General features: G+C 70.3%; 113 protein-coding genes, 3 tRNA genes and 1 other RNA gene (2 of these 117 running past the window's edge). 69 read left to right on the top strand and 48 right to left on the bottom strand.

Translation table 11 applies throughout. The features are described from left to right. Positions 1–867 carry the beginning of a S9 family peptidase gene (locus IEX69_RS03280; RefSeq protein ID WP_085019699.1) on the bottom strand. 1,251 nt of this gene lie to the left of the window's left edge, so the window shows 867 of its 2,118 coding nt (coding positions 1–867); it begins with the start codon at positions 865–867; the stop codon falls past the left edge of the window. An 85-nt stretch (positions 868–952) separates the two neighbouring features. On the opposite strand from IEX69_RS03280, the gene IEX69_RS03275 reads away from it, so the two are divergent. The 8 genes from IEX69_RS03275 to IEX69_RS03240 all read left to right on the top strand — a co-directional run bounded on the left by IEX69_RS03275 (position 953) and on the right by IEX69_RS03240 (position 10,723). Continuing rightward, the gene (locus tag IEX69_RS03275) at positions 953–2,152 is read left to right on the top strand and encodes an inorganic phosphate transporter (RefSeq protein WP_085019698.1); all 1,200 of its coding nucleotides are present in this window, start codon (positions 953–955) and stop codon (positions 2,150–2,152) included. After that, positions 2,149–2,403 carry a hypothetical protein gene (locus IEX69_RS03270; protein ID WP_085019697.1) on the top strand — a complete coding sequence of 85 codons (255 nt, stop codon included), beginning with the start codon at positions 2,149–2,151 and terminating at the stop codon, positions 2,401–2,403. Before IEX69_RS03275 ends, IEX69_RS03270 begins: the two co-directional genes overlap by 4 nt. A 47-nt stretch (positions 2,404–2,450) precedes the next feature. After that, complete coding sequence (locus IEX69_RS03265) at positions 2,451–3,845, top strand: aldehyde dehydrogenase family protein (RefSeq protein ID WP_085019696.1); 1,395 nt, start codon at positions 2,451–2,453, stop codon at positions 3,843–3,845. Between the two features lie 50 nt (positions 3,846–3,895). Next, positions 3,896–5,338: an aspartate ammonia-lyase gene (locus IEX69_RS03260; protein ID WP_085019695.1), complete on the top strand. Its 1,443-nt coding sequence runs from the start codon at positions 3,896–3,898 to the stop codon at positions 5,336–5,338. Continuing rightward, a complete protein-coding gene (locus IEX69_RS03255) occupies positions 5,335–6,762 on the top strand; it encodes an FAD-binding oxidoreductase (RefSeq protein ID WP_085019694.1) in 1,428 nt (475 codons plus the stop codon). The genes IEX69_RS03260 and IEX69_RS03255 overlap by 4 nt, the downstream gene beginning before the upstream one ends. 63 nt (positions 6,763–6,825) lie before the next feature. Next, positions 6,826–8,025 carry a PrsW family intramembrane metalloprotease gene (locus tag IEX69_RS03250; RefSeq protein ID WP_085021446.1) on the top strand — a complete coding sequence of 400 codons (1,200 nt, stop codon included), beginning with the start codon at positions 6,826–6,828 and terminating at the stop codon, positions 8,023–8,025. A 31-nt stretch (positions 8,026–8,056) separates the two neighbouring features. Next, entirely contained in the window at positions 8,057–8,431 is a 375-nt protein-coding gene (locus IEX69_RS03245; protein WP_085019693.1) for an FKBP-type peptidyl-prolyl cis-trans isomerase, read from the top strand. A 66-nt stretch (positions 8,432–8,497) separates the two neighbouring features. Further along, on the top strand, positions 8,498–10,723 hold the full coding sequence (locus tag IEX69_RS03240) for a HelD family protein (RefSeq protein ID WP_085019692.1): 2,226 nt from the start codon (positions 8,498–8,500) through the stop codon (positions 10,721–10,723). A gap of 25 nt (positions 10,724–10,748) precedes the next feature. Here the strand turns inward: IEX69_RS03240 and IEX69_RS03235 are convergent, their stop codons facing one another. After that, the gene (locus IEX69_RS03235; RefSeq protein ID WP_085019691.1) at positions 10,749–12,101 is read right to left on the bottom strand and encodes an MFS transporter; all 1,353 of its coding nucleotides are present in this window, start codon (positions 12,099–12,101) and stop codon (positions 10,749–10,751) included. Further along, positions 12,098–13,123 carry an isopenicillin N synthase family dioxygenase gene (locus IEX69_RS03230; RefSeq protein WP_085019690.1) on the bottom strand — a complete coding sequence of 342 codons (1,026 nt, stop codon included), beginning with the start codon at positions 13,121–13,123 and terminating at the stop codon, positions 12,098–12,100. Before IEX69_RS03230 ends, IEX69_RS03235 begins: the two co-directional genes overlap by 4 nt. A gap of 208 nt (positions 13,124–13,331) precedes the next feature. Between IEX69_RS03230 and rpsO the strand changes: the two genes are divergently transcribed. The 8 genes from rpsO to IEX69_RS03190 all read left to right on the top strand — a co-directional run bounded on the left by rpsO (position 13,332) and on the right by IEX69_RS03190 (position 21,505). Then, a complete protein-coding gene (gene rpsO, locus IEX69_RS03225; RefSeq protein WP_085019689.1) occupies positions 13,332–13,601 on the top strand; it encodes a 30S ribosomal protein S15 in 270 nt (89 codons plus the stop codon). Positions 13,602–13,743: 142 nt separating this feature from the next. Then, positions 13,744–14,370 (top strand): FMN reductase, encoded by a 627-nt coding sequence (locus IEX69_RS03220; protein WP_085019688.1) that lies wholly within the window; start codon positions 13,744–13,746, stop codon positions 14,368–14,370. A gap of 15 nt (positions 14,371–14,385) precedes the next feature. Further along, on the top strand, positions 14,386–15,543 hold the full coding sequence (locus IEX69_RS03215) for a type III polyketide synthase (protein ID WP_085019687.1): 1,158 nt from the start codon (positions 14,386–14,388) through the stop codon (positions 15,541–15,543). Then, a complete protein-coding gene (locus IEX69_RS03210) occupies positions 15,540–16,238 on the top strand; it encodes a class I SAM-dependent methyltransferase (protein WP_085019686.1) in 699 nt (232 codons plus the stop codon). The genes IEX69_RS03215 and IEX69_RS03210 overlap by 4 nt, the downstream gene beginning before the upstream one ends. Before the next feature lie 56 nt (positions 16,239–16,294). Beyond that, a complete protein-coding gene (locus IEX69_RS03205; protein ID WP_085019685.1) occupies positions 16,295–16,888 on the top strand; it encodes a hypothetical protein in 594 nt (197 codons plus the stop codon). A gap of 250 nt (positions 16,889–17,138) precedes the next feature. After that, positions 17,139–19,430, top strand: coding sequence for a polyribonucleotide nucleotidyltransferase (locus tag IEX69_RS03200; RefSeq protein WP_085019684.1), 2,292 nt, complete (start codon positions 17,139–17,141; stop codon positions 19,428–19,430). Positions 19,431–19,541: 111 nt separating this feature from the next. Beyond that, positions 19,542–20,906, top strand: coding sequence for a M16 family metallopeptidase (locus IEX69_RS03195; RefSeq protein WP_085019683.1), 1,365 nt, complete (start codon positions 19,542–19,544; stop codon positions 20,904–20,906). Then, entirely contained in the window at positions 20,903–21,505 is a 603-nt protein-coding gene (locus IEX69_RS03190; protein WP_085019682.1) for a histidine phosphatase family protein, read from the top strand. Before IEX69_RS03195 ends, IEX69_RS03190 begins: the two co-directional genes overlap by 4 nt. On the opposite strand, the gene IEX69_RS03185 is transcribed toward IEX69_RS03190, so the two are convergent. Continuing rightward, positions 21,499–21,981 (bottom strand): GNAT family N-acetyltransferase, encoded by a 483-nt coding sequence (locus IEX69_RS03185; protein WP_085019681.1) that lies wholly within the window; start codon positions 21,979–21,981, stop codon positions 21,499–21,501. The genes IEX69_RS03190 and IEX69_RS03185 overlap by 7 nt on opposite strands. Positions 21,982–22,101: 120 nt before the next feature. On the opposite strand from IEX69_RS03185, the gene dapB reads away from it, so the two are divergent. Continuing rightward, positions 22,102–22,917 carry a 4-hydroxy-tetrahydrodipicolinate reductase gene (gene dapB, locus IEX69_RS03180; protein ID WP_085019680.1) on the top strand — a complete coding sequence of 272 codons (816 nt, stop codon included), beginning with the start codon at positions 22,102–22,104 and terminating at the stop codon, positions 22,915–22,917. After that, on the top strand, positions 22,914–23,363 hold the full coding sequence (locus IEX69_RS03175; RefSeq protein ID WP_373284404.1) for a hypothetical protein: 450 nt from the start codon (positions 22,914–22,916) through the stop codon (positions 23,361–23,363). Before dapB ends, IEX69_RS03175 begins: the two co-directional genes overlap by 4 nt. 89 nt (positions 23,364–23,452) lie before the next feature. On the opposite strand, the gene IEX69_RS03170 is transcribed toward IEX69_RS03175, so the two are convergent. The 4 genes from IEX69_RS03170 to IEX69_RS03155 form a co-directional block, all read right to left on the bottom strand. Further along, positions 23,453–24,343 (bottom strand): TIGR01777 family oxidoreductase, encoded by an 891-nt coding sequence (locus tag IEX69_RS03170; protein WP_085019679.1) that lies wholly within the window; start codon positions 24,341–24,343, stop codon positions 23,453–23,455. Between the two features lies 1 nt (position 24,344). Continuing rightward, a complete protein-coding gene (locus tag IEX69_RS03165) occupies positions 24,345–24,770 on the bottom strand; it encodes an OsmC family peroxiredoxin (protein ID WP_085019678.1) in 426 nt (141 codons plus the stop codon). Positions 24,771–24,831: 61 nt separating this feature from the next. Next, entirely contained in the window at positions 24,832–25,311 is a 480-nt protein-coding gene (locus IEX69_RS03160) for a DUF4395 domain-containing protein (RefSeq protein ID WP_085019677.1), read from the bottom strand. Further along, positions 25,308–25,790 (bottom strand): TlpA family protein disulfide reductase, encoded by a 483-nt coding sequence (locus IEX69_RS03155; protein WP_085019676.1) that lies wholly within the window; start codon positions 25,788–25,790, stop codon positions 25,308–25,310. The genes IEX69_RS03160 and IEX69_RS03155 overlap by 4 nt, the downstream gene beginning before the upstream one ends. A gap of 197 nt (positions 25,791–25,987) precedes the next feature. Here IEX69_RS03155 and leuA point away from each other — a divergent pair, with 197 nt between their 5' ends. The 6 genes from leuA (at position 25,988) to IEX69_RS21045 (ending at position 31,096) form a co-directional block, all read left to right on the top strand. After that, positions 25,988–27,754, top strand: coding sequence for a 2-isopropylmalate synthase (gene leuA / locus IEX69_RS03150; protein WP_085019675.1), 1,767 nt, complete (start codon positions 25,988–25,990; stop codon positions 27,752–27,754). 128 nt (positions 27,755–27,882) lie between these two features. Next, positions 27,883–28,560 (top strand): GAP family protein, encoded by a 678-nt coding sequence (locus IEX69_RS03145; RefSeq protein WP_085019674.1) that lies wholly within the window; start codon positions 27,883–27,885, stop codon positions 28,558–28,560. Positions 28,561–28,631: 71 nt separating this feature from the next. Continuing rightward, entirely contained in the window at positions 28,632–29,450 is an 819-nt protein-coding gene (gene recO, locus IEX69_RS03140; protein ID WP_085019673.1) for a DNA repair protein RecO, read from the top strand. Then, positions 29,447–30,280 (top strand): isoprenyl transferase, encoded by an 834-nt coding sequence (locus IEX69_RS03135; protein ID WP_085019672.1) that lies wholly within the window; start codon positions 29,447–29,449, stop codon positions 30,278–30,280. The genes recO and IEX69_RS03135 overlap by 4 nt, the downstream gene beginning before the upstream one ends. Positions 30,281–30,308: 28 nt before the next feature. Then, positions 30,309–30,977 carry a DsbA family oxidoreductase gene (locus tag IEX69_RS03130; protein ID WP_085019671.1) on the top strand — a complete coding sequence of 223 codons (669 nt, stop codon included), beginning with the start codon at positions 30,309–30,311 and terminating at the stop codon, positions 30,975–30,977. Beyond that, on the top strand, positions 30,974–31,096 hold the full coding sequence (locus tag IEX69_RS21045) for a hypothetical protein (RefSeq protein ID WP_268235378.1): 123 nt from the start codon (positions 30,974–30,976) through the stop codon (positions 31,094–31,096). Before IEX69_RS03130 ends, IEX69_RS21045 begins: the two co-directional genes overlap by 4 nt. Positions 31,097–31,206: 110 nt before the next feature. Here the strand turns inward: IEX69_RS21045 and IEX69_RS03125 are convergent, their stop codons facing one another. Then, positions 31,207–31,686: an aminoacyl-tRNA deacylase gene (locus IEX69_RS03125; protein ID WP_229756214.1), complete on the bottom strand. Its 480-nt coding sequence runs from the start codon at positions 31,684–31,686 to the stop codon at positions 31,207–31,209. Between the two features lie 82 nt (positions 31,687–31,768). Here IEX69_RS03125 and dusB point away from each other — a divergent pair, with 82 nt between their 5' ends. From dusB to IEX69_RS03100, 5 genes are all read left to right on the top strand, one after another. Then, a complete protein-coding gene (dusB, locus tag IEX69_RS03120) occupies positions 31,769–32,953 on the top strand; it encodes a tRNA dihydrouridine synthase DusB (protein ID WP_085019670.1) in 1,185 nt (394 codons plus the stop codon). Further along, a complete protein-coding gene (locus IEX69_RS03115) occupies positions 32,943–34,214 on the top strand; it encodes a deoxyguanosinetriphosphate triphosphohydrolase (protein ID WP_174604442.1) in 1,272 nt (423 codons plus the stop codon). The genes dusB and IEX69_RS03115 overlap by 11 nt, the downstream gene beginning before the upstream one ends. Before the next feature lie 5 nt (positions 34,215–34,219). Then, entirely contained in the window at positions 34,220–36,160 is a 1,941-nt protein-coding gene (gene dnaG, locus IEX69_RS03110) for a DNA primase (protein WP_085019668.1), read from the top strand. Positions 36,161–36,184: 24 nt separating this feature from the next. After that, positions 36,185–37,000: an ATP-binding cassette domain-containing protein gene (locus IEX69_RS03105; RefSeq protein WP_085019667.1), complete on the top strand. Its 816-nt coding sequence runs from the start codon at positions 36,185–36,187 to the stop codon at positions 36,998–37,000. Between the two features lie 31 nt (positions 37,001–37,031). Beyond that, positions 37,032–37,104 (top strand) — tRNA-Asn (locus IEX69_RS03100). Between the two features lie 66 nt (positions 37,105–37,170). Here IEX69_RS03100 and IEX69_RS03095 read toward each other — a convergent pair. Beyond that, positions 37,171–37,443, bottom strand: a complete 273-nt coding sequence (locus tag IEX69_RS03095) for a hypothetical protein (protein ID WP_085019666.1) — start codon at positions 37,441–37,443, stop codon at positions 37,171–37,173. Between the two features lie 77 nt (positions 37,444–37,520). Between IEX69_RS03095 and IEX69_RS03090 the strand changes: the two genes are divergently transcribed. Both IEX69_RS03090 and IEX69_RS03085 read left to right on the top strand, forming a co-directional pair. Continuing rightward, the gene (locus tag IEX69_RS03090; RefSeq protein ID WP_085019665.1) at positions 37,521–38,228 is read left to right on the top strand and encodes an AzlC family ABC transporter permease; all 708 of its coding nucleotides are present in this window, start codon (positions 37,521–37,523) and stop codon (positions 38,226–38,228) included. Continuing rightward, positions 38,225–38,539, top strand: coding sequence for an AzlD domain-containing protein (locus IEX69_RS03085; protein WP_085019664.1), 315 nt, complete (start codon positions 38,225–38,227; stop codon positions 38,537–38,539). Before IEX69_RS03090 ends, IEX69_RS03085 begins: the two co-directional genes overlap by 4 nt. A gap of 35 nt (positions 38,540–38,574) precedes the next feature. Here the strand turns inward: IEX69_RS03085 and def are convergent, their stop codons facing one another. Then, positions 38,575–39,141 (bottom strand): peptide deformylase, encoded by a 567-nt coding sequence (gene def, locus IEX69_RS03080; RefSeq protein WP_085019663.1) that lies wholly within the window; start codon positions 39,139–39,141, stop codon positions 38,575–38,577. A 42-nt stretch (positions 39,142–39,183) separates the two neighbouring features. Between def and IEX69_RS03075 the strand changes: the two genes are divergently transcribed. The 3 genes from IEX69_RS03075 to IEX69_RS03065 all read left to right on the top strand — a co-directional run bounded on the left by IEX69_RS03075 (position 39,184) and on the right by IEX69_RS03065 (position 41,577). Continuing rightward, positions 39,184–40,098: a DMT family transporter gene (locus IEX69_RS03075; RefSeq protein WP_085019662.1), complete on the top strand. Its 915-nt coding sequence runs from the start codon at positions 39,184–39,186 to the stop codon at positions 40,096–40,098. A 57-nt stretch (positions 40,099–40,155) separates the two neighbouring features. Beyond that, entirely contained in the window at positions 40,156–41,424 is a 1,269-nt protein-coding gene (locus IEX69_RS03070) for a glycosyltransferase (protein ID WP_229756213.1), read from the top strand. A 79-nt stretch (positions 41,425–41,503) separates the two neighbouring features. After that, positions 41,504–41,577, top strand: a tRNA-Ile gene (locus IEX69_RS03065). A 17-nt stretch (positions 41,578–41,594) separates the two neighbouring features. Here IEX69_RS03065 and IEX69_RS03060 read toward each other — a convergent pair. Continuing rightward, a complete protein-coding gene (locus IEX69_RS03060; RefSeq protein WP_085019661.1) occupies positions 41,595–41,858 on the bottom strand; it encodes a hypothetical protein in 264 nt (87 codons plus the stop codon). Positions 41,859–42,115: 257 nt separating this feature from the next. On the opposite strand from IEX69_RS03060, the gene IEX69_RS03055 reads away from it, so the two are divergent. From IEX69_RS03055 to IEX69_RS03040, 4 genes are read left to right on the top strand one after another with little or no spacing between them, the layout of a single operon-like run. Continuing rightward, positions 42,116–42,505 (top strand): hypothetical protein, encoded by a 390-nt coding sequence (locus IEX69_RS03055; RefSeq protein WP_157127176.1) that lies wholly within the window; start codon positions 42,116–42,118, stop codon positions 42,503–42,505. Then, positions 42,502–43,551, top strand: coding sequence for an AAA family ATPase (locus IEX69_RS03050; RefSeq protein WP_157127175.1), 1,050 nt, complete (start codon positions 42,502–42,504; stop codon positions 43,549–43,551). The genes IEX69_RS03055 and IEX69_RS03050 overlap by 4 nt, the downstream gene beginning before the upstream one ends. Before the next feature lie 3 nt (positions 43,552–43,554). Next, a complete protein-coding gene (locus IEX69_RS03045; protein ID WP_085019658.1) occupies positions 43,555–44,856 on the top strand; it encodes a DUF58 domain-containing protein in 1,302 nt (433 codons plus the stop codon). Next, positions 44,853–47,249, top strand: a complete 2,397-nt coding sequence (locus IEX69_RS03040) for a transglutaminase TgpA family protein (RefSeq protein WP_085019657.1) — start codon at positions 44,853–44,855, stop codon at positions 47,247–47,249. The genes IEX69_RS03045 and IEX69_RS03040 overlap by 4 nt, the downstream gene beginning before the upstream one ends. Here the strand turns inward: IEX69_RS03040 and IEX69_RS03035 are convergent. After that, complete coding sequence (locus tag IEX69_RS03035; RefSeq protein ID WP_085019656.1) at positions 47,148–47,714, bottom strand: PadR family transcriptional regulator; 567 nt, start codon at positions 47,712–47,714, stop codon at positions 47,148–47,150. The two genes, IEX69_RS03040 and IEX69_RS03035, sit on opposite strands and share 102 nt — an antisense overlap. A gap of 150 nt (positions 47,715–47,864) precedes the next feature. Between IEX69_RS03035 and IEX69_RS03030 the strand changes: the two genes are divergently transcribed. After that, a complete protein-coding gene (locus tag IEX69_RS03030) occupies positions 47,865–48,368 on the top strand; it encodes a DUF3145 domain-containing protein (protein ID WP_085021442.1) in 504 nt (167 codons plus the stop codon). 83 nt (positions 48,369–48,451) lie between these two features. Here the strand turns inward: IEX69_RS03030 and IEX69_RS03025 are convergent, their stop codons facing one another. The 6 genes from IEX69_RS03025 to aceE all read right to left on the bottom strand — a co-directional run bounded on the left by IEX69_RS03025 (position 48,452) and on the right by aceE (position 56,186). Beyond that, the gene (locus IEX69_RS03025; protein ID WP_085019655.1) at positions 48,452–49,690 is read right to left on the bottom strand and encodes a beta-ketoacyl-[acyl-carrier-protein] synthase family protein; all 1,239 of its coding nucleotides are present in this window, start codon (positions 49,688–49,690) and stop codon (positions 48,452–48,454) included. A 138-nt stretch (positions 49,691–49,828) separates the two neighbouring features. Next, entirely contained in the window at positions 49,829–50,077 is a 249-nt protein-coding gene (locus IEX69_RS03020; RefSeq protein ID WP_085019654.1) for an acyl carrier protein, read from the bottom strand. 55 nt (positions 50,078–50,132) lie between these two features. Beyond that, positions 50,133–51,131 carry a beta-ketoacyl-ACP synthase III gene (locus IEX69_RS03015; protein WP_085019653.1) on the bottom strand — a complete coding sequence of 333 codons (999 nt, stop codon included), beginning with the start codon at positions 51,129–51,131 and terminating at the stop codon, positions 50,133–50,135. 49 nt (positions 51,132–51,180) lie between these two features. Beyond that, the gene (locus IEX69_RS03010) at positions 51,181–52,101 is read right to left on the bottom strand and encodes an ACP S-malonyltransferase (RefSeq protein ID WP_085019652.1); all 921 of its coding nucleotides are present in this window, start codon (positions 52,099–52,101) and stop codon (positions 51,181–51,183) included. Positions 52,102–52,200: 99 nt separating this feature from the next. Next, positions 52,201–53,403 (bottom strand): PucR family transcriptional regulator, encoded by a 1,203-nt coding sequence (locus IEX69_RS03005; RefSeq protein ID WP_085019651.1) that lies wholly within the window; start codon positions 53,401–53,403, stop codon positions 52,201–52,203. Positions 53,404–53,459: 56 nt separating this feature from the next. Then, positions 53,460–56,186: a pyruvate dehydrogenase (acetyl-transferring), homodimeric type gene (aceE, locus tag IEX69_RS03000; protein ID WP_085019650.1), complete on the bottom strand. Its 2,727-nt coding sequence runs from the start codon at positions 56,184–56,186 to the stop codon at positions 53,460–53,462. Between the two features lie 229 nt (positions 56,187–56,415). Here aceE and IEX69_RS02995 point away from each other — a divergent pair, with 229 nt between their 5' ends. From IEX69_RS02995 to IEX69_RS02985, 3 genes are all read left to right on the top strand, one after another. Continuing rightward, the gene (locus IEX69_RS02995) at positions 56,416–56,889 is read left to right on the top strand and encodes a peroxiredoxin (protein ID WP_085019649.1); all 474 of its coding nucleotides are present in this window, start codon (positions 56,416–56,418) and stop codon (positions 56,887–56,889) included. Between the two features lie 198 nt (positions 56,890–57,087). Next, a tRNA-Val gene (locus IEX69_RS02990) sits at positions 57,088–57,160 on the top strand. A 71-nt stretch (positions 57,161–57,231) separates the two neighbouring features. After that, on the top strand, positions 57,232–57,402 hold the full coding sequence (locus tag IEX69_RS02985; RefSeq protein ID WP_157127174.1) for a hypothetical protein: 171 nt from the start codon (positions 57,232–57,234) through the stop codon (positions 57,400–57,402). Positions 57,403–57,443: 41 nt separating this feature from the next. Here IEX69_RS02985 and IEX69_RS02980 read toward each other — a convergent pair whose 3' ends face one another. Both IEX69_RS02980 and IEX69_RS02975 read right to left on the bottom strand, forming a co-directional pair. Next, a complete protein-coding gene (locus IEX69_RS02980) occupies positions 57,444–57,926 on the bottom strand; it encodes a hypothetical protein (RefSeq protein ID WP_085019648.1) in 483 nt (160 codons plus the stop codon). 4 nt (positions 57,927–57,930) lie between these two features. After that, positions 57,931–58,530: a DUF3885 domain-containing protein gene (locus IEX69_RS02975; protein ID WP_085019647.1), complete on the bottom strand. Its 600-nt coding sequence runs from the start codon at positions 58,528–58,530 to the stop codon at positions 57,931–57,933. A 105-nt stretch (positions 58,531–58,635) separates the two neighbouring features. Between IEX69_RS02975 and IEX69_RS02970 the strand changes: the two genes are divergently transcribed. From IEX69_RS02970 to rnpB, 6 genes are all read left to right on the top strand, one after another. Beyond that, positions 58,636–59,073, top strand: coding sequence for a DUF3151 domain-containing protein (locus IEX69_RS02970; protein ID WP_085019646.1), 438 nt, complete (start codon positions 58,636–58,638; stop codon positions 59,071–59,073). 4 nt (positions 59,074–59,077) lie between these two features. Further along, positions 59,078–59,911 carry an SDR family NAD(P)-dependent oxidoreductase gene (locus IEX69_RS02965; RefSeq protein WP_085019645.1) on the top strand — a complete coding sequence of 278 codons (834 nt, stop codon included), beginning with the start codon at positions 59,078–59,080 and terminating at the stop codon, positions 59,909–59,911. Positions 59,912–59,939: 28 nt separating this feature from the next. Then, the gene (locus IEX69_RS02960) at positions 59,940–60,758 is read left to right on the top strand and encodes a Nif3-like dinuclear metal center hexameric protein (RefSeq protein WP_085019644.1); all 819 of its coding nucleotides are present in this window, start codon (positions 59,940–59,942) and stop codon (positions 60,756–60,758) included. 25 nt (positions 60,759–60,783) lie between these two features. Further along, positions 60,784–61,518 carry a zinc ribbon domain-containing protein gene (locus IEX69_RS02955; protein ID WP_085019643.1) on the top strand — a complete coding sequence of 245 codons (735 nt, stop codon included), beginning with the start codon at positions 60,784–60,786 and terminating at the stop codon, positions 61,516–61,518. Between the two features lie 156 nt (positions 61,519–61,674). Next, positions 61,675–64,251, top strand: a complete 2,577-nt coding sequence (locus IEX69_RS02950) for a LamG-like jellyroll fold domain-containing protein (protein WP_157127173.1) — start codon at positions 61,675–61,677, stop codon at positions 64,249–64,251. A gap of 93 nt (positions 64,252–64,344) precedes the next feature. Beyond that, positions 64,345–64,708, top strand: an RNA gene (gene rnpB, locus IEX69_RS02945) — RNase P RNA component class A. A 39-nt stretch (positions 64,709–64,747) separates the two neighbouring features. On the opposite strand, the gene ppgK is transcribed toward rnpB, so the two are convergent. Beyond that, positions 64,748–65,551: a polyphosphate--glucose phosphotransferase gene (gene ppgK, locus IEX69_RS02940; protein ID WP_085019642.1), complete on the bottom strand. Its 804-nt coding sequence runs from the start codon at positions 65,549–65,551 to the stop codon at positions 64,748–64,750. Between the two features lie 87 nt (positions 65,552–65,638). Between ppgK and IEX69_RS02935 the strand changes: the two genes are divergently transcribed. After that, the gene (locus IEX69_RS02935; RefSeq protein ID WP_085019641.1) at positions 65,639–65,827 is read left to right on the top strand and encodes an SPOR domain-containing protein; all 189 of its coding nucleotides are present in this window, start codon (positions 65,639–65,641) and stop codon (positions 65,825–65,827) included. Between the two features lie 13 nt (positions 65,828–65,840). Here IEX69_RS02935 and panB read toward each other — a convergent pair whose 3' ends face one another. Further along, positions 65,841–66,674: a 3-methyl-2-oxobutanoate hydroxymethyltransferase gene (panB, locus tag IEX69_RS02930; protein ID WP_085019640.1), complete on the bottom strand. Its 834-nt coding sequence runs from the start codon at positions 66,672–66,674 to the stop codon at positions 65,841–65,843. Between the two features lie 138 nt (positions 66,675–66,812). Here panB and IEX69_RS02925 point away from each other — a divergent pair, with 138 nt between their 5' ends. The 4 genes from IEX69_RS02925 (at position 66,813) to IEX69_RS02910 (ending at position 73,657) form a co-directional block, all read left to right on the top strand. Next, on the top strand, positions 66,813–68,780 hold the full coding sequence (locus IEX69_RS02925) for an alpha/beta hydrolase (RefSeq protein WP_157127172.1): 1,968 nt from the start codon (positions 66,813–66,815) through the stop codon (positions 68,778–68,780). 128 nt (positions 68,781–68,908) lie between these two features. Continuing rightward, the gene (locus IEX69_RS02920; RefSeq protein WP_085019638.1) at positions 68,909–70,246 is read left to right on the top strand and encodes a glutamine synthetase family protein; all 1,338 of its coding nucleotides are present in this window, start codon (positions 68,909–68,911) and stop codon (positions 70,244–70,246) included. 28 nt (positions 70,247–70,274) lie between these two features. After that, positions 70,275–73,265 (top strand): bifunctional [glutamine synthetase] adenylyltransferase/[glutamine synthetase]-adenylyl-L-tyrosine phosphorylase, encoded by a 2,991-nt coding sequence (locus tag IEX69_RS02915; protein ID WP_085019637.1) that lies wholly within the window; start codon positions 70,275–70,277, stop codon positions 73,263–73,265. Between the two features lie 53 nt (positions 73,266–73,318). After that, positions 73,319–73,657 carry a hypothetical protein gene (locus IEX69_RS02910; protein WP_157127171.1) on the top strand — a complete coding sequence of 113 codons (339 nt, stop codon included), beginning with the start codon at positions 73,319–73,321 and terminating at the stop codon, positions 73,655–73,657. 22 nt (positions 73,658–73,679) lie between these two features. Here IEX69_RS02910 and IEX69_RS02905 read toward each other — a convergent pair whose 3' ends face one another. The 6 genes from IEX69_RS02905 to IEX69_RS02880 all read right to left on the bottom strand — a co-directional run bounded on the left by IEX69_RS02905 (position 73,680) and on the right by IEX69_RS02880 (position 79,058). Continuing rightward, positions 73,680–74,501, bottom strand: a complete 822-nt coding sequence (locus IEX69_RS02905; RefSeq protein WP_085019635.1) for an aldo/keto reductase — start codon at positions 74,499–74,501, stop codon at positions 73,680–73,682. Positions 74,502–74,740: 239 nt separating this feature from the next. Then, on the bottom strand, positions 74,741–74,983 hold the full coding sequence (locus IEX69_RS02900; protein ID WP_157127170.1) for a helix-turn-helix domain-containing protein: 243 nt from the start codon (positions 74,981–74,983) through the stop codon (positions 74,741–74,743). 92 nt (positions 74,984–75,075) lie between these two features. After that, positions 75,076–75,264, bottom strand: coding sequence for a helix-turn-helix domain-containing protein (locus IEX69_RS02895; RefSeq protein ID WP_174604441.1), 189 nt, complete (start codon positions 75,262–75,264; stop codon positions 75,076–75,078). Positions 75,265–75,274: 10 nt separating this feature from the next. Beyond that, positions 75,275–75,829: a hypothetical protein gene (locus IEX69_RS02890; RefSeq protein WP_157127169.1), complete on the bottom strand. Its 555-nt coding sequence runs from the start codon at positions 75,827–75,829 to the stop codon at positions 75,275–75,277. A 38-nt stretch (positions 75,830–75,867) separates the two neighbouring features. After that, complete coding sequence (locus IEX69_RS02885; protein WP_157127168.1) at positions 75,868–76,464, bottom strand: hypothetical protein; 597 nt, start codon at positions 76,462–76,464, stop codon at positions 75,868–75,870. 71 nt (positions 76,465–76,535) lie between these two features. Continuing rightward, a complete protein-coding gene (locus tag IEX69_RS02880) occupies positions 76,536–79,058 on the bottom strand; it encodes a phage tail family protein (RefSeq protein WP_188760933.1) in 2,523 nt (840 codons plus the stop codon). 409 nt (positions 79,059–79,467) lie between these two features. Between IEX69_RS02880 and IEX69_RS02875 the strand changes: the two genes are divergently transcribed. Beyond that, a complete protein-coding gene (locus IEX69_RS02875) occupies positions 79,468–79,740 on the top strand; it encodes a hypothetical protein (RefSeq protein WP_157127167.1) in 273 nt (90 codons plus the stop codon). A gap of 315 nt (positions 79,741–80,055) precedes the next feature. On the opposite strand, the gene IEX69_RS02870 is transcribed toward IEX69_RS02875, so the two are convergent. From IEX69_RS02870 to IEX69_RS02835, 9 genes are all read right to left on the bottom strand, one after another. Then, positions 80,056–80,349 carry a hypothetical protein gene (locus tag IEX69_RS02870; RefSeq protein WP_085019628.1) on the bottom strand — a complete coding sequence of 98 codons (294 nt, stop codon included), beginning with the start codon at positions 80,347–80,349 and terminating at the stop codon, positions 80,056–80,058. Further along, positions 80,346–80,588 carry a hypothetical protein gene (locus tag IEX69_RS02865; RefSeq protein WP_085019627.1) on the bottom strand — a complete coding sequence of 81 codons (243 nt, stop codon included), beginning with the start codon at positions 80,586–80,588 and terminating at the stop codon, positions 80,346–80,348. The genes IEX69_RS02870 and IEX69_RS02865 overlap by 4 nt, the downstream gene beginning before the upstream one ends. Then, the gene (locus IEX69_RS02860) at positions 80,585–81,496 is read right to left on the bottom strand and encodes a hypothetical protein (protein WP_085019626.1); all 912 of its coding nucleotides are present in this window, start codon (positions 81,494–81,496) and stop codon (positions 80,585–80,587) included. Before IEX69_RS02860 ends, IEX69_RS02865 begins: the two co-directional genes overlap by 4 nt. 2 nt (positions 81,497–81,498) lie before the next feature. Next, complete coding sequence (locus tag IEX69_RS02855) at positions 81,499–81,681, bottom strand: hypothetical protein (protein WP_085019625.1); 183 nt, start codon at positions 81,679–81,681, stop codon at positions 81,499–81,501. Further along, a complete protein-coding gene (locus IEX69_RS02850; RefSeq protein ID WP_085019624.1) occupies positions 81,674–81,985 on the bottom strand; it encodes a hypothetical protein in 312 nt (103 codons plus the stop codon). The genes IEX69_RS02855 and IEX69_RS02850 overlap by 8 nt, the downstream gene beginning before the upstream one ends. 357 nt (positions 81,986–82,342) lie before the next feature. Next, positions 82,343–82,723 carry a helix-turn-helix domain-containing protein gene (locus IEX69_RS21185; protein ID WP_085019622.1) on the bottom strand — a complete coding sequence of 127 codons (381 nt, stop codon included), beginning with the start codon at positions 82,721–82,723 and terminating at the stop codon, positions 82,343–82,345. 214 nt (positions 82,724–82,937) lie between these two features. After that, positions 82,938–83,177: a hypothetical protein gene (locus tag IEX69_RS02845; protein ID WP_085019621.1), complete on the bottom strand. Its 240-nt coding sequence runs from the start codon at positions 83,175–83,177 to the stop codon at positions 82,938–82,940. Further along, complete coding sequence (locus IEX69_RS02840; RefSeq protein WP_157127165.1) at positions 83,174–83,599, bottom strand: hypothetical protein; 426 nt, start codon at positions 83,597–83,599, stop codon at positions 83,174–83,176. Before IEX69_RS02840 ends, IEX69_RS02845 begins: the two co-directional genes overlap by 4 nt. Before the next feature lie 26 nt (positions 83,600–83,625). Continuing rightward, positions 83,626–83,805, bottom strand: a complete 180-nt coding sequence (locus IEX69_RS02835) for a helix-turn-helix transcriptional regulator (RefSeq protein ID WP_229756212.1) — start codon at positions 83,803–83,805, stop codon at positions 83,626–83,628. A 41-nt stretch (positions 83,806–83,846) separates the two neighbouring features. Between IEX69_RS02835 and IEX69_RS02830 the strand changes: the two genes are divergently transcribed. After that, entirely contained in the window at positions 83,847–84,389 is a 543-nt protein-coding gene (locus IEX69_RS02830) for a helix-turn-helix transcriptional regulator (protein ID WP_085019618.1), read from the top strand. Then, positions 84,382–85,485, top strand: a complete 1,104-nt coding sequence (locus IEX69_RS02825; protein ID WP_085019617.1) for a tyrosine-type recombinase/integrase — start codon at positions 84,382–84,384, stop codon at positions 85,483–85,485. Before IEX69_RS02830 ends, IEX69_RS02825 begins: the two co-directional genes overlap by 8 nt. Here the strand turns inward: IEX69_RS02825 and glnA are convergent, their stop codons facing one another. Next, positions 85,486–86,910, bottom strand: coding sequence for a type I glutamate--ammonia ligase (glnA, locus tag IEX69_RS02820; RefSeq protein WP_085019616.1), 1,425 nt, complete (start codon positions 86,908–86,910; stop codon positions 85,486–85,488). A 182-nt stretch (positions 86,911–87,092) separates the two neighbouring features. Between glnA and IEX69_RS02815 the strand changes: the two genes are divergently transcribed. Beyond that, entirely contained in the window at positions 87,093–87,521 is a 429-nt protein-coding gene (locus IEX69_RS02815) for an RDD family protein (protein WP_085019615.1), read from the top strand. Between the two features lie 21 nt (positions 87,522–87,542). On the opposite strand, the gene IEX69_RS02810 is transcribed toward IEX69_RS02815, so the two are convergent. From IEX69_RS02810 to IEX69_RS02790, 5 genes are all read right to left on the bottom strand, one after another. Beyond that, positions 87,543–88,259 (bottom strand): DUF4191 domain-containing protein, encoded by a 717-nt coding sequence (locus IEX69_RS02810; protein WP_085019614.1) that lies wholly within the window; start codon positions 88,257–88,259, stop codon positions 87,543–87,545. A gap of 112 nt (positions 88,260–88,371) precedes the next feature. Beyond that, entirely contained in the window at positions 88,372–88,608 is a 237-nt protein-coding gene (locus tag IEX69_RS02805; RefSeq protein WP_085019613.1) for a hypothetical protein, read from the bottom strand. 837 nt (positions 88,609–89,445) lie between these two features. Further along, complete coding sequence (gene sucB, locus IEX69_RS02800; RefSeq protein ID WP_085019612.1) at positions 89,446–90,915, bottom strand: 2-oxoglutarate dehydrogenase, E2 component, dihydrolipoamide succinyltransferase; 1,470 nt, start codon at positions 90,913–90,915, stop codon at positions 89,446–89,448. A 43-nt stretch (positions 90,916–90,958) separates the two neighbouring features. Beyond that, entirely contained in the window at positions 90,959–92,332 is a 1,374-nt protein-coding gene (gene lpdA, locus IEX69_RS02795; RefSeq protein WP_085019611.1) for a dihydrolipoyl dehydrogenase, read from the bottom strand. Between the two features lie 83 nt (positions 92,333–92,415). Next, complete coding sequence (locus tag IEX69_RS02790) at positions 92,416–93,897, bottom strand: leucyl aminopeptidase (protein WP_085021441.1); 1,482 nt, start codon at positions 93,895–93,897, stop codon at positions 92,416–92,418. Between the two features lie 92 nt (positions 93,898–93,989). Between IEX69_RS02790 and IEX69_RS02785 the strand changes: the two genes are divergently transcribed. The 5 genes from IEX69_RS02785 to IEX69_RS02765 all read left to right on the top strand — a co-directional run bounded on the left by IEX69_RS02785 (position 93,990) and on the right by IEX69_RS02765 (position 99,834). After that, on the top strand, positions 93,990–94,910 hold the full coding sequence (locus tag IEX69_RS02785; RefSeq protein WP_085019610.1) for a proteasome assembly chaperone family protein: 921 nt from the start codon (positions 93,990–93,992) through the stop codon (positions 94,908–94,910). Between the two features lie 36 nt (positions 94,911–94,946). Further along, positions 94,947–96,263 carry an MFS transporter gene (locus tag IEX69_RS02780; RefSeq protein ID WP_085019609.1) on the top strand — a complete coding sequence of 439 codons (1,317 nt, stop codon included), beginning with the start codon at positions 94,947–94,949 and terminating at the stop codon, positions 96,261–96,263. A gap of 223 nt (positions 96,264–96,486) precedes the next feature. After that, entirely contained in the window at positions 96,487–97,794 is a 1,308-nt protein-coding gene (locus tag IEX69_RS02775; protein ID WP_085019608.1) for an RNA polymerase sigma factor, read from the top strand. Between the two features lie 4 nt (positions 97,795–97,798). Beyond that, the gene (locus IEX69_RS02770; RefSeq protein ID WP_085019607.1) at positions 97,799–99,082 is read left to right on the top strand and encodes a MurT ligase domain-containing protein; all 1,284 of its coding nucleotides are present in this window, start codon (positions 97,799–97,801) and stop codon (positions 99,080–99,082) included. Continuing rightward, positions 99,079–99,834, top strand: a complete 756-nt coding sequence (locus tag IEX69_RS02765; RefSeq protein WP_229756211.1) for a type 1 glutamine amidotransferase — start codon at positions 99,079–99,081, stop codon at positions 99,832–99,834. The genes IEX69_RS02770 and IEX69_RS02765 overlap by 4 nt, the downstream gene beginning before the upstream one ends. A 106-nt stretch (positions 99,835–99,940) precedes the next feature. Here IEX69_RS02765 and IEX69_RS02760 read toward each other — a convergent pair whose 3' ends face one another. Then, on the bottom strand, positions 99,941–102,025 hold the full coding sequence (locus tag IEX69_RS02760; RefSeq protein WP_085019606.1) for a DNA gyrase/topoisomerase IV subunit B: 2,085 nt from the start codon (positions 102,023–102,025) through the stop codon (positions 99,941–99,943). Positions 102,026–102,204: 179 nt separating this feature from the next. On the opposite strand from IEX69_RS02760, the gene IEX69_RS02755 reads away from it, so the two are divergent. Continuing rightward, positions 102,205–102,426: a DUF7455 domain-containing protein gene (locus tag IEX69_RS02755; RefSeq protein ID WP_085019605.1), complete on the top strand. Its 222-nt coding sequence runs from the start codon at positions 102,205–102,207 to the stop codon at positions 102,424–102,426. 24 nt (positions 102,427–102,450) lie between these two features. Here the strand turns inward: IEX69_RS02755 and IEX69_RS02750 are convergent, their stop codons facing one another. Next, a complete protein-coding gene (locus IEX69_RS02750) occupies positions 102,451–104,892 on the bottom strand; it encodes a DNA gyrase/topoisomerase IV subunit A (protein WP_085019604.1) in 2,442 nt (813 codons plus the stop codon). 62 nt (positions 104,893–104,954) lie between these two features. Here IEX69_RS02750 and IEX69_RS02745 point away from each other — a divergent pair, with 62 nt between their 5' ends. After that, entirely contained in the window at positions 104,955–106,100 is a 1,146-nt protein-coding gene (locus IEX69_RS02745; protein WP_085019603.1) for an alkaline phosphatase family protein, read from the top strand. A gap of 42 nt (positions 106,101–106,142) precedes the next feature. Here the strand turns inward: IEX69_RS02745 and sepH are convergent, their stop codons facing one another. Then, positions 106,143–107,237: a septation protein SepH gene (gene sepH, locus IEX69_RS02740; RefSeq protein ID WP_085019602.1), complete on the bottom strand. Its 1,095-nt coding sequence runs from the start codon at positions 107,235–107,237 to the stop codon at positions 106,143–106,145. Positions 107,238–107,435: 198 nt separating this feature from the next. Here sepH and IEX69_RS02735 point away from each other — a divergent pair, with 198 nt between their 5' ends. Beyond that, positions 107,436–107,729 (top strand): DUF4193 domain-containing protein, encoded by a 294-nt coding sequence (locus tag IEX69_RS02735; protein ID WP_085021439.1) that lies wholly within the window; start codon positions 107,436–107,438, stop codon positions 107,727–107,729. Between the two features lie 52 nt (positions 107,730–107,781). Here IEX69_RS02735 and IEX69_RS02730 read toward each other — a convergent pair whose 3' ends face one another. Beyond that, positions 107,782–108,240: a DUF3093 domain-containing protein gene (locus IEX69_RS02730; protein WP_085019601.1), complete on the bottom strand. Its 459-nt coding sequence runs from the start codon at positions 108,238–108,240 to the stop codon at positions 107,782–107,784. Positions 108,241–108,280: 40 nt separating this feature from the next. On the opposite strand from IEX69_RS02730, the gene dut reads away from it, so the two are divergent. The 4 genes in view from dut to IEX69_RS02710 are tightly spaced (at most 1 nt apart) and all read left to right on the top strand, a layout consistent with a single transcriptional unit that may run on beyond the window. Further along, entirely contained in the window at positions 108,281–108,736 is a 456-nt protein-coding gene (gene dut / locus IEX69_RS02725) for a dUTP diphosphatase (protein ID WP_174604439.1), read from the top strand. Beyond that, a complete protein-coding gene (locus IEX69_RS02720) occupies positions 108,733–109,455 on the top strand; it encodes a DUF3710 domain-containing protein (protein WP_085019599.1) in 723 nt (240 codons plus the stop codon). The genes dut and IEX69_RS02720 overlap by 4 nt, the downstream gene beginning before the upstream one ends. A 1-nt stretch (position 109,456) precedes the next feature. Next, positions 109,457–110,185 carry a DUF3159 domain-containing protein gene (locus IEX69_RS02715; RefSeq protein ID WP_085019598.1) on the top strand — a complete coding sequence of 243 codons (729 nt, stop codon included), beginning with the start codon at positions 109,457–109,459 and terminating at the stop codon, positions 110,183–110,185. Then, positions 110,186–111,957, top strand: the 5' portion of a protein-coding gene (locus IEX69_RS02710) for an HAD-IC family P-type ATPase (protein WP_085019597.1). It continues 589 nt past the right edge of the window; only the first 1,772 of its 2,361 coding nucleotides appear in the window; the start codon lies at positions 110,186–110,188; its stop codon lies beyond the right edge, outside the window. It begins immediately after the preceding gene.

Below are 111,957 nucleotides of genomic sequence, written 5' to 3'. Positions count from 1 at the left end.
GTGCTCGACCGTGTACTCGACCCCGATCTCCCGCGGCCAGACCACCTGGAAGCCCGCATCCGGGTTCCGCGTGTCGAGCAGCCGGACCTCGCTGGTGATCTTCGACCCGACGACGATCTCCACGTAGCGCTTCGAGCGGGTGACGCCCACGCCGACCCAGTACCGCTCGTCGGGCTCGGTGAACACCAGCTCGTCGTCCTCACCCGACGTGCCGACCGCGTGCCGCCAGATCGTGTCGGGACGCCAGGCGTCGTCGACGGTCGGGTAGTAGACGGCGTCGCCCTCGGGGGAGAAGACCGCTCCCGCGAAGGTGCCCGGCACGGTGTCCGGCAGATCCTGCCCGGTCTCGAGGTCGCGGATGCGCAGCGTGTAGCGCTCGTCGCCGACCGTGTCGGCCGCCCACACCAGCCGCGTCCCGTCGGGGGAGACGTCGAAGCTCCCGAGCGAGTAGAACTCGGCACCCTCGGCCTCGACGTTGTCGTCGAGAAGCACCTGCTCGCCGGGAAGGCCGGATCCGTCGGCGATCGACGGAGGAGTCCAGTCGTCCTCGGATGAGAGAGGTGCCCGGCAATGGATCCCGTACTGGGCACCCTCGACGGTGCGCGTGTAGTACCACCACCCGCCCTCGCGGACGGGGACCGAGAGATCGGTCTCCTTCGTGCGCGACCGGATCTCCTCGAAGATCTCGCCGCGCAGCGTCTCCAGATGGGCCGTCTGAGCGTCCGTGTAGGCGTTCTCGGCCTCGAGGTAGGCGATGACGTCGGGATCGTCCTTGTCGCGAAGCCACTCGTAGTCGTCGACGACCTCGTCGCCGTGGTGGATGCGGGTGACGGGCCGGCGGTCGGCGACGGGCGGTTCGACGGTCATGGCTTCAGCGTAGACGCCGCCATGGCCTTAGCATGAGGTTGCCCGTCGGTGAACGACGGGTGAACGACGAGCCGGCAGGAGAACCATGGATCCCTGGGTCATCGTCGTCCTCGTGATCGCGCTCGCACTCGTCTTCGACTTCACGAACGGGTTCCACGACACCGCGAACGCGATGGCGACACCCATCGCGACAGGGGCTCTCAAGCCGAAGATGGCGGTGCTCATCGCGGCCTGCCTCAACCTCGTGGGCGCCTTCCTCAGCACCGAGGTGGCGAAGACCATCTCCGGCGGCATCATCCGCGAGGGCTCAGGCGGAGTGCTGATCTCACCCGAGCTGATCTTCGCCGGGCTGGTGGGCGCCATCCTGTGGAACCTCGTGACGTGGCTGTTCGGTCTGCCGTCGAGCTCCTCCCACGCGCTGTTCGGCGGCCTGATCGGGGCCGCCGTCGTCGGAGCCGGGTTCGGCGTCGTCGACTACGGCGTCCTCGTCGGCAAGGTCGTGCTCCCCGCGCTCGTCGCCCCGCTCGTCGCGGGCGTGGTCGCCTTCGTCGCGACCCGCCTGGCCTACGCCATCACGAACGTGCCGAAGGATACCGGCGGTGGCATCCGCGGCCGGTTCCGCTACGGCCAGATCTTCTCCTCGTCCCTGGTCGCTCTCGCCCACGGCACGAACGACGCCCAGAAGACGATGGGCGTCATCACCCTCGTCCTCATCGCTGCAGGCCTTCAGGATGCGGGCAGCGGCCCTGAGCTCTGGGTGGTCGTCTCCTGCGCCTTCGCCATCGCGATCGGCACCTACTCGGGCGGATGGCGGATCATCCGGACGGTCGGGTCCGGCTTCACGAACGTCAAGCCGCCTCAGGGCTTCGCGGCCGAGACGAGCACCGCGGCGACCATCCTCGCCTCGAGCCACCTCGGATTCGCCCTGTCGACCACCCAGGTCGCCTCGGGCTCGGTGATCGGCTCCGGCCTCGGACGCAAGGGCGCGTCGGTGCGATGGGGCACCGCGGGCCGGGTCGCCCTCGGCTGGGTGCTCACCCTGCCCGCGTCGGCCCTGGTCGGTGCGCTCGCCGCCTTCGTCGCCGGCCTCGGACCCGTGGGGATCATCATCGACCTGGTGGTGGGAGGCCTCGTGGTCGTCGTGATCCTCCTCCGCTCGCGGAAGAACGAGGTGACCAGCGCCAACGCGGTCAGCGAGGTCAGTGCGGCCGGAGAGGTCGTGCGCACGCCCAAGGCCACGAAGCGGCGCCGGAAGGCGGCCAGCACGCAGGGAGGGGCGTCATGAGCATCGACTGGGCCGCGTTCCTGATCGTCGCCGTGACGTCGCTCGTGGCGACGGCGGTGCTGGTCAGCCTGTACTCCCTGGGAGTCCGGCTGCTCGGCTCCCGGCGCTCCGAGGACGACGGCGCCGGCACCGGCGAGGCCGAGGCGGCACGCCCCGCGATCGCCACCGTCGGGGCGATCACCTGCTTCGCGCTCTGCGCCGTCGCGGTCCTCTTCGGCATCTACCTGATCGTGCCCTTCCTGCACGGCTGACACCGCGCTCACTACCGGCGGTCAGCGGGCGCTCGTAGCATGGGGGCATGGCCGTGGAGACCGCACCCGCCCCCGTCGTCCCCGCCCTGCGCGGCGCCTTCGACCGGGGGGTGACCCGGCCGCTGTCCTGGCGCATCCGTCAGCTGGAGGGGCTGCGCAGGCTGCTGCTCGAGGCCGGCACCGAGCTCGAGGACGCCCTGTTCAGCGACCTCGGCAAGAACCCCGCGGAGTCGCAGCTCACCGAGATCGGACTCGTCGTCGCGGAGGTCGAGCATACCCTCAAGCACCTGCGGTCGTGGCTGCGGCCGAGCAGGGTGCGGGTTCCGCTGTCGCTCGCGCCCGCCTCGGCGCAGACCATGCTGGAGCCTCTCGGGGTCGTGCTCGTCATCGGCCCGTGGAACTACCCGGTGCAGCTCGTGCTCGCGCCGCTCGTGGGCGCCCTCGCGGCGGGAGACGCGGTCGTGCTGAAGCCGAGCGAGCTCGCTCCGGCGACGAGCGCGGCGATCGCGCGGCTCGTCCCCGCGTACCTCGACGACCGGGCGGTCGCCGTCGTGGAGGGCGGCGTGGAGGAGACTACGACGCTCCTCGCCGAGCGGTTCGACCACATCCTCTACACCGGCAACGGCACGGTCGGGCGGATCGTGATGGAAGCGGCGGCGAAGCACCTCACGCCGGTCACCCTCGAGCTCGGCGGGAAGTCGCCCGTGTACGTCGACGACACCGTCGACCTCGCCTCGGCCGCGCGGCGGATCGCCTGGGGCAAGTTCCTGAACGCGGGCCAGACCTGCGTGGCGCCCGACTACCTCATGGCCCCGCACGACGTCGCCGAGCGGATCGTGCCGCACCTGGCCGAGGCGATCGCCGAGCTCTACGACGGCGACCCGCGGACGTCGTCGAGCTACGGGCGGATCATCAACGACAAGCAGTTCGCGCGGCTCACCGGGCTCCTCGACGGCCAGGAGGTCGCCGTGGGCGGGCGGTTCGACGCCCGGACCCGCTACCTCGCGCCGACCGTCCTCACCGGCGTCGAGCCCGACTCGCCCGTCATGTCCCAAGAGATCTTCGGGCCGATCCTGCCGGTGCTCGCCGTCGACGGAGCAGACGACGCGATCGCCCGCATCACCGCCGGCGAGAAGCCGTTGGCGCTCTACCTGTTCACCTCCGACCGGGAGACCGAGCGCGCGTTCCTCACCAGGACGTCGTCGGGCGCCGTCGGGGTGAACGTCCCGGTCGCGCACCTGTCGGTGCCCGGCCTCCCCTTCGGCGGGGTCGGCGGGAGCGGCATGGGCCAGTACCACGGCATCTCGAGCATCGAGACGTTCAGTCATCGGAAGGCCGTGCTGACGAAGCGGCTCGCCCCCGACACGCTCGGCCTCGTCTACCCGCCCTACACCCCCGCGAAGGACGGGTTCATCCGCGGCCTCCTCCGTCGGCTCGGCTAGGGTCGACAGCGGCGCCACGAGCGCCGTCACCATCGAGCAACGGAGCAGACGTGACACCCTCACACCGCATCGAGACCGACAGCCTAGGCAGCGTGGAGATCCCCGCCGAGGCGTACTGGGGCGTGCACACGGCCCGCGCCCTGGAGAACTTCCCGATCTCCCGGCGGCCCATCTCGGTCTACCCCGACCTGGTGGACGCCCTGGTGATCGTGAAGCAGGCCGCGGCGCGTGCCAACCGCGACATCGGCGTCCTCGATCCCCAGAAGGCCGCGTGGATCGAGGAGGCCTGCGAACGCATCCGCGCGGGAGAGCACCACGACCAGTTCGTCGTCGGCGTGATCCAGGGCGGCGCGGGCACCTCGACGAACATGAATACCAACGAGGTGGTGGCGAACGTCGCGCTCGAGCAGCACGGCTTCGCGAAGGGCAGCTACGACGTGCTGCATCCCCTCGACGACGTCAACCGCAGCCAGAGCACCAACGACACCTACCCCACCGCGGTGAAGCTGGCGCTCTGCTTCTCGATCGAGCGCCTGCTGGCGGAGCACTCGAAGCTGCGCGACGCCTTCAGCGCCAAGGGCGTCGAGTTCGCCGACGTCCTGAAGGTCGGGCGCACGCAGCTGCAGGACGCCGTGCCCATGACGCTCGGCCAGGAGTTCCACGGCTTCTCCACCACGCTCGGGGAGGACGCCCAGCGCCTCCGCGACATCCTCCCGCTGCTCTGGGAGATCAACCTCGGCGCCACCGCGATCGGCACGGGCATCACCGCCGACCCCAACTACGCCGCGACGGTGCGCCAGCACCTCCGCGACCTGACCGGATTCCAGCACGTCACCGCCGTCGACCTCGTGGAGGCGACGAGCGACGCGGGCGTGTTCATGAGCCTGTCCGGCGCGCTCAAGCGGTCGGCGATCAAGCTGAGCAAGATCTGCAACGACCTCCGTCTGCTCTCCTCCGGCCCGCAGGCGGGCCTCGGGGAGATCAACCTGCCCCCGCGGCAGGCGGGATCGAGCATCATGCCGGGCAAGGTGAACCCGGTCATCCCGGAGGTGGTGAACCAGGTCGCGTTCTCGGTCGCCGGAGCCGACACCACCGTGACGATGGCGGCGGAGGCGGGTCAGCTGCAGCTCAACGCGTTCGAGCCGGTGATCGCCCACTCGCTGCTCCAGAGCCTCGCGTGGATGACGGGCGCCTGCCGGACGCTCCGCGTGAACTGCGTCGACGGCATCACGGCCAACGTCGACAGGCTCCAGTCGATGGTCGCCTCCTCCGTCGGCGTCGTCACCGCCCTGACCCCCTACATCGGCTACGCCGCCGCGTCCTCGCTCGCGAAGTCCGCCCTCCGCAGCGGGCGCAGCATCGTCGACCTCGTCGTCGAGGCGGGTCTCATGAGCCGCGAGCGCGTCACCAAGCTCGTCTCGCCGGCCCGTCTCTCCGGACTCGAGGCGATCACCGCGGCGATCCCGATCGTCGACCTGGAGGAGCACGCATGACGGACCAGACGCTCGTGACGGACGCCGCGGGGACGCGCGAGTCGTCCGGTGTCGTGGACGACCTCGTGGCCGCGCTCGGCGACCGCGTGAGCACCGAGGCGGCCGACCTCGAGCGGATGCGCGGCGACAAGTCGGGCTGGCTCAGCCCGGGGCGCTGCGAGGCCGTCGTCTTCGCGCGATCGATCGAGGACGTGCAGAGCGCCGTCCGGATCGCCGCGCGGCACGGTGTCCCCATCGTGCCGCGTGGTGCGGGCACGGGGCTCGCGGGAGCGGCGACGGCGGGACCGGGGACCGTCGCGATCAGCGTCGAGCGCATGGACCGCATCCTCGAGATCGACTACGACGACGAGATCGCGGTCGTCGAGCCCGGCGTGATCAACCAGGCGCTGAGCGACGCCGTGGCCGAGCGCGGATACGTCTTCTCGCCCGACCCGGCGAGCAAGGCGATCTCCTCGATCGGCGGCAACATCGCCACGGATGCGGGCGGGCTGCTCTGCGCCAAGTACGGCGTCACCCGCGAGGCCGTCCTGGGGCTCGCCGTGGTGCTCGCCGACGGCACGCTGCTGCGCACCGGCCGTCGGACGGTCAAGGGAGTGACGGGGTACGACCTCACCGCGCTCTTCACCGGCTCTGAGGGCACCCTGGGCATCATCGTGGAGGCGACCGTGCGCCTTCGGCCGATCGCCCAGGGGCTGGTCGCCACGATCGGCGCGTTCTTCCCGAGCACGACGGCCGCCGCGGCGGCGTGCTCGGCGATCACCGCCTCGGGCATCCGACCCGCCGTCATGGAGCTCATGGACCCGCTCTCGGTCGCCGCCATCGACGCGTACCGCGGCACCGCGCTCGGCGAGGGCGGACAGGCGTTCGTGCTCGTGCAGACCGACGGTGCGGGGTCGGCCGAGGAGGCCGAGATCGCCTCGCGGCTGCTGGTCGAGGGCGGAGCGGGTCGCGTCGACGTGACGACCGATCCGGTCGAGGGCGAGCGCCTGCTGGCCATCCGGCGGTCGATGCATCCCGCGATGGAGACCCTGGGTCATGTGCTCATCGAGGACGTCTGCGTCCCGCGCTCCCGGCTCGCCGAGATGTTCGACGAGATCGCGCGCATCGGCGCCGAGACCGGTCTCACGATCCCGGTGGTGGCCCACGCGGGAGACGGCAACCTGCATCCGAACTTCGTCATCCCGGTCGAGCCGGGCTCCGACCCCGGGTCGGTCGTCGTGCCGGACCACGTCTGGGCCGCGGCCGACCTGCTGTTCCAGGCCGGCATGCGCCTCGGCGGCACGCTCACGGGCGAGCACGGCGTGGGCGTGCTGAAGCGGCGCTGGCTCGCCGACGAGCTGGGCGAGCGGAGCGTCGAGCTGCAGCGGGGGATCAAGGCGGTGTTCGATCCCGACGGGCTGATGAACCCGGGCAAGGTGTACTGACGCCCTCCTCCGCGGGCTCGTCACCCGCTAGGCTCGGGAGTCGACGAGACCTGAGGAATGCACATGACCGACCCCGCCCGCACCGCTGCCGAGCCGATCCCCGGGGGAGCGCCCGCGCTGCCGTCGCTGCCTCCCGTTCCCGCCCGACGGACGCCGAGCACGGCGCTCATCGTCTTCACCGTGCTGGGCTTCACGATCGTCGGCTTCCTCGCCCTCGCCGTGACGGCCTACCTGTTCTTCGGCCTGGGGCCCGTCGCGTTCGTGATCTCGGGTGTGCTCGCCCTCATCCCGCTGGCGGTGGTGATCACCGCGATCACGCTCATCGACCGGTGGGAGCCCGAGCCCCGGCCGGCCCTGCTGTTCGCCTTCCTCTGGGGCGCGGCGGCCTCGGTCGCCGCCGCCCTCGTGGTCGACGTGGGGGTCCAGATCTTCGTCGAGCTGGCGACCGGCGGTCCGGCGACGACCGACGTCCTGGCGAGCGTGATCCAGGCGCCGGTCGTCGAGGAGGGCGCGAAGGGACTCGGCGTCCTGCTCCTCTTCTGGGTGTTCCGCCGGCAGTTCGACGGCCCCGTCGACGGGCTGGTCTACGGAGCGACGATCGCGGCGGGGTTCGCGTTCACGGAGAACATCCTCTACTTCGCCTCGGCGCTGGCCGACGGGGGGATCGCCTCGCTCGGCATCACCTTCGGGCTGCGCGGCATCATGGCCCCGTTCGCCCACGTCATGTTCACCGCGTGCACCGGAGTCGCTATCGGGTTCGCGGCGAGGTCGCGGAACATCGCGGCCGGGATCGGCATCGTGATCGCGGGGTGGCTGCTCGCGGTCGGCCTGCACGCGTTCTGGAACGGGTCCACCTACCTGGTCGAGGGGCTCGGCGGGTTCTTCCTGCTCTACGTCCTGGTCCAGGTGCCGCTGTTCGCGGTGGCCATCGTGCTGGTCGTGCAGCTCCGCAAGGCGGAGACACGCGCCACGGCGGCGCGGCTGGCCGAGTACGCCGCCGCCGGGTGGTACGCGCCCGACGAGGTGCGCTTCCTCTCCACCGGCGCCGGGCGGCGGGCCGCGCTCCGCTGGGCGTCCACCCTTCCGGGAGGCCGACGCGCGATGAGGTCGTTCATCCGCGACTCGACCAGGCTCGCGTTCACCCGCCAGCGCATCGTGACCGGCCGGGGCGGCCTCGCGCCGCTCGCCGACGAACGCGCGCTGCTCGACGCGGTGACCGCCGACCGGATCGCGCTCGCCTCGGCGCGCGGGGTCGCGCTTTGACGGTTCCACCCGGTCCGGGTTGGATGGGAGCATGAGCGATTCGCAGAGCACCAAGCCCGAGATCGACGCGCCGGAGGGCCCCGCGCCCACCGAGCTCGTGATCGAGGACATCATCGAGGGCACCGGGGCCGAGGCCGTCCCGGGCGGGACCGTGGAGGTGCACTACCTCGGCGTCGGCTACGACGACGGCGAGGAGTTCGACTCCTCCTGGAGCCGCGGCCAGACCATCACCTTCCCGCTGAACGGCCTCATCGCCGGCTGGCAGGAGGGCATCCCCGGCATGAAGGTCGGCGGCCGTCGCAAGCTGACGATCCCGCCGGAGCTGGCCTACGGCCCCGCGGGCTCCGGTCACTTCCTCTCGGGCAAGACGCTGATCTTCGTCATCGACCTGATCTCCGTCCCCTGAGCCTCCGGGCGCCCGCCCCTCCCGTCAGGCACATAGAATGGTGTGCCTGAATTCGGGAGGTGGCGGGTGTCCGATACCGAGCTCCAACGGGAGCGCGACTACGTCGCGGGCCTCTACGGTCGCCTCGATGCGCTGCGCGAGGAGACTGAGCAGGAGCTGGCCGCCGTCCGTCGCGAGGACGTGGGCGGCAACCACCAGAGCCGTTCCGAGCGGGATGCGTTCGCCAGGGCCTACGAGGACAGGGTCATCCAGCTCCGCGAGGTGGGGGAGCGGCTCGCCTTCGGCCGCCTCGAGCTGACCCCGGAGGCGGACGGACCGCGGTACCGCTACGTCGGCCGCATCGGTCTCCGCGACGAGAACCTCGAGCCGCTGCTCCTGGACTGGCGGGCCCCTCAGTCCAGCGCGTTCTACCAGGCCACCGCCGCCGAGCCGCTCGGCGCGCGATCCCGCCGTCACCTCACCACCCGCGGGCGCGAGGTCGTCCGCATCGAGGACGAGGTGTTCGACGCCGATCTCCTCGACGACGAGTCGACGCGTCTCCAGGGCGAGGGCGCGCTGCTGGCCGCGCTGTCCGCGCAGCGGACGGGCCGCATGCACGACATCGTGGCCACGATCCAGGGCGAGCAGGACAGGATCATCCGCTCCGACCTCAACGGCGTGCTCGTCGTGCAGGGCGGACCGGGCACCGGGAAGACCGCGGTGGCGCTCCACCGAGCCGCGTACCTGCTCTACTCGCACCGCGAGCGGCTGGGGTCGAGCGGTGTCCTCATCGTGGGGCCGAGCCGGGCGTTCCTGCAATACATCAACGCGGTGCTGCCCAGCCTCGGCGAGACCGGTGTCGTGCTCGCGAGCCTCGGCCAGCTCTATCCGGGGGTCGACGCCGTGCACGACGACGCCCCCGAGGTCGCCGCGCTGAAGGGGTCCGCCGAGATGGCGCACCTCGTCCGGCGTGCCGTGCGCTCGCGCATCCGCGTGCCGAAGGAGCCGGTGGTCGTCGAGGTCAACGGCGAGCGGCTGACGATCCAGCCCGCTGCGCTCCAGGATGCGGTCACCCGCGCCCGCGAGTCGGGCAAGCCGTACAACCAGGCCCGGGTCTCGTTCGTGAAGACGATGCTGACGCAGCTCGCCCGCCAGCTGACGGAGCAGCTGACCCGACGCGGGACGACGATCGACGACTCCGACCAGGCCTACCTGCGTGAGGACATCCGCACGGCGGAGGACGTCCGTGTTGCGCTCAACACCGTGTGGCTCCCGCTGACCCCCGAGCGGTTCCTCGAAGACCTCTATGCACGTCCGCAGTGGCTCGAGTCGCTGACCGGGTCGTGGTCGAAGGCGAAGCGAGCACTGCTCCACCGTCCGAGGGGCGGCGCCTTCACGGTCTCCGACGTGCCGCTCCTCGACGAGGCGGCCGAGCTGCTGGGCGAGTTCGACGAGCTCGCGGCCACCCGCGATCGGGAGGCCCGCGCACAGAGGTCCCGCGATCTGGAGAACGCCCGGACGGCGATCGCCAACATGGGCGTCGAGGGACTGGTGTCGGCCGAGTCCGTGGTCGAGGGCTTCGCCGAGTCGGAGGCGCGACGGACCACCGCGGAGCGCGCGGCATCCGACCGCACCTGGACCTACGGGCACATCGTCGTCGACGAGGCGCAGGAGCTGTCGCCCATGCAGTGGCGGGTGCTGCTCCGCCGCGGACCGCTGCGATCCTTCACCATCGTCGGCGACGTCGCCCAGGCCAGCGCTGCCGCCTCCACCACCGACTGGGCGACCACGCTCGCCCCGCTGTTCGGCGAGTCGTGGCGCCTGGAGGAGCTCACGGTCAACTACCGGACGCCGTCCCAGATCGTCGAGGCGGCCGAGCGGGTCGCCGAGGCGGCCGGTCTCGCCGTGACGAGATCGCGGTCGGTGCGGACGACCGAGTGGCCCGTCGAGGTGATCCGGGCCGACGGGCCCCTCGCCGAGGCGGTCGCGGAGACCGTCCTGTCCGTGCGCGGAGAGGGGACGACGGCGGTCATCGCTCCCGAGGCCGTGGTCGACGCGATCGGCGCGACGCTCGCCGATCGACTGGGCGACTCGGTCGGCAGGGGCGCGGCCGGGCTCGCCAGGCCCGTCGCCGTGCTCAGCGCCGCGGAGGCGAAGGGGCTCGAGTTCGACGTCGTCGTCGTGGTCGCCCCGGCCGGCATCCGTGCGGAGTCGATCCGCGGCTCGTCGTCGCTCTACGTGGCCATGACCCGTCCCACTCAGCGCCTGGCGCTCGTGCTCGACGTCGACGAGGAGCCGCCGGCCGGGCTCTGACGTCTGAGACCGTGGATCGCGATCGTCAGGGCTTCGGATCGAGTCCGTCGTACTCGCGGAACGACCGCGTCACGCGGAGCACGACCCCGGCGAGCACGACGATGACGATGCCGCCGAGGAGCGGCGGGAACCACGCCGCGGCCACCAAGGCGAGGGCACCGACGTAGAGGTCTCCGAGGCGAGGGCCGCCGGTCACGACCACGGTGAAGACCCCCTGGAGGCGTCCGCGCATGTTGTCGGGCACCGCGGTCTGCAGCATGGTCGAGCGGAACACCGCGCTCACGTTGTCCGCCGCGCCGGATCCGGCCAGGAACAGTGCGGCCACCGCGATCGCCGCGATGCTCGCTCCGCCGAAGTCCTCGTCGGCGTTGCCGCCGAGGAGGGTCGCGACGAGCAGCACGACGGCGAATCCGGCGATGCAGAGGCCGTAGACCTGCACCGCTCGGGCGATCGCACGCCCCTGCCAGCGCACGGCGCCGAGACGGCCCGAGAGGAGCCCGCAGACCATGGCTCCGACCGCCGTCGAGGCCGTCAGCACCCCGGCCGTGACGGCCCCGCCGCCCAGGACGACCGCGCCGACGGCAGGGAAGAGGACACGGGGCTGCCCGAAGGTCATCGCGATGATGTCGACGAGGAAGCCTGCGCGGATGTTGGGAGCCCGCCGGAGGAACGCCAGCCCGTACCGGAGCGACTCCAGGCCCGGTCGCTGCACCTCACCCTCGGGGAGGATGCGCGGCAGCGTCGCGATGCCGAGGAACGCGGTGACGAACAGCACGACGTCGACGGTGTAGGTCGGCCCGAAGCCGACGGTGGCGACGAGGACGCCGGCGAGCGCCGGTCCGACCGTCACCATCGCACCCATCGCGATCCCGTGCATCGCGGCCGCCGCCGGCAGGAGCTCACGGGGCAGCAGCCGCGGGTAGATCGCGGATCGCGTGGTCGTGATGACCGTGCTCGCGACGGTGTTAAGCATGGTGAGCACGTAGAGCAGCCACACGCTCTCGAGGCCCGTCCAGGCCAGGAGCGCGATCGTCGCGGTGGAGCCCCAGGCCACGATCGCGGAGACGAGCGCGACCGCGCGGCGGTCGAACGCATCCGCGAGCATGCCGCCGTACAGGCCGAAGACGACCATCGGCACGAGGGCGAACAGCGCCACACCCGAGACCGCCGTGGTCGAGCCCGTGAAGTCGTAGATCTGAAGCATGACGGCGACCACCGTCATCTGGCCGCCGATGCCCGCCACGGCCTCGCCGATCCACAGCCGGGCGAACGCCGGACTGGACCTCAGCGGGGTCAGGTCGACGAGGTGACTGCGCCTCGCCGCGGGTTCCGAGCTCGTCGGCGGGCTCGCCGGTGGTTCAGCTCCCGGTTCCGTCACCGCCGCGCGAGCAGATCGGAGTGATGGAGCTCCGCGACGTCGGGGTGAGCGCGCAGCTTTCCTTTCAGCACGTTCTCACCATACGTCGCGAACAGCGGGTTGTCGGGGTCGCGGGTCACTCCGCGGGCGTCGGAGGCCAGCTCCGCCGGGAGCGCGAGCGTGGGGATCGTGGTGTCGAGCGCGGGGCTGTAGAAGAAGGGGATGGACACGCGGTCGTCTCCGGCGGCGGGGGAGAGGACGCGGTGGACGGTGGCCTTGAGGTACCCGTCGGTCGCGATCTCGAGCAGCTCGCCGATGTTCACGACGAACGCGCCGTCGATCGGGGGAGCGTCGATCCACTCGCCGTCCTTCTCGACCTGCAGGCCGCCCTTCCCCGGCTCGACCAGCAGGAGCGTCAGGACGCCGTAGTCCTTGTGGGCGCCGACGCCCTGACCCCGGACCGGCTCGTCCTTGCCGGGATAGCGGACGATCTTCAGCAGGGAGGAGGGGTTCTCCTGGAAGGCCGCGTCGAAGACGTGCTCGTCCGCGCCGAGCGAGAGCGCCCAGGCGCGGAGGAGGGTCAAGCTCACGCGGTCGAGCTCGGCGTACCACTCGGTCACGACCTCGCGGAGCTCCGGCAGGGCGTCGGGCCACTGGTTGGGCCCCTCGAGGCGCCAGTAGTCGGGGGTGTCGTCCTCGATCGGATGCGGTTCCCGCTCCTCGCCGATGTCGATCTGCTCGCGCCAGTCGACCTTGCCCTGCGTCAGCTCGCCGCCGATGCGCATGTATCCGCGGAAGTGCGGGCTCTTCAGGTTCTCGATGGCGAGCTTGTCGTCGTCGGGCAGCGCGAAGAAGCGGCGTGCCGTGCGGAGGATCCGGTCGATCAGGTCCTGGGGCACGCCGTGTCCGACGAGGTAGAAGAACCCGTAGTCGTGGGTGGCCTCGCGCAGGTCGGTGCGGAAGCGCTCCGCCTCCTCGGGCGAGGAGGAGAGGCGGCTGAGGTCGAGCACGGGGAGCGATGCCCCGTCGAGAGATGTCGTCATGTCTGTCCGTTCCGCGATCTACAACGCGTGACCAGACTCGACTCTTCCCGTTCCGCTGTCGAATCGAGCGGCGTCATGTTACGCGCCGACGCCCGCGCCCGGTTCGCTCTGGTAGGCTTATGCGGTTGCCGTGAAACGGCCGCGGATCAAGAGCGCCACAGCATCGGGCTGTCGGCACCGCGCAACGACGAGGAAGGGGATCCCATCTATGGCACTCGAAGCAGACGTCAAGAAGGCGATCATCGAAGAGTACGCAACCCACCCCGGTGACACCGGATCCCCCGAGGTCCAGGTCGCGATCCTGACCAAGCGGATCAAGGATCTCACCGAGCACCTCAAGGAGCACAAGCACGACCACCACTCGCGTCGTGGTCTGCTGCTGCTCGTGGGTCAGCGTCGTCGTCTCCTGGGCTACCTCCAGGACATCGACATCCAGCGCTACCGTTCGCTCATCGAGCGACTCGGCCTGCGCCGGTAGTCTTCGCTGGCAACGCGATCTTCTTGCGAGCGGGTCGTCACCTCCGGGTGGCGACCCGCTTCGTCATTTCCCCGGGAATAACCGCACCCCGCGGCCTGTTGGAGCGGATGTAGATGCGAATGCATGGAAAGAGGAGGCTGCGATGAGCGCCAAGAAGCTGGCCGTGGTGACCGCGGGGCTGAGTCAGCCGTCGTCGACGAGGCTGCTCGCCGATCGGCTCGCAGAGGCGACAGTGGAGGCCGCGACGCTCGACGGCGTCGAGGTCGAGGTGACGGTCGTCGAGCTGCGCGACATCGCTCAGGACATCACCAACAACCTCCTCACGGGCTTCCCGAGCGGCCGCCTGCAGGAGGCGATCGACGCCGTCGCCGGTGCCGATGCCCTGATCGCGGTGACCCCGATCTTCTCCGCCAGCTACAGCGGGCTGTTCAAGTCGTTCTTCGACGTGATCGACAACACGGCTCTCGAGGGGCTCCCGACGACCCTCGCCGCCACCGGCGGATCGGCGCGCCACTCGCTGGCGCTCGAGCACGAGATGCGCCCCCTGTTCTCGTACCTCCGCGCCGTCACGCTGCCCACCGCGGTGTTCGCCGCGTCGGAGGACTGGGGCTCGGGAGCGGATGGCGTGTCCGCGCTGCCGTCGCGGGTGCGCCGTGCGGGTCGTGAGCTGGCGAGCGCCCTCGCGGCGAGCGAACGGTCCTCGAGCGTGCGCGACGAGTTCGCCCTCGACGCCGACTTCAGCCCTTTCGGGGGAGTCACCGCCGAGTAGTGCTTGTATGGGGTCATGGCCGCAGCGAGGATCCGATCCATCGGCACCGCGGTGCCTCCCACGGTGATCATGCAGCCGGAGGCTCGTGACGTCTTCGCTGCGCAGCCCGGCCTCGGGCGGCTCGGGGAGAGGCTCGTGCGGACCTCGTTCGACCAGTCGGGCATCGAGACCCGACACACGGTGCTGACGGAGCTCGACGCCTCGGCCGAGGCGGAGCCCTCCGGGCCCGCCGTGTTCTACGACCGCTCCTCCGGCCTCCTCCTCGATCCCGGCACGGGTCTCCGCAACGACCTCTACGCGGCGGTCACCTCCGAGCTGGTGGTGGAGGCGGCGCGGTCGGCGCTGGCCGACGTCCCCGATCTCTCGGCGGCCGACATCACGCACGTGGTGACGGTGTCCTGCACGGGGTTCTTCGCCCCCGGTCCGGACTTCGTGCTCGTGAAGGAGCTCGGTCTCCGACACGACGTGGCCCGGCAGCACCTCGGTTTCATGGGCTGCCAGGGGGCGTTCCCCGCCCTTCGGCTCGCGGACGCGTTCTGCGCGGCCGATCCCGACGCCGTGGTGCTCGTGGTCTGCGTGGAGCTCTGCACGCTCCACGTCCGCTCCGCCGCCACGACGGATCAGATCATCGCCAACTCCGTGTTCGCCGACGGGGCCGCGGCCGCGGTGGTCACGGGCAGGCCCGGGCCGAGCGGCTCGTCGGCGCTGCGCATCGACAGGCTGCGCTCGCGTCTGCTCCCCGAGGGTGAGCAGGCGATGGCGTGGACCATCGGCGACCACGGCTTCGAGATGGTCCTCAGCACCTACGTGCCCAAGCTCATCGACGGCAGCATCGGCGAGCTCGTCGGCGCGTTCGCCGAGGACGTCGACCTGCCTTCGTCGAGATGGGCGGTGCATCCCGGTGGCCGCGACATCCTCGACCGCGTCCAATCCCGTCTGGGCCTCGACGACGCGGCGATGGCCCCCTCCCGCTCCGTGCTGCGGCGTTTCGGCAACATGTCGAGCGCGACCGTGCTGTTCATCCTTGCCGACCTTCTGCACGCGGGCGACGAGGTCGACCGCCCGGTGATCGCGATGGCCTTCGGCCCCGGCCTGTCGGTCGAGCTCGGCGCCCTCACGCTCGAGCCGGCGCCGACGGGCGCCGCGGTGGCCGGCAGGGTCGCGACCGCATGACCGTGCTCGGGTCGCTGTCCCGGCGGGCGGCCGACCTCCAGGAGTACATGGACGACCCGGCGTGCGACCGCCGACGGCTCGACGCGACGTACGCCCGCTTCCGCCTGGTCAACCGCATCGTGGCCGGCTGGCGCGGCATCTATCGCGACCACATCCGTCCCCGGCTCTCCGACACCATGCCGTCGACCCTCCTCGACCTCGGCTGCGGAGGCGGCGACGTCGCCCGCTCGCTCGCGACGTGGGCGGCGCACGACGGGCTCCAGCTCGCGGTCACCGCGATCGATCCGGATGAGCGCGCCTACGAGTTCGCGTCGCGCCAGCCCGGTCCGCCGGTCGTGTACCGGCAGGCATCGAGCGCCGACCTCGTGGCCGAGGCCGCGCGGTTCGACGTCGTCGTCTCGAACCACGTGCTGCATCACCTGGACCGCGAGGAGCTGGCGGCCTTCTTCTTCGACAGCGAGCTCCTCTGCCGGGGGATCGCCCTCCACGGCGACATCCGCCGGAGCCGCCTCGCCTACGCGGCCTACTCCCTCGGCTCGCTGCCGATCGCTCGCGGCTCGTTCATCCGCGACGACGGCCTGACCAGCATCCGCCGCAGCTACACCGCGAAGGAGCTGCGCGCGACGGCCCCGCTGGGCTGGGAGGTGGAGGAGCGGCCGATGTTCCGGAACCTGCTCATCCACCGAGAGCGCTGAGCCGCTGACCGGATGCCGATTGGCCGGGGGATGCCCGCATCCGCGAGACTGGGGCGATGACCGATCGACGCCGACGCAAGCCGCTCTGGCGCTCCGAGCTGTTCCTGCTGGCGCTCGTGCTGCTGCTGGCGATCGTCGCCGGGCTCGTGAGCCGGACGGAGCTCGGCGTCGTGGGCGTGGTGCTGAGCGGAGCGCTGCTCGTGCTGGCCCTGGTCGCGGCCGCGCTCCTGGTCGTCCCGCTCGTGCGTCGGGGCCGCCCCGACGCGGAGAGCGCTCGGGTCACCGTCGCCGGGGTCGACCTCGTCGACCTGCCCGCGGAGCTCCGGGTCCCGGTGGACGACACGAGGCACCGGCAGACGTCCCTCGATGCGGCCCTGGCGCGCTCGGGCGCCGACCTGTCGGCGGTCCTCACGCCCGACGCGACGCGGTGGCTCGGGCGGGAGCTGCGGGTGGCCGTCGACCTCATCGCGGGCGACGGCGAGATCCATCGCGTGGGGTTCCTGCCTCGCGACGTCGACGCGCAGTGGTCGGAGCGGCTCCGGGAGCTCGCCGCTCACGGGGCGGTGGCCAGGGTGCGAGCGGTGGCGCGCACGACGACGCGCCCGTACGCCGTCGACGTGTTCCTCGGGCCCGTTCCGGCGGCCGACTGATAGGATGTCTCACGTTGCGAGCAGGCCGGCAGGATGCTGGTCAACGGTGGTGGCCCGCCGGTTCCGCTGACGCGGACCCGGAGCGCTTCTACTGGTGACCAGTACGCAGACCCTCGAGCAGCGACGACGGGCCGCCGGCCCGTGGTCCCGCACGGGACGAGGCGTTCTCCTCTGCCCACGCGCCTGCCTGCGACGTGAGGAGTCGTGAGTCCACACGGGACGACGACGTAAAACAAAGGAGTACGACCTCTTGGAAGGTCCTGAGATCAAGTTCGCCGAGACCGTTCTCGACAACGGCAAGTACGGCACCCGCACGGTCCGGTTCGAGACCGGACGCCTCGCCCAGCAGGCACAGGGCGCAGTCGCGGCCTACCTCGACGAGGAGACCATGCTGCTCTCCGCGACGAGCGTGTCGAAGCACCCGAAGGACAGCTTCGACTTCTTCCCCCTGACCATCGACGTCGAGGAGCGGTCGTACGCGGCCGGCAAGATCCCCGGCTCGTTCTTCCGCCGCGAGGGCCGCCCGTCGACCGAGGCGATCCTCGTCTGCCGCCTCATCGACCGCCCGCTGCGCCCGTCGTTCGTCGACGGCCTCCGCAACGAGGTCCAGGTCGTCATCACCGTCCTGAGCATCGCGCCCGACGAGTTCTACGACGCCCTGGCGATCAACGCGGCCTCCGCGTCGAGCCAGATCTCCGGCGTGCCGTTCTCCGGCCCGATCGGCGGCGTGCGCCTGGCGCTCATGCCCGGCTACGGCTCGGAGCCCGACCAGTGGATCGCGTTCCCCAAGTACTCGCAGCTGCAGGAGGCCGTGTTCGACCTCGTCGTCGCCGGCCGCGTGGTCGAGAACGCCGACGGTTCGTCCGACGTCGCCATCATGATGGTCGAGGCCGAGGCGACCGAGGGCAGCTGGAACCTCATCAAGGCCGGCGCGACCAAGCCCTCCGAGGCCGTCGTCGCCGAGGGCCTCGAGGCCGCCAAGCCGTTCATCCGTCAGCTCGTCGAGGCGCAGGCCTCGCTGGCGTCGCAGTCGGCGAAGGAGATCCAGTCCTACCCGATCTTCAAGGCCTACAACCAGGAGGCGTACGACGCCGTCGCCGGGCTCGCCTACGACGAGCTCGTGAACGTCTACCAGATCGCCGACAAGATCGAGCGCCAGAACGCCGACGACGCCCTCAAGGAGCGCGTGAAGGCGGCCATCCAGGAGAAGGTCGACGCCGGGGAGCTCGGCGGCGACATCCCGCCGATGGTCTCGGCCGCGTACAAGGCCGTCACCAAGGTCGTCGTGCGCGGACGCATCCTGCGCGACGGCGTCCGCATCGACGGGCGCGGCCTGGCCGACATCCGTCCGCTCGACGCCGAGGTCGCCGTGATCCCGCGCGTCCACGGTTCGGCCATCTTCCAGCGCGGTGAGACCCAGATCCTGGGCGTCACCACGCTGAACATGCTGAAGATGGAGCAGCAGATCGACTCGCTGTCGCCCATCACGCACAAGCGGTACCTGCACCACTACAACTTCCCGCCGTACTCGACCGGTGAGACCGGTCGCGTCGGCTCGCCGAAGCGTCGCGAGATCGGGCACGGCTTCCTCGCCGAGCGCGCCCTCGTGCCGGTGCTGCCGAGCCGCGAGGAGTTCCCCTACGCGATCCGTCAGGTCTCCGAGGCGCTGGGCTCCAACGGCTCCACCTCGATGGGCTCCGTCTGCGCGTCGACCCTGTCGCTGTTGAACGCGGGTGTGCCGCTGCGCGCCCCCGTCGCCGGCATCGCGATGGGCCTCGTCTCCGACGAGGTCGACGGCGAGACCCGCTACGCCGCCCTCACCGACATCCTCGGTGCGGAGGACGCGCTCGGCGACATGGACTTCAAGGTCGCCGGCACCAGCGAGTTCGTCACCGCGATCCAGCTCGACACGAAGCTCGACGGCATCCCGTCGTCGGTGCTCGACGGCGCGCTCAAGCAGGCGAAGGCCGCGCGCGACGCGATCCTCAACGTGCTGAACGCCGCCATCGACGAGCCCGACGAGCTGGCGCCCACCGCGCCGCGCGTCATCTCGGTGCAGATCCCGGTCGACAAGATCGGCGAGCTCATCGGCCCCAAGGGCAAGACGATCAACGCCATCCAGGACGAGACCGGCGCCGACATCTCCATCGAGGAGGACGGCACCGTCTACATCGGCGCGACCGACGGCCCCTCGGCCGAGGCCGCCCGCGCCCAGGTCAACGCGATCGCCAACCCGCAGAACCCCGAGGTGGGTGAGCAGTTCCTGGGCACGGTCGTCAAGATCGCGACCTTCGGCGCGTTCGTCTCGCTCCTCCCGGGCAAGGACGGCCTGCTGCACATCTCCGAGGTGCGCAAGCTCGCCGGCGGCAAGCGGGTCGAGAACGTCGAGGACGTCCTCGGCGTGGGCCAGAAGATCCTCGTCGAGATCACGAAGATCGACGACCGCGGCAAGCTCTCGCTCGCCCCGGTGATCGCCGAGCCCGCCGACACCGAGGGTTCCGCTGCTCACAGCGAGGGCCCGGAGGCCCCGGCCGAGGGCTGAACCCCGAGTTCACCGGCCGGACACAGCGCCTGACTACGAAGCGGCTGGGAGAAGCGTCATCGACGCTCTCCCAGCCGCTTCGGCGTTCAGCGATGTCATAGGGTTGAGGGGATGAACGGCGCAGCACCACTTCCGTTGGATCTGCCGGAGCTCGTCATCGGCGAAGGCGCCGAGGGACTGGTGCGGCGTACGATCCTCCCCAGCGGCATCCGCATCCTCACGGAGCACATCCCGGGCGCACGCAGCGCGACGGTGGGCTTCTGGCTCGCGGTCGGCTCGCGCGACGAGCTCGGGGCGGAGGGCGGCGCCCCCTCGCACTACGGCTCGACCCACTTCCTCGAGCACTTGCTCTTCAAGGGCACCCCTCGCCGGAGCGCGCTCGACATCGCGGTGGCGTTCGATGCGGTGGGTGGCGAGCACAACGCCATCACCGCCAAGGAGTACACCTGCTACTACGCCAAGGTGCGCGACCGGGACCTGTCGATGGCGGTCGACGTGCTGGCCGACATGGTGGCGGCCTCGACCCTCGACCCCGACGAGTTCGAGACCGAGCGCGGGGTCATCCTCGAGGAGCTCGCCATGGCGGAGGACGACCCGGGTGACGTCGCGGGGGAGCGCCTCTTCGAAGCGGTCCTCGGCGAGCATCCGCTGGGTCGTCCGATCGGGGGCACCCCCGCCACGATCCGTGCGGTCGGGCGCGACGCGGTGTGGGAGCACTACCGCGCCACGTACTCGCCGCACGACCTCGTCGTCGCGGTGGCCGGTGCCGTCGAGCACGACGTCCTGGTGGAGCGCGTCGAGAAGGCTCTGCGCGCTTCCGGATGGGACCTGTCGGGTTCCGCGTCGCCCGCGGCGCGCCGTCCGACCGCCGCCGCGGCGATCGTGCCCGGGGCGCCCGTCACCGTGGTGCGGAAGCCGCTCGAGCAGGTGAGCCTGATGCTCGGGATGCCGGGGCTCGTCGCCACCGATGATCGCCGCGTCGCGCTCAGCGTGCTCAGCTCGGTGCTCGGCGGCGGGATGTCGTCGCGCCTCTTCCAGGAGGTGCGCGAGAGGCGGGGTCTGGCGTACTCCGTGTACTCCTTCGCCCAGGGCTACTCGGATGCCGGTCTGTTCTCGCTCTACGCCGGATGCGCGCCGGGGCGTGAGCGCGCGGTCAGCGACATCATGCTGGGCGAGCTGCGACGGATCGCTGCCGACGGCATCACGCCCGACGAGCTCGTGCGCGCCCGCGGACAGCTCTCCGGTGCCGCGGCCCTCGCCCTCGAGGACACCGACACCCGCATGAGCAGGCTGGGGCGCTCCGAGCTCTCGACAGGCGAGTTCGTCGACCTCGACGAGCAGGTGCGCCGTCTGGAGGCCGTCACGCTCGACGACGTCCGTTCGATCGCGGTCACCCTCGCCGAGGGCTCCGTCAGCGTGTCGGCGGTGGGGCCGATCGACGAGGCCGTCTTCGACGACGTGGTGGTCGCGCGATGACCCGCACGCTCTACCTCGTCCGCCACGGCGAGCAGATGGATGCCGAGCACGGCGTCGACGACGGACCGCTCTCGCAGCGCGGCGTCCGTCAGGCGAAGCTCCTCGCCGATCGTCTCGGCGGGGTCCCGTTCGACAACGTGTGGCACTCGCCGCTCGTGCGCGCAGAGCAGACCGCCAAGATCATGGCCGAGCACCTTCCCGCTCTCGACCCCCAGCCGAGTGCGCTCCTCTTCGACTGCGTCCCCACCGGCTACAGCCCGGCAATGCCGCACGCCTTCGAGGCGTTCTTCAACTCGGTCACCCCCGAGATGGAGGACGCCGGACGAGCGCAGATGGCGGATGCGGTCGACGAGTTCCTCACGCCGGCCTCCGGCGACGAGCACGATCTGATCATCACGCACAACTTCGTGATCGGCTGGTTCGTCCGCGAGGCGCTCGACGCGCCCGAGTGGCGCTGGGTCGGCCTCAACCAGGCGCACTGCGGCCTCACCATCATCCGCCACAAGCCGGGGCGGATGCCCGAGCTGGTGGTGCACAACGACCTCGGTCACCTTCCCGCCGAGCTCCGGACGGGCATGAACGACGCCCAGCCCTACTGAGCGGGCCCGATCCGCTTGCCGTACCAGCGGGTCGCGTTGGGATTGTCGTTGTAGGCGGCGATCTCGCGGAAGCCCTCTCGGGCGTAGAGGCGTGCGGCGCCGTCGAGCGTGTGGTGGGTGTCGAGCACGAGCTCGACGGCTCCGAGACCCACGGCGCGGCGCTCCAGCTCGGCCATCAGGTCGCGCGCCCAACCGCGTCCGCGAGCGGCCGGGGAGAGCCAGACGTGCTTGACCTCGGCGCGCGGGCCGTCCTCGGATGCGGTGTCGAGCATCCGAAGCCCGGCGCAGCCGACGGCGGTGCCCTCGTCGTCCTCGACGACCAGGAAGACGCCGTGGCCGGGCGCGTAGTCGGCCGGCTTCGGGCCGGTCACCACGTAGGCCCCGCGCTGGGGGAAGGCCTCGGCGCGGTAGGCGAAGTAGTCGGCGAGCAGCCGGGACTCGTCAGGACCGGTGACCTCGCCCTCACGGATGCGCATCACGTCAGCCTACGACCGGGACCGCGGCCTCGTGCGCGTCGGCCCGGCGGCCCGACCGCTCCGGAGGCCCGACCGCCCCGGCTCGGGCCGCCTCCGCTGCCGGGACGGTAGATTGGAGGCATGGTCGTCAAGGTCGCCGTGGTCGGCGCGTCAGGGAAGCTCGGGCGCGTGATCTCCGCCGTGATCGACGAGGAGGACGACTTCGAGGTGGTGGCCCGCCTCGGCTCGACGAGCGACCTCGACGAGATGCTCCCCGCAGACGTCGTCGTCGACGTGACGGTGCCCGGTGTCAGCCAGGGCATCGTCGACCACGCCGTCCGGGCGGGCAAGAAGGTCCTCGTCGGCACCTCCGGCTGGTCGGCCGACCGTGTCGCCGGCCTCGAGCGCGCGGTGGCCGAGACGCCGGGGGCCGCCGTCATCGTCATCCCGAACTTCTCGATCGGGTCCGTGCTGGCGACGACGTTCGCCACGATGGCCGCCCGCTACTTCGACTCCATCGAGATCGTCGAGGCCCACGCCGCCTCGAAGATCGACTCGCCCTCCGGTACCGCCGTGCGCACGGCCGAGCTGATCGCCGCGGCGCGCTCGCACCTCGGGCCCGTGTCGGCGCCGCACACCGACCAGCGCGCCCGCGGACAGCAGGTCGCGAGCGTCCCGGTGCACAGCCTCCGGTTGAGCGGCGTCGTGGCCAAGCAGGACGTCGTGTTCGGGGGCACGGGGGAGGTCCTCACCCTCACCCACGAGACGATCTCTCCGAGCGCCTACCAGACGGGGATCCGCATCGCCCTGCGCGCGGTCGCCGCGGCCGAGGGCGTGACCGTGGGACTCGACCGCCTGATCGGCCTGACGACCGCGCCCGCCGCGCCCCGTGCCGGTGGGACCGCTCCCGAGAACGTGTCGGGCCAGGCGGCCGAGGCCACCACGGTCGACCGGTGAAGGGCCGCGCCGCGGCACTGCTGATGTGCCTGCTGCTCGGGCTCTACATCGTGCTCGTCGGCTGGCAGGCTGTGCGGTTCGTGCTCACCGGGGAGCCGATCGGGATCGCCATGGGGACGGTGCTGATCATCCTGCCGGTCGTGGGCGTGTGGGCGCTGGTCCGCGAGCTGATGTTCGGCTTCCGGACGGAGGCGCTGGTCAAGCGGCTCGAGTCCGAGGACGAGCTTCCCGTCGACGATCTCCCGAAGCGGCCGAGCGGCCGTCCGGTCCGTGCCGCCGCCGACGAGGAGTTCGGGCAGTACCGCGACGCCGTCGAGTCCGCCCCCGAGGACTGGCGGGCGTGGTTCCGCCTCGGCCTCGCCTACGACGCGAGCGGGGACCGCCGTCGCGCCCGTGCCGCCCTGCGCACCGCCATCCGCCTCGAGCACGAGGCCGCCCGCGCGTAGTCCGAATCCGGTTTCGCCATGCCCACGTGGTTTCGCCACCTCGATCGCCGTGGCGAAACCACCTCAGTGTGGCGGAGCGTGCCCTGGGATCAGGCCGCGACGAGGGCCTCGGGGACCGTGGTGTCGCGGAACTCGAAGCCCGAGGACTGCAGGCGCGCGCTCGACACGTCCTGGTCGGCGAGCAGCAGCTCCCGCCCGGCGTCGGCGAGGCCGAGCTTGATCGCCCACGCCGGCGCGGGCAGCCAGTAGGGGCGCCCCAGATCCTCGGCGACGTCGCGGATGAGGTCACCCGCCGGCTCCGGGGTCGGGGCGACCAGGTTCACCGGTCCGCTGAGGTCCGACTCGATCAGGTGCCGCAGCGCGGCCGCCTCGTCGAACAGGCTGATCCACGGCCAGTGCTGCCGCCCGTCGCCGAGCGGTCCGGCCAGTCCGACCTTGGCGAGCATCCGGATCGGCTTCAGCGCCCCGCGCTGTCCCAGCACGAGCCCGGTGCGGGCGTAGACGACCCGGGATCGGGCGGATGCCGGCGCCGCGGCCCGCTCCCAGGCCACGCACACCTTCGAGAGGAAGCCGACACCGGGGGCGGAGTCCTCCGTGAGAACCTCGCCCGGTCGGTCGCCGTAGTAGCCCACCGCCGAACCGGAGACGAAGACGCTCGGCGGACGCTCGGCCTTGGCCATCGCCTCCACCAGGGTGGAGGTCGCCGCGAGGCGCGACTGGAGGATCTCGCGCTTGTACTGCAGCGTCCACGGCAGGCGCGAGATCGAGGCGCCGGAGAGGTTCACCACCGCATCCACCCCGTCGAGGATGCCGACGCGCAGCCAGTGCGCCTCCGGATCCCAGGCCCGCTCGAACGGGGTCTGAGCGGGCCGGCGGACGAGGACGAGGACGGTGTGCCCCGCCTCGCGCAGCTGTCGGGTGAGCTCGGTTCCGATGGTGCCGGAACCGCCTCCGATCAGGACCGTCTTCGTGTCCGCCATCTCAGGCGAGACTGGCCTCGAGGGTGATGGAGATGCCCGCCAGCGCCTGGGAGACCGGGCAGCCCGCCTTCGCCTCCTCGGCCAGTCGCTCGAAGTCCTCCTCCGAGAGACCCGGGACGGAGGCGCTGACGAGCAGGTGGCTGCCCGTGATGCCCTCGCCGGGGACGAAGGTGACCGCCGCGGTGACCTGGAGCGACTCCGGGGGAGTGCCGTTCTGGGCGAGCGCGTTCGAGAAGGCCATCGAGAAGCAGGCGGAGTGAGCCGCGCCGATGAGCTCCTCGGGGGTCGTGCCCTCCCGGGTGCCCTGTGACCGCGACGCCCAGGTCACGGGGAAGGCGCCGGCGCCCGACGAGTCGAGGGTGGTGGTGCCGGCACCGGAGACGAGGTCTCCTCGCCACACGGTGGTTGCTTCGCTGGTCACGGCCATGATGGGTCCTTCCTCGCGTGAGCGGGTTCGAGTCCAGACTATTCCGGCGACCCTCCGACCGTCAGTGCCCGGCCGCGCGCGGCGCGCGAGCCCTAACGAGCAGCAGGTACAGCTGGCAGCCGATGCAGAATCCGAAGACCGCGTTGAGGAATGCCGCGACGAAGGCCAGAGCGGCGCCGATCGTCACCGCGAAGGGGACGGAGAACAGGCCGAGGACGACCGCGATGCCGGTCACCGCCAGCCCGACCCCCTGAGCGAACGTCGGCGGTCGCGGATCCTCCAGATCGGCGGGTGGCGCGAGCCGTGGACGCACCAGCGTGCGGAAGAGCAGTCCCCAGGGATGCCGGGCGATGCCCGCCAGAGCGCCCCAGCCGAAGAGCACCGCGAGCGCGGCGAGCAGCCACCACGCGGCGGATGCCGGCCCCGCGACCGGCGTGGACACGGAGAGCCCCACCACGACGAGCAGGAGCACGGCGGTGATCGCCGCGCCGAAGCGCGGCCCGCGGGGGTCGATGCCGGCGGGTGCGGCTCGGTCGGTCATCGGATGCTCCCTTCGTGAGCGGATGCGGGGGTGTGGTGGGCGGATGCGGACGGGAGGACACCCCGCAGCGACTCGCGGAGGAGCGGCGGCCTGACCGCTCCGCCCCACCGCGCTCGCACGACGCCGGCGGCGTCGACCAGCAGCGTGGTCGGGGTCTGCAGGAGCGAGAACCGGGTGACCAGATCGGGCCTGTCCGTCACGTCGACGTCGACGTGCGCTACCCCCGGATGCGCGGCCGCCTCGGCGGCGAGCACCCTCCGCGTCTGCGGACAGGTCGAGCAGAAGGCCGTGGAGAACTGCACCAGCGTGGCGTCGCGCCCCCAGCCCGTCACCGCGTCGGCGCCGAGGGTTGCCGGCTCGACGATCTCGCCGGCGGACCGCTTGGAGGTGCGGCCGCGAGCGGCGCGCCAGGCGAGACCCAGCGCGGTGGCGATCACGACGAGGCCCGTGATCGATGCCAGGGGCAGCAGCAGGTCCATGCGGCCACGGTAGGCGGCGGAGAGCGACTCCGGCGCAATATGACGATTGTGACGTCGGTGCTATCGTGGGTGGATCATGTCGTTCGCCGCGCTCCTTCTTAGCCGCCGCGTCGAGTCCTCGTAGATCAGCCGGACTCGCCGCGGAGTCCGTCGTCGGCTGGCACCGCTTCCGCACGAAGAAGAAGGATTCGCTCGACATGAAGAACACCCAGACCCCCTCGACGATGCCGGTCCACAAGTACCGTCCGTACCACGAGCAGATCGTCGTCGACCTGCCCGACCGCACCTGGCCGTCCGCCAGGATCACCGAGGCCCCGCGCTGGTGCGCGGTCGACCTCCGCGACGGCAACCAGGCCCTCATCGACCCGATGAGCCCCGAGCGCAAGCGGGTCATGTTCGACCTGCTGGTGCGCATGGGCTACAAGGAGATCGAGGTCGGCTTCCCGAGCGCCAGCCAGACCGACTTCGACTTCGTCCGCTCCCTCATCGAGGAGGGCGCGATCCCCGACGACGTCACCATCCAGGTGCTGACCCAGGCGCGCGAGCACCTGATCGAGCGCACCTACGAGTCGATCAAGGGCGCGAAGCAGGCGATCGTCCACCTGTACAACTCGACGAGCATCCTGCAGCGCGACGTCGTGTTCCGCACCGACCGCCAGGGCATCATCGACATCGCGCTGAACGGCGCGCGCCTGTGCAAGCAGTACGAGCAGACGATCCCCGAGACGACCGTCTACTACGAGTACTCGCCCGAGAGCTACACCGGCACCGAGCTCGAGTTCGCCGTCGAGATCTGCAACCAGGTCATCGAGGTGTTCGAGCCGACCCCGGAGCGGAAGGTCATCGTCAACCTGCCCGCCACGGTCGAGATGGCCACCCCCAACGTGTACGCCGACTCGATCGAGTGGATGAGCCGCCACCTGGCCCACCGCGAGAACGTGATCCTCTCCCTGCACCCGCACAACGACCGCGGCACCGCCGTGGCAGCGGCGGAGCTGGGGTACATGGCCGGCGCCGACCGCATCGAGGGCTGCCTGTTCGGGAACGGCGAGCGCACGGGCAACGTCGACCTGGTCGCGCTGGGGCTCAACCTGTTCACGCAGGGCATCGACCCGCAGATCGACTTCTCCGACCTCGACGAGATCCGCCGCACCGCTGAGTACGCCAACCAGCTGAAGGTGCACGAGCGCAGCCCCTGGGCCGGCGACCTGGTCTACACGGCGTTCAGCGGATCGCACCAGGACGCGATCAAGAAGGGCTTCGAGGCCATGGCCGCCGAGGCCGAGGCGCAGGGCAAGCACGTCGACGAGCTGGTCTGGGCCGTGCCGTACCTGCCCATCGACCCGAAGGACGTAGGCCGCACCTACGAGGCCGTCATCCGCGTCAACTCCCAGTCCGGCAAGGGCGGCGTCGCCTACCTGCTGAAGACCGACCACGCGCTCGACCTGCCGCGCAAGCTGCAGATCGAGTTCTCCGGCGTCGTCCAGGCGATGACGGATGCGGAGGGCGGCGAGGTCACCAGCGACCAGATCTGGGAGATCTTCACCGACGAGTACCTGCCTGCCCCCGTCGAGCGGGCCGACGAGAAGTGGGGCCGGTACGAGCTGACGAGCATGCGCACCTCGAGCGACATGAGCGGGACGGTCTCCCTCGACGTCGACCTCCGCGTCGGCGACGAGGTGCGCCAGACCTCGGCCACGGGCAACGGTCCGATCGCCGCGTTCCTCAACGTGCTCGCCGACGAGGGCTACGACGTCAAGCTCTACGACTACGTCGAGCACGCTCTCAGCGCCTCCGGCGACGCCCTCGCGGCCGCCTACGTCGACCTGCAGGTCGACGGCGTGCGCCTGTGGGGTGTGGGCATCGACGCCGACATCGCGACGGCCAGCCTCAAGGCCATCGTCAGCGCCGTGAACCGGGCCATCCGCGTGACGGAGTCCGACCGCGAGCTCGCCTCCGTCTGACTCCCCTCGGTTCCGCCACACTCCTGGCGTTTCGCCACGTGCATGCGTGTGGCGAAACGCCACGAGTGTGGCGGAACTCGGGTGAGAGAGCCGAGACAGACGAGCCCGCTCGCCACTAGAGTGCGAACGTGTTCGTGCACGTTCTGGGAGAGGTGCTCCCGCTCGCCGTGGGCATCATCGTGTCGCCGATGCCCATCGCGGGGGTCATCGCGCTGCTGCTCGGCCCCAAGGGTCGGGGCAACGCGGTCGTCTTCACCGTCGCGTTCCTCGTCGCGACGTTCGCGGTCACGCTCGCCTTCGCCTCCGGATCGAAGGGCACCACGCGCTCCGACTCGTTCTTCGCGCAGCTGTTCCACATCGTGCTCGGCTTCGCGTTCGCCGCGCTCTTCCTGTTCCTCGCCTACCGCAGCTTCCGCGGTCGGCCGAAGAAGGGTGAGGAGCCGAAAGAGCCGCGGTGGCTAGCCGCGATCGATTCCTTCGGCCCCGTGAAGTCCGCGGGTCTCGGGTTGCTCCTCGGCGTGGCCAACGTGAAGAACCTGCCGATCATGATCGCGGCGGGAGCCACGATCGGCACCGAGGGACTCGAATGGCCGCTGGTCTTCCTCGCGGTGTTCGTGTTCTCTGTCATCGCCTGCCTCGGCGTCCTCGTGCCGACACTCCTCGGTGGGTCGGGATCGAAGGGCATAACCTCGTTCCTCGCCTCCACGAAGTCGGCCCTCATCCGGCACGACGCGATCATCATGACGGTGCTCTTCCTCGTGCTCGGCGCCATCCAGCTGGGCAAGGCCCTCGAGGCGCTGGGCTGACCCGGCGCCGTGCACGCCGCCTCCGGCCGTGTCCACGGCTCGCGCGCATCCGAGGGTGGGATGATCGTGGGGTGCCCGTGTACCGAGATGAAGGGGTCGTGCTGCGCACCCAGAAGCTGGGTGAGGCCGACCGGATCGTGACCCTCCTCACGCGCACCCACGGCAAGGTCCGCGCCGTGGCGCGGGGCGTCCGCCGGACGTCGTCGAAGTTCGGATCGCGGCTCGAGCCGTTCATGGTCGCCGACCTCCAGTTCTACGAGGGCCGGAGCCTCGACACGATCACTCAGGCGGTCACGATCGGCTCCTACGGCGCCGCCATCACCGCCGACTACTCCAGCTACACGGCCGCGAACGTCATGGTCGAGACGGCCGACCGCATCACCGAGCACGAGCAGTCGCTCCAGCAGTACCACCTGCTGGTCGGCGCGCTCCGCTCCCTGTCGCGCGGCGAGCACGGCCCCTCGCTGACCCTCGACTCGTACCTGCTGCGGGCGATGGCGGTCGCCGGATGGGCGCCGAGCTTCCACGACTGCGCCGTGACGGGGGCCACAGGCCCGCACTCCGCATTCGTGGTCCAGCTCGGCGGCGTGGTCGCCGACGCGGTCGCCCCACCCGGTTCCCCGCGTCTCGACGCCACCACGCTCGAGCTGCTGGCCGCCCTGCTGACGGGCGACTGGGCGACGGCGGAGGCGGCGCCGGCGATCTCACGTTCGCAGGCGAGCGGCGTGGTCTCCGCGTATGCGCAGTGGCATCTCGAGCGCGGACTCCGGTCTCTCGAGCACGTCGAGCGCGGCACGCGCACCCGCACAGCCTCCGGGGCCGCTGCCGCCGCCGCGAGCCCCGCCGCGACCCCCACGTCCGTCGCCGATCGCCCTGAGGAGCACCCGTGACCCCCGTGAGGAAGACCTCGCCCCTCGCCGAGCCGTTCCGGCCGCTCGACTGGACCGGCCTCTACCCACCGGAGCTGCCGAAGTCCGCAGTCCCCGACCACGTCGCCGTCGTGATGGACGGCAACGGCCGCTGGGCCAACCAGCGCGGCCTCACCCGCGTCGAGGGACATCGGGCGGGCGAGGCGGCCCTCCTCGACGTGGTCGCGGGAGCCATCCAGATCGGGGTGAAGCACCTCTCCGTGTACGCCTTCTCCACTGAGAACTGGAAGCGTTCCCCGGACGAGGTGCGCTTCCTGATGGGCTTCAACCGGGAGGTCCTGCACCGCCGCCGCGATCAGCTGAACGAGTGGGGCGTGCGCATCCGCTGGTCCGGGCGCCGACCGCGTCTCTGGGCGAGCGTGATCAAGGAGCTCCAGTACGCCGAGCGGCTCACGCAGGGCAACAGCACCCTCACGCTCACGATGTGCGTCAACTACGGCGGTCGCAACGAGATCACGGATGCGGTGCGCGCGATCGCCGACGAGGTCGCCGCCGGCCGCATCCGGCCCTCCGCGGTGAGCGAGAAGCTGATCCAGCGGCATCTGTACGTCCCCGACCTCCCCGACGTCGACCTCTTCGTCCGGAGCTCCGGGGAGCAGCGGACGAGCAACTTCCTGCCGTGGCAGTCGGCGTACGCGGAGATGGTCTTCCTCGACCGCCTCTGGCCGGACTTCACCCGCGTCGACCTCTGGGGCGCAATCGAGCACTACGCGGGGCGCAACCGGCGCTTCGGCGGGGCGGTCGACGCGCCGTCCGAGTCGCGCGGCTCCTCGGTCGCCGACCCGGAATGAGAGCGCCCTCCGGCGCGTTGGCTGGAGTGTGACCGAACCCATCAAGATCGACATCTGGTCCGACGTGGCCTGCCCCTGGTGCTACATCGGCAAGCGCAAGCTCGAGAACGGCATCGAGGCCTACTCGAGCGACGGCGAGGCCCTGCCCGTGGAGATCGAGTACCACAGCTACGAGCTGTCGCCCGAGACGCCCGTCGACTTCGAGGGCGACGAGTACGACTTCCTCGCCGCGAAGGGCTACCCGCGGGAGCAGCTCGAGGGCATGCTGACCCGCGTGACCTCGATCGCCTCCGACGTCGGGCTCGACTACGACTACGACCACCTCAAGCACACCAACACGGTGAAGGCGCACCAGCTCATCCACTACGCCAAGGCCCACGGGCGTCAGCTCGACATGAAGGAGCGCCTGCTGAAGGCCTACTTCGTCGACGGCCGCCACGTGGGCCACGTCTCCGATCTCGCCGACCTCGCAGCCGAGATCGGACTCGACCGCGACGACGTCATCCGCTCGCTCGAGGCCGACGAGTACCTCGCCGACGTCCGCGCCGACCAGGCGGAGGCGCAGCGCCTCGGCATCCAGGGCGTCCCGTTCTTCGTGCTCGACGGCAAGTACGGCGTCTCGGGCGCGCAGGATGCCGCGGTGTTCGCCGACGTGCTGCGGCAGGTGCAGGCGAGCCGCGTCGAGGTGGGCGCGTGACCGCGTCGGGCGACGCGACACCCGTCGCGTCTCAGCCCGAGCGTCCGCTGCTCACCCTCCTCGGCGCGACGGATGCGGTCGCCTGCGAGGGCGACGCCTGCGCCCTCCCGCCCCGCTGAACCGCTGGTCGTGGCGGGTTGCGCCCGCTGAGGATGTCGGCGAGGCCCCCAGGAGGCTGAGCGGACGCTCAGCGGACGCAACCCGCGTGCAGCGACCGCAGCGACCCGGGTCAGCGCGGGGGGATCGGCTCGGAGATGTCGGCGACCGTGGCTCCGAGCGCCTTCGCGAGCTGCTCCGCATCCACGAAGGCGCTGTGGCCGTGGGCGCCCGCGCCCATCGCGACGCGGCCGTGGAACGCGGCGTCCTGGTACACGGGCCAGGCGGTGGTCGAGCCGAGCGGCGTGATCGTGCCGCGCTCGTACCCGGTGGCGGCGAGGGCCACGTCCTGAGGCGGCATCGCGAGCTTGTTGACACCCACCAGGGCCCGGAGCTTGGGCCAGCTGATCTGCCGGTCGCCGGGGATGAGCGCGAAGAGGAAGTCGCCGTCGTGACGCTTCACCACCAGGCTCTTCATGATGTCGCCGGGCTGCAGGCCGAGGAGCGCCGCCGCGCCCTCCAGCGAGTCGGCCGCGGGTCGCTCCACCACCTCGACGTCGAGTCCGAGCTGCTCGGCGTGCGTCTTCACCCGTTCGATGCCTGAGTTCTCCACAACCCCATTCAATCGCACGACCGTCCCCAGGATTCCCGGCGGGCGCCCCACCCCCGTCGGAGTCTGGGAGAATCGAAGCACGATGACCACCGACACCCTCGCTCAGCCCGGCCTCGCGATCGGCCCCATCCAGCTCGACGTCCCCGTCGTGCTGGCGCCGATGGCGGGCATCACGAACACGGCCTTCCGTCGGCTCTGCCGCGAGTTCGGCGCGGGTCTCTACGTCAGCGAGATGATCACCAGCCGCGCCCTGGTCGAGCGCACGCCCGAGACCATGCGGCTGATCACGCACCACCCCTCCGAGACCCCGCGCTCCATCCAGCTCTACGGCGTCGACCCGAAGACCATGGCCGACGCGGCCCGCATCCTGGTCGAGGAGGATCGCACCGACCACATCGACATGAACTTCGGCTGCCCGGTGCCGAAGGTCACGCGCAAGGGCGGCGGAGCGGCCCTGCCGTGGAAGCTCGACCTCTTCCGCGAGATCGTCGAGTCGGTGGTCGACGCGGGGGGCGACATCCCGGTCACCGTGAAGATGCGCAAGGGCATCGACACCGACCACCTCACCTACCTCGAGGCCGCCCGCGCGGCGCAGGGCGCGGGCGCCGCGGCGATCGCGCTGCACGCCCGCACGGCCGCCGACTTCTACAGCGGGCACGCCGACTGGTCGGCGATCGCCACCCTCAAGGAGACCATCACCGACATTCCCGTGCTCGGCAACGGCGACATCTGGTCGGGCGACGACGCCCTCCGCATGGTCGACGAGACCGGGTGCGACGGGGTGGTCGTGGGCCGAGGCTGCCTCGGGCGGCCGTGGCTGTTCGGCGACCTCGCCGCCGCCTTCCGGGTCCGCTCCGGGCAGCTGACGGCCGAGGAGGCCGAGGCGCTCCGTGCTGCGCCGTCGCTCGGCGACGTCGCGCGCACGCTGAAGCGGCACACCGAGCTGCTGGTCGAGTTCTTCGGCGACGAGGATCGCGCCTGCCGCGACATCCGGAAGCACGTCGCCTGGTACCTCAAGGGCTACCCGGCCGGCCACGAGGTGCGCGCCGCGCTCTCCACCGTGCGCACGCTCGACGAGATGGACGAGATCCTCGCCACCCTCGACTGGGACATGCCGTACCCGGGCGCCGACGCCGAGGGTCCGCGCGGGCGCGCGGGCAGCCCCAAGAACCCGTCCCTGCCCGACGGATGGCTGACCTCGCGCTCCATCGCGACGGGTGCCCGATCCGACCTCGCGGCCGCGGAGCTCACGCACAGTGGGGGCTGAGCACCGGTCGGCGGAGGGCTACGGCGAACGCGACGTCGAGCGGTTCCTCCCCGAGGAGCACTACTCCAGGCGCAGCGACTTCGCGCGAGACCGGGCCCGCATCCTGCACTCCTCGTCGCTGCGTCGCCTCGCGGCGAAGACGCAGGTCCTGAGCCCGGCCGTCGTGGCCGACTTCGCGCGCAACAGGCTGACGCACTCGCTCGAGGTGGCTCAGGTCGGCCGTGAGCTCGCCGCGAGCCTCGGTCTCGACCCCGACGTCGTCGACTCGGCATGCCTCGCCCACGACCTCGGGCATCCGCCCTTCGGTCACAACGGGGAGCGCGCGCTCAACGAGTGGGCGGCCGACATCGGCGGGTTCGAGGGCAACGCCCAGAGCCTCCGCATCCTCACCCGTCTCGAGCCCAAGTCGTTCGGCGACGACGGCCGTAGCTACGGGCTCAACCTCACCCGCGCCTCGCTCGACGCGAGCTGCAAGTACCCGTGGACGGCGGCCGATCCGGTGCCCGACGCCAGCGGACGACTGAAGTACGGCGTCTACGACGACGACGTCGAGGTCTTCCGGTGGTTCCGTCTCGAGGCGCCCGAGCGGGCCCTCTGCGTCGAGGCCCAGGTCATGGACCTCTCCGACGACATCGCGTACTCGGTGCACGACTTCGAGGATGCGGTGCTGAACGGCTACATCGACGTCGACCTCCTCGCCGAACGCGCCGACCACGAGTCCCTGCTGCACAGCATCCACGCGCGCTCGGGCGGCGAGTTCAGCCTCGACGACATCGTGGCCGCGTTCGAGCGCCTCGACCACCTGGAGGTCTGGCTGACCGGGTGGGACGACAGCCGCCGGGCCCACGCCCATCTGAAGAACCTCACGAGCCAGCTGATCGGGCGCTTCGCGGGCGCCGCCACGGAGGCGACGCGGGCTGCCGCACCCGCCTCCTCGCTCGCCCGCTACGGCGCCGACGTCGTGGTCCCCGCCGAGATCGCGGCCGAGATCGCGACCCTCAAGGGCATCGTGTCGGTCTTCGTCATGAGCAACGACGCCAGGCAGCCCATCTACATGCGACAGCGCGAGCAGCTCCAGCAGCTCGCCGACCGCCTCTGGCAGACCGGCGGGGCCCACCTCGACACGGCGTTCCGCCTCGACTGGGCCGAGGCCGGAGACGACGCCACCCGGCGCCGGGTGGTCGTCGACCAGGTCGCCAGCCTCACCGACCAGACCGCGCTCGCCTGGCACGCCAGGCTCGTCGGCGCGACCGTATCCTGAGATCCATGGCTGGACTCATCCGCCGCAGCGACATCGACGAGGTCAGGTCGCGCATCGACATCGCCTCCGTCGTGGGCGACTTCGTCGCGCTCAAGAGCGCGGGCATCGGCTCGATGAAGGGCCTCTGCCCGTTCCACGACGAGAAGTCGCCGAGCTTCCACGTGCGCCCGCAGGTGGGCCGGTACCACTGCTTCGGATGCGGGGAGGACGGCGACGTCTTCACCTTCCTCCAGAAGATGGACCACGTGACCTTCACCGAGGCCGTCGAGCGCCTCGCGGCGAGCATCGGGTACACCCTCCACTACGAGGACGGCGGCGCAGCGGCCTCCGACCACGGCAACCGGGCGCGTCTGCTCGCGGCCAACCAGGCGGCGTCCGAGTACTTCATCGAGCAGCTCACGAGCGCGGGCGCCGATGAGGCGCGACGCTTCCTGGGCGGCCGCGGCTTCGACCCCGCGGCTGCGCAGCGCTTCGGGGTGGGCTACGCCCCTCAGGGGTGGGACAACCTGGGCGCTCACCTGAAGGGGCGGGGCTTCACCGAGGCGGAGCTGACCGGCGCGGGCCTCCTCAGCACCGGGGAGCGGGGGAGCAGCTACGACCGGTTCCGCGGGCGCCTGATGTGGCCCATCCGCGACCAGACCGGTCAGACGGTCGGCTTCGGCGCCCGCCGGCTCTACGACGACGACAAGGGGCCGAAGTACCTCAACACCCCCGAGACCGCGGTCTACCACAAGGCGCAGGTGCTCTACGGGCTCGACCTCGCCAAGCGCGACATCGGCCGGGGCCGCCAGGTGGTCATCGTCGAGGGCTACACCGACGTGATGGCGTGCCACCTCGCAGGCGTCACCACCGCGGTCGCCACCTGCGGCACCAGCTTCGGCGTCGACCACATCAAGATCATCCGCAGGGTCATGGGCGACGACGCCTCGGGTCTCGGCGAGGTGGTGTTCACCTTCGATCCGGATGCGGCGGGTCAGAAGGCGGCCGTCCGCGCGTTCGCCGAGGAGCAGCGGTTCGCGGCGCAGACCTACGTCGCCGTCGCGCCCGACGGCCTCGATCCCTGCGACCTCCGGCTCGCGAAGGGCGACGAGGCGGTACGGCGCCTCCTGCGCACCAAGCGGCCCATGTTCGAGTTCGTGATCAAGCAGAAGCTCGACACCTACGACCTGGAGACCGTCGAGGGGCGCGTCGCCGCGCTCCGGGATGCCGCCCCGATCGTCGCCGACATCCGCGACTCGGCCCTCCGCCCGGCGTACACGCGCCAGTTGGCCCGCATGCTCGGCTCCGACCTCGACGAGGTCTCGCGCGCCGTCGAGGCAGCGGCTCGGCGCGGCTCGAGCCCCTCCGAGGGCTCCCGGCGTCCCCAGACCGGCGAGCGGCCGCAGGGCTCCCCGCCACCGCAGCAGCACGGCCAGGGGTCCACACAGGAGCCCGGGTCGGGTGCCGAACCCGCCCGGCCGGCACCGGTCGCGGTGAGCATCACCGACCTGCCCACCGCCACCGCCACCCGGCAGGAGCGCGACGCTCTCCAGGCCATCCTGCAGTTCCCGGTGCTGATCGGCCGCGACCTCATCGAGAAGGTGACCTCCAGCGGCTTCAGCAACGCCGCTCTGGCCGCCGTGCGCGACGCGATGGCTCGGCACCTCGACGAGTACACCGAGCCCGGCTGGGTCTCGGTCGTCGAGCAGGACGTCCCCGAGGAGTATCGCGCCCTGGTCGGCCAGCTCGCCGTCGTCCCGATCCCCGAGCGCCCCAGCCGGCAGCCCGAGATCTACCTCCGCACCATCACGGGGGAGATCTACCTCCGCGATCTGCTCCGGCGGAAGGACCAGCTGATCAGGACCCTCCAGCGGACCGATCGCATCGCCGCGCCGGACGAGTACCGCCGCCTGGGGTCGCAGATCGCCGAACTCGAGGCCCAGCGTCGCGCCTTCCAGGCGGAATGAGGGTGCGCGGGTAGGCTCTGCCGGGTGGCATCGCGCAACGTCCTCACCGCATCCGACGTGACGATCGAGTATCCGGCTCACAGCGTCAGCCCCTCCCACGTCGCCGTGAAGGGGTTCACCCTGACGATCGAGCCCGGCGAGATCGTCGGACTCGTGGGCTCGAGCGGCTCGGGCAAGTCGACCCTCGCGCAGGTCGCGTCGGGACAGGCGGCGCTCAAGACGGGCTCCGAGGTGCAGCCGCGGATCATCGGCGGCAGCCTCCAGGTGCTGGGATACGAGATGCGGACGATCCGGCGGAACAAGCTGACCGAGTTCACCCTCGGGGTGGGCTACGTGAAGCAGGATGCGGGGACGACGCTCACCCCGAACATGACGGTCGCCGAGATCGTGGCCGAGCCGATCTTCCTGCGCGACCGCAAGCACGACCGCCGCGACGCGGGTCTCAAGGCCGCGACCCTGGTCGACTCGCTGCTGCTCCCGGTGGGCACGATGCTCAAGCAGCCGCACGAGCTCTCCAGCGGGCAGCGGCAGAGGGTGGCGGTGGCGCGGAGCCTCGCCCTCGACCCCGTCCTCCTCATCGCCGACGAGCCCACCGCGGGCGTCGACGTCTCCGTGCGCGGGCAGGTGATCGATGCGATCGCGGGCTTCCAGCGTGCGCGCGGCGGCGCCGCCCTGCTGGTCAGCCACGACCTCGAGTCCCTGCGCCGCGCCGTCGACCGCATCGCCGTCATCCACGAGGGCGTCGTCGTGGGGCTCGGCGACATCGACGAGGTGCTCGACGATCCACGCCACCCGTACGTGGCCGAGCTGGCACGTGAGACGAGCGACTCGGAATGGTGATAGTGTTGTCTCCGCTGTTCTTCAGCAGTGATCCTCGATAGCTCAATTGGCAGAGCAGCCGGCTGTTAACCGGCAGGTTCTTGGTTCGAGTCCAAGTCGGGGAGCGACACGACGAAGGCCCCGCGGAATCCCGCGGGGCCTTCGTCGTCCTGGGCGATCGGGACGGGCGGTCAGCCCGCGACCCGGCGGTCCTGCTCGAGAGGAGTCGCCGGTGCGATCACGGGCGGGCTCTTCAGGCCCACCTCGATCTCGGTGACCGCGAACCTGGTCGCCGGAGTGATCAGGAGCATCTCCACACCGCCCTCGTGCAGCAGGGGGACGAGCTCGGTGTCGCCGCGCTCGATCGTGTCGTGCGCGTGGGCGCTGAAGATGTCGCTCATCGTCTCGGTCGCGAGGTAGACCCGGCCTCCGTAGTGGATCACCCGCGTGTACGCATGCGTCATTGCACTTCCTTCCGCGATGGCCACAGGCTACGCCTCCGACCCTGGACGTTCCAGGGGTTGCGTACAGTGGTGGGACCATGTCCGAACGCACGCCCGACGAACGCGCGGCGCTGCGGTCGGCTCTCGCCGTCGGACTCGCCACGGCGGCGTACGGGGTGTCGTTCGGAGCGCTGGCGACGGCCTCGGGGCTCGACGTCTGGCAGACCTGCTTCCTCAGCCTCGTGATGTTCACGGGCGGCTCGCAGTTCGCCCTCATCGGCGTGCTCGCCTCGGGCGGCGCCGCTGCCGGTGTCTCCGCGATCACGGGCGCGACGCTGCTCGGCGTCCGCAACGCGTTCTACGCGGTCCGGATGTCGCCGGTGGTCGGTCCGGGCCTTGCGCGGAGGGCTGCGGCGGCGCACCTGACGATCGACGAGTCGACCGCGGTGGCCACCGCTCGATCGACCCTCCGCGGGCAGCGGATCGGCTTCTGGGCGACGGGCCTGGCCATCTACGTCGGATGGAACATCACGACCCTGATCGGCGCTCTGGTCGGCGATCTGCTGGGAGACGTCCGCTCCTACGGACTGGACGCCGCGGCCGCGGCCGCGTTCCTGGGGCTGCTGTGGCCCCGCCTGCGGGAGCGTCAGGCCCTGGCCGTCGCCGTGGGCGCCGCGGTCGTGGCGACGGCCCTCATCCCGGCTCTCCCGCCGGGTCTCCCCGTGCTCATCGCGGGGGCGGTCGCGGTGCTGGTCGGCGGTCTCAACCTCTTCGCCTCGCGACCCCGTGAGGAGGCCGCGCCGTGACCACCTGGCAGATCGTTATCGTCGCGTCGCTGGCCTGCTTCGCGCTCAAGGCCGTCGGCTACGTGGTGCCGGCGCGCGCCTTCGAGCATCCCCGGGTCGCTCGGGTCGCGAGCCTGCTCACCGTGGCTCTGCTGGCGGCGCTCATCGTGGTCCAGACGGTCGGGCAGGGGCAGGCCCTCCAGGTGGATGCGCGGCTGCCGGCCGTGGGCGTGGCCGCCGTGCTGTACGCCCTGAAGGTCCCGTTCGTCCTCGTGGTGATCGCGGCGGCGGTCGTCGCAGCGCTCCTGCGAGCGCTGGCGGGGATGGCGTGACCGCGGAGACGCCGGCACGCGCGGGGCGCTGAGGGTCAGTCCTCGAGGTGGTCGCGGCCCGGCAGCCAGCTGTGGCCGGGCACACCCCATCCGTTCTTCTTCGCGGTCTTCGCGACGGGCTTGGCGTACTCGTGGTCGAGGCGGTCGATGTAGAGGACGCCGTCGAGGTGGTCGTACTCGTGCTGGAAGATGCGGGCCAGCCACCCCGAGCACTCGATCTGGTACCGCGTCCCGTCGAGATCCGTCGCTCGGAGGATCGCCCTCGCGCCCCGGGCCAGCGGGTAGCGCTCACCCGGGAAGGACAGGCACCCCTCGGACTCGTCGTCGGGATCCGCGGGGTCGGGAGAGGCCGGCGTGATGAACAGCTCCGGGTTGATGGCCACCCCGCGATGGAGCTCGTCGGCCTCGTCCGTCCAGCTGTACACGAAGAGGCGGAGCGGTACGCCCACCTGGGGGCCCGCGAGCCCGACTCCGGGAGCTGCGTCCATGGTCTCGAACATGTCGGCGACGAGCCTGCGGAGGTCGTCGTCGATCGTCTCGACGGGGGCGGCGGGGGAGTGGAGCACGGGCTCGCCCATGATCCGGATCGGGAGAACGGCCATTCGCTCACTCTATCCAGCGGTGCCACGGGGTATCGTCGTCTGGTGCCTCCCGAACTGAGCGATCTCACCGATCAGATCGCTCTCGATCCGAAGCAGTTCATCGGCATCCCGCTCGCCCTCGTGGGCGCCGTCTTCCTGAGCCTCGGCGCTCAGTTCCAGCACCGCGGGGTCGCCAAGGTCGAGGCCAGGACCCACGAGGCGGTCAAGGGTCTGAGCATGCGGCAGATCCTCGCCCTGCTCGGACGGCCGTCCTGGGTGATCGGGTCGCTGATGCTCGGCCTCGCGATCGTGCTCCAGCTGACGAGCCTCGGTTTCTCGCCGATCATCGTCGTCCAGCCGCTCGGCGCGGTCGCGCTCGTGATCACGAGCATCCTCAACTCCCGGCTGAGCAAGGTGAAGCTCAACCGCGCCTCCGTCGTGTCGATCGTGCTCTGCGTGGGCGGCGTGGGGGCGTTCGTGCTCGTGGCGGCGTTCACCGCGCGCGACAAGCCCGTCACCACGCGCGACCTGGTCATCATCCTCATCATCCTGGCGGTGGTGCTCGCCATCATGGGGGCCCTGTTCGCGCTGGCGGGGAAGCGCTTCAAGGCGATCGCCTACATCATCGGCGCCGGGGTCCTCTACGGCTTCGTCGCGACCCTCGCCAAGGTCGTGATCAGCCGCGTGACCCAGGGCGACTTCGGCTGGCTCACCATCCTGTGCGTCCTCGGGCTCCTGGCCGCCGGAGGCCTCGGCGGGTACTTCGTGCAGAACGCCTACGCCTCCGGTCCGCCCGATCTCGTCATCGCCGGCCTCACCGTCGTCGACCCCCTCGTCGCCGTGGGCATCGGCATCATCGTGCTCGGCGAGGCGTCTCAGGCGCCGATCTGGGCCATGATCGCGTTCGTCGTGTTCGGGCTGGTCGCCATCCTGGGTGTGTTCGGCCTGGCGCGATTCCATCCGCAGGCGCGGCGCTAAGGTGGATGCTGCCCGGAACGACGACGACCCACCGCCGAAGAAATAGAAAGATACCGTGTGACCGACTTCCGAGAATCGCCGAGCAGCGAGCCATCGAGCTCCGCACCGGACGCCGAGCGTCCGCTGCGCATCATCATCGGAGCTGACACGTTCTCGCCCGACGTCAACGGATCCGCGAAGTTCGCGGAGCACCTCGCCTCCGGACTCGCCTCGCGCGGCCACGACGTGCACGTCGTGGTGCCGGCCGCCTCGAGGGCTCACGGCACCTGGACCGAGGAGTACGACGGCCAGAAGGTCACCGCCCACCGGCTCTTCAGCCTCCGTTGGCCGTTCCACGACTGGCTGCGGTTCGTGATGCCGTGGACGATCCGGAAGAACAGCGCGCGCATCATCGACGAGGTCCAGCCCGACGTCGTGCACTTCCAGTCGCACATCGTGGTGGGTCGCGGGCTCGCGGCCGAGGCTCAGAAGCGCGGCATCCGCATCATCGGCACCAACCACGTGATGCCCGAGAACCTCACCGCTTTCATGCCCATCCCGCAGGCGGCGAAGGACGTCGTCATCAAGCTGGCGTGGAAGGCGGCCCGCCGGTCGTTCAGCAAGGCGGAGGCCGTGACGGCGCCGACTCGCCGCGCCGCCGACTTCTTCGAGCGCGGCACCGGGATGACCAACACGTACGCGATCAGCTGCGGCATCCGGGCGTCGGACTACACCCCCGACTTCGGGCCCCGCGAGGGCAACCGCATCCTGTTCGTGGGCCGGGTCGCGCCCGAGAAGCAGATCGATGTGCTCCTGAAGGCCGTGCAGATGCTCCCGAGCGACCTCGACGTCCACCTCGACGTCGTCGGCGGGGGCGACCAGCTGAAGAACCTCCAGCAGCTCGCCGAGACGCTGGGCATCGCCGACCGTGTCAGCTTCACGGGGCGGGTGTCCGACGAGGAGCTCCGCGCCTCGTACACGAGGTCGACCGTGTTCGCGATGCCGTCGATCGCCGAGCTGCAGAGCATCGCCACCATGGAGGCGCTCGCCAGCGGCCTGCCGGTCGTGGCGGCCGATGCGATGGCTCTCCCTCACCTCGTGCACGACGGCGAGAACGGCTACCTCTTCACGCCGGGAGACGCCGCGGATCTGGCGGCCAAGCTCGAGCGTGTGCTCCGCCTTCCCGAGGACGAGCTGCAGGCGATGAAGCGCGAGTCGCTCGACATCGTCGCCGCCCACGACATCGACCGGACGCTAGCGACCTTCGAGCGCCTGTACCGCGGCGAGAAGGTCAGCGACCCGGCGGTCTCCCGCCCGTCCGACGAGGAGCGCTCCTCCGCCGCGTAGCCTCGCCCGCGGCGTGAGCGGGTCGCTCCGCCGAGGCGCGGTATCGTGTACCTCGGCCGTGCGACCCGTCGCCGGCCGCGGGGCGGTAGCTCAGCTGGTCAGAGCAGCGGACTCATAATCCGTCGGTCACGGGTTCAAGTCCCGTCCGCCCTACGGTGCACCACCGGTGGTCAGGGCGCGTTCTGCACGTCGATCGCGGAGAGACCGGGGATCAGCCGGTCGGGATCGATCGTGACCATCATCTCCTCGTCCCATCGCGCAGACAGGCGCTGCGCTGCCTCGAACGGACCGCGGTTGACAAGGTCGCTCACGACGCGATCGACGTAGCGGTCGTATTCGCCCCTGACGAGTGCGCGCTTGTCCTTCATGCCGATCGGATCGACGTCCCAGAGGAACTCGAGGACGTCGGGCCGCAACCGCTCGACGTCCCGCATGCGACTGAGGCTAAGCCGCCTGGACCTCCCCGAGCAACAGCCCAGCACCCGCACCGGCGCACCCCGCCCGTCCGTCGTCCGGCGGTGGATCTGGCAGTCGTGGTGGGCTGTGACGGCTGGCGGCCGCCACGACTGTCAGATTGGCGGGCAGGCCCCCCGCGCGCGGCTGGTGGGCCCGTGTGAAATGGGTGTGGAGCGACACGGGGGTCCCCGGCGGGCACTACCGTTATCGGAACGAGATGTTCCGAGGAGACACCGTGCAGCGCCACTCCACCGCGGGCGACGGCAGCGGCTTCGACAGCCGGTTCGATGCCGCCTTCCAACCCGGCTTCGACGACGACGTCGACCTCCGCGTGTTCGACGACGTCGACCGGATCGAGCCCTCCGTCGCCGTCGAGCCCGCGCCGGTGGCGCTCGTCGACCGGTTCGTGGTCGCGATCTGGGCGGTCGGCGTCGCCCTCGTCGTGGCGCCGATCGTGGCCATCCTGGTGATTGCCGATCAGCAGAGGAACGCCACGCTCGATCAGGGCGGCTTCGTCGTGTACTCGCTCGTGTCGTCCCTGACTCCGTTCCTGCTCGCGCTCGGCGTGGCGACGCTGGTCGGCAGCCTCTTCCTCCTCGCCCACAGATGGGAGCGCCGTCGATGACCTTCGACACGGACCAGAACGCAGGCCAGAACGCGAGCCAGAACGCCGGGCACGGGCCGAGCGCGCGTCACACCGAGCCGCTGCCGCTCGAGGAGTTCGCCGACCGCACCGGGCGCATCATGGCGAACCTCGAGACCGTGATCGACGGCAAGCGCGAGGCGCTCACGCTCGCCCTCGTCGTGCTGATCGCCGAAGGGCACCTGCTCGTGGAGGACGTGCCGGGCGTGGGCAAGACCACGCTCGCCAAGGCGCTCGCCACCAGCGTCGGATGCACGGTGAGCCGCATCCAGTTCACTCCCGACCTGCTCCCCTCCGATGTGACGGGCGTGTCGATGTACAACCAGGCGGCGCACGAGTTCGAGTTCAAGCCGGGAGCGGTGTTCGCGAACATCGTCGTGGCCGACGAGATCAACCGCGCCTCGCCGAAGACCCAGTCCGCCCTCCTCGAGTGCATGGAGGAGGGGCAGGTATCCGTCGACGGCGTCACCCACCAGCTCGAGGCTCCGTTCGTGGTGGTCGCCACGCAGAACCCGATCGAGATGGAGGGCACCTACGCGCTTCCCGAGGCTCAGCGCGACCGGTTCATGGTCCGCATCTCGATGGGGTACCCGGATGCGTCGGCGGAGCTGGCGATGCTGCATCAGCGCGAGAACGCCAGTCCGCTCGACGAGTTGAGCCCCGTCGTGGGCAAGCCCGAGCTGGCCGAGCTCATCGAGACCGCCCGGGCCGTGTACGTCAGCCGGGCAGTCGAGTCCTACGTGGTCTCGATCGTGCAGGCGACCCGATCGCATCCGGAGTTCAGACTCGGCGCCAGCCCTCGCGGCACGCTCCACCTGGTGCGCGCGGCGAAGGTCCTCGCGGCGCTCAAGGGGCGCGAGTTCGTGGTGCCCGACGACGTCGACGAGCTGGTCGTCCCGGTGCTCGCCCACCGTATCGTCCCCACCCGGCGGGCCGCGAGCGATCGGGGTGGTGCCACTCAGGCCATCGCCGACTCCCTGCGCGCGATCGTCTCCGCCACTCCCGTCCCGCTGGCACGCACCCGCTGACCGATGGCCTCCGCCGCCGATCGTCGTCGACGTCCGACCCGCGCACCGCGCCTGACGGTGCGGGGGTGGGCGCTGCTCGCCGTGGCGGTGGCCGCCTTCGTCGCGACGCGGTACTTCGCCCGGCAGGAGTTCGCCTACCTCGGCTGCTTCCTGCTCGCCGTGGTCGGCTTCGGATACGCCTGGACGGCGCTGCGCCGGGTTCAGCTCACCGTGCGACGGCGGTTCGTCCCCGAGTCGGCCCCGGCAGGCGAGCCCGTCGACGCCGTCCTGCTGCTGCAGAACTGGGGTGCGATGCGGACGCCCGCGGTCACCTGGGTCGACCCGGCCAGTGCGCCGATGTCGTCGACCGCACCGAGCGAGCTCCCGGCCCTGCCCGGGTTCTCGGCGCGCAGGGCGGGCGAGCCGGAGGTGCAGCGGCTGCACTACCGGCCCGACACCACTCGCCGTGGCGCCCACACCGTCGGGCCGCTCCTCCTCACGTTCGCCGACCCGTTCGGCATGGCCCGTCGCTCGGTCGCGGTCGGAGAGACCGACAGCCTGGTGGTGACGCCCGCCGTCTACGACCTCGCCCGGGCCGACCTGCGCCTCTCCACGGGAGACGGATCGGAGCAGACCGCGCGGCGTCTGGTCGGAGCGGGCGAACCCGACGTCATCGCCCGGCGCTACCAGCCGGGAGATTCGGTGCGCAAGGTGCACTGGCCCGCCACGGCCCGGCACGGCGAGCTGATGGTGAAGCAGGACGATCAGCGGAACGACCAGGATGCGGTGGTGCTCCTCGACGCGTCGTCCTTCCCGGGTGACGACGCGGCGTCCGACGCGTTCGAATGGGCCGTGAGCGGCGCCGCCTCGGTCGCTCAGCACCTCGTGGCGGAGGGCTTCGGCGTGCGCCTGGTGGGGTTCGGCGAGAGGTCGGCCGACGCGATCTACGTCGACGTCGCCGGATCGCAGCGCGTCGCGTACGACCTCGCCTTCGCCACGCCTGCCGGAGCCGCCGACCCCGACGCGTTCCGCGCCGCAGTGGGGGACGCCTCCCTGACGTCGCCCGATGCCCCTCCCGTGTTCGCGTTCGTCGCGGACAGGCCCGGGGCGGAGCAGGGCCTTCAGTCGCTCGCGGCGATGAGCTCGCATCCGGTCGCCTTCGTCGTACGCAGCGACGCCGACCTCGAGGTCGGACGGGCGGGCGGTGCCGGAAGCGAGGTCGGTACGTCGCTTCGCCGAGCGGGATGGACCGTGGTCGACGTCGATCCCGACGAGGCGGTCCCCTCGGTCTGGCGTGCGCTCGGCGAGGCGAGGGGGCTCGCATGACGGCTCTCGGCACCCGCCCCGAACGGCCTCGCGCTCGGGTCGCTCCCGCGCGCGTCGACACTCCTCGGGCGGGTCGGCCGCGGCGCTGGGCGGAGCGGCGACGCGAGCACGCCGGCGCCTGGCTCAGCACGCTGTTCGTCGCCGCCGGCATCGGTGCGGCGCTCTTCGGGGTCTCGCCTCTCCTCCAGGGCATCGGCTGGTGGTTCGCGACCATGGCGATGGTCGTCCTCGTCCTCGGCGTCGCGGCGCTGCTGCGCGCCGTGGGGGCATCCGAGCTCGCGGCCGTGGTCGCCTCGGCCGTGGTGTGGGCCGTGGTCGTCGTCGCGCTCTACGCCGCGTCGACGCTCTGGCTCGTCATCCCGACGTTCGCGACCCTGTCGGAGCTGTCGGCCGACCTCGCGGCGGCCAGGGAGTCGATCGCCGTGCAGGCCGTCCCGGCCGTCGCAGACGAGCCGATCACCCAGCTCCTCGTCATGTCGATCGGCCTGATCGCGATCGTGACGGATGCGCTCGCCACCGGTCTCCGGAAACCGGCGCTGAGCGGCGTGGGTCTCCTCGCCGTGCTCGCCATCGCCCCGTTCATCCGAGAGCCCGCGCCGCAGGTCGGGATCTACGTGCTCGTCGGCCTCGCATACCTCGGCATGATCTGGTCGGGCTCCCGCATCGGCGGCCCATCCGTGCGACGCCACGATCCCCGGGCCGGCCGGAACCGGATGCTCGCCGTGGTCATCGCGAGTGCGACGGCCCTCGCCACGGTGGTGCTGCCCACCGTCACGCCCGGACTCACCGAGGGCTCGCTCGACAAGGATCAGGCCGGGAACCTCTTCCCCTCCGTGTACTCCGCCGGGATCGATCCGACCATCCAGCTCGGCCGCGACCTGCGGCGCAGCACGCCCGTGCTCTCGCTCTCGTACTCCACCACCGGCGACTCGGCCGAGTACCTCAGGATGGTGACCCTCGGCGACTTCACGGAGGGGACGTGGCACCCCGAGGAGGGCGACGACCTCGTGCCGTACGCCGAGCAGCAGATCGGCACACCGGTCGGGCTCGCCGCCGACGTGCCCACGCAGAGCGAGCGTACGGAGGTGTCGATCGAGGCACTGCGTACGGACTGGCTGCCGATGCCGTTCCCCGCGACCCAGGTGGAGGGACTGGCCGACGACCAGTGGCAGCTCTCGGCGGGGCTCTCGACCCTCACGACCTCGGAGCTCGACACGCGCGGGCTCTCCTACGCGGTCTCGAGCGTCGACGTGCAGCCCACTCCCGAGCAGTTCGCCGCCGCCGGGAGCAGCGTGCCGACCGATCTCGACCGGTACCTGCAGCTGCCGGATGTGCTGCCCGCGATCATCGGCGACACCGCTCGGTCGGTGACCGCATCCGCGACGTCGAACTACGACCGCGCGGTGGCCCTGCAGGAGTACTTCAGGTCGAGCCAGTTCACGTACTCGCTCTCCGCGCCGGTGTCCGGGAACTACGACGGCGACAGCGCCGACCAGATCGCCGCGTTCCTCGAGGCGAAGTCGGGATACTGCGTGCACTACGCCTCGGCGATGGCCGTCATGGCGCGCGTGCTCGGCATCCCGGCGCGCATCGCCATCGGCTATGCGCCGAGCCAGACCGCCACAGGAAGCCAGGACGGCGTCACGACCTACGACGTGTACACCGATCAGCTGCACTCCTGGCCCGAGCTGTTCTTCGAGGGCATCGGCTGGGTCCCCTTCGAGCCGACCCCGGGCCTCGACTTCACGCCGCCGGACTACAGCCTCCCCGACTACGCGACGTCCGGCACGGGCGATAGCGCGGCCGTCGCCAGCGACCCGGCGGAGGTTCCTCAGACCACGCAGAGCGCGCGGCCGCAGGACGACGTGGGTGGCACCTCGGCCGCTGCCTCGTCCGGCGCCGAGACCGCCCGGGGCTGGCTCGTCGCGGGTCTGATCGTCCTGGCGGTCGCCGTCGTCGTGCTGATGCCGTTCACCGTCCGCACCCTCATCCGTCGGCGGCGCGTCAGAGCCCTGAGTGAGAGCCCGCATCCGGCGACCCTCGCCTGGATGGAGCTCGAGGACTCGCTCGACGACGAGCGGTTCTCGCGGTCCCCGACGGAGACCGTGCAGTCGCTCGCCGGCCGTGTGCTCGCCGAGCGAAGGGTGCCCGCGGAGCAGCTCCAGCGGCTCGCCGCCGCCGTCGAGCGCGAGCAGTTCGCCGCGCCCGGCCAGGTCGACGCGCAGGCGAGGTCGCTCATCGCCTCCGACCTCGACGCCGTGCTGGGGGCCCTGGCCGAGGACGCGACCACCTCAGAGCGCGCGCTCGCCCGCTTCGTGCCGCTCTCCTTGTGGCGTCGCGCCCGGACGTCGGCCGCGACGGGGACGGAGGTCGCTGAGCGGTCGCGGCAGTGACGGCGCCTCGCTCCGGGCCGCAGCGAGCCAGTCGAGGGCGGCGCCGGCGAGGAGCGCCCTGGCCCTGTCCGGCAGTGCCGACCCCGTCCGGTCGGCTGCGGCGCGCCAGACCGCCTCGGCTCGATCGAGGACGCCCGAGGTGTCCTGCGACGGGAGGCTCGCCACCAGCAGCACCATGAACACGGTGTCGTTCCAGGCGGAGGCGGCGTCGGGATCGAGGGAGTCGAGCCAGGCGTCGAACTCCTCGCGGCCGGCCTGGGTGATCCGATAGCGGGGGAGTCCGTCGTCGGTGGGATCGCCCGGGGTCACCGACCCGGAGGTGACGAGGCGATCGAGGGTCGAGTAGATCTGGCCGACGTTGATGCGCCCGACCCGGGCGGTGCGCTCCTCGAGCTCGCCGTGGATCTGCAGCCCGTAGGCGTCCTGCTCGATGAGCACGCCCAGGATGCCCGCGCGGATCGACATCTACTCAGTATAGGTTTGACGTGGCCGAGAGCTGTCTTACACGCTTGTGATTCGCATCCGCGGTGGGCATAATGGCAGCACAACCGCACACCGGTCATCGCTCCGTCTGCAGGTCGTTGGGGAAGACGCACCTGAGGAATGGAGAACGAGATGGCGTCCACCGTCACGCGCGGAGTGATCTACGTCCACTCTGCGCCACGCGCGCTGTGTCCCCACGTCGAGTGGGCGGCAGGGCGCGCCATCGGCCGTGCCGTGAACTTCTCCTGGAGTGAGCAGCCGGCGCTTCGTGGTGCGCAGAGGGCGGAGTTCTTCTGGGAGGGCGAGCCCGGCACCGGCGCTGCTCTCGCGTCCGCCCTTCGCGGCTGGGAGCACCTGCGCTACGAGGTGACCGAGGAGGCGTCGAGCGGGACCGACGGCGGCCGCTGGATGCACACCCCAGACCTCGGGATCTACTACGCCCAGGTCGACAGCGCGGGCAACACCGTGGTGTCGGAGGACCGCATCCGCGGTGCCATGGAGATCGCGGGCACCAACGCGCTCGAGCTGCACCGCGAGCTGCGTCTCGCCCTGGGTCAGGCCTGGGACGAGGAGCTCGAGCCCTTCCGCTACGCCAGCGACATGTCCCCGGTCGTCTGGCTCCACCGCGTCGGCTGACCCCCACCCAGCCGCGAACACGACAGCGCCCCCGCCGACTCGATCTCGGCGGGGGCGCTCTCGTCTGTGTGGATGCGTGCGGGTCAGACCGAGCGGAAGGCGACGACGGCGTTGTGGCCGCCGAAGCCGAACGAGTTGCTGATCGCGACCAGGTCTCCCTCGGGCAGCGCGCGCGGCTCGCGCACGACGTCGAGGGCGATCTCCGGGTCCTGCTCCGTGAGGTTGATGGTCGGCGGAGCGGTGCGCTCCTGAAGGGCCTTCACGGTGAAGATCGCCTCGATGGCGCCGGCGCCGCCGAGCAGGTGGCCCGTGGACGCCTTCGTGGCCGACACCGGGATGGAGGCCAGCCGATCACCGAAAACGTGCAGCAGCGCCTTGTACTCGGCGATGTCGCCGACGGGCGTGCTCGTGGCGTGAGCGTTGATGTGCGCCACGTCGTCGAGCGTGAGGCCGGACGACTCCACGGCGGCGATCATCGCGCGGGCGGCGGCCGATCCCTCGGGGTCGGGTGCGGTGATGTGGAAGGCGTCGCTCGTCACGGCACCGCCGAGCAGCTCGGCGTAGATCTTCGCGCCGCGGGCGAGCGCGTGCTCCTCGGTCTCGAGCACGAGAGCCGCGGCACCCTCACCGAGCACGAAGCCGTCGCGGTTCACGTCGTACGGACGCGAGGCGGTCGCGGGGGAGTCGTTCTGCTTCGAGAGCGCCTGCATCGAGGCGAAGGACGCGAGCGGCAGCGGGTGGATCGCCGCCTCGGCACCACCCGCGATGATGATGTCGGCGTAGCCGGCCTGCAGGTGCTCGTACGCGTTGACGACGGACTCGGTGCTCGAGGCGCAGGCGGAGACGACGGTCCGCGCTCCGGCACGGGCGCCGAGGGACATCTCGATCGCGGCAGCCCCGGCGTTCGGCATGAGCATGGGCACGGTCATCGGCAGCACCCGTCGGGGACCGCGCTCGCGCAGCGTGTCCCACGCGTCGAGCAGGGTCCAGACGCCCCCGATGCCGGTGGCCCAGTCGACGCCGAAGCGCTCGGGGACGACGTCCGGAGAGCCGGCATCCGCCCAGGCCGCCCGGGCGGCGATGACGGCGAACTGGGTGGCGGGGTCGAGACGCTTGGACTCCACCCGCTCCAGCACCTCGGTGGGCTGCACGCGCGCCTGGGCGGCGAAGGTGACCGGGAGCTCGAGCCTGGCGACCCACTCCTGCTCGAGCGGGGAGGCCCCCGACTCTCCCTTGAGGAGGTTCTGCCAGCTCTCCTCGGCGGTGCCGCCGAGCGGAGAGGTGGCTCCGATGCCAGTGACGACGATCTTCTTGGTGCCCATGCGTGGTACAGCTTCCTCTGGGTGGTCAGTCCGAGTGCGCCGCTGCGGCGCGGATGTGCGAGCGGATGCTCTGGTGGTCACGACGACTCGACCGGCAGGGTCCTAGGGCGAACCCCGCCGGTCGGGAGTCGTGGTGCGTCAGGCCTGGGCCGAGACGATGAAGGTGACGGCGTCGCCGACGGTCTTGAGGTTCTTGACCTCTTCGTCCGGGATCTTGACGTCGAACTTCTCCTCGGCGTTGACGACGATCGTCATCATCGAGATCGAGTCGATGTCGAGGTCGTCGGTGAACGACTTGTCCAGCTCCACCGTGTCGGTCGCGATGCCGGTCTCGTCGTTGATGAGCTCGGCCAGGCCGGCCAGCACTTCTTCGTTGGACAATGCCATTGTTCTCTCCTTGGGGGTGTCGATGACCGCTGACAAGTCTAGTCAGCGCTGAAGATCAGGGCAGGACGACGACCTGGGCGCCGAACACGAGGCCCGCGCCGAAGCCGATCTGGAGCGCGAGGCCCCCCGACAGCTCGGGGTGCTCCTCGAGAAGCCGGTGGGTCGCGAGCGGGATGGACGCCGCCGAGGTGTTCCCTGTGGTCTCGATGTCGCGGGCGACGATCGTGTCCGGGCCGATGCCGAGCTGCTTGGCGAACTCGTCGATGATGCGCATGTTCGCCTGGTGGGGGATGAAGGCGGCGAGGTCGGACGCGGAGACGCCGGCGGCATCGAGCGCCTGCTGGGCGACCTTCGCCATCTCCCACACCGCCCAGCGGAAGACCGCCTGGCCGTTCTGTCGGAGCGTCGGCCACTCGACCTCGCCGTCCCGGAACCCGGTCGTGGTGCCGGTCATGTGGATCTCGTCGTACTTGTCGGCGTCCGAGCCCCAGATCGACGCGCCGATGCCCGGCGTCTCGCTCGGCCCCACGATCGCGGCGCCGGCGCCGTCGCCGAGGAGGAACGAGATCGACCGGTCGGTGGGGTCGACGTACTCGGAGAGCTTCTCGGCGCCCACGACGAGCACGTACTCGGCGAGACCCGCGCGGATGAGGGCGTCGGCCTGGGCGATGCCGTAGGCGTAGCCGGCGCAGGCCGCGCTGATGTCGTAGGCGGCGGCCTTCGGCGCGCCGATCCGCTTCGCGAGCTGGGTGGCCAGCGACGGGGTGATGACGGGGTTGCTGATCGTGGACACCAGCACCGCTCCGACACGGTCGGGGGTGATCCCGGCGCGCTCGATCGCCTCCTTCGAGGCGGCCTCCGCGAGGTCGGCGGCCAGGACGTCGTGCGAGGCGCGCTTGCGCTCGATGATCCCGGTGCGCTGGCGGATCCACTCGTCGGACGAGTCGATCGGCCCGACCAGGTCGTCGTTGGGCACCGTGAGATCGCCGCGCGAGGCGCCGATCGAGAGGATGCGGGTGAACTCCGGTCCGCGGACGGTCTTCAGGGTCGTCATGATGCTGCTTTCGTCGTCTCTCGTCGCCTGGTCGGTCGTGATGCCGGGGTCAGGCGTCCTGGTCGATCAGCTCGAAGGCTGCGGTGAGGTCGTCGGGTGTCTTCACCGCGACCGTGGGCACACCCTTGAGCCCGCGCTTGGCGAGCCCCGTGAGGGCGCCGGCCGGGGCCACTTCGATGAGACCGGTGACGCCGGCGGCGGCGAACGCCTCCATGCAGAGGTCCCAGCGGACGGGGGAGGACACCTGGCCCACGAGGAGGTCGACGAAGTCGGAGCCGCTCGTGACGATCGAGCCGTCGCGGTTCGTCCAGATCGTGGTGTCGGGGTCGCTCGGCGTGAGCTCTGCGGCGACCCCCGCCAGGGTCTCGACCGCGGGAGCCATGTACTGCGTGTGGAAGGCGCCGGCCACCTGGAGCGGGATCACGCGGACGCCGCGCGGGGCGCGCTCGGCGAGCGCCGCCAGGGCCTCGGGGGTGCCGGCCACGACGATCTGGCCGCCGCCGTTGTAGTTGGCGGGGGAGACGCCGACCTCGGCGAAGAGCGCGAGCAGCTCCTCGGTGTCGCCGCCGACGACCGCGCTCATGCCGGTCGGGGTGATCGCGGCGGCGTCGGCCATCGCGCGACCGCGGGCGCCGACGAAGCGCATCGCGTCTCCCGCCTGGAGGATGCCCGCCGCATACGCCGCGGTGATCTCGCCCACCGAGTGACCGGCCACACCGCCGATCCGCGCGTCACGCCCGTCGGCGAGGAGTGCGTCGAGCGTGAGGATGCCGGCCGCGACGATGAGGGGCTGTGCCACCGAGGTGTCGCGGATCGTGTCGGCGTCGCTCACCGTGCCGTGCGCGGCCAGGTCGGACCCGGCCGCCTCGGAGAGCTCGGCGAGACGATCGGCACGAGCGGGATCGGCGAGCCACGGCTCGAGGAACCCGGGGGTCTGTGAGCCCTGACCAGGGCAGACGACGACGATCACTGATTCATCCTCCCAAGAGATGTTGCTGACGGGATGTCGGACACGGATAGAAGAATCGTGGATGCTTTGTCGAGCATCCACCATCGAGGGTCGACGCGCTCAGCGACGGGGAGCCCCGTCGTGGTCGTGCATCGAGCCGAGGATCAGGGCCGACTGCAGGATGAGAGCCTCCCGGGCGCCGGTCGCATCCCAGCCGATCACCTGCGTGACGCGCTTGAGGCGGTACCGGACCGTGTTCGGGTGCACGAACAGCTCACGGGCGGTCGCCTCCAGCGATCGTCCGTTGTCGAGGTAGCACCACAGCGTCGCCATGAGCTCCGGCGACTGGTCCTGGAGCGGACGGTAGACGCGATTCACGAGGGTGGATCGCGCGAGCGGGTCGCCGGCCAGCGCCCGTTCGGGCAGCAGGTCGTCGGCGAGCATCGGGCGCGGCGCGTTCCGCCACGCCTTCGCGACGGCGAACCCGGCGAGGGCGGCCTTCGCGCTGCGCGAGGCGTCGACGAGGCTCGACACCTCGTGACCGAGCACGAGATGACCGGGCCCGAAGCCCGGCTCGAGGCGTGCCGCGATCTCGAGGAAGGTGAGGTGGGCGCTGCCCGACTGCACCTCGCTGTCGTCGGCCTCGAGCTCCGCCGCGGGGTGCGAGCGCCCGATCACCAGCACCAGGCGCTTGCCCTGCACGCCGATGAGCACGTCGGCGTCGAGGTGGCGCGCCGTGCGGCGCAGCTGGTCGACGTCGAGGATGCGCGGGGTCGTGCCGACCAGCACGCTCACCTCGCCGTGTCCGTGCCAGCCGAGCGCCGCGATCCGGCTGGGCAGCTCGTCGTCGTACTCGCCCGACAGGATCGAGTCGACGACGAGCGCCTCGAGCCGAGCGTCCCAGAGCCCCCGCGCCTCGGCGGCACGGGCGTAGACGTCGGCCGCGGCGAACGCGATCTCGCGCGAGTACAGCAGCATGGCTTCGCGGAGCGACGGGTCGCTCACCGTGACGCGGTCCTCGACGACCTCGACGACCACGCGGATCAGCTGCAGCGTCTGCTGCAGGCTGACCGAGCGCAGCAGCTCGCGCGGGGCGGAGCCGAAGACGTCGGCCGCGATCCACGTCGTCGTCGTGGGGTCGTCGTACCACTGGATGAACGACTTGATGCCCGCCTGGGCCACGAGGCCCACGGCGGAGCGCCGGCCCGGAGGCATGTCGCCGTACCAGGGGAGTGTCGCGTCGAGGCGCTTGATCGTCGCGGTCGACAGCTCACCCTGGATCGTGCGGAGCCAGGCCAGGGTCTGCTCCTTGGTCCTAGCCACGCACGCTCCGGGGTGAGGTCGTCGTCATCGTCGTGATCTGCTCCTCGCCGGTCGGCTCAGCTCTCGCCGCCGGCCGAGCCCGACGTGCCCGCGTTGACGTTGTGGAGGTCGTACCGCTGGATCGCCCACGACGGGGCGTTCTGGTCGACCTCGCCGCGCGCCGCGAGCTGCTCGAGCACGCGCACCACGATCGAGGGTCCGTCGATCTTGAAGAAGCGACGGGCCGCCGGACGGGTGTCGGAGAAGCCGAAGTCGTCGGCGCCGAGCGTGGCGTAGTCGCCGGGGACGAACTGGCGGATCTGGTCGGGCACAGCGTGCATGAAGTCGCTCACGCCGAGGAACGGGCCCGCCGAGCCGGACAGCTTGTCGGTGAGGTACGCGGTGCGCTTCTCCTCGTCGGGGTGGAGGAAGTTGTGCTCCTCCGCCCGCAGCCCGTCGCGACGCAGCTCGGTCCACGAGGTGACGCTCCACACGTCGGCCGAGACGCCCCAGTCGTTCGCCAGGAGCTCCTGAGCCTCGAGCGCCCACGGGACGCCGACGCCGGAGGCCAGGATCTGCGCCTTCGGCCCCTCGACCGCGCCCGCCTTGAGGTGGTGGATGCCGCGGAGGATGCCGTCGACGTCGACCCCCTCCGGCTCGGCCGGCTGGACCAGAGGCTCGTTGTACACCGTGAGGTAGTACATGACGTTCGGGTCCTCGTGCTGTCCGCCGTACATCCGCTCGAGACCGGCGCGCACGATGTGGTTGATCTCGTACCCGTAGGCCGGGTCGTAGGAGACCACCGCGGGGTTCGTCGAGGCCAGGAGGATCGAGTGGCCGTCGGCGTGCTGCAGGCCCTCACCGGTCAGCGTGGTCCGCCCCGCGGTGGCGCCGATGATGAAGCCGCGCGCCATCTGGTCGCCCGCCGCCCAGATGGCGTCGCCCGTGCGCTGGAACCCGAACATCGAGTAGAACACGTAGATCGGGATGAGGGGCTCGCCCTGGGTGGCGTAGGAGGTCCCGACGGCGGTGAAGGCGGCGCTCGCACCGGCCTCGTTGATGCCGACGTGGATGATCTGACCCTGGGGGCTCTCCTTGTAGGCCAGGAGCAGCTCGCGGTCGACCGAGGTGTACGTCTGACCGGCCGGGTTGTAGATCTTGTTGCTCGGGAAGAACGCGTCCATGCCGAAGGTGCGCGCCTCATCCGGGATGATCGGGACGATGCGGTTGCCGAAGTCCTTCGCCCGCGTCAGGTCCTTCAGCAGACGGACGAACGCCATCGTCGTGGCGATCTCCTGGTGACCCGAGCCCTTCTTGAGCGTCTGGTACGCCGAGTCGTCGGGCAGCGAGATCGCCGTGTGGTTCGACCGGCGCTCCGGGAGGAAGCCGCCGAGCTGGCGGCGACGCTCGTGCAGGTACTGGATCGCCGGGTCGTCGTCGCCGGGGTGGTAGTACGGCGGGAGGTACGGGTTCTCCTCGAGCTGGGCGTCCGAGATGGGGATGCGCCAGCTGTCGCGGAACGTCTTGAGGTTGTCGAGCGTCATCTTCTTCATCTGGTGGGTCGCGTTGCGACCCTCGAACGCCGGACCGAGGCCGTAGCCCTTGATGGTGTGGGCGAGGATGACGGTGGGCTGGCCCTTGTGCTCGGTCGCGGCCTTGAAGGCGGCGTAGACCTTGCGGTAGTCGTGGCCACCGCGGCGCAGACCCCAGATCTGGTCGTCGGAGTACCCCTCGACGAGCTTGAGCGCGCGGGCGTCGCGGCCGAAGAAGTTCTCGCGCACGTACGCGCCCGACTCGGCCTTGTAGGTCTGGAAGTCGCCGTCGGGGGTCGTGTTCATGAGGTTGAGGAGGGCGCCGTCGGCGTCGCGGGCGAGCAGGTCGTCCCACTCGCGGCCCCAGATCACCTTGATGACGTTCCAGCCCGCGCCGCGGAAGAAGCTCTCCAGCTCCTGGATGATCTTGCCGTTGCCGCGGACCGGGCCGTCGAGGCGCTGCAGGTTGCAGTTGACGACGAAGGTCAGGTTGTCGAGGCCCTCGTTGGCGGCTACCTGGAGCTGTCCGCGCGACTCGACCTCGTCCATCTCGCCGTCGCCGAGGAACGCCCACACGTGCTGGTCGGACGCGTCCTTGATGCCGCGGTTGGTGAGGTACTTGTTGAGCTGGGCCTGATAGATCGCGTTGATCGGCCCCAGGCCCATCGACACCGTGGGGAACTGCCAGAAGTCGGGCATGAGCCGCGGGTGCGGGTACGACGAGAGGCCGTTCGGGGCGTGCGACTTCTCCTGGCGGAAGCCGTCGAGCTGGTCGGCGCTGAGGCGACCCTCGAGGAAGGCGCGCGCGTACATGCCGGGGGAGGCATGGCCCTGGAAGAAGACCTGGTCGCCGCCGCCCGCGTGGTCGGGGCCGCGGAAGAAGTGGTTGAACCCGACCTCGTAGAGGGCGGCGCTCGAGGCGTAGGTCGAGATGTGGCCGCCGACGGCGATGCCGGGGCGCTGTGCGCGGTGCACCAGCATGGCGGCGTTCCAGCGCAGCCAGGCGCGGTAGCGCCGCTCGACCTCCTCGTCGCCGGGGAACTCGGGCTCGTTCTCGGGGGCGATGGTGTTGATGTAGTCCGTGGTCGGGACCATCGGGACGTTGAGGTGGAGCTCCTTGGAGCGCTTGAGCAGGCTGAGCATGATCTCGCGAGCCCGACCGTGCCCCTGCGCCTCGACCAGCGCGTCGAGCGACTGCGCCCACTCTGCTGTCTCTTCAGGATCGGAGTCGATGTGTCCCGCCGAATACGGGTCCTGGTCGTTGACAGTCACCGTCGACCTCTCTTCTGTTGTGTACAGACGGATTCGTGTGAGCGCCCTCACGGGTCTCGTGCGGAACGCCACAGATCAGCCTAGTGACTTTCCATGACACTGCTCTCCGTGCGGCGTGCGTCGGGAATGCCGACACGCCCGAACGGGTTTAGGATGGGGTGGTTTTTGAGTCGGCGCACCTCGCCGACACGGAGCCGACGACCTGCGTCGGCATCGGAAAGGTCGCCTGATGGCATTGGAGAACGACACGCTCGCTCCGGACTTCGACCTCGCCAACCAGTACGGTGAGCGCGTTCGGCTGAGCCAGTTTCAGGGCAAGAGGCCCGTCACCCTCGTCTTCTTCCCGCTGGCGTTCTCGGGCGTCTGCACGAGTGAGCTGTGTGCGCTGGAGGAGAACCTCAACCTGTTCAAGGAGTCGGGGGTCGAGCTCATCGGCATCTCCGTCGACTCCAAGGCCACCCTGCGGGCGTGGGCGGAGAAGGAGCGGTACGACTTCCCGCTGCTCGCCGACTTCTGGCCGCATGGCGACGTCGCCAAGGACTACGGCGTGTTCCTCGAGGAGAAGGGCTTCGCGAACCGGGCGACCTTCGTCATCGACACGAACCGCATCATCCGCGCCTCCTTCATCACCGCTCCCGGCGAGGCGCGCTCCATCGACGCCTACCGCGCCGCCCTCGACGAGGTCCTCCCCGTCCGCGTCTGAGTCCGCCGCGTCGACGCACTGCGCTGCGCGCGACCTCGCCGCGCGGCAGCGGCACGCCCCACTGGCAGCGTCCGTTTTCAGGAGCTCCGCCCGTTCTCAGGGTGATGCGTCCTGAGAACGGGCGATTCGCCCCGGACATCCTGAATACGGACGGCCTCGCCGAGGGGACGCGCGCAGGCCGCTAGACTCGGGCGGCAGGGGCCTTTAGCTCAGTTGGTAGAGCGCCACGCTTACACCGTGGATGTCATCGGTTCGAGCCCGGTAGGGCCCACCCCTCTCCTCACAGCAGTCGTGAAGCAGGCTGACAGCCGGACGACGGCTCGGCTGCGCCACAGTGGATCCATGGCGCACGTGGGGGATCTCGGGAGGCGGGTCACCGCCGGAAAACGGCAGCAACGGTCGCAGGCTGCCGCCCGCGACGGATTGGGCTACGCCCGCCCGCGTCGGATGCGCTGGTGGGAGAAGGTGGGCGTGGTCTTCGACGCGCTCGACGTGTTCTCGCTCTTCCGCTGAGATGCCCGGCTGTCCAGGCAAGCGCCGGCGAGCGTAGCGAGTCACACGGGCTGGGCGCCCTCCTCGAGATCGTCGTCCGCGTCGGAGAGGTCGTCGACGGCGACCGGGGCGGTGCCGACGAAGCGGACGGCGAGGCCCAGGTCGCCCGCGAGGTCGAGGTCGGCCTCGGCGAAGCGGAGGAGCCAGGTGCCGTCGTCCCACACGGTGGCCTCGGGCAGGCCGAACGTCGGCGAGGACTCCGACAGGCGCGCGCGGTCGGCGTCGGTGCGCATCCGCCGACCCGACGACAGCTCGGCCACCAGATACGTGATCGCCGCCTCGACGAGGTCGTCGAAGCCGTCGATGACTCCCGCCGCCGTCTCGAGCGCCTCCCGCGAGGGCTCGGCGGCCGGCTCGACCACGATGCTGATCATCGAGTGCTCCTCACGGGGGAGCTCGCCAGCCCAGCAGCCGACCTCGTCGTCGTCGGTGATGAGGTCGAGGACGACGTCTCGGATGCGGAGCTCGCGGGGCAGATCGGTCATGGACTCAGTCAAGCAGAGCATCCGGCCCGGGCACGGCCTCCTCGTACCAGGGGTCGTGCATGCAGAGCCACGACGACCAGCGGTCGAGCAGCTCCTCGCGCCGCTCGGGTGACGCGACCAGGATCTCGATGCCGTCCTGGAAGGGGTGCACGAGCCACGCGAGGTCGGGCGGCCCGAGCAGGAGCATCCCGACGGAGCCGTCGACGACTCGCCGGACCAGCGCGTCGACCGCCGTCCGGTCGAGCCGAGGGGCCACGTGCACGTGCTCGGCCTGAGCGCACCGGAGCCGGCGCCCGTCGAGCCCGGGCAGCGGCGTCCACTCCCCGCGCTCCGGCGGCTCCTCGTCGATCCACAGCCCGACGAGCGTGTCGTGCCCGGGCTCGAGGCCGTCGAGCACGGCGCGGACGCGACGCCGCTCCTCGGAACGCGAGACGTGGAACGGCTCATCGAGCCCGGTGTCGGGCGATCCGTCGAGTCGGATCCGTCGCCACGGGTAGAGATCGGCGACGTGGACCGGGATGGGCGGAGCGTCTCCCCAGAGACGCCGCCACGAACGGGCGATCTCGTCACGGGGGTGCAGGGCGGATGCGGTGGGGTTCGGCATGACGCGACGGTACAGAGCGAGCGAACCCGACGGTGGTGACCGACCGAGGATGTGGAGAACTCCCGAGGCGCCAGGCGCGGTGCAGGAGCGACGTACGATCGGAGCATGACCTCTGAGAACCTGCTCGGCCTGCCGCCGACCCTCCTCCCGGCCGAACCCGGCGTCGCCGACGCCCTCGCGCGAGCGGTGGGATACGAGGTCGACGAGGCGCTGGCGGAGGCGGTCACGCGCTTCCCGACGTCGTCGCTCGCCTGGGCCACCCTGTCCGACCGGGCGTGGTCACGCCGGGAGAAGGTCCCCGCGTACGCCTACGCCCGGGTCGGTTACCACCGCGGGCTCGACGCCCTCCGCAAGGCGGGCTGGCGCGGACAGGGTCCGGTGCCGTGGTCGCACGAGCCCAACCGGGGAGTGCTGCTCTCGCTCTACATGCTCCGTCGCGCGGCCGAGGGCATCGGCGAGACCGCGGAGGTGGACCGCCTCACGGAGTTCCTGAACGGCGCCGACCCGCAGGCCATCGCCCGCATCGAGGCGGGGGAGAGGTAGCGCCATGAGCGGTCGCGTCGTCGTCGTCACGGGCGCGAGCTCCGGCATCGGTCGAGTCGTCGCGGGTCGTCTCGCCCAGGACGGGGACACGGTCGCCGTCGTCGGGCGGAACCCCGACCGCACCCGTGCAGTCGCAGACCAGACCGGCGGCAGGGCGTTCCTCGCCGACTTCGACCGTCTCGACGACGTGCGCCGTCTCGCCGCCGAGCTCCAGGACGCCTACGACCACGTCGACGTCCTGATGAACAACGCGGGCGGACTCGTCGGCACCCGCAGCCTCACCGTCGACGGCCACGAGCGGACGCTGCAGTCGAACCACCTCGCGCCCTACCTCCTGACCAGGCTGCTGCGGCCTGCTCTCGCGCGGGGCGCGGACGCCCGGGTGATCTCCACCGCGAGCGTCGCCAACCGCTTCGGTCACGTCGACCTCGACGACCTCGAGTTCGAGCGTCGCCGGTGGCGTGCGGGCTGGCCCGCGTACGGTCAGGCCAAGCTCGCCACGATCCTCTTCATCAAGGAGCTCGCGCGCCGTTGGGCGCCCGCCGGGATCGACGCGTACTCCGTGCACCCTGGCGCGGTGGTCACGGGCTTCGGGATGGATTCGCCGCTCATCAAGATCGGGAACGTCCTCACGCGCGGTCACTACGGTCTCACTCCCGAGGCGGGCGCCGTCCCGCTCTACGCACTGGCGGGCCCTGCGCCCGTGCCGGCCGCGAGCGGCGCGTACTTCGACCGGCTCAGGGCGAACGGCGCGACGGCGCGCCAGTCCACGGATGAGGACCTCCAGGCCGCGCTGTGGACCAGGACGGCCGAGCTCGTCGGGCTCGATCCGGAGTGACGTCCCGCACGCGGATAGGGTTGTGGGGATGAGTACCACCGTCGCCGAGTTCCACACCGTGGTCGAGTCCCTGTGGCCGACCCGGTACGCCGAGGGCTGGGATGCGCCCGGCCTGATCAGCGGCGATCCGGACGACGAGGTCGACCGCGTCCTCCTCGCCGTCGACGCGGTGCGGGCCACCGTCGACGAGGCCGTGTCCACCGGCGCCGACGTGCTGCTGACCCATCACCCGCTCCTGCTCAGAGGGGTGACGAGCGTGGCGGAGACCACCTCGAAGGGATCGCTCCTCGCGACGCTGATCCGCAGCCGATGCGCGCTCATCGCCGCCCACACCAACGCCGACATCGTCGACGACGGCACGTCCTCCGTCCTCGCCAAGCGCCTGGGGCTGCTCGACCAGCAGCCCATCGTGCCGGGGGAACGCGAGGGGACCGGGCTCGGCAGGGTGGGCCGTCTCGAGCATCCGCTCGCGCTCGGTCGCCTGGCGCTCGCCCTCGGCGAGCTCCTGCCGGCCACCGCGACCGGCATCCGCGTCGCCGGCGACTACGACCAGGAGATCAGGACCGTCGCGCTCTGCGGCGGCGCCGGCGACTCGCTGCTCGACCATCCCGCGGTCACCGCCGCCGACGTCTACATCACCTCCGACCTGCGCCACCATCCCGCGAGCGAGGCGCGCGAGCGCGCCCTCGTGGGCAGCGGGCCGGCGCTCATCGACACGTCGCACTGGGCCAGCGAGTGGCTCTGGCTCGACACGGCCGCCGCCCAGCTCCGCTCCGCCCTCCCCGACGTCGAGGTCGTCGTGAGCGAACTGCGCACCGACCCCTGGGAGTTCGTGATCACGCAATGACCCCGTCCGAGAGAAGGGCCACCCGATGAAGGCACCGGTCGCAGCTCAGCGCCGACTCCTCGACCTCCAGGCGGCCGACAACCGCATCCTGCAGGCGAACCGCGCCATCCAGACCCTGCCGCAGCAGGCCAGGCTGGCCGAGCTCGAGCGGCTCTCCGCCGCGGCCCGCGCCGAGTACGGAGCCGCGAGCGGCGAGCTCGAGCAGGCTCGGCTCGAGATCTCCCGGATCGAGGCCGACGTCGAGACCGTCTCGGCCCGGGAGAAGCGCGACCGTGAGCGTCTGGCGTCCTCGAGCTCGACGAAGGACATCCAGGGCCTCGAGTCGGAGCTGGCGTCGCTCGCCACCCGCCGCTCCACGCTCGAGGATGCGGAGCTCGAGGTCATGGAACGCGTCGAAGGGATCGAGGCCACCCTCGCCGAGATCGCGACGCGGCGCGACGACCTCGCCACCGAGGAGCGCCTGCTCGTCGCCGAGCGCGACGCCCAGCGAGGCACCCTGGAGCGTCAGCGGGAGGCCGCCACCTCCGAGCGCGCCGCCATCGCCGCGGAGGTGCCCGCGGATCTGCTCGCGCTCTACGAGCGGCAGCGAGAGCGGTACGGCATCGGCGCGGCGCTCCTGCAGCGCGGGATCTCGCTCGGCAGCAACGTGGCGCTCACGGCCGAGGACCTCGACGCGATCCGCCGAGCCGACCCCGAGGACGTCGTCCTCTGCCCCGACTCCAGCTGCATCCTCGTCCGCACGGAGGAGTCCGGGCTCTGACGCGCGCGGGCGCTGGCTCGGGCTCAGAGGCGGTCGTCCGTTCACCCCCTGGTCGGGGGGTCATTCATCCTGCGTCCACACGCCGTTCTTCGCGGGTGTGGAGGGTGGCTGAGGCTCATGGAAGCCTCATAGCCCCCTCATCGACAAGGACGATCTGTGACCTCCTCTCCTCCCGAACCGCGCTCGACACGCGGCCATCGCGGCCGACGCGGACTCGCGCGCACCCTCGCCGCGACGGCCGCGGGCACCCTCGCGCTCGGCACGCTGATCGCGGCTCCCGCGGTCACTCAGGCTGCGGCTCCTGCCGCCCCGACCGACGACGAGCTCGGCTCGCGCTTCACGCTCGCGGTTCTCCCCGACACCCAGTTCTACTCGCGGTATTCGGCAGACCAGTTCATTCCCCGTTACGGAAGCGACCCGTTCGCCGTGCAGACGCAGTGGCTGGCGCAGAACGCGGACGCCCTCGACATCCCGTTCGTCACGCACCTCGGCGACATCGTCGACCGGGTGGGTGTCGAGCGGGAGTGGCAGGCAGCGGATGCCGCCATCCGCACCCTCGACGACGCGGCGCTGCCGTACTCGATCCTCGCGGGCAACCACGACGTGCGCGACAGCACCGACACGCTCTACGACGACCAGTACGACCTCAGCCGCGAGCCGTTCCTGCAGTGGTTCGGACCGGAGCGCGCGAAGAGCGTCTCGACGTTCGAGGGCAGCGACCCCACCGGGATGAACCAGTTCCACATCTTCGAGGCCGACGGGCAGCAGTACATGGTGCTCGCCCTGTCGTGGCGCGCCTCCGACGCCACGCTGCAGTGGGCCGGCGATGTGATGGCCGCGCACCCCACCGTGCCGGTGATCCTCACCAGCCACGAGGTGCTCAACATCGACGCCGACCAGACGACGCCGCGGGAGACCGACTACGGGTTGAGGCTGTGGGACGAGCTCATCAGAAGCCACGACCAGATCTTCCTCACCCTCAACGGGCACTTCCACGGCGCCTCCCGCCTGGAGAAGACGAACGACTTCGGGCACACCGTCACCGAGGTCGTCATCGACTACCAGATGGCGTACGAGGGCGGCGACGGCTACCTCGGCCTCTACGAGTTCGATCTCACGCACGACGTCATCAACGTGCAGACCGCCTCGCCCTGGGTCACCTGGAAGCCCCAGGAGTCGCTGACCAGCTACGACCAGCCGCTCCTCGAGGGGCCGCAGCAGAGGTTCTCGCTGCCGATCGACTTCTCGGAGCGCTTCTCGGGCTTCAACCCGTCGTTCTCGGCCGGCCCGGCGGAGGAGGCGTCGCTGTCGCAGAAGGCACGCGACATCCTGCTCGACGGCTTCGTCGGGCCCGATCCCGTCTCGACCGAGCTGCCCGGCGACGAGCAGGACTACGTCGAGGTGCCCGGCACCCTCGCCCACTGGCGCTTCAACGGACTCGACGGCGTGGTGGGCACCGATACGGTGATCCCGGACGTCGCGGGCGGCAACGACCTGCACCGCCCGGACCCGGCGACGACGAACACGACCGGCACCGAGCTCTCCGACGTCACGATCGAGAGCGGTGACGTGCACGGCTACTCCTCGGACGGCGCGGCGGTCTGCTTCGCCGACTCGAGCGGATCGCGCTACAGCTACCTCACGACGGATGCGAACGCCCCGGTCAACGACGCCGACCTCTCGAAGGGGTACACCATCGAGACCTTCGTGAAGATGGACCCGACCTGGGACTCGGGGACGAACGGCTGGTCGAAGTTCCTCGTGCACACCGGGAACCGCTCGAGGATCGACGGCTTCGCGGAGACCCAGTGGGACTGGACGGCGTCGCCGACCGCCCTCGGCATCTCGAACCTGCGCGAGTTCCAGTGGACCGCCGTGCCCGGCGATCCGACCAAGGGCGACAAGACCGCGTGGTCGGGCGAGATCATGGTCGACACCTGGGCCCACGTCGCGATCGTCGGCGACCCGGAGGACGCCACCGTCACGATGTACGTCGACGGCGCGCCCGTGCTCCGCAACGCGATGGACGCCGCCGGGCTCGCCGCCAACCCGCACATGCCGTGGATCATCGGCGCCGACTGGGTCGACGACGCCGCCCGCAACGGCTGGAACGGCTGCGTCGGGGAGACCCGGATCATCGACCACGCCACCGGTCCCGCCGAGTGGCTGACGTCGCGGGCCGATCTCACCGGTCTCACCGTCTCCGACGCGCCCACAGGCGAGCTGCCGGCGGGCAGCAGCGTCGCGGCACTCGGCGGCACGGGCCTGCCCGGCGCCACCGTCCGCGTGGACGGCGGTGTGGTCGCGGGCATGTCGACCCTCGCCGCTTCCGAGGCCGTCGTGGCCGAGGACGGCACCTGGTCCGTCCCGTTCGCCGAGCCTCTCAGCGGGGCAGGCAGCTATCAGTACGCCGTGACGCAGGCGCTCGGCAGCCGCGCCTCGGAGCCCCTCGCGGTCTCGTTCTCGATCGCCGCGGCCGTGGACCCGGGCCAGGAACCCGCGCCCGGATCGGGGAACGGCGGCGGTGCCGCAGGCGGAACGGGCACGGGATCGGCGGGCACGGGATCGGCGGGCACGGGATCGGCAGGCACGGGATCGGCGGCCGGCGATCGTGGTGCCGCCCACCTCGCCGCGACAGGATCCGATCCGGTGCTCCCGCTCGGCATCGCCCTCGTGGCGCTGCTCGCCGGCGGCATCGCCGTGATCGTCCGGCACAAGCGCGCGCGGGCCTGACGCGACCCGCCTGGACGGCCCGTCCCCGGCAGCCCGGGAGGCGGGCCGTCCGTCGTCGCCCTCATCCCCATCCGCTACCCTGGAAGCGCGTGAATGGGTCGGCGGACGGTCGCGTCGCGGGGCGAGAGCCCCGCGCCGAGGAACGTCCGGGCTCCACAGAGCAGGGCGGTGGGTAACACCCACCCGGGGTGACCCGCGAGACAGTGCCACAGAGAACAGACCGCCGGAGGGGAACCTCCGGTAAGGGTGAAACGGTGGAGTAAGAGACCACCAGCGACCGGGGTGACCCGGCCGGCTAGGCAAACCTCGTCCGGAGCAAGGTCAGACAGGAAGCGTCGAGGTGGCTCGCCGAGCTTCCGGGTAGACCGCTGGAGGGCCGTGGCAACACGTCCCCGAGAGAGATGGCCGTCACGGAGGAGACTCCGTACAGAACCCGGCGTACAGCCGGCCCATTCACGCCCCGCGAGGCGCCCTCGGGCGCCCCGCAGGGAGTCGGCTACTCCAGCCGCAGCGACTTCGTGGTCGACAGCCGCGCCGCACCCATGATGCCGGCGTTGTTGCGCAGCTCGGCCACCACGATCTCCGTGTTCAGCTCGAGGAGCGGGAAGAAGTCGCCGTAGTTCTTCGACACCCCGCCGCCCACGATGAACAGGTCGGGGGAGAGCAGCGCCTCGAGCTCGTGGTAGTAGGTGTTGAGGCGCTTGGCCCACTTCTTCCAGCTCAGGTCCTCGCGCTCCTTCGCGGAGTAAGCCGCCTTCGGCTCGTAGTCGCCACCGTCGATCTGGATGTGGCCGAGCTCGGCGTTCGGGATGAGGACGCCGTTGTAGATGAGGGCCGTCCCGATTCCGGTGCCGAGGGTGGTGAGGATGATCAGTCCCTCGCGTCCCTTCGCGGCGCCGTAGGTGACCTCGGCGTAACCCGCGGCATCCGCGTCGTTGACGAACGTGATGTCGCGGCCGAGCTCCTTCTCGAACAGGGCCTCCGCTTCGAACCCGATCCACTTCTTCGACACGTTCGCGGCCGACATCGTGCGGCCGTGGCGGACCACAGCCGGGAAGCAGATCCCGACGCTGGCGTCGGCGGGGATGTCGCCGAGCGACGCCAGGAGCTCCTTGGTCGTCGCCACGATGGCGTCGGGCTCGCCCCCGTCGGGGGTGGGCAGCTTCTTGCGGTCGGTGAGCAGCTCGCCGGTCGCGACGTTCACGATCGCACCCTTGATGCCCGTCCCTCCGATGTCGATCCCCACCGCCACGGTGTCGGACTGGGTGGCCTCGGTGCTCTCAGACGCAGACTCCGTCATGATCCCTCTCCATCGGTCGGCTCTATGATCAGCTTAGAGGGGCGCAGCCGTCGCGCCCGGCGCGTGAACGAACCTCCGGAGGACACCATGGCCGAAGATCCGTCGACCCAGTACTGGTACAACATGAAGACCGGTGAGGTGGAGCAGGGCTACGTCTCGAGCGTCGTCGACCGTGTCGGACCTTTCGCCACCCGCGAGGAGGCCTCGCACGCTCTGGAGAAGCTCCGCGAGAACAGCGAGAAGTGGGCCGAGGACGACGCCCGCGAGAACCGCTGACGACGGCGGACCGTCACTCGTAGCTGTGCTCGGGGCCGGGGTACGTCCTGTCGGCGACCTCGGCCCGGAACCGGCTCACCGCATCCGTGAGGGTGCCCCGGAGGTCGGCGTACTGCTTCACGAACTTCGGGACCCGGCCCGTCGTGAGGCCGGCGAAGTCGGTCCAGACCAGCAGCTGGCCGTCGACGTGCGGGCCGGCGCCGACGCCGATCGTGGGGATGCGCAGCTCGTCCGTCACCCGACGCGCCGCCTCCGCCGGCACCATCTCCAGGACGACCGCGAAGGCGCCCGCATCCTGGATCGCCCTCGCATCGTCGAGGAGTCGCTCGAGCTGGTCGCCGCGGCCCTGGATGATGTGCCCGCCCAGGCCGTGCTCGCTCTGCGGGGTGAAGCCGATGTGGGCCATCACCGGGATGCCCGCGCCCACGATCCGGTTGATCTTGTCGGCGCTGCGCACACCGCCCTCGAGCTTGACCGCGTGGACCCGTGACTCCTTCATGAACCGCACCGCCGTGCGGAGGGCCTCCTCGGCACTGGTCTCGTACGACCCGAAGGGCATGTCGGCGATCACCAGCGCGCGCTGCGCGGCGCCCGCCACCGCCCGGGCGAAGGGGATGAGCTCGTCGACCGTCACCGGCACGGTGGTCTCGTAGCCCAGCACGGTGTTGCCGGCCGAGTCGCCGACCAGGAGGAAGTCGACACCCGCCTCGTCGAAGATCCGAGCCGTGAGCTGGTCGTAGCTCGTGAGGCCGGTGATGACGATGCCGTTGTCCTTCGCGTTCTGGAAGTGGCGGGTCCTGACCCGCTTCACGACGGCGCGCTCGGGCACGGGGGACTGCTCTGGCATGTCGTCAGTCTAGTTGCGCAGGGCCTGGGTATTGTGGCTGTCACGCGACCCGAGCGCGTGACAACGCCGATCCGAGTTCGAAGGGGAGACGTGGACCGACGCAGAGCCATCGGGATCCGCGCCACTGGTGCAGGGGCCGTGATCGCAGTATTGGCCTTCTCGCTCATGGGCGCCTCGAGCGCCCTCGCGACCCCGTCGCCCGGGGGCTCCGGGGCGTCCTCCGCGGCCGCCGGCGACGCCGCCTCCGTCAGCGCCGCAGCGGCGCCGCGTGCCGAGATCGCGCCGGCGGACTGTCCGCCAGGCGCGCCCGGCGGCTCCACCTGCGGCACGCTGACCGTGCCCGAGAACCGCAACAACCCGTCCACGCGCACGATCGGGCTGCCGTACCTCGTCATCCCCGCGTCGCAGCAGCCCGCGGCGGGTGTCCCGGTGCTCGTCATGACCGGATCGAGCGCGCAGTCGTCCGAAGTCGCCGAACGACTCGCCGGCGATCCGTCGATCGGCGCCGCACACGACGTCGTGGTGCTGGCGCAGCGCGGCGGGTCCGAGACGACGGCGCCCTTCCGCTGCGACCCGGCGGTGACCGCGTACATCGGCACGATGACCACCACCGACACCCCGGCCGAGGAGATGGGCGACGTGGTCACGGCGATGCAGGCGTGCATCGCCGACATGATCGCCGAGGGCGGCGACCCGAGCGGGTACAACCGCGCGCAGACGGCCGCCGACGTGGTGGATCTGCGGGCGGCGCTCGGGTATCCGACCTGGACGCTGATGGGCCAGGGCACGACGACGAGCGTCATGCAGACGGTTGCGGCGATCGATCCCGCCGCGGTGGCCGGGGTCGTCCTCGACGGCTTCGTGCCCGCCGACTCCGACCTCAAGGGACTGGCGTACGCGGGTCTCTCCGCGGCGCTCACGAACCTCTCGAGCCGCTCCTCTGACGAGTACCCCGATCTGCCGACGACGCTGTCCGACGCCGGAACGCTCGTGGGGGAGGAGTCGGCGAACGGGATCGTCTCCGACCCGGTGTCACAGCGCGATCGCTACTACGACCTCACGGCCTCCGACGTCGTGACGCTCACGCAGCTCGCCCTCGGCGACCCGGCCGCAGCGGAGAGCGTGCCGTTCATGCTGAACCGCGTCACCGGCGGCGAGACGAACTCGCTCCAACCCTTCGCCGACGTGGCCGTGGAACGGCTGGTCGCCGGCGACCCCGCGCTCACCTGGCTGGAGCAGTGTCAGGACTGGCAGCCCTTCTGGTCCGCCGATCCCACCCAGCCGGCGGCCGAGGGCTCGGGGGAGGATCCCACCCCTCTGCCGGGGCTGACCACGTTCGTCGCCGCCGACAGGATCTGCTCCGGCATCGGCGTGCCCGCGGTCGACGGCGGCACCCGCAGCATCCCCGCGAGCGGTGCGCCTGCCCTCGTCTTCGCGTCCGACACCGATCCGGACCTGCCCTCCGACTCCGTGAGCGGGTTCGCCGCCGCGTCCTTCCCGAGGTCGCAGGTGGTGCGCATGCAGTCGAACGGCGCCGCCAGCGCCACGAGCCTCGACTGCGGCCTGCAGCAGCTCTCGAGCTGGCTGGCCTCGCCGGAGACCCCGGTGCAGACCGACTGCACCGACGGGGCGGACCGCTACCCGGTGATCGCCGCCGACGACGTGCACGAGACCATTCGAGTCGCCTCGGTCGTCGAGTCGGTCCGCACGCTCGACCCGCTCGGGCTCGTGGTCCCGCTCGTCTTCGGCGCCTTCGCCGTGCTGTGGCTGCTCGGCTGGGTGATCACCCTCATCGTCCAGGCCGCCCGACGCGAGCCCGTCGGTCTCCTCATCGCCAGCGGCGTGCCGCCGATCACGGGCGTCGCCTTCCTGGCCGCGGCGTGGATCGTCGTCTCCGGCGCGATCGCCGCGACCCCCGGACTCCCTCTCGTGGGTGTCCCGCCCCTGGTGCCGTGGCTGGGCATCCTCCTCGGCGTCGGATTCCTCGCGATCATCCCCGTCTGGCGCCTACGCGGGCGGGGCGCTGCCGCACTCGCAGCCGGAGCGACGCTGGTGTGGATCGCCATGATGGTCTGGTTCGCCTGGATCGCCGTGCTCTCCAGCTGAGCGCCGCCGGCGACGGGCCGCGAGCCCGGCCGCGGAGACGCGGCTGGGCGCTACACGAAGTCGCGACAGAGCCGATAGCCTGATGACAGGGCGTGATCCGGCGTCCTGAGGAAGGGTCTGCATCACCGATGGACAAGCAACGGGACTTCGTTCTGCGCACGATCGAGGAGCGCGGGATCAAGTTCGTCCGGCTCTGGTTCACCGACGTCGTGGGCACGCTGAAGTCGGTCGCCATCGCTCCCGCCGAGGTCGAGGGCGCGTTCGCCGAGGGCCTGGGGTTCGACGGCTCCGCGATCGAGGGACTCACCCGGTCCTACGAGGCGGACGTCCTGGCGCACCCCGACCCCACGACGTTCCAGATCCTGCCGTGGCGCGGCGAGGTCGACCCCACGGCCCGCATGTTCTGCGACATCACGACGCCCGACGGCCAGCCGGCGGTCGCCGACCCGCGCAACGTGCTGAAGCGGACCCTGGCCAAGGCGGCCGACCGCGGGTTCACCTTCTACACGCATCCGGAGATCGAGTTCTACCTGCTCAAGTCGTCGCAGTACGGGCCCAAGGGTCCCGAGCCCGTCGACTCGGCGGGCTACTTCGACAACGTGCCCGGCGGCACCGCCCACGACTTCCGCCGCCGATCGGTGCGGATGCTGGAGGACCTGGGCATCTCGGTCGAGTTCAGCCACCACGAGGCGGGCCCCGGTCAGAACGAGATCGACCTGCGGTACGCGGACGCCCTGACGATGGCCGACAACATCATGACCTTCCGCACGGTGATCAAGGAGGTGGCGATCGAGCAGGGCGTCTACGCGACGTTCATGCCCAAGCCGCTGGCCGGTCACCCCGGATCCGGCATGCACACCCACATGTCGCTGTTCGAGGGCGACTCCAACGCCTTCTACGAGCAGGGCGCGGAGTACCAGCTGTCGAAGATCGGCCGCAACTTCATCGCCGGTCTCCTGCGTCACGCCCCCGAGATCACGGCGGTCACGAACCAGTTCGTCAACTCGTACAAGCGCCTCTGGGGTGGCGACGAGGCGCCGAGCTTCGTCTGCTGGGGCCACAACAACCGCTCCGCCCTCGTGCGCGTGCCGCTCTACAAGCCCAACAAGGGCCAGTCGTCGCGCATCGAGTACCGCGCGATCGACTCGGCGGCGAACCCCTATCTCGCCTACTCGCTGCTGCTCGCCGCGGGCCTGAAGGGCATCGAGGGCAACTACGAGCTGCCGCCCGAGGCCGAGGACAACGTCTGGTCGCTGACCGACGCGGAGCGCCGTGCGCTCGGCTACGACCCGCTGCCCGCGAGCCTCGACCGCGCCATCAGCCTGATGGAGGGCTCCGAGCTCGTCGCCGAGACGCTCGGCGAGCAGGTCTTCAACTACGTCCTCCTCAACAAGCGACAGGACTGGCGCGCCTACCGGGCGCAGGTCACGCCGTACGAGCTCGAGAGCAACCTCGAGATCCTCTGACGAGGGCGGCTCCGGCCGCGTCGGCACCATGCAACGATCGAGGACGTCACTCACCGGCTTCGCCCGGGCCGGCTTCACGGAGCTCACACGAGCGGCCGAGGAGATCCCCGCCCTGGCGGACGCGCTGGGGCTGGACGCGGACGACCTGCTCGCGTCGTTCCAGCGCTCCGCCGACCCCGACCAGGCGCTGGAGGCGGTCCTCCGACTGAGGTCCCGCCATCCCGGCACCGTCGACGACGCGCTCCGCGGGCCCGGACGGACCCGGCTGCTCCTCGTGCTGGGCGCCTCCGACGGGTTCCTCGAGTTCTTCGAGCGTCACCCCGTCGAGCTCGCCGCGTTCGCCTCCCGGCCGCCGCAGCTGCCCGACGTGGTGGTGGCCCGGCGGCAGCTGCTCGATTCGGTCGGGGCGGTCGACGGGTTCGCGGCGCAGGCGGGGGAGGATGCGTGGAACGCGCTGCGGGTGCGCTACCGGTCGCTGCTGGCCGGTGTCGCGGCGTTCGACCTCGAGCAGGCTGATCCGCTCGGCGGACTCGGCGCGGTCACCCGTTCGCTCGCCGACCTCGCCGCGGGCGCGATCGAGGCGTCGCTCGCCGTGGCGCGCACCCAGCTGTCGACGCGCGGACACGGGCTGTGGTATTTCCCGGCCGATGAGGTCCGGCTCACCAGGCTCGCGGTGATCGCCATGGGCAAGACGGGGGCGTCGGAGCTCAACTACGTCAGCGACGTCGACGTCATCTTCGTCGGGGAGTCGGCCGACGCCTCCGCATTGGAACCGGCGAGGGCTCTCGACATCGCCACGCGTCTGGCGATGCTGACGATGCGCGGCATCGGCGAGGCGGGCCTCGAGCCCGCGCTGTGGGAGGTCGACGCGAACCTCCGACCCGAGGGCAAGCAGGGCGCGCTGGTGCGCACGCTCGAGTCCCACCGCGCCTACTACGAGCGCTGGGCGAAGAACTGGGAGTTCCAGGCTCTGCTCAAGTCCCGTCCTCTGGCAGGCGACCTGGAGCTGGGCGAGGAGTACGCCCAGACGGTCTCCCCGCTGGTGTGGAGCAGCGCATCGCGCGAGGACTTCGTCGGCTCGGTCCAGCGGATGCGCGAGCGCGTCACGCAGAACATCCGGCCCGACGACGTGGACGTGCAGCTGAAGCTCGGGCCGGGAGGCTTGCGCGACGTCGAGTTCACCGTGCAGCTCCTGCAGCTCGTGCACGGGCAGAGCGACCCGTCCGTCAGGCAGAGGGGCACGCTGGAGGCCCTCCAGGCCCTCGCCGACGCCGGCTACGTCGGTCGAGTCGAGGCGGCGGAGTTCGGCCGTGACTACCGTGTCCTGCGGCTCCTCGAGCACCGCCTGCAGCTGCGGCACCTCGCGCGCACGCACCTGATGCCGCGCGACGACGAGGAGCTGCGCGTGCTCGCGCGGTCGAGCGGCCTCGCTCCCAACGCCCACGACCTCGTCGAGATGTGGTCGGGGATCAAGCACCGCGTCCGGTCCCTGCACGAGCGACTGTTCTACCGCCCCCTCCTCGCCGCGGTCGCGGCGCTCAGCGCCGACGAGATCGCCCTGACCAGTGAGCAGGCGGAGGCCCGGCTCTCCGCGATCGGCTTCCAGAACCCGAAGGGGGCCCTCGCCCACATCGCGGCCATGACGTCGGGGGTGTCGCGCAAGGCCACGATCCAGCGCCACCTCCTCCCGGTCATGCTGCAGTGGTTCGCGGAGGGCGCCGATCCCGACTACGGACTGCTGGCGTTCCGGCGCCTCTCCGACTCGCTCGGCGACACCTACTGGTTCCTCCGCATGCTGCGCGACTCGTCCGGCGCAGCCCGGCGCCTCACCCAGGTGCTCTCCGCGTCGAGGTACGCGGGCGAGCTGTTCGAGCGCATCCCCGAGGCCGCGGCGTGGCTCGAGAACGACGACGAGCTGCGTCCGCGTCCCTTCGCGACCCTCGAGGACGAGGTGGCCGCGATCGTGCAACGGCACGACACCCCCGATGCCGCCGCGTTCGGACTCCGGACGGCGCGCCGGCGCGAGACGCTGCGCCTCGCGGTGGCCGCCATCCTCGGCATGATCGGCGTCGAGGAGCTCGGTCGTGCCCTCACCGACGTGACGACCGTGCACCTGCGCGGGACGCTCCGCGTCATCCGCGAGGCCACCGCGGCCACGAGGGGTGACGGGATCGAGTTCGCCATCATCGGCATGGGCCGGTACGGGGGAGGAGAGCTGGGCTTCGGTTCGGACGCCGACGTCCTCTACGTGTACCGGGCCCGCGATGTCGACCCGCAGACGGCAGGCTCGGTCGCGATGTTCATCGTCAACGAGCTGAACCGGCTCACCGACGACGCTCGCCTGCCGCTCGACCTCGACATCGACCTCCGCCCCGAGGGCAAGAACGGGCCTCCCGTCCGGTCGCTGGAGTCGTACGCGGCCTACTATCGCCGGTGGTCCCTCACGTGGGAGGCTCAGGCCCTGCTCCGGGCACGCGGGGTGGCGGGCGACCAGGCCCTCATCGACGACTTCACCGCCCTCGCCGACAGTGTCCGGTACCCGGCATCGATCGCCCCGCAGGAGGTGCGCGAGGTGAAGCGCATCAAGGCGCGGGTCGAGAACGAGCGGCTTCCGCAGGGGGCCGACCCGGCTCGCCATCTCAAGCTCGGACGTGGCTCGCTGTCGGACGTCGAGTGGCTCGTCCAGCTCACGCAGCTGGAGCACGCGGTCGCGACGCCGTCCCTGCGCACCACGTCGACCCTCGACGCCCTCTCGGCGATGGAGGGCCACGGCCTCATCTCGGCGCCCGACGCCGACCGGCTGCGGGCCGCCTGGATCCTCGCGTCGAGGGCACGGTCGGCGGTGACGCTCTGGCTGAACCGGACCTCCGACGTGCTGCCGTCCGACCGCACGCAGCTCGAGGGCGTGGCGCGCCTCCTCGAGTACCCGCCGGGGTCGGCGACCCAGCTGGAGGAGGACTACCTCGGCGTCACCAGGCGCGCGCGAGCCGTGTTCGAGCGGCTGTTCTACGACTCCTGAACGTCGCGACGGGTGCGACGTCGCGTGCCCACGACGGGGGATAGAGTCGAGGTGTGGATGGGGTGCAGAGCGACGACGTCGCGAAGTTCGACGAGTGCATCGCCGCGATCGCCCGCTTCTCCTCGGAGCTCCCCGGGCAGGCCGAGCGCCTGGAGGTCAAGTACAACGGAGGATCTCGACGTCGGCCGTGGTGGTGCATCTCGGTCGCGGTGACCGCAGCGGACCGCCGGGTCCTGGTCTCCGCCCTCGTGGCGGTCGACCCGGCGGGCGGATGGCGATTCGTCGATCCGCGAGGCAGGGATGCGGCGGCGCCCGCCCCGGACGGGCTCGCGGCCGCCACCGACCCCACCTACTCCACGTACGAGTCCTTCCAGCGGTTCCTGTCCGCGTAGAGGCTCGCCGCCGGCATGTGCCTCAGTCGACGGTGTTCGACAGCTCGTCGAGTGCGGCCACGTCGTCGGGTGCGATCTCGAAGTCGAGCTCTCCGTTGGCGCGGATGCGCTCGGGGGTGACGGACTTCGGGAGAGGCAGGACGCCGTGCTCGAGCAGGTACCGGATCGACAGCTGGGCGACGCTGACACCGTACTTCTCGGCGATCGCGACGAGCCGGTCGTCCTCCAGGAGACGACCCGTGGCGAGCGGGGAGTAGCCCTCGACGAGCACGCCGTGCTCTCTGCACCAGGCGGTCGTGTCGTCCTGCGTGTGGCCGATGAACCAGCGGATCTGATCGGCATGGGGGATGATCTCGGTGGCGGAGACGAGGGACTCCAGGTCGGGGACCACGAAGTTCGAGACCCCGATGGACCGCACGCGGCCCTCGCCGTACAGCTCCTCGAACACCTTCCAGACCTCGATGTTGCCCGCACGGTGGTCGGACCCCATGTCGGTCCAGGGCCAGGGTGCATGGATCAGGTAGAGGTCGATGACCCCGAGATCGAGCGCGGCCTCGGAACCGTCGAAGGCGCGCCGGGCGCCGTCCGCGTCCTTGATCTCGGCCTTGAGCTTCGTCGTGATGAAGATCTCCTCGCGCGGCACACCGCTGTCGCGCACCGCCCTGCCGACGCTCGCCTCGTTGCCGTAGGCGGCCGCCGTGTCGATGTGCCGGTAGCCCGCGTCGAGGGCGACCCGCACGGAGTCGTAGGTCTCGCTGCCGTCGGGGATCTGCCAGGTTCCGAACCCGACCTGCGGGATCTCGACGCCGTTCGAGAGGGTGAAGGTGTCCGTGAGAGCGCTCATGCTCCCCATGCTAGGCACAGCCCCGGACACGGGAGAGCCCGCACGAGCGAAAGATGCTCGTGCGGGCTCTCCTGGAGTTCAGCGGGTCTGATCAGACGCCGTAGTAGAGCTCGAAGCCCTCAGCTGACGTTGTGATGCGTTGGGAACCACGAATTTCAGCGTGATTCCGGGCTTCCAACCGTTGGTCATGGTGGGGCTCGATGGGGCTCGATTGAGATTTCTGCGGACTTTCTGCGGACCTAGTTGACCCGGGAAGCCGCAGTGTTGCCGGGCTGGAACTGACCGCGTCGCTCGTTGACCATCGCGCGTCGGTACCAGGTCAGGAGGTCATCGAGCTCGACGAACCTCCCACCACCGACCTTCCTCGACGGCATGCCCTGAGCCATCCATAGGTAGAGCGTCCGTCGGCTACGGTTCACACGCCGGCAGGCAGCGCGGATGCCGAGGGTCTGAGGCTCCGACTGCACATCTTGAAGCGCCATGCGGGGATAGTACCCTGACCCTGTAGTCGACCTGAATGGTCTCGCGAGAGTGTCGCGAAACTGTCGCGACGGTCCCGCGAACGTCAGCGGCGCTAGCTCTCGATCGCAGTGACGTTCTGCCTGTGGGGACACGGGATGCCGTCGAGGTACGCCTCGAGGCACTCCTCGCGGATGGTCCAGCGGGCGCCGGGCTTCGGCTGAGTCCCGTGCAGATCGCCCGACTCCAGGAGCCGGCGAATCGATCCGGGGTGCATGCGGGCCGCGGCGGCAGCCTCGTCCACGATGAGGCGCCTACTGGCCACCATCGTCGGGGACCTTCTCGATCAGGGTCGCGCGAATGATGTGGGGATTCACCATGTTCTCAATCGCCCTCTCGGCGGTCTCGTCGCCGAGGCGCCAACGCCGGAGGGTCATAATTAGCGACCCGAGGCCAATCTTCTGTTCCTGCGCGGTGAGAGCGCGCATGTTCGCCACTGACACCATGAGCGCATAGAGCACCTTCCGATCCCGTGGCCTTCGGGCGATCACCTCAGCGATCGTGATCGCATTGATCAGATCGAAGTCGCTCGGGAGAGCTGGTAGCGGGGGCAACTTCTTCCGGATAACTCGCTCAGTTCGCTCCCGCTCGCGGTCTTCCAAAGTCCGCTCGCGCATGATGACTGATCGGTCGTTCAGGCTTCGGAACACGCCCGCGAGAGCATCGTCGACGCGTGATTCGTAACGTTCGCGCTGCTCGTTGCGGAACACGAGAAACGCCCCGAGAAACGCCGCAGCGGAACCGGCGAGAGTGGACAGCAGGGTCGAGATGAACGCATTCCAGTCCCAGCCGTTCTTCGCTTCGACCAAGAGGCTGAGCTGACATGCGATGTCTCCGGGATCACAGCTCACGAGCCTGGCCCCTCCTGCCATGGGAATCTAAACACCCGCCCGCCGTCCGACAGGAAGATGATGTCACCCGCGATGCCCGCAGAGAGCTCTCGCGCAGACCACATCTCGTCGTCGTCTGGTGGAATCTGCAACGTCTCGGCCTGGATCTTCTGCGCGAGCATCCCGATCGAGATTGCCGAGCGATTCAAATCGGAGAGTGCCGTCGCGAGATCCGCGTCAGTCAGGGTCTGCGGCCGCCCCGAGGGCACCATTCTCAGTGCGTCCCAGGCCATCGATTCCGTCCCGGACTCGCCGCGATGCAGCCACATGTCGTGCACGATCTCTGCGCGGCGCTTGTGGGCGGCTCGAGCTCTTGTGAGAGCTCCATTGGCCAGATCGCGATCAGCGTCGTCCTCGATGCTCGCCATCATCCGTCGTGCTCCCTCCGCGAGGTCGCGAAAGTTGTCAGGCGTGAGCCGACGAGCGGCGATACTGGGTCCGAGGAACGCCCGATAGAGAAACTGCATCTGTTGTTCGAGCCACACATCAGCCCGGACGATCTTCCCGATCATCAAATTCAGATAGTCGTCTCGCTCCTGTGCAGTGTGATCCATGCGAGGAAGGATCTCATCGCGTGCGCACTGCAGGAAAGGGCCCATCACACTTCCGGGAGGGCGAACACCTCTCAGACCTTCCCGTTACGGCCGTTCTCCAGACCGACCCTGCGCTGCACGTTGCCAGACCGAACTGCCGTGGCGGCGACCACCCTTGTCCGCGCAAGAATCGAACCGTCAGCGTCCACCAACGTCACCTGACCCGGCATAGCGGCCTGAACCGTGGTCGCTAGGAACGTCGAGGCGTCCCCGGCCTGACCGGCCAGGCCCGAGGATCCGACTCCCACGCGAGCAGCAGCGGTCATGCGCCCAGCGGCCGCGCTCACACCCCTCACCGAGGCGTCCATCCCCTCCTCGAGACCACGACCGATCGCGATACCCGAGTACAGCGAGTAACCCTTGCCGGACAGCGGGCCGACCTTCGCAGGCGAGTGCGGGAGGAAGTTCGCGATCGCCTGCATCACACCGCCGATCGCGTCCTTCACGGCGTTGATCGCGGAACGGATACCGTTCGCGATCCCGTCGACGATGGACTTGCCCGCGGAGAAGGCCTGGGAGACGAACCCGGAGATGGTGCCGATGATCGACTGCATGACACCGGAGAGGGTGTTGATCAGGCCGCTGAAGGCGTTGGTGATGTACGAGGTGATCCCGTTCCAGATGCCAGCGAGACTGTCTCCGAGCCCGCCCGTGATGCTGGTGATCTTCTGAGCGAAGTTCGACCAGTCGCCCGTCAGGAGGGCGGTGAAGGTCGTGAACGCGATCTGCGTGATCGCGAGCGCGACCGTCAAGACTGTGGAGATCACGCCCGCGAGGATCTGCACCTGCGCGCCGATCATCGGAAGCAGGGGGAGCAGCGGGGTGAGCGCGTCGAGCATGGAGATGATCGCGGGCACGAGCTGCTCGAAGGCCGGCAGCAGCGTCTCGAGCAACTGGCCCGCGTGGGGAGCGATCGTGGTTGCGAGATCTGCGATGAACTGTGCCAGCTCGGGTATCAGCGGGGCGACGGCCGTGATCGCGTCCGCGAGGGTAGGCAGGATGTCCTGGGCGACCTGCCCGAAGGCCGGGATGATGGCCTCGAGCGCGCCGATCAGGGCGTCGCCCAAGACAGGGATGAGCGGCTCGATCGTTTCGAGGACGTTCTGGAAGACGGGGGCGAGCTCGGTGAGAGCCGTGCCGAGAAGCGAGCCGATAGTCGACGCCAGAGTGCCTGCGACCTCACCCAGAGTGCCGAGGGCATCAGCAACGGCAGGCATCGCCGGCCCGATCGCGTCGAGACCCGCCTTGATGCCGTCGAAGAACGAGCTGAGACCGGTCTGGAAGACCTCGGAGTTACCGAACGCGTCGGCGATGTTCGAGATGAACCCACCCAGCGCCTCACCGGCCGTGGTGAGCACCGAGGAGATCGTGGGGGCCAGAGCATCGAACGCGTCCCCGATCGGCCCCAGAGCCGCTCCCAGGGCCGCGAAGCCCGCATTCGCGCCCTGCAGCACAGTCGTGAGACCCGACTGGAACGCCGGTCCGTTGATGGTATCCGCGACCAGCTGAAGCACCGACGCGAACGTCGCGAGGCCCCCGCCGCCGGCCGCTGCAGCCGCGGACTCGATGCCGCCAAAGATGCTCACGATCGACGCGATGCCCGACCCGAGCTGCTGCAACGCCGTGAGCGCCGTGTCCACCCACGTCTGCAGAGACCCGTCCGCGGCCGCCTGAGACAAGAACGCATCGAACCGAGTCGAGATGTCAACGAACCAGGACGCCAGATTCGGCAGGTACGACGCCCCGACCGTGCCCAGCGTGGCGATGGCGCCGGCTATCGCGCCCGTGCCGGTCGACGCGATGTCGATCGACTGGGCCAGCGAGGCGAACATGCCCTGCAGACGGTCACCGCTGAACGCCGACGCGAAGGACGCCGCCAGACTCGACGCATAGCCACCCAGCGAGCTCGCGACCGACGCGAACCCCGTCTGCAGCTGCGGCAGGACGCCGTTGACGAAGTCGATGATCGGGTCGCGGGCGCGAGCCCAGAACTCGGCACCGATCGTGTCCCGCAGATCGAGGAACGACTGCTTCAACGGCTCGAGCTGGGTCCCAGCGCCCCGGAGAGCGACGAACAGCGTGACCAGGCCGACCGCCGCGCCAGCGAACAGACCAGGCAGCAGAACAGCCGCCGCCGCGATCGACGCGATGCCCGCGCCCAAGCTCACCAGCCCGGCCCCAGACGACAGCGCCGCAGCGGTCAAAGAGACGATGCTCGTCGCGAGCAACGCGATCTTGGGCAGGTTCTTGTCGAGGTTCGAGAGGCCACGGCCGATGTCCGCGAAGATCCCGCCCACCGCGCGCCCACCAGACAGCGCAGCGATCGCCGCGCCGACCTTCGCGACCGACCCACTGTCGACCCGCAGACGGATGTTCGTCACCCGATCCCGGGTCACTCGAGCGACCTGAGCCGACGCCCGGAGCGTGTCGGCGTCGACCTTGACGCTCTCCCGAATCCTGCGGATCCGATCCTGCAACCGGTCCACGGCGTCCATCGCCGGCCGCGTGTCCGCGTCGACACGGATGGTCGCGGACATCGACTGCTCGACACGCACGAGCAGCTTCTTCAGATCCTCACGGAACTGAGTCGCGTTCGGCAGAACTCGGATCGAGACATTGCCGACGTTCTTCCCCGCCGGGACCGCCATCAGCCGGCGCCGCTCTCAGAGGCGGCGAAGGTGCAGAAATTGGTGCCCATCCGGGCAACTCCAGGTTCTGCGGACCCTTTACATGCGAGTTGGGATGACTGCTCCGATTCTACCGAAAAGGCGCGGAATTAGGCCCCTCCTGAACCCGTGTTCAGTGCGGAATCACGCGAAAATCCCCCATTCTGCGCCCGCAGAAATCCCACCCTCCAGAGTCGCGCGCACAGCGTCGGGCAGAACGCGAAGCGGGCGAAGGGGTGGGGGTGGGGGGAGGGTGGGTGCCTCCCCCTGTGTCGGTGGGTGTGGGTACGGTGCGGGCGTGAGCTATTCGATTGCGCAGATGCGCGCTGTGTCTGATGAGCAACTGATCGCGGAGCATGACGCGGCAGCGACCCACACGATCGTGGGCACGCAGTACTACTTGGATGAGCTTGAGCGTCGGTCTCGTGACCGCGATGCCCAGGCGAGCAGGCAGCTGGCTATCGAGAGCCAGGCTCTCGCACGTCGCAGCTACTGGATGACCGTGGCATCGTCTGTGCTGTCACTCGTGGCCACGGCTGTGGCGATCATGGCTCTGCTTCAGGGCAGGTGAGAGCAGTCCCGGGTGTGTGGGCTTAGCTGCGTCTCGAGCGGCTCGTCGTGCCCTGCCTGACGCTTCGCCGGCGAGGCGGGAGTCCTTCTGCTGGTGGTGGTACCTGCACTTGCTGCGGAGCATCTCGACGCGGTGGTCGTCGCGGTCTCCGATGTGGTCGACGTCGGTGGCGCGAGCGTTGCAGAGGCGGTCGGTGTCGACGCGGATGTGTTGGCAGCGGTGGCCGTCGATCATGAGCCGTTGCGCTCTGATCTTGGGCCAGTCCTTCGGCAGGTCGCTGCGTCGGGTGCTGCCAACCCATCCCGTCGGCATCAGCTACTTCACCCCGAGGTAGTCACGGAGTGCGTTGCGGAGGATGTCATCCTCGTCTGCGTCGATGATCTCTTGCACTGTGGCGGCGCCGCGGCTGTGGAGTGCGAGGTCAGCGACGGTGCGCTCACGCTCGGGCGTGACGGGCACGCCAGTCGAGGGCGGGATGCGCCACAGCTTCGGGTTGGTGAGCTGTGCTGCCTGCTCTTGGGTGGGTTCGCTGCCGGCGGGCAGGAGGGTGCCGTCGTCGAGGTAGGCGTCGGTGGCCAGCAGGCCGGGCGTGTAGATGGTGGCGGTCATGACGGGTCTCCTTCGGACTCAGGGGGTTCGGGCTGTCGGTCTAGGTCGAGCACCGGCTCGGTCGGTGTCATGGGCTCGATCGGGTTCTGGACGTGCATCTGCTCCCGCCGCGTCTTCACCCGCTCCTGCTTCATCTCACGCACCGCCCGAGCGTCCTTCGGGTCGATCCGGGGAGTCGGGGTGCTGCGGGTCTTGATCGCGTCGGCGTGCTGGGCGCGCTTATCTCGAATGCCGGTCATGGGGTGTACATCCTTCCTGCCGCCTTCAGTTCGGCGTCGTTGCGCTCGAGGCGGGCGGCCTCGGCGTTCTCTGTGAGCTGTCGCTGCTTCGCACGGAGGCGACGCGATGACGGCGCCCACACCTCCGCGTCATGGTCGATGAGCCATCGGAGGAACCGGTCAGGCGACGTGGTGTCCCACGGCGCCGGGACGGCGTCGATCTGACCCAGACCCGGATTGCCGCCACCGTCCCAGATGACCAGGGGGCGGCTGAGATAGAACTCGGGCCAGACGTCCTCGTAGTTGCGGATGAGATCGGCGAAGAGCCAGCGGGTCGGTTCGTCCTGGCTCATGCTGGAGGGATCCGTGGAGCCGTTGAAGTTCCGGACCGACGACACGATCCGGTTGAACTCCTGTGACAGCTTGATCAGCTTGGAGTAGTCGACAGCCGCTTCCGGGTGGGCGACGAGATCGTCGGGCTTGTGCACGCTCCCGAGCCTCGACACGACGTCGCGCGCGGTGCCGTAGAGCTCCTGGAGTCGCTTCTCGTAGCCGGCGACCAGCTCGTCCTCGTGCTCGACCAGCCAGTTGACGGCCCGAACGCTGAGCTCGTCGGCGGCGATGGACTGCAGGCGTCCTGCGCCCTCGCGGAACTTCAGCTCCGCCAGTTCCCGCTCGAGGCCGCGCGCTGCCTCCTCCATCGTCGAAGAGCCATCGAGCACGGCTCGGGCCAAGCTCACCTCGAGGTGCTCGTCGCGGAACGTCGGTAGCTGCAGGGCCTCGATCCGGTCGCTCGTCGCGGTCAGCTCGTCGTAGCCGGGCACGCCAGCAGCCACCTCGTGGAAGAGCTTGTCCGAGTTGAGTGCCGCTCGTCCACTGTCGAGGCTGAACAGCCGCGGCAAGGGCCGCTTGATCTGAGTGGTGGTCACGTCTATCTCCTTTCGGGCTCATCCGAGCCCACATAGCCGGCCGCCTCGAGGGCGTCCAGCACCTTGTTCAGCGCCGCCGAATGGCGCCGCCAGTCCTTCTCATGACGGCGAGCGATGTCCCGCCACTTCTTCGTCTCCGCGCGCTCCGCGGCAAGCTGCTCACGGAGTTCCTCGACCTCAGTCACGGTCGCCTCCGAACGAGGCGATGATCTCCGCGAACGTCGCCTCGTCGACGGCCTTCTGAAGCGGAGCGAGCAGCGCGACAGGATCCTCAGAGCTGAACACCAGCACCTCGAACCACTCGAGCAGCCACGCGACCGTCAGACTCTCGAACCGCTGCGCATCCCGCTGAGGCATCGGCAGCAGCCCCGCCTTCACCTCGGCCATCGCGTCGAACGCGCGCTGCGCATCACCACGAGCGAGCACCATCCGCGCGGCCGCAAGCTTCGCCGCATGCGCAAGCTCCAGCTCGGTCTTCCTGTACCCCATCAGCGGCTCCTCTCGCGCGCGTACTGTGGTCGCCTCGCGAATCGCCACAGGCAGCCATCTACGAAGCCGCCGGCCAGGCGCGTGAGCCTCCACCTCGGCAGCTCGTCATCCCTGCTGAGCGGCGCCGGGAGGCGGCGCAACCGTGACCAGATGGTCGACGCGACGTAGCGGCTCCCGGCCACCTCGAGTCGCTCCCCCCTCCGCCCCCTCAGGGGGAACGTCGCCCGCAAGCGGTCGACGCACGCGATGAAGATGATCATGTGCAGGCTCACCGAGATCACACTCAGCGAGCGGAGCGAGCGGCGAGCGCCCGGGAGGGCGTGCATCGACGCGGCAGAGCGGCCGACGTGAGATCTCTTAACCTCCAGCCCGATAGGACGACATGTCGACCACGTTGAAGTTGCCTTGGTAATCCGACATGTTTGCCCCCTCCAACCTGTCGCCTGACCGGACATGTTGAACGGTCGACGCGACCTCTCCGAACCGGTACCGAGTCGCCCGCCCCTGACGCCCCGGCTCGTGCTCGACGAGCGCACCGATCTCGCGAAGGCGAGCCTGGGCCTCATTGACTTGCGAGCGTGAGACCCGTAGGTCTCGCGACAGGTGGGTCTGCGGGCACCACGCCACGCCCTTGTCGGCGTGGTCGAGCAGAGCGAGAAGCACGAGGGCCTCCGTCTTGCTGAGCCCGAGCTGGCCGATCCCACCACGGAGCAGCCATCTGGACGTGATACGTGCCACACGGCCTACACCTCCCTGATCTCGGGGTTCGCGGCTCGTAGCTCGGCTGCCCGCGCAGCCTCGATCAGCCGTAGAGCTACCGACCGGGCTTCGTCGGGGGCGAACACAAACACCGTCTTGCGGTCGTCGAGAGTCACGGATGGCGCCGGTTCACCCGAGCCCAGGAGACTGACGCGCAGAGCACCGGATCGGGCTGTGGAGATCGTGCGAGTGATCATTCCGCCACCTCCGGATGCTTCAGCAGGTAGTCGCTGATCTGCGCGCGAGCGTCCTTCAGGAGCGACCGCAGCTCCTCGATGCGTTTCGCGTAGTCCGCCGTTCCGAGCTCCCACCTGTCCATCGGCGAGATCACGATCTGCGCGCCGGAGCTCGGGTCCGCCTCGAGCGTGACGCCGATTCCCCAGTGTTCGCTGTCGAGCAGTGCGATCACCTTCGGACGAGTCCCCTTGGTCACTCCGGGGCTCCCTGCGTCTCCTCGAACGCCACGTTCAGGACGTCCGCGCGGGCGATGGCGTCGACGAGCTTGAGCGCGAAGAGCCGTGCTTCGGACACCGACAGCGAGTCGTTCGGGTACTCGAGGTACACCCGCCATGGCCGCATCGACGGCTCGAGCTCTTGCACGATCGCGTCATTCTCGGAGCCGAGATTGACCTCGCGGTAATTCATGACGCTGCCGTCGTGGTCGATCGGACTCGTGACATCGCCCACGACGCCAGACGGAGAAGCCGCTGCCGTGAGCTGCTCGATCCACTCGGCGCGGCGCTCATAGAACTCGTGAGGCAGCAGCTGGGCGGTGCTGGTAGTGTCGACCATGATGGATCCTTCTTCCTGATAGGGGTGGATGGGTACTTCTTCCGAGGCCTCGACGGGTGCCACCGTTGGGGCCTCACTCATTGGTGATGTCACGACGCGGCCTCCTTGGCGAAGGCTGCCTCGATGAACTCGTTGACGTCTGCCTCACGGAACATTCGCCGCCCACCGATGACCGCGCTCCTAGGCGCCGTCCCCTGGTGGATCATCCAGCGCAGTGCCTGCGGCGTCTTGCGAAGACGTTCGGCGGTCTCCGTGAGCGTCAGCAGCACGACGATTCCTGTCACTCTCATTGCTCCCATTCGCTCTGCGCATGCCTCGTTCATGCGTTGTGAGCATTAGGCTAGGCACACTCGGTGTTGCTGTCAAGCGGCTCAGGCAACTACGCTTCATACTCGTGGCGAATAGCAAAAAGCAGTCGGGGGACGTTGAGGCTTATGTAGAGGGCGGCGTCCGTAGGCTGGGAGACCGAGTGCGCTCGCTCCGTGTCGAGCGCGGACTCAGCCAGGAGGCCCTCGCGCGCATGCTGACTGCGGTCGGACGGCCGTTCCATCAGACCACCGTCGCCAAGCTCGAGAAGGGTGCACGGCCAACGTCCGTCGAGGAGCTCTACCTTCTGGCATTGATCTTCGAGACCGACGTGCCGAGCCTGTTCACCACCGATCCAGAAGTCGAGGTGCAGAGTCGCCTTGCTCGGCTGGCTGGTGAGGCAGCGCGGTTGGCGGGCGAGCTGGCAGATCGGCAGCGTCACACGGAGTCGTTGCAGTCGGAGTACGAGCAGGTCGTCGCCCGCTACAACCAGCTCCTTCAGGAGCTGTCTCCGTCGACTCGCGAGGGGTTGCAGCGGGATGGCTAGTCTGAAGCGAAGGCCGGACGGCATGTGGAGGGCACGCTACCGCGACGCCGCGGGCCGTGAGCATGCGAAGCACACGAAGACGAAGCGTGAGGGCCAGGACTGGCTCGATGGCGAGATCGCCAAGATGCGGGCTGGGACATGGACCGATCCGAAGACTGCGAAGACGACTGTCGGGGAGTGGTGCCAAACGTGGCTCGACGGCTACGGAGGCCGGGACTCGACGATCCGACAGGCGCGCACGCACGTCAAGCACATTGCCGCCGAATTCGGAGGTCAGCCGCTAGCCGCTGTCCGTCCGTCGCAGGTCAAGGCGTGGACCACGAAGCTTGCAGCGCAGGGGCTCGCGACGTCGACCGTCTACGCGTTGCACTCGCGCCTATCGCAGATTTTCTCCGACGCCGTGCGCGACGGACTGATCCCGCGGTCGCCGGTCAGCCGCAGGACAGCGCCGCCGGCCCCGAAGCAGCGCCCCTACGTCGCGACCACCGAGCAGGTGTGGGCGCTCTACGAGGCGATGCCGGATGGGATGCGTCCCGTTGTGCTGCTCGGAGCGTTCGTCGGCCTGCGGGTCGCCGAGATTGCCGCAATCCGCACGCGCGACGTCGACTTCATGCGCGGCATCGTCTCGCCCGAGATCCAGTACCCCGACGAGCCACTCAAGACGGACATCTCGAAGACGCCCATCCCGATCCCCACCGACCTCGCGCTTGAGCTCAACCGGGTTCCAGCCGAGTGGGGGAGTAGCACGCTCGTCGTGGGCGCCTTCGGGCGGCCCGTTGCGCCGTACACGATCGAAACCGCGTTCGCGAAGGCGCGCACGGCGGTCGAGGGGCTGCCCAACGGGTTCCGCATCCACGACCTGCGCCACTACTTCGCGTCGCTCCTGATTGCTGCAGGGCTCGATATCAAGACGGTGCAGAAGCGGATGCGTCACTCGTCCGCGAAGACGACGCTTGACACCTACGGGCACATGTTCCCGGACAAAGACGAGTCCGCACGAGCGGTGATCCAGACGGTACTGGACGCTCGTGCGGACTTTTTGCGGACTAGCGGGGATCAGGACGTGCCCGACCCCCGCCATTCCGGGGGAGTCTGATCAGACGCCGTAGTAGAGCTCGTACTCGAAGGGGTGCGGGCGCTGGGCGATCGGCTTGATCTCGTTCTCACGCTTGTACGAGATCCAGGTCTCGATGAGGTCGGGCGTGAAGACGTTGCCCTTGGTGAGGAACTCGTGGTCGGCCTCGAGCGCGTCGAGGGCCTCGCCGAGCGACGCCGGCACCTGCGGGATGTTCTTGGCCTCCTCGGGCGGGAGCTCGTAGAGGTCCTTGTCGACGGGCTCGTGCGGCTCGATGCGGTTCAGGATGCCGTCGAGGCCCGCCATCATCTGCGCGGCGAACGCGAGGTACGGGTTGCCGGAGGCGTCGGGCGCACGGAACTCGATGCGCTTCGCCTTCGGGTTGGTGCCCGTGATCGGGATGCGGATCGACGCCGAGCGGTTGCCGGCCGAGTAGACCAGGTTGACCGGGGCCTCGAAGCCGGGGACCAGACGGTGGTACGAGTTCACGGTCGGGTTGGTGAAGGCGAGCACCGCGGGGGCGTGCTTCAGCAGACCGCCGATGTACCAGCGCGCGATGTCGGAGAGACCGCCGTAGCCGGCCTCGTCGTAGAACAGCGGCTTGCCGTCGCTCCAGAGCGACTGGTGGGTGTGCATGCCCGAGCCGTTGTCGCCGAAGAGCGGCTTCGGCATGAAGGTGGCGGTCTTGCCCCACAGGTTCGCGGTGTTCTTCACGATGTACTTGAACTTCAGGATGTCGTCGGCCGCGTGCACCATGGTGTCGAAGCGGTAGTTGATCTCACCCTGGCCCGCGGTGCCCACCTCGTGGTGAGCGCGCTCGAGGATGAGGCCCGAGTCGATGAGCTTCAGCGAGATGTCGTCGCGGAGGTCGGCGTGCTGGTCGACGGGGGAGACGGGGAAGTAGCCGCCCTTGTAGGGGGTCTTGTTGGCGAGGTTCCCGCCCTCCTCCTCGCGGCCGGAGTTCCACGCGGCCTCGCTGGAGTCGACCTTGTAGAACGAGGAGTTCTGCTTCACCTCGTAGCGCACGTCGTCGAAGATGTAGAACTCCGCCTCGGGGGCGAAGAAGGCGGTGTCGGCGATGCCGGTGGAGGCGAGGTACTTCTCGGCCTTCTTGGCGACCTGGCGCGGGTCCTTGCCGTAGATCTCCCCGTTGCGCGGGTTGTAGATGTCGAAGACCATGATCAGCGTGCGCTCGGCGCGGAACGGGTCGATGTAGGCGGTCGACACATCCGGGATGAGCTGCATGTCCGACTCGTGGATCGACGCGAAGCCGCGGATCGAGGAGCCGTCGAAGAGCTGCCCGACCGAGAAGAACTCCTCGTCGACGGTCGAGGCGGGGATGTTGAAGTGCTGCTGGACACCGGGAAGATCGGTGAACCGGATATCAAGGAACTTGACGTCGGTGTCCTTGATGAACTTGAGCACCTCGGAAGAATCGCTGAACATGAGTCTCCAATGGCTGTGGTACTGAGCAGCTGCGGGTACAGCTACGCGTCACCCTACGGGTGCGTCGTGACGCGGCGGTGTCACCATTGTTTCCGGCATGTTACGTCCGCCTGGGTTCTGCCGGAACGGTCGCCCGGAGCGAGCCGCGGAGGACGCCGCCGGTCGGGCGATAGGCTCGACCGGTGAGCAGACCCGATGATCGTCCCGCGTCCACCGGGGGAGCGGCTCCCAGCCGGTGGCCCGGGGAACGCCTCGGCTTCCCTCAGGAGGGTCGCGGATCCGTCGCCCGTCCTGGTCGACGGATCGCAGCGCTCCTCATCGACTTCGCCCTCTGCTACCTGATCTACTACGCGTTCTTCTTCGGGACCTGGTGGGGCAGCTCGCTGGTGTTCTTCGTCGAGCAGTGCCTCTTCATCGCCACTCTCGGCGGCGGCGTGGGGCATCTGCTGCTCGGGATGCGCGTGGTGATGCTGAACGGCGCCTGGGCCGGTTGGTGGCGGCCCATCCTCCGCACGGTGCTGCTGATGCTCGTCGTCCCCGCGGTGATCTGGGACTCGGACCAGCGCGGCCTCCACGACGTGTTCTCGGGCACCGTCCTCGTCAAGCGCTGAGCCGCGCTGGTCGGAAGCCGATCAGCGCGGGCGCTGGGGGCGCATCCGCATCGGGTCGATGCCCTTCGGGATCGCGACCGGCGACGCCGAGGTGAGTGAAGTGAGGCGGTTGCTGACGGCCATCACCTCGGGCTTGGTGAGGACCGGCTTGATGCGGGCCATCTTCGTGGCGACACGGTGCAGCGGCACGGAGTCCTCGTCGGGCCCGACGACCATGAACGTGACCGGCACGTTCGGCAGGATGCGCTGCACCTTCCGCTTCTCGTCGTCGAGCATGCGCTGGGTGCGCGAGCGGGGTCCCTCGCCGATGAGCACGACCCCACCACGCCCGACGGCGCGGTAGACCGCATCCTGCGAGCGGGGGTTCACGGCGACGGGCATCTCGCTGCCGCGCCAGCTGCGACGCAGCGAGCTGCGCAGCACGGCGCCGACCGCGCCCGCCTGTCCTTCGATCTGCTTGTAGGCGGCACGCTCGGCGCGACGACCCAGGATGACCAGGGCGATGAGGAGGCCCGCGAGCACGCCCGCGAGGATCCACATGACGATCCCGAACACGTTGTCGCGCGAGATGATCAGGGCGACCGCGACTCCCGCGAGGACGGGGAGCGCGAAGCCGAGCGCCATGATCCACATCGCGTTGGGGTCGTAGCGGCGGGTCATCTGGAAGACCTGCCACATCTGCTTGATACGACCGGGCTCTTTCGGCTGCTTCTGAGCCTTGTCGGAGGAACGTGCCATGTCCTCAAGGATACTTCGTCCGCGGGTGCGGCTCCGGCCGCTCGGCGATGGCCGCCGCTCCTGCACAAGGCCGCTCATCGCGAGAGCTGTGCACGGATCCGGGCTCCGTCGATCAGGCGTTCCTGCAACCCACGATGATCGTGCCGTGACCCGCAGCCCCGCGCCCCCGTTCCACGGCTACCACCTCGAGGAGGTGGTCCGCGTCGGCGTCGACCGCACGGTGCACGCGGGCCTCGGTCCGGACGGCGAGCCGGTGGAGGTGCACCAGCTGCACGGTGCTGCGCCGCCTGCCGCGAGCGAGGCCGGGCACGACGGCGGCGAGGAGCCGGGCGCGCTGATCGACGTGCACTCGGACGACGGGGGCGTCGTCCTGGTCTTCCGTGCCGACCGGGACAGGCGGGCGGCCCTCGACGGCACGAACCCGCCGGGGCGGGCTGTGCTCCCACCGCCGACAGGGGCGGCATCGGTCCCAGTCCCCGGCTCGGGCCGGGCCCCGGAGTGGACGTGGCGCGACGAGGCGCCGGCGGAGGGCGAGACAGTCCGTCCCGAGGGGATCGTGGAGAGCATCGAACCGGCTCTGGCCGCGCTCCAGGCTCTCCGAGACAGCATCCCCTCCCTCGTCTCCGCCCTCCGTCGCAGGATCGGCCGGAGGCGGATGCTCGTCGGGGCGATCGCGCTCGGGTTGGCGATCGTTGCCGGGGTCACGCTCTCGAGCGTCGGAGCCGACGGAGAGCGCGACGCGGATGCCGGCCCCGGGACGACGAGCGTCGCCTCAGCGCCGACATCGGGCCCATCGGCCGTCTCGCCCACCGTCCCCTCCGCCGCGCCCGCGTCAGACCCGCTCTCGGCGGTGGGAGGACTGCTCGCGCGTCGATCGGACTGTCTCGCGAGCGCGGATCCGGCCTGCCTCGACGACGTCGACGAGTGGGGGTCGGCCGCGCTCCACGACGATCTCGCCCTCCTCGCGAGCGGAGCAGCGGACCCTCTCGAGGGCGTCGGGGGAGTCGGAGGAGTCGGGGGAGCCGAGGGCTCGTGGCGGATGGCCGACGATCTCGGTGGTGTCGTGATCCTGTCGTATGAGGCGGAGTCCGGGGCCGTGCCGTCACCCGGAGACAGCGAACCGGCCTCCCTCCTCATGGTGAGGGGAGCGGCCGGCTGGCTGATCAGGTCGTACGATCCCGGTGGATCAGATCCCCAGGTCGGCGTCGAAGGCGCCCTCCTCGAGACGGTTCTTGACCGCCGTGAGGAAGCGCGCGGCGTCGGCGCCGTCGATGATGCGGTGGTCGTAGCTCAGCGCCAGGTACACGGTCGACCGGACGGCGATCGCGTCGGCCCCGTCGACCTTGACCACGGCCGGGCGCTTGACGACCGCACCCGTTCCGAGGATCGCGCTCTGAGGCAGGAACACCAGCGGGGTGTCGAAGAGCGCGCCGCGCGAGCCCGTGTTGGTCAGCGTGAAGGTGCCGCCGGCCAGCTCGTCGGGCTTCAGCTTGTTGTCGCGGGTCCGCTCGGCGAGGTCGGCGATCTCCTTCGCGAAGCCCGCGATGTCGAGGTCGCCCGCGTTCTTCACCACGGGGGTGAGGAGTCCGCGCTCGGTGTCGACGGCGATGCTCAGGCCCTCGTGGTCGGGGTAGACGATGTTCTCCCCGTCGACCGTCGCGTTGATGATCGGGTACGCCTTCAGCGCCTCCGTCGCGGCGAGCGCGAAGAAGGGGAGGAACGACAGCTTGCTGCCCGTCTTCTCCAGGAACTGCGCCTTCACGCGGTCGCGGAGCGCCGCCACCTTGGTGACGTCGACCTCCACCACGGTGGTGAGCTGCGCCGACGCCTGAAGCGACGCCACGGCACGCTCGGCGACGACCTTGCGGAGGCGGGACATCGGCTGCGTGGTGCCGCGCAGCGGCGACGTCTCGAGCTTGGTCGAGGCCGCAGCGGGGGCCGCCGTCGAACCGGTCGAGGCCGAGGCCGCGGCGGCGAGGACGTCCTCCTTGCGGATGCGTCCGCCGACGCCCGTGCCCGTCACGGTGGCGAGGTCGACGCCCTGGTCGTGCGCGAGCTTGCGGACGATCGGGGTGACGTACCCGGCGTTGCCCGACTCGGCCGCGGCCGGAGCAGCGGGGGCGGCCGGAGCGGCCGGAGCCGCCGGTGCAGCGGGCGCGGCCGGTGCAGCGGCAGCGGGGGCGGGTGCCGCCGGAGCGGCGGGCGCGGCCTGGGCCGGCGCAGCGGGGGCGGCCGGCGGAGCGGGCGGGGCCGGGGGAGCAGCAGGAGCGGCGGGCGCCGCGGGAGCCTGCGTCACCGGGGCGGGCGCAGCGGGAGCGGGCTCCTCAGCGGGAGCCGGGGCCTCGGCCGACGGCGTGACGACGGTCTCGGGCTCCTGCTGCTGCGGCGCCTCGGGCTCGGCGGGCGCCGCTGCCCCCGACCCGTCACCGATGCGGACCAGCGCGGTGCCGACCTCGACGGTCTCGTCCTCAGGGACGAGGATCTCCTCGATCACACCCGCGACGGGCGACGGGATCTCGGTGTCGACCTTGTCGGTCGACACCTCGAGCAGGGGCTCGTCGACCTCGACTCGATCGCCGACGTTCTTCAGCCAGCGGGTGACCGTGCCCTCCGTGACGCTCTCTCCGAGCGCGGGGAGGTTGACGGATTCGCTCATGGGACTCTCTCTCCTTGTGGGAACTCTGTGCTGGGGGCGCTGATCAGAGCGCGTGGAGCGGCTTGCCGGCGAGAGCGAGGAACGCCTCTCCGAGGGCCTCGTTCTGGGTGGGGTGGGCGTGGACCAGGGGGGCGATGTCCTCCGGGTAGGCCTCCCAGTTGACCACGAGCTGGGCCTCGCCGATGAGCTCGCCGACACGGGCGCCGATCATGTGCACCCCGACGACCGGGCCGTCGTTGACGCGCACGACCTTGATCGAGCCGGAGGTGCCGAGGATGTGGCTCTTGCCGTTGCCGGCGAGGCTGTAGTCGTAGGCGGTGATCGAGTCGGCGCCGTACTGGGCGGCCGCCTTCGCCTCGGTCAGACCGACCGAGGCGACCTCGGGCTCGGAGTAGGTGACCTTGGGGATGTTGACGTCCTCGACGATCTGCGGGTTGAGGCCCGCGATCTCCTCGGCGACGAAGATGCCCTGCTGGAAGCCGCGGTGGGCCAGCTGGAGTCCGGGGACGATGTCGCCGACGGCGTAGACGCCGGGCACGCTCGTCTCGAGACGGTCGTTGGTGATCACGAAGCCGCGGTCGACGGTGATGCCCGCCTCCTCGAAGCCGAGGCCCTGGGTGGCCGGGCCGCGGCCGACGGCGACCAGGAGGATGTCGCCCTCGAAGGTCTTGCCGTCCTCGAGGGTCACGACGACGCCCTGGTCGTCCTGGGTGACACCGGAGAAGCGGGTGCCGAGGTTGAACTGGATGCCGCGCTTGCGGAACGCACGCTCGAACTGCTTGCTGATCGCCTCGTCCTCGTTCGGGACCAGGTGGGGCAGCGCCTCCACGATCTGCACGTCGGCGCCGAACGACTTCCACACGCTCGCGAACTCGACGCCGATGACGCCGCCGCCGAGGATGACGACCTTGTTCGGGATCCAGTCGAGGGCCAGCGCGGTCTCGGACGTGATCACGCGACCGCCGATCTCGAGGCCGGGCAGCGTGCGCGAGTAGGAGCCGGTGGCGAGGACGACCTTGTCGCCGACGATCGTGTCATCGCCGACCTGGACCGTGGTGGGCGACGTGAGCCGACCCTCACCGGCGATCGTGGTGATCTTGCGCGCCTTCAGCAGCCCCTGCAGACCCTTGAACTTGCTCTGCACGACCTCGTCGCGGTACTCCTTCACCGACGGCAGGTCGATGCCCTCGAACGTCGAGCGCACGCCGAACTTCTCCGACTCGCGGCTCACGTCCGCGACCTCGGCCGCGTGGAGCAGGGCCTTCGTCGGGATGCAGCCCCGGTGCAGGCAGGTGCCGCCGACCTTGTCCTTCTCGATGAGCGCCACCGAGAACCCCAGCTCGGTCGCTCGCAGCGCTGCAGCGTATCCGCCGCTGCCGCCGCCGAGCACGACAATGTCAAACTTCTGTTCCGACACCTAGCAACTCCCTCGTGCGTCAGGATCCGGCCGGGCACCGTAGGCCTGGCCTCGAGGGCGAGCGTCTCGCCCATAAGACCTTACTACGCGCGGGAGTACGCCTCGGCAACGCGCAGGAGGGTCCGCACGCCCACACCCGTGGGTCCCTTGCCGACGTATCCGTAGCCGCCCTCCTTGTTGAGAGCAGGACCGGCGATGTCGAGGTGGGCCCACGGGATCCGCTCGCCGTCGGGCCCTGTCCCGACGAAGTCGGCCAGGAACGCGGCGGCCACGAGCATCCCGCCCGCGGTGTTGCCCGGCTTCACGTTGGCGATGTCGGCGATGTCGGAGGCGAGCATCGGCCGCATCTCGACCGGGATGGGCATCCGCCACATGGTCTCGCCCGTCTCGGCGGCCGCGTCGATCACGCGGGGGACCACGGGGTCGTCGCCCATGACGCCGACGTACCGGTTGCCGAGGGCGACCACCTGCGCTCCGGTGAGCGTCGCGACGTCGATGATGGCGTCGGGCTGCTCCTCCGAGGCGGCGACCAGCCCGTCGGCCATCACCAGACGCCCCTCGGCGTCGGTGTTGAGCACCTCGACGGTCCGTCCGCCGCGGATGGTGAGCACGTCGCCGGGACGGATCGCCACCCCGGAGGGCATGTTCTCGGCGAGGCACAGCCAGGCCGTGAGGCGCACCGGGATCCGCCGGCGCGCCGCGGCGATGAGGGTGGCGAGCACGGTGGCCGAGCCGGCCATGTCGTCCTTCATGCCGATCATCGACACCGGGGGCTTGAGCGACAGGCCGCCCGTGTCGAACGTGATGCCCTTGCCGACCAGGGCGAGGTGCGCGGACGCACCCTCCGGCGCGTACTCGACGCGCACCAGACGGGGCGGCCGGGTCGAGCCCTGGCCCACGCCGAGGATGCCGCCGAAGCCGTCGGCGGCGAGCTGCGCCTCGTCCCAGGTCCGCACCGAGACGTCGGCGAGGCCGGCCACCTCGTCCGCGACGCGGTCGGCGAAGACGGCGGGGTAGAGGTCGAGAGCGGGGATGTTGACGAGGTCCTTGACCAGGCTGACCGCGTCGGTCGTGATCACGGCGCGGTCGATCGCATCCTGATCCGACTCCGGTGCGACGACGACGATCGAGGCGGCCTCCGCGTCGGACTCGGAGTCGTCGCGACCTGCGCCGCGGTAGTCGTCGTAGCGGTAGGCGCCGAGGAGCGCGCCCTCGGCGATCGCCTCGGTCTCCGTGGCGGCGGCGGGAGCGAGGTCGAGGACGAGGGACCCGCTCAGGCGCCGCGTCGCCGAGCCCGCGGCGGCGCGGAGGTCGTCGACGGTCGGCTCCGCCGTCCCGAGGCCGACGACGGCCACGGAGCCCGCTCCGGATCGGTTCGGCAGGCGGACGAGCTCGTCGCGCTTGCCGGAGAACCCGACCGCGGCGAGGTCGGCGACCAGCGCGGCGTCGTCGCTCCCGCGCAGGGCGATCCCGCCGTCCTTCTTCCACGCGGCGACGACGAGGACGGCGTCGGAGTCGAGGGACGAGGGTCGGGCGGGGGAGAGGGAGACGGATGCGCGTGCCATGTCGGCCATGCTAATCGGGTGCCCCGACGCTGTTCGCTGAGGGCTTGTCCGGGCCCCGCGGCTCGGTGAGCCCGCCCGATTAGAGTTGTGCCATGGACTACGAGCAGAGGCTGTACGAGCTCACCGCCGAGGCGGAGCTCGTGCCCGAGGGTCTCGACCTCGTCGCCGGTCTCACCGGCTTCAGCGATGCCGGCGCAGCCGTGGCGCAGCTGAAGGAGTACCTCCTCGAGTCGCTCAGCTCGACGCTGATCGCCGAGTTCGACGCCGACGAGCTGCTCGACTACCGTGCTCGGCGCCCGGTGGTCACGTTCGACGAGGATCACATCAGCGAGTACGAGCCGCAGTCGCTGCGCCTCTATCTCATGACCGATGAGCTCGGCAGCCGCTTCCTGTTCCTCACCGGCTTCGAGCCCGACTTCAAGTGGGAGCGGTTCGCCGCCGCCGTCACCGAGCTGGTCGACCGCTTCAAGGTCAAGGCGACGACGTGGGTGCACGCGATCCCGATGCCCGTGCCGCACACCCGGCCGATCAACGTGACGGTCAGCGGCAACCGCCAGGAGCTCATCGAGTCGATGTCGGTCTGGCGTCCCACGACGCAGGCGCCGGGCAACGCGATGCACCTGGTGGAGTACCGCCTGAGCGAGCTCGATCACCCCATCACCGGGTTCGTGCTCCTGGTGCCCCACTACCTGGCCGACACCGAGTTCCCCGGCGCGGCTCTCGCCGGGCTCGAGAGCGTGTCGGCGGCGACCGGTCTGATCTTCCCGACTGATCGCATCCGCGAGGAGGGCCGGGTCTTCCTCGGCCGCATCGACGAGCAGGTCACGAGCAACGCCGAGCTGGCCAAGCTCGTGCAGACGCTCGAGGAGCGACACGACGCCTACATGGAGGGCACGAACCTCCAGTCCCCGTTGACCGTCGACGGCGAGCTGCCGACGGCCGACGAGATCGGCGCCGAGCTGGAGCGGTTCCTCGCGGGGAAGCGCCGCGGAGACGACGACAGCGCCGACTGAACGCGGCTCGTCTCCGGGCTCGGTACCATCGATGCAGTGAACTCCGCTCGGTCCTGGCTCGTCTTCGGGGTCGGTGTGTTCGCCTACACCGCCGCCGTCCTCCAGCGGACCACCATCGGGGTCGCCGGCGTCTCGGCTGCCGAGCGCTTCGAGTCCTCGGCCGCTCTGCTGTCGAGCCTGGCGGTGCTCCAGCTCGTGGTCTACGCCGCGTGGCAGATCCCGTTCGGGATCCTCCTCGACCGGGTGGGCCCCAAGGCGCTCATCTGCGGCGGATCGATCGTCATGGTCGCCGGCCAGCTGGTGCTGGCGTTCGCTCCCACCATCGAGCCCGCCATCCTCGGCCGGATCCTCGTGGGCACGGGTGATGCGGCGGTGTTCATCTCGGTGATCCGGCTCACGTCGTCGTGGTTCCAGGGTCGGATCGTCCCGCAGCTGTCGCAGTGGGTCGGCAACATCGGGCAGTTCGGGCAGATCCTGTCCGCGATCCCGTTCGCGCTCATCCTCCACTCGTTCGGCTGGACGCCCGCGTTCTCCGCGGCGGCCGGGCTGTCGCTGCTGGCCTTCCTGCTCGGCATCGCCCTGCTCGCCGACCGCCCGCGGTCGGCACCCGAGCCCGCGAAGGCCGCCGACATCCGTGAGGCCCTGAGCGGACTGCGGGCGGCGCTCCGGCGACCCGGGACGCAACTCGGGTTCTGGTCGCACTTCGTGTCTCAGTCGAGCGGAACGGTGTTCGCCCTGTTCTGGGGCTACCCGTTCCTGGTGTCGGCGGTGGGCCTTCCTCCCGAGGCGGCGTCCTCGCTGCTCGTCGTGATCGTCATCAGCGGGGTGATCGCCGGGCCCATCCTGGGCCTGCTGACGGCTCGGTTCCCGCTGCGGCGCTCGAACCTGGTGCTGGGGATCACCCTCGCGATCCTCGCCGTGTGGACCGCGGTCATCCTCTGGCCGGGAATCCCGCCCCTGTGGCTGATCATCGTCCTCCTCGTCGTGCTGGGCGTGGGAGGCCCCGGGTCGCTCATCGGCTTCGACTTCGCGCGCTCCTTCAACCCCATGCGCTCGCTCGGCTCCGCCAACGGCATCGTCAACGTGGGCGGCTTCCTCGCCTCGTTCGTGATGATGTTCGTCATCGGGCTGCTGCTCGACATCCAGCTCGACACCGGCGTGAGCTCGACCCTCTACGAGCTGGATGCGTTCCGCCGCGCGTTCCTCGTCCAGTACGTCGTGATCGGCTTCGGCCTGGTCATGCTGGTGCGTGCGCGAAGGCGGACACGCCGTCGTCTGGAGCAGGACGAGGGAATAACGGTGGGCCCCATCTGGGTTGCACTCATCAGAGCATGGAGGCGCCGCGGAGCGTGACGGTGCGGTGTTCGCGCCGGCGCGTGTGAGGAGCACACGGGCTTCCGTGCAATAATCGAAGGTACAGACCCGTTCCTGTCGCGAGTCGCACCCGGATCCTCGGTGAGCGAACGTCACGACTTGACATGGGTCTTAGTAATGTCCGAAAACATCACGGACCGGAAGCCCCGCCGCTCTGCACCTCGTGCGCGATCTTCCGATCCTGGGGACGAAAGGTGATCTGATGGCGAAGTCCGCAGCCACCCTCGACAAGGCAACGGCGCCTGACGAGGCCACGGAGGAGACGACCGCGCCCGCTCGCGGCGCGAAGAAGAAGACGACCCGTCAGTCCGCCGCCAAGGGCGCGAAGGCCTCATCGAAGGCCAAGGCGACCGACGACGAGCTGGAGGGCGACGACGAGCTGGAGCCCGAGGACGGCGACGAGGTCGACGAGACCGACGACGTCGCCGAGGGCGACGCCGCCGACACGGCCGACGACGCCGAGTCGGAGGACGGAGACGACTCCGCACCGAAGGCCGCCGCGCCCGCCGGCGAGGCCGAGGCGGTCCCTGCCGGAGCGCTCGTGCTCTCCCTGGTCGACGACGAGGACGAGGTCCCCGTCTACTCCACGACCATCACGGGAGCCACGGCCGACCCGGTCAAGGACTACCTGAAGCAGATCGGCAAGGTCCCGCTCCTGAACGCGGCCGAAGAGGTCGAGCTCGCGATGCGCATCGAGGCCGGCCTGTTCGCCGAGGAGAAGCTCGCCAACTCCGACAACCTCACGCCGCAGCTGCGTCGTGAGCTGATGTGGGTGGCGAAGGACGGCCAGCGCGCCAAGAGCCACCTGCTCGGGGCGAACCTCCGCCTGGTGGTCTCGCTCGCCAAGCGCTACACCGGTCGCGGCATGCAGTTCCTCGACCTCATCCAGGAGGGCAACCTGGGCCTCATCCGTGCGGTCGAGAAGTTCGACTACACCAAGGGCTTCAAGTTCTCCACCTACGCCACCTGGTGGATCCGTCAGGCGATCACCCGCGCCATGGCCGACCAGGCCCGCACCATCCGCATCCCGGTGCACATGGTCGAGGTCATCAACAAGCTCGCCCGCGTGCAGCGCCAGATGCTCCAGGACCTGGGCCGCGAGCCCACGCCCGAGGAGCTGAGCCGCGAGCTCGACATGACCCCCGAGAAGGTCATCGAGGTCCAGAAGTACGGTCGCGAGCCGATCTCCCTCCACACGCCCCTGGGCGAGGACGGCGACAGCGAGTTCGGCGACCTGATCGAGGACACCGAGGCGGTCGTCCCGGCCGACGCGGTGGGCTTCACGATGCTGCAGAAGCAGCTCGAGTCGCTCCTCGACTCGCTCTCCGAGCGGGAGGCCGGCGTCATCCGCATGCGCTTCGGCCTCGGCGACGGCATGCCCAAGACCCTCGACCAGATCGGCGACACGTTCGGCGTGACGCGGGAGCGCATCCGTCAGATCGAGTCGAAGACGATGGCGAAGCTCCGCCACCCGTCGCGGTCGCAGTCGCTGCGCGACTACCTCGAGTAGGCCCGTGGGAGCACGAACGGCCGCGGCCGTCCTGATCGGCCGCGCCGTCCGCGTCGCCGCGCGTCTGCGCGGCGGCGGCTCGGCGATCCCGGGTGCGACGGCGCTGAAGGTCGATCCCGGCTTCCTCGCCCGGACGATCTCGGCGATCCCCGACGGGGTCGTCGCGGTCTCCGGGTCGAACGGCAAGTCCACGACGACCAACATGCTCGCGGCGATCGTCCGGGCGCACGGCCTGAAGGTCTTCACCAACCCGTCGGGGGGCAATCTTCCGCAGGGCATCGCGTCGGCTCTGCTCGCCGACGTGTCGGTCTCGGGCCGGCTCGACGCCGACATCGCCGTGCTGGAGGTCGACGAGGGCTACGGTCCGCGGCTGGCCGGGCTCCTCAAGCCCCGCACCGTGCTGCTGCTGAACATCCAGATCGACCAGCTCAACCGGTACCACGAGCCCGACCGGGTGGCGACCATGCTCGCCACCGTCGCGGCCTCGGCGACCGACGGTCTCATCCTCAACCGCGAGGACAACTTTCTCGTCGACATCGACGAGCGCATCCCCGCCCGTGAGGGCCGACGCGTGAGCTGGTTCGGCGGCGCGCCCGCGCTGGTGGAGGCCGCAGGGCACGGGGTCGCGACCGCCGATCGGTTCGACTCCCCTTCCACGTCGAAGGAGCGCCCCGCCTCGGTCGAGGTCGTCGCCCTCGACGGCGTCCACGCGACGCTCGCCCTGGGCGACACGCAGGTCGTCGTCCGGCTTCCCGCGCGAGGCATGCACTACGCGCTCGATGCGGCCGCGGCCGCGGCGACGGCGAAGAGCGTGCTCGGAGACCGCTTCCAGCCCGAGCTGGTGGCGCTGGCGCTCGACGCTCTCGAGACCGTCTACGGTCGCGGCGAGATGCTCGAGATCGACGGCGAGCAGGTCGAGATCATCATGATGAAGAACCCGGCCTCGCTGCAGCTGAACCTCGACGCTCTCGACGCGACGCCGGAGCAGGTGTTCCTCGCGGTCGACGAGGGCACGCCGGATCCGTCGTGGATCTACGACATCGACTTCTCCCGTCTCGACCACGTCGACGGCATCACGGGCTCGAAGGCGTGGCAGTTCGCCGTGCGCTTCGGCTACCTCGGGATGCCGGTGGGCGAGGTCGACCTCGACGTGCGGCGCGCGGTGAAGCGCTTCCTCGCGCTGCCGCCGCCCTCCACCGGACACAAGGTGATGATCCTGAACTACGAGCTCATGATGTCGATCCGCAAGGTGCTCGGCTTCAAGGAGCTGGAAGGCGGTGGGGCGTGACCCTGCGCATCCTCCACCTGCTGCCCCGGCTCCTCGGCATGAACGGCGAGTCGGGGAACGTCGAGATCCTCCGGCTGCGGTCCGAGTGGCGGGGCCTGCCCGTCGAGGTCGTCGCGGTCGACGAGCCGGATGCGCTTCCCTCGATCGACGGCATCGACCTGGTGTTCGTCGGCAGCGGTCCCGTCTCGGCGCAGCTCGTGTCGCGGTCCGTCGTGGAGGCGCTGGCTTCGCCCCTGCGCGAGCTCCCCTCGTCGGGCGTGCCGTTCCTCGCCGTGGGGGCGGGGTTCCAGCTCCTCGGCGAGTCGATCACCCTGGAGACAGGCGAGACCGTCTCGGGGGCCGGTGTCTTCCCGGTGACCACGCGGCACGGCGGCGACCGTGTCGTGGGCGACTTCGTCCTCTCCTCGCCGCGCCTCGGCACGGTCGTGGGCTTCGAGAATCGCGGCTCGTTCGTCGACGTCGGGTCGCACGCCACCCTGGGCACCGTGGTCTACGGTCGCGGCAACACCGCCGCCGTCGAGGGAGTGCGAGGCGAGGAGGGCTTCTGGGAGGGCACACTCCTGGGCACCCACATGCACGGCCCCATCCTGGCGAACAACCCCGAGCTCGCCGACGTCCTGCTCGAGCAGGCCCTCGCGGTACGAGGCCAGTCGTACCCCGACGCGGCCGCCGCCGAGGAGCGCCTCGCCGAGATCGACGAGCGCGCCCGCCAGGCCCGCGACACGATCGCCGCCCGCCCCCTCAGCGAGTAGCCCCCGCTCGTCTCCCGCGCCGAGCGGTGAGAACCGGCCCCTCGCGAGCCCGCGGAAGGGCGGCTCCTCGCGGCTCGGTGCGGGGTGGGACGCGCCCTTCGTGGGACTAGACGTCGATGCGGTCGCGGGTGAGGTCGTTCGAGCCGGCGATGATGAACTCCTTGCGCGGGGCCACCTCGTCGCCCATGAGGAGCTCGAACGTCTTCTCGGCCGCGGCGGCGTCGGCGACGTTCACGCGGCGCAGCGTGCGCTGAGCGCGGTCCATCGTCGTCGATGCCAGCTGGTCGGCATCCATCTCGCCGAGGCCCTTGTACCGCTGGATCGGCTCCTGGTACCGGCGCTTAGAGCGCTGGATGTCCTTCACCACACCGCGGAGCTCGGCCTCGGAGTAGGTGTAGATGACGTCGTTCGGCTTCGACCCGGGGTTGATCGCGATGACGCGGTGCAGCGGCGGCACGGCGGCGTAGACGCGGCCGTCCTCGATGAGCGGACGCATGTACCGGAAGAACAGCGTGAGCAGAAGGGTGCGGATGTGCGCCCCGTCGACGTCGGCGTCGCTCATCAGGATGATCTTGCCGTAGCGCGCAGCCGAGAGGTCGAACGTCCGGCCGGACCCGGCCCCGATCACCTGGATGATCGACGCGCACTCCGCGTTCGAGAGCATGTCGGCGATCGACGCCTTCTGCACGTTGAGGATCTTGCCGCGGATGGGCAGGAGCGCCTGGAACTCGCTCGAGCGGGCCAGCTTGGCGGTGCCGAGCGCGGAGTCGCCCTCGACGATGAACAGCTCGCTCGAGGCGACGTCGTTGCTGCGGCAGTCGACGAGCTTCGCGGGGAGCGACGACGACTCGAGCGCGTTCTTGCGTCGCTGAGTCTCCTTGTGCGCCCGGGCGGAGACGCGGGCCTTCATCTCGGCCACGACCTTGTCGAGCACCAGGGACGACTGCGTCTTGTCGTCGCGCTTGCTGGACGAGAAGCGCTCCTTCAACCCGTCGGTGAGCACCTTGGAGACGATCGCCCGCGCGGCGGGGGTGCCCAGCACCTCCTTGGTCTGACCCTCGAACTGAGGCTCGGGCAGGCGCACCGTGAGCACGGCGGTGAGGCCGGCGAGCACGTCGTCCTTCTCGAGCTTGTCGTTGCCCACCTTGAGTCGGCGTGCGTTCGCCTCGACCGTCTGCCGCAGGAACTTGAGCAGGCCCGCCTCGAAGCCCGCGAGGTGCGTCCCGCCCTTGGGCGTGGAGATGATGTTGACGAACGACTTGACGTCGGTGTCGTACCCGATGCCCCAGCGGAGGGCGAGGTCGACCTCGCAGTCGCGCGAGACCTCGGTGGGGACCATCGCCCCGCCCTCGGTGAGCACGGGGACGGTCTCGGTGAAGAAGCCGGTCCCGCTGATCCGCCACACGTCGGTGACGGGAGCGTCGGCGGCGAGGTGCTCGACGAACTCGGAGATCCCGCCCTCGAAGCGGAACGACTCCACGTTCTCGCCCTCGGTGCGACGGTCGGTGATCTCGATGAGGATGCCGGGAACGAGGAACGCGGTCTGCCGGGCACGATCGACCAGGCCCTCGGCCTGGAAGGTGGCGCCGGGGCTGAAGATCTGACGGTCGGCCCAGTATCGGATGCGCGTGCCGGTGACGCCCTTCGCCACCTTGCCGACGACGCGCAGCTCGCTGCCCGACTCGAAGGGCGTGAAGGGGGCGTCGGGGGAGGGGGTGCCCTTGTCGTCGAACACACCCGGCTCGCCGCGGTGGAACGACATCGCCCAGGTCTTCCCGTCGCGGTCGACCTCGACGTCGAGCCGCTCCGACAGGGCGTTCACGACCGAGGCGCCCACGCCGTGGAGACCGCCGGACGCCCCGTAGGAGCCCGCCCCGAACTTGCCGCCGGCGTGGAGCTTCGTGAAGACGACCTCCACACCCGAGAGCCCGGTCTTCGGCTCGATGTCGACGGGGATGCCGCGGGCGCGGTCGCGCACCTCGACGCTGCCGTCGTCGTGCAGCACCACGTCGATGCGGTCACCGTGTCCGGCCAGAGCCTCGTCGACCGAGTTGTCGATGATCTCCCACAGGCAGTGCATGAGCCCGCGCGAGTCGGTCGAGCCGATGTACATGCCGGGGCGCTTGCGCACCGCCTCGAGCCCCTCGAGGACGGAGAGGTGCCGGGCGGAGTAGTCGGAGGGAGAAGCCACGGATCAAGGCTAAGCGTCACCGCCGACGGCGGGTCGCCACCACACCGTCGAGGGGACGGAGAACGGCGGCGAAGGCTACGCGCACAGCGAAACACAGGTGAATGAGACATGACCGTCACACAAGCGTGCTTGGATGTGTGTACTTCGCAGTTCCCGATCCTTTCGCAGAGGAGCAGAAGATGAACACCGTGGCCACGACCCCCGACGAGCTGAGCACCCGCTTCGAGCTCACCGCCGCCGACCGTTGCGACAGCTGCGGTGCGCAGGCTTACATCCGCGTCGACATGCCCTCGGGCTCCGAGCTGCTGTTCTGCGCGCACCACGGTCGCAAGTACCAGGAGAAGCTCTCCCAGGTCTCGACCGGTTGGCACGACGAGTCGAGCAAGCTGCTCGCCGACTGACCTCGCTCGAGGCGCTTCTCCCGGCTAGCGGGAGAAGCCGATCGAGCCGATCACGCCGCCCAGGGCCACTCCGGACGCATCGCGTCGGGCTCCCGATTCCGGGAGGGCCCGGGCGGCGCCGTCGTCTCCGACGGCGAGCGCCGGGGCACGACCTGCCCAGGCCGCGGTCAGTGCGTCCTCGCCCTTCAGGAATCGCTGCGCCCGGACGCCGCCGGTCGCGCGCCCCTTCGGAGGGAACTCGCTGAGGTCGGAGACCTTGCTCGATCCGGGATCGGTCCCCGGGAGGGCAGCCGTCGATCCCGCGACCGTGACCACGACCGTCTCGGCGGAGGCATCGACGGAGCCGAAGAAGATCACCGACGATCCCGCGCCGAGGTTGATGCCCGCCATGCCGCCCGCCGCGACGCCCTGGGGCCGGACCGACGCCTGCGGGAAGCGGAGCAGCTGCGCGTCGGTCGCGATGAAGACGAGCTCCTCGTCGGTCGACTGCGCCACCCCCACCACGGCGTCGCCCGGCTTGAGCGCGATGATCTCGAAGTCGGGACGCGGCGGATAGGCGCCGGTCGCGACCCGCTTGACCACGCCCTGACGTGTCCCCAGCGCGATCGGCACCTCCGAGTCGAGCGACACGAGCCCGACCACACGCTCCTTGCGGTCGAGGCCGAGGTACTCGTTCACCTTGACCCCGGCGCCCAGCTGCACGGATCCCGCGGGCACGGACGGCAGGTCCATGACCGGCATCCGCACGAGCCGCCCGGTGTCGGTGACGGCGCCGATCTCGGCCCGTCGCGTGGTCTCGACCACGGAGCGCAGGGCGTCGTGCTTGCTCCGTCGCGTGGGCGCGGCGGGAGCGTCCTCGTCGTCGCCCCGGTCGATGCGCACCACGCGGCCGGTGGTGCTGAAGAGGACGACGCAGGGCGCATCCGACAGCTCGAGCACGGGCTGGTTCTTCTTCGCCGAGCCGGCGGCCGCGGGGCGGGCCTCGGTCAGCAGGGTGCGACGCGGGGTCCCGTACGTGTCGGCGACGGCGTCGAGCTCCTCCGACACCGCGGCACGCACGAGCGCGGGATCGGCCAGCATGGCCTCGAGCCGCTCGATCTCGGCGCGGAGCTCGTCGCGCTCGGCCTCGAGCTCGATCCGCGAGAAGCGGGTGAGGCGGCGCAGGCGCAGCTCGAGGATGTACTCGGCCTGCACCTGGCTGAGGTCGAACACCGTCATCAGCCGCTCGCGAGCCTGCTCGCTGTCGTCCGAGGACCGGATCAGCTGGATGACCTCGTCGATGTCGAGGATCGCGATGAGCAGACCCTCGACGAGGTGCAGCCGCTCCTTGCGCCGTGCGAGCCGATAGCGCGTGCGGCGGGTGACGACCTCGATGCGGTGGTTGATGTAGACCGCGAGCAGGTCTCGCAGACCGAGCGTGGCGGGGCCGCCGTCGACGAGCGCGACGTTGTTGATGTTGAAGCTCTCCTCGAGCGGAGTGAGCTTGTACAGCTGCTCGAGCACCGCCTCGGGGTTGAACCCCGTCTTGATGCCGATGACGAGACGGAGCCCGTGCGAGCGGTCGGTGAGGTCGGTGACGTCGCTGATGCCGCCGATCTTCTTCGAGGTGACGCCGTCCTTGATCTTCGCGATCACCTTCTCCGGCCCGACCAGGTACGGCAGCTCGGTGACGACGAGCCCCGTCTTGCGGGGCGAGAGCGTCTCGATGCTGACCTTCGCGCGCGTCTTGAACGCACCGCGGCCGTTCTCGTACGCGTCGCGGACGCCGTCGAGCCCGACGATCGTCCCGCCGCCGGGCAGGTCGGGGCCGGGGATGAAGCGCATCAAGTCGTCGACCGAGGCCTGCGGGTTCTCGAGCAGGTGCTGGGCGCCCGCGACCACCTCGATGAGGTTGTGCGGGGCCATGTTCGTGGCCATGCCCACCGCGATGCCGCTCGCCCCGTTGACCAGGAGGTTCGGGATCGCCGCCGGGAGCACGGACGGCTCGGTGAACTGGTTGTCGTAGTTGGGCACGAAGTCGACGACGTCCTCGTCGAGGTCGGCGACCATCGCCATGGCGGCCGGGGCCAGCCGTGCCTCGGTGTAGCGCTGGGCGGCGGGCCCGTCGTCGGGCGAGCCGAAGTTGCCGTGACCGTCGACCAGGGTCAGGCGCATGGTCCACGGCTGGGCCAGACGCACCAGGGCGTCGTAGATGGCGGTGTCGCCGTGGGGGTGCAGCTTCCCCATCACCTCGCCGACGACGCGGGCGCTCTTCACGTGCCCGCGGTCGGGACGCAGGCCCATCTCGTCCATCTGGTAGAGGATGCGGCGCTGCACCGGCTTGAGGCCGTCTCGGGCGTCGGGCAGGGCACGCGAGTAGATCACCGAGTACGCGTACTCGAGGAAGGACTCCTGCATCTCCTGAGAGACGTCGACGTCGAGGATCTTCTCTGCGGCGGCGTCGATGCTCTCGTTCTTCGGGGTCATGCGGGTCTACTCGACGCCTTCTGTGAGGGGATGCGCACTCCGGCTGTGCGAGACTGAGCCGGATGCCCCCCATGCTACCGATGCGCGACGTCTCGGCCCCGACGCTGGCCGACGTGTTGCCGAGTTGCGTGGCCGCCCTCCGGTCCGAGCCGAACGCCCTCGCCCTTCCCGCGGCGGAGCTCGTCCTCGTGATCCTCGTCGACGGGCTGGGCATGGCGAACCTCCGGGCACGCGCCGGACACGCCCGTCATCTCGCAGCCCTGGCGACCAAGCGCGCCGTGCTGACGAGCGGGTTCCCCACCACCACGGCGGCGGCGCTGACGACGCTCATGACGGGCACGCTGCCGGGGGAGCACGGCATCGTCGGCTACACGGCGCTCGTGCCCGCGACCGACACGGTGGTCAACCAGCTGTCGGGATGGTCGGAGACGATGGCGCCCGACACGTGGCAGCGAAGCGAGACGGTCTTCGAGAGGGTCTCCGCCGACGGGATCCGCTGCAGCACCATCGGCCCCGCGCGCTACGCGGACTCCGGTCTCACCCACGCGATCCTCCGCGGTGCCGAGTACGTGGTGGGGGAGTCGATCGAGGACCGCTTCGCCGCGGCACGACGGCTCTTCGAGGAGGGCGGCCGGCAGCTCGCGTACCTCTACATCCCCGAGCTCGACCAGGCCGGCCATGCCAGGGGATGGGAGTCGGATCGGTGGACCGAGCGGCTCGAGTCCGTGGACCGGGCCTTCGCCACGTTCACGTCGTCGCTCGGGCGCCGTGAGGGTGTGCTCCTGAGCGCCGACCACGGTGTCCTCGACGTGCCCGCCGACCGTCAGATCCTGTTCGGCGAGACGCCGTCCCTCGTCGACGGGGTCCGGCACGTGGGCGGCGACCCGCGGTGCGTGCACCTCTACCTGGACGCCGACTCGTCGCCCGACGACGCCGAGAGGCTGGCGGCGGCCTGGCGCGAGTCGCAGGGAGACAACGCCTGGGTGGTCACCCGGGAGGAGGCCGTCGCCTCCGGGTGGTTCGGCGAGGTCGCGCCCGAGGTGCTTCCCCGTCTCGGTCACGTCATCGTCGGCGCCAGGCGGCTCGTCGCCTACTACCGCGACGCGCGCAGCGAGGGCCGGTCGATGATCGGACAGCACGGTTCGTGCACGCCGGAGGAGCAGCGTGTACCGCTCCTTCGGGCGGGTGCGTTCGCCCAGGCCGGCTGACACGGCCGGGGCGTGCCCGCTCCCGCCGCTCGGCGGGCGTGACTACGCGGGGTCGTCCTCCGAGCGTGCACCGAAGACGATCTCGTCCCAGGTGGGCATCGCGGCGCGCTGGCGCTTGACCGGACCGGTCTTCTGCGGAGCCGACGGCTTCGCCGTGGTGACGATCTCGGCCTCGAGACCCGCCAGAGGGGTGTCGATCTCCTCGGGACGGGTGAGCGGCGCCGGATCGACCAGCGGCCTCTGGTCGTCGTCCTGCGGGGGTTCGACGGGCGCGGAGGCCCGCTCGCCCCGACGGCGGCGCAGCGCCTCCAGGAGGTCGGCCGTCTGGTTGTGGTCGTTGGTGTCGGCCGTGTCGGGCGCCCGGTTCACCGCGGCGGCGTCGACGGCTCGAGACGACTCCGGACGCAACGTCCTGACCTGGGCCGTCGGCTGCGCCTGCTGCACGGGCTCCGCGATGATCTCGACGGTCACCTGCGGCCCGGCCGGCTCGGCGGGCTCGAAGACACCGCTGTCGAAGCGCTCGTCGGCGGGCGCATCGGGTCCGACGGCTCGCAGCCGGGGGATGAGCCCCTCGGTGAGCTCGCCGTGACGGGAGAGCGTCGTCGCCTCGTTGTTGAGGGGGGAGAGCGAGTGGCGCTTCGGGTCGAACTGCCACCGCGCGTCGTGGTCGATCTGCGAGGCGGTGAAGGTGAGCTTCACCGTCCACCCCTCCTCGTCCTTCCAGCTGGCCCAGCGGACGTCGGTCGCCGAGAGCGACTCCAGTCGGCCCTCGATCGCCTCGCCGAAGGTGGACAGCGGCTCCTCGCCGAGCGGGTCGGCGGGGCCGGTGGGCTGCACGGGCACACGCAGGGCGGAGTCGACCATGAACTGGCGCTCCGCGAGCACCGGTCCCTCGAACCGCTCGACGTACTCGAGCGCCGCGCCGGTGAGCTCCGCGACCTCGCTCGCCGAGAGCCCGGCACGGATGTGCGTCTGGATCTCGCGGGGTGAGACCTTCTTGCCGCCCGCGGCGCTGGCGAGGGACTGTCTCATCCTCGACTGCAGCACGTCGTCGATGACGATGCGGAATCGCTCGCCTGCGTCGCTGGCGACGACGAGCGCTCCGTTCTCGACCCCGATCACCGTCAGTTCCTGCATCGTGAAAGGCCCTCCAGAGCTCGCAATGTCAGGCCAGGATGCCACGGAGGCGGCCCTGCGAACGGGAATGCCGAGGGCGTGCCGCGAGTTGGGTCGACGTGAGCAATTTCTGCTCATTCGGCGGTTTGCTATTCGCATCGCATTGGTGCACACTGTCCCCGCCGATTCTTGACCGGCATGTAATGAGAATGGATGGGCATGGCGACTGATTACGACGCACCGCGCAAGACCGATGACGACTCGGAGTCGATCGAGGCGCTGAAGGAGCGTGTGCCGGACAAGATGTCCGGCGTCGTAGACGTCGATGACGCCGACAACCCGGGCAGCTTCGACCTGCCGGGTGCCGACCTCTCCGATCTCGACCTCGACGTGGTCGTGCTCCCGCCCCAGGCGGACGAGTTCACCTGCATCAGCTGCTTCCTGGTGAAGCACCGCTCGCAGATCGACCACGAGGAGAAGCTCGGCGCCATCTGCGTCGAATGCGCCTCCTGAGACCGAGTCCCTCCTCAGAGAGAGGGAATCTGCACCGCGGTTCGCTCGCCGGTCACACGGCCGACGAGCGGGCCGCCTCCACAGCCTTCTTCAGATCGCCGGGCCGCCTGGTCGACACCAACCAATAGGGTGTCGGATCCTGCGGGTCGGCGATCGTCGCTTTGACGACCGGCGCGATCCAGCCGCGGATGCACAGATAGGCCCGCGCATCCAGCCGGCGACCGCGCTCCAGCGCCGCGTCCGAGCCGTCGAAGCCCTCGACGGCCGAGACCAGCCCCACCGGGATGTGCGCGCGTCCCGCCCTGAGCTCCCCGTCGGCGACCTCGATCACGGGTGCGGTCCCGACGAGGGTCCCGATCACCCCCGCATAGAGCACCACGCCGATCCCTGCGCCGAGAGCGAACCCGATCCCCTGGATGGGTGCGAAGACGACCATGCTCGCCGGGATCAGCAGAGCCGTGGCGATGAAGATCCAGGGCGAGGGCACCAGACGTTCGCGGTAGGAGGCCATGCCCCTATTCGATCATCCTTTCTGCACTACCCTCGACAGGGTGACCGACAGCACCGAGATCCTCATCACGGCGCCCTACGTACCCGCGTACGCGCATCCGGGAGACGCCGGGGCCGATCTGCTCTCAGCCGAGGCGTTCGTCCTCGCTCCGGGCGAGCGCCGCACGGTGCCGACCGGCGTCGCGCTGGCCCTGCCCGACGGGTACGCCGCGTTCGTGGTGCCCCGCAGCGGGCTCGCCTCCAAGCACGGCATCACCATCGTGAACGCCCCGGGCACGGTCGACGCCGGCTACCGCGGCGAGATCAAGGTCGCGCTGCTCAACACCGACGCCGACGCCTCCTACGAGGTCGCGGTCGGCGACCGCATCGCGCAGCTCATCATCATGCCGGTGACCAGGGCCGTCTTCGTGCCCGTCGAGACGCTCCCCGGGAGCGCACGCGGCGAGGGCGGCTTCGGCTCCACCGGATACGGATCCCAGGAAGGCGGCAGAGCATGACCGACGACAAGGACGACGCCCTCGAGGTCGTCGCCGCGGACGAGGAGGCCACCGAGCTCGCGAACGAGATCGCGACCGGCCCCGACGACTCGAAGTCGGCTCCCGAGGACCGCGCGACGGAGGGCCCCTTCGACGCCTCCGAGGCGAACCCCGCCCGCCCCTACGTCGACCTGGGCGGCATCAAGATCCTGCCGCGCGAGGGCCTCCACCTCCGCCTGGAGGTCGAGGAGGGCACGAACCGCGTGGTCGCCATCGGACTCGACTACGCCGGATCGACCCTCCAGGTGCAGGCGTTCGCCGCACCGCGCACGACGGGCCTCTGGCACGAGATCCGCGAGCAGATCGAGGATCAGATCCTCAAGCAGGGCGGCACCAGCACCCTGGAGAACGGGCCGTTCGGGCCGGAGCTCCTCGCCGCCGTCCCCGCCGCGGCCCCCGACGGCACCACCGCGGCCCGCCGCGCTCGCTTCGTGGGCGTCGACGGCCCCCGTTGGCTGCTGCGCGGGGTGATCGCCGGCCGGGCGATCGAGGACCCGGCGGCCAAGGCCGCGGTGGAGGACCTCTTCCGGAGCGTGGTGGTCGTTCGCGGCGGGAACCCGATGCCGCCGCGCGACCTCATCCCGCTGACGATCCCGCAGACCGCGGCCGGGCAGGGCCCTGCCGGCGCCCAGGGTCCGAACGCGACGCCGGGGAGTCCGACCGGCGGCGCCGCGCGCTGACATGAGCGACGACCGCACGCCGGAGCCGGAGGGCCCCACCCTGTCCGACGCCTTCGCCCAGGCCGCCAGACGGTCGGGTCTGGCGAAGGTGGCGCCGGGGGAGACCCCGACCGCCTCGTCGCTGCTCGCCGCCATGGGCGGTGTCCGCGGCCTGATCGAGTCGATCCTCCCGGGATTCGGCTTCCTCGTGATCTACGCGATCACGAAGGACCTCGTGCTGTCGGTGCTCGCGCCGGTCGCCCTGTCGGTGGTGTTCGTGCTCGTCCGGCTCGTCACCCGCAGCCCGGTCATGCCGGCCATCGCGGGCTTGCTCGGGGTGGGCATCTCGGCCGGGCTCGCCCTCTTCACGGGTCGCGCCGAGGACAACTTCGTCCTGGGCATCGGCATCAACATCGTGTGCCTCCTGGTCCTCCTCGTCTCGCTCGTGGTGCGGAGGCCCTTCATCGGGGTCATCGTGGGCCTGCTGACCGGCGACAGCGGTTGGCGGGCCGACCCGGCGAAGTCCCGAGTGGTCCTGATCGCCACGTGGTGCTGGGTGGGTCTGTTCGTGGTGCGTCTGGCCGTCGAGGTCCCGCTCTACCTCACGGCCCAGACCGAGCTGCTCGCAGGCGCGAAGCTGGTCCTGGGCGTGCCGTTCTACGCCGCGATGCTCTGGGTGACCTGGCTCCTCGTGCGCACCGCCTTCGCGCGGAACCGCGACCAGCCGGTCGCGGACGACGTCGCCCGGTAGATGTCGGCGCGGGGCCTGACCGGCGCGGAGGTCGCCGACCGCATCGCCGCGGGGCAGGTCAACGTCTCCACGATCCGCACGTCGCGGACGGTCGGCTCGATCCTCCGCGAGAACGTGCTGACGTTCTTCAACGGCATCCTGACCGTCTGCTTCCTCGCGGTGCTGCTGCTCGGCGACCTCGCCGATGGCCTCTTCTACGGCATCGTCGTGGTCAACTCGGCGATCGGGATAGTCCAGGAGCTCCGCGCCAAGCGCAGCCTCGACCGCCTCGCCCTCCTGGCGGAGGCCGACGTGCTCGTCCGCCGCGACGGCGCGGAGGTCTCGATCCCTCCGGCGCAGATCGTGCTCGGCGAGACCGTGCTGCTCAGGCCCGGCGATCAGGTGCAGGCGGATGCGACGGTCACCGCCTCGACCGATCTCCTGCTCGACGAGTCGATGCTCACGGGGGAGTCGGAGCCCGTGGCGAAGACGACCGGGGATGCCCTGCTCTCGGGCTCGTACGTCGTGTCCGGGACCTCCGAGGCGGAGGTCGTCGCGGTGGGGGCCGACGCCTACGCGAATCGGCTCACCGAGCGCATCCGCCGGCGCACCCTGGTGCACTCCGAGCTCCGAGCGGCGACCAACCGCATCCTCGTCTACCTGACCTGGCTCCTGGTCCCCGTCATCCTCATCGTGCTCGGAGGACGCGTGCTCACGTACGGCGGCGGCCTCGACGACCTCGGCTCCGTCGAGCCCGCGGCATGGCGTCAGGCCGCGCTCGATGCCGTGGCGAGCGTGGTCGGCATGATCCCGGAGGGCCTCGTCCTGCTCACCAGCCTCGCCTTCGGCGTGGCCGTCATCCAGCTCGCCCGGCAGCGGGTGCTGGTACAGGAGCTGGCGGCCGTCGAGGTGCTGGCGCGGGTGGACGTGCTCTGCCTCGACAAGACCGGCACGCTCACGACGGGTGAGATCGGCTTCGAGCGCCTGGTCACGCTCGACGATCGGATGCCCGAGTCGCGGATCGACGCGGTCCTCGGGCTCATCGCCCACGACGTGGCCGCCAACCAGACGGCGCTCGCGCTGCGACCGCACTACGTCGAACCGGCCATCCCCGTGTCCGACCGCCTGCCCTTCAGCTCCCGGCGCGGCTACAGCGCGCTGACCTTCGGAGTGGGCGACGCCGCCGCGACGTGGTTGCTCGGCGCACCGGAGCGCCTGCTGCCTCCGGGCTCCGAGTCGCTGGCGAAGGCCATGGAGATCGCCGCCACGGGGCGCCGCACGCTCGCGCTGGCGCTCGGCGACGGACGCGCAGCCGACCACGCCGAGGGCATCGCGGGCGCGCGTCCGGTCGCGATCGCGGTCTTCCGCGAGAGCGTGCGCTCCGACGCGGCCGACACCCTGGGGTACTTCTCCGACCAGGAGGTGCGGACCATCGTCATCTCCGGCGACAACCCCGTCACCGTGGGCTCGATCGCCGGCGAGCTCGGCATCCGCGGCGACGCCGTCGACGCCTCCGCGCTGGACGACGACGAGGTGGTCCCGGCCCTGGCGCGGACCGACGTGTTCGGCCGCGTCGGCCCGGAGCGCAAGCGCGACATCGTCCACGCGCTGCAGGCGGACGGCCGGACCGTGGCGATGACCGGCGACGGGGTGAACGACGCGATGGCGGTGAAGGAGTCGGACCTCGGCATCGCGATGGGCAACGCCACACCCGCCACCAGGGCCGTGTCGCGCATCGTCCTCCTCGACAGCCGCTTCGAGCGGCTGCCGACCGTGCTCTCCTACGCTCGGCG

It is taken from the genome of Cnuibacter physcomitrellae (assembly GCF_014640535.1).
Classification (GTDB): Bacteria; Actinomycetota; Actinomycetes; order Actinomycetales; family Microbacteriaceae; genus Cnuibacter; species Cnuibacter physcomitrellae.
The sequence above is the reverse complement of the archived record's forward strand: the minus strand, read 5'-3'. Positions and strand labels throughout refer to the sequence as shown.

Bases quoted from the DNA above. Each gene is read 5' to 3' on its own strand.
- IEX69_RS02825 (WP_085019617.1), top strand. From the start codon at position 84,382: ATGGCTAGTCTGAAGCGAAGGCCGGACGGCATGTGGAGGGCACGCTAC.
- IEX69_RS02730 (WP_085019601.1), bottom strand. From the start codon at position 108,240: ATGGCCTCCTACCGCGAACGTCTGGTGCCCTCGCCCTGGATCTTCATC.
- IEX69_RS03045 (WP_085019658.1), top strand. From the start codon at position 43,555: ATGGCCTCCGCCGCCGATCGTCGTCGACGTCCGACCCGCGCACCGCGC.
- IEX69_RS02735 (WP_085021439.1), top strand. From the start codon at position 107,436: ATGGCGACTGATTACGACGCACCGCGCAAGACCGATGACGACTCGGAG.
- dusB (WP_085019670.1), top strand. From the start codon at position 31,769: ATGACCACCGACACCCTCGCTCAGCCCGGCCTCGCGATCGGCCCCATC.
- def (WP_085019663.1), bottom strand. From the start codon at position 39,141: ATGGCCGTTCTCCCGATCCGGATCATGGGCGAGCCCGTGCTCCACTCC.
- IEX69_RS02960 (WP_085019644.1), top strand. From the start codon at position 59,940: ATGAGTACCACCGTCGCCGAGTTCCACACCGTGGTCGAGTCCCTGTGG.
- IEX69_RS02965 (WP_085019645.1), top strand. From the start codon at position 59,078: ATGAGCGGTCGCGTCGTCGTCGTCACGGGCGCGAGCTCCGGCATCGGT.
- IEX69_RS02980 (WP_085019648.1), bottom strand. From the start codon at position 57,926: ATGACCGATCTGCCCCGCGAGCTCCGCATCCGAGACGTCGTCCTCGAC.
- IEX69_RS02985 (WP_157127174.1), top strand. From the start codon at position 57,232: ATGGCGCACGTGGGGGATCTCGGGAGGCGGGTCACCGCCGGAAAACGG.
- IEX69_RS02755 (WP_085019605.1), top strand. From the start codon at position 102,205: ATGAACACCGTGGCCACGACCCCCGACGAGCTGAGCACCCGCTTCGAG.
- IEX69_RS03030 (WP_085021442.1), top strand. From the start codon at position 47,865: ATGGCGTCCACCGTCACGCGCGGAGTGATCTACGTCCACTCTGCGCCA.
- IEX69_RS03270 (WP_085019697.1), top strand. From the start codon at position 2,149: ATGAGCATCGACTGGGCCGCGTTCCTGATCGTCGCCGTGACGTCGCTC.
- dapB (WP_085019680.1), top strand. From the start codon at position 22,102: ATGGTCGTCAAGGTCGCCGTGGTCGGCGCGTCAGGGAAGCTCGGGCGC.
- IEX69_RS02905 (WP_085019635.1), bottom strand. From the start codon at position 74,501: ATGAGCGCTCTCACGGACACCTTCACCCTCTCGAACGGCGTCGAGATC.
- IEX69_RS02915 (WP_085019637.1), top strand. From the start codon at position 70,275: ATGCAACGATCGAGGACGTCACTCACCGGCTTCGCCCGGGCCGGCTTC.
- IEX69_RS03025 (WP_085019655.1), bottom strand. From the start codon at position 49,690: ATGGGCACCAAGAAGATCGTCGTCACTGGCATCGGAGCCACCTCTCCG.
- IEX69_RS03220 (WP_085019688.1), top strand. From the start codon at position 13,744: ATGAGCGCCAAGAAGCTGGCCGTGGTGACCGCGGGGCTGAGTCAGCCG.
- IEX69_RS03015 (WP_085019653.1), bottom strand. From the start codon at position 51,131: ATGACGACCCTGAAGACCGTCCGCGGACCGGAGTTCACCCGCATCCTC.
- IEX69_RS03250 (WP_085021446.1), top strand. From the start codon at position 6,826: ATGACCGACCCCGCCCGCACCGCTGCCGAGCCGATCCCCGGGGGAGCG.
- IEX69_RS03170 (WP_085019679.1), bottom strand. From the start codon at position 24,343: ATGGCGGACACGAAGACGGTCCTGATCGGAGGCGGTTCCGGCACCATC.
- IEX69_RS03090 (WP_085019665.1), top strand. From the start codon at position 37,521: ATGTCCGAACGCACGCCCGACGAACGCGCGGCGCTGCGGTCGGCTCTC.
- IEX69_RS02955 (WP_085019643.1), top strand. From the start codon at position 60,784: ATGAAGGCACCGGTCGCAGCTCAGCGCCGACTCCTCGACCTCCAGGCG.
- IEX69_RS03185 (WP_085019681.1), bottom strand. From the start codon at position 21,981: ATGCGCATCCGTGAGGGCGAGGTCACCGGTCCTGACGAGTCCCGGCTG.
- IEX69_RS02785 (WP_085019610.1), top strand. From the start codon at position 93,990: ATGGACTACGAGCAGAGGCTGTACGAGCTCACCGCCGAGGCGGAGCTC.
- IEX69_RS03060 (WP_085019661.1), bottom strand. From the start codon at position 41,858: ATGCGGGACGTCGAGCGGTTGCGGCCCGACGTCCTCGAGTTCCTCTGG.
- IEX69_RS02790 (WP_085021441.1), bottom strand. From the start codon at position 93,897: ATGGCACGCGCATCCGTCTCCCTCTCCCCCGCCCGACCCTCGTCCCTC.
- IEX69_RS02830 (WP_085019618.1), top strand. From the start codon at position 83,847: ATGCCTCGTTCATGCGTTGTGAGCATTAGGCTAGGCACACTCGGTGTT.
- glnA (WP_085019616.1), bottom strand. From the start codon at position 86,910: ATGTTCAGCGATTCTTCCGAGGTGCTCAAGTTCATCAAGGACACCGAC.
- IEX69_RS02885 (WP_157127168.1), bottom strand. From the start codon at position 76,464: ATGGATCACACTGCACAGGAGCGAGACGACTATCTGAATTTGATGATC.
- IEX69_RS03040 (WP_085019657.1), top strand. From the start codon at position 44,853: ATGACGGCTCTCGGCACCCGCCCCGAACGGCCTCGCGCTCGGGTCGCT.
- IEX69_RS03215 (WP_085019687.1), top strand. From the start codon at position 14,386: ATGGCCGCAGCGAGGATCCGATCCATCGGCACCGCGGTGCCTCCCACG.
- IEX69_RS03155 (WP_085019676.1), bottom strand. From the start codon at position 25,790: ATGGACCTGCTGCTGCCCCTGGCATCGATCACGGGCCTCGTCGTGATC.
- IEX69_RS03165 (WP_085019678.1), bottom strand. From the start codon at position 24,770: ATGGCCGTGACCAGCGAAGCAACCACCGTGTGGCGAGGAGACCTCGTC.
- IEX69_RS03035 (WP_085019656.1), bottom strand. From the start codon at position 47,714: ATGTCGATCCGCGCGGGCATCCTGGGCGTGCTCATCGAGCAGGACGCC.
- IEX69_RS03160 (WP_085019677.1), bottom strand. From the start codon at position 25,311: ATGACCGACCGAGCCGCACCCGCCGGCATCGACCCCCGCGGGCCGCGC.
- IEX69_RS03190 (WP_085019682.1), top strand. From the start codon at position 20,903: ATGACCCGCACGCTCTACCTCGTCCGCCACGGCGAGCAGATGGATGCC.
- IEX69_RS02900 (WP_157127170.1), bottom strand. From the start codon at position 74,983: ATGGCGCTTCAAGATGTGCAGTCGGAGCCTCAGACCCTCGGCATCCGC.
- IEX69_RS02775 (WP_085019608.1), top strand. From the start codon at position 96,487: ATGGCGAAGTCCGCAGCCACCCTCGACAAGGCAACGGCGCCTGACGAG.
- IEX69_RS03195 (WP_085019683.1), top strand. From the start codon at position 19,542: ATGAACGGCGCAGCACCACTTCCGTTGGATCTGCCGGAGCTCGTCATC.
- IEX69_RS02715 (WP_085019598.1), top strand. From the start codon at position 109,457: ATGAGCGACGACCGCACGCCGGAGCCGGAGGGCCCCACCCTGTCCGAC.
- IEX69_RS03265 (WP_085019696.1), top strand. From the start codon at position 2,451: ATGGCCGTGGAGACCGCACCCGCCCCCGTCGTCCCCGCCCTGCGCGGC.
- IEX69_RS02850 (WP_085019624.1), bottom strand. From the start codon at position 81,985: ATGGGGTACAGGAAGACCGAGCTGGAGCTTGCGCATGCGGCGAAGCTT.
- IEX69_RS02935 (WP_085019641.1), top strand. From the start codon at position 65,639: ATGGCCGAAGATCCGTCGACCCAGTACTGGTACAACATGAAGACCGGT.
- IEX69_RS03205 (WP_085019685.1), top strand. From the start codon at position 16,295: ATGACCGATCGACGCCGACGCAAGCCGCTCTGGCGCTCCGAGCTGTTC.
- dnaG (WP_085019668.1), top strand. From the start codon at position 34,220: ATGGCTGGACTCATCCGCCGCAGCGACATCGACGAGGTCAGGTCGCGC.
- IEX69_RS03230 (WP_085019690.1), bottom strand. From the start codon at position 13,123: ATGACGACATCTCTCGACGGGGCATCGCTCCCCGTGCTCGACCTCAGC.
- panB (WP_085019640.1), bottom strand. From the start codon at position 66,674: ATGCCAGAGCAGTCCCCCGTGCCCGAGCGCGCCGTCGTGAAGCGGGTC.
- sepH (WP_085019602.1), bottom strand. From the start codon at position 107,237: ATGCAGGAACTGACGGTGATCGGGGTCGAGAACGGAGCGCTCGTCGTC.
- IEX69_RS03210 (WP_085019686.1), top strand. From the start codon at position 15,540: ATGACCGTGCTCGGGTCGCTGTCCCGGCGGGCGGCCGACCTCCAGGAG.
- IEX69_RS02870 (WP_085019628.1), bottom strand. From the start codon at position 80,349: ATGACCGCCACCATCTACACGCCCGGCCTGCTGGCCACCGACGCCTAC.
- IEX69_RS02745 (WP_085019603.1), top strand. From the start codon at position 104,955: ATGCCCCCCATGCTACCGATGCGCGACGTCTCGGCCCCGACGCTGGCC.
- IEX69_RS02720 (WP_085019599.1), top strand. From the start codon at position 108,733: ATGACCGACGACAAGGACGACGCCCTCGAGGTCGTCGCCGCGGACGAG.
- IEX69_RS03020 (WP_085019654.1), bottom strand. From the start codon at position 50,077: ATGGCATTGTCCAACGAAGAAGTGCTGGCCGGCCTGGCCGAGCTCATC.
- IEX69_RS02995 (WP_085019649.1), top strand. From the start codon at position 56,416: ATGGCATTGGAGAACGACACGCTCGCTCCGGACTTCGACCTCGCCAAC.
- IEX69_RS02750 (WP_085019604.1), bottom strand. From the start codon at position 104,892: ATGACCCCGAAGAACGAGAGCATCGACGCCGCCGCAGAGAAGATCCTC.
- IEX69_RS03255 (WP_085019694.1), top strand. From the start codon at position 5,335: ATGACGGACCAGACGCTCGTGACGGACGCCGCGGGGACGCGCGAGTCG.
- IEX69_RS02975 (WP_085019647.1), bottom strand. From the start codon at position 58,530: ATGCCGAACCCCACCGCATCCGCCCTGCACCCCCGTGACGAGATCGCC.
- IEX69_RS02865 (WP_085019627.1), bottom strand. From the start codon at position 80,588: ATGACCGGCATTCGAGATAAGCGCGCCCAGCACGCCGACGCGATCAAG.
- ppgK (WP_085019642.1), bottom strand. From the start codon at position 65,551: ATGACGGAGTCTGCGTCTGAGAGCACCGAGGCCACCCAGTCCGACACC.
- IEX69_RS03050 (WP_157127175.1), top strand. From the start codon at position 42,502: ATGACCTTCGACACGGACCAGAACGCAGGCCAGAACGCGAGCCAGAAC.
- IEX69_RS02920 (WP_085019638.1), top strand. From the start codon at position 68,909: ATGGACAAGCAACGGGACTTCGTTCTGCGCACGATCGAGGAGCGCGGG.
- leuA (WP_085019675.1), top strand. From the start codon at position 25,988: ATGAAGAACACCCAGACCCCCTCGACGATGCCGGTCCACAAGTACCGT.
- rpsO (WP_085019689.1), top strand. From the start codon at position 13,332: ATGGCACTCGAAGCAGACGTCAAGAAGGCGATCATCGAAGAGTACGCA.
- IEX69_RS03275 (WP_085019698.1), top strand. From the start codon at position 953: ATGGATCCCTGGGTCATCGTCGTCCTCGTGATCGCGCTCGCACTCGTC.
- IEX69_RS03095 (WP_085019666.1), bottom strand. From the start codon at position 37,443: ATGACGCATGCGTACACGCGGGTGATCCACTACGGAGGCCGGGTCTAC.
- IEX69_RS02810 (WP_085019614.1), bottom strand. From the start codon at position 88,259: ATGGCACGTTCCTCCGACAAGGCTCAGAAGCAGCCGAAAGAGCCCGGT.
- IEX69_RS03245 (WP_085019693.1), top strand. From the start codon at position 8,057: ATGAGCGATTCGCAGAGCACCAAGCCCGAGATCGACGCGCCGGAGGGC.
- sucB (WP_085019612.1), bottom strand. From the start codon at position 90,915: ATGAGCGAATCCGTCAACCTCCCCGCGCTCGGAGAGAGCGTCACGGAG.
- IEX69_RS02970 (WP_085019646.1), top strand. From the start codon at position 58,636: ATGACCTCTGAGAACCTGCTCGGCCTGCCGCCGACCCTCCTCCCGGCC.